108 protein-coding genes, 1 tRNA gene and 6 pseudogenes (2 of these 115 running past the window's edge) are annotated in these 114,830 nt (G+C 54.7%); 52 read left to right on the top strand and 63 right to left on the bottom strand.

The window, feature by feature from the left end; genetic code table 11:
* From ABFX35_RS06975 to ABFX35_RS06960, 4 genes and pseudogenes are all read left to right on the top strand, one after another.
* Positions 1-837 carry the 3' portion of a reverse transcriptase family protein gene (locus tag ABFX35_RS06975; protein ID WP_346080015.1) on the top strand. 348 nt of this gene lie to the left of the window's left edge, so the window shows 837 of its 1,185 coding nt (coding positions 349-1,185); the start codon falls outside the window, past its left edge; its stop codon occupies positions 835-837.
* Positions 834-1,535 (top strand): retron Ec48 family effector membrane protein, encoded by a 702-nt coding sequence (locus tag ABFX35_RS06970; protein ID WP_346080013.1) that lies wholly within the window; start codon positions 834-836, stop codon positions 1,533-1,535. The genes ABFX35_RS06975 and ABFX35_RS06970 overlap by 4 nt, the downstream gene beginning before the upstream one ends.
* A gap of 89 nt (positions 1,536-1,624) precedes the next feature.
* Positions 1,625-1,987 (top strand): annotated as a pseudogene (locus ABFX35_RS06965) (IS3 family transposase); the annotation flags it as partial.
* Between the two features lie 654 nt (positions 1,988-2,641).
* Complete coding sequence (locus tag ABFX35_RS06960) at positions 2,642-3,493, top strand: hypothetical protein (protein WP_144049341.1); 852 nt, start codon at positions 2,642-2,644, stop codon at positions 3,491-3,493.
* A gap of 280 nt (positions 3,494-3,773) precedes the next feature.
* Here the strand turns inward: ABFX35_RS06960 and ABFX35_RS06955 are convergent, their stop codons facing one another.
* Entirely contained in the window at positions 3,774-5,246 is a 1,473-nt protein-coding gene (locus ABFX35_RS06955; RefSeq protein WP_346080010.1) for a hypothetical protein, read from the bottom strand.
* 1,120 nt (positions 5,247-6,366) lie between these two features.
* On the opposite strand from ABFX35_RS06955, the gene ABFX35_RS06950 reads away from it, so the two are divergent.
* Complete coding sequence (locus ABFX35_RS06950; protein ID WP_001090726.1) at positions 6,367-6,819, top strand: hypothetical protein; 453 nt, start codon at positions 6,367-6,369, stop codon at positions 6,817-6,819.
* 70 nt (positions 6,820-6,889) lie between these two features.
* Entirely contained in the window at positions 6,890-8,032 is a 1,143-nt protein-coding gene (locus ABFX35_RS06945) for a restriction endonuclease (RefSeq protein ID WP_044068548.1), read from the top strand.
* A gap of 192 nt (positions 8,033-8,224) precedes the next feature.
* Here the strand turns inward: ABFX35_RS06945 and ABFX35_RS06940 are convergent.
* The 7 genes and pseudogenes from ABFX35_RS06940 to ABFX35_RS06910 all read right to left on the bottom strand — a co-directional run.
* A pseudogene (locus tag ABFX35_RS06940) lies at positions 8,225-8,944 on the bottom strand (integrase core domain-containing protein); the annotation flags it as partial.
* A 105-nt stretch (positions 8,945-9,049) separates the two neighbouring features.
* Positions 9,050-9,190 (bottom strand): annotated as a pseudogene (locus ABFX35_RS06935) (IS481 family transposase); the annotation flags it as partial.
* Positions 9,159-9,482 carry an ABC transporter permease subunit gene (locus ABFX35_RS06930; RefSeq protein ID WP_346080870.1) on the bottom strand — a complete coding sequence of 108 codons (324 nt, stop codon included), beginning with the start codon at positions 9,480-9,482 and terminating at the stop codon, positions 9,159-9,161. The gene ABFX35_RS06930 and the pseudogene ABFX35_RS06935, both read right to left, overlap by 32 nt.
* Positions 9,483-9,805: 323 nt before the next feature.
* A complete protein-coding gene (locus ABFX35_RS06925; protein WP_279025746.1) occupies positions 9,806-10,747 on the bottom strand; it encodes an ABC transporter permease in 942 nt (313 codons plus the stop codon).
* A gap of 13 nt (positions 10,748-10,760) precedes the next feature.
* A complete protein-coding gene (locus tag ABFX35_RS06920; RefSeq protein ID WP_346080008.1) occupies positions 10,761-12,308 on the bottom strand; it encodes an ABC transporter substrate-binding protein in 1,548 nt (515 codons plus the stop codon).
* Between the two features lie 16 nt (positions 12,309-12,324).
* Positions 12,325-13,431, bottom strand: a complete 1,107-nt coding sequence (locus ABFX35_RS06915) for a C45 family autoproteolytic acyltransferase/hydrolase (protein ID WP_346080006.1) — start codon at positions 13,429-13,431, stop codon at positions 12,325-12,327.
* Between the two features lie 11 nt (positions 13,432-13,442).
* Positions 13,443-14,303, bottom strand: coding sequence for an alpha/beta hydrolase family protein (locus tag ABFX35_RS06910; RefSeq protein WP_346080004.1), 861 nt, complete (start codon positions 14,301-14,303; stop codon positions 13,443-13,445).
* 235 nt (positions 14,304-14,538) lie between these two features.
* Between ABFX35_RS06910 and ABFX35_RS06905 the strand changes: the two genes are divergently transcribed.
* Complete coding sequence (locus ABFX35_RS06905; protein ID WP_346080002.1) at positions 14,539-15,174, top strand: GntR family transcriptional regulator; 636 nt, start codon at positions 14,539-14,541, stop codon at positions 15,172-15,174.
* 72 nt (positions 15,175-15,246) lie between these two features.
* On the opposite strand, the gene ABFX35_RS06900 is transcribed toward ABFX35_RS06905, so the two are convergent.
* Positions 15,247-16,302: an NAD(P)-dependent alcohol dehydrogenase gene (locus tag ABFX35_RS06900; RefSeq protein WP_346080000.1), complete on the bottom strand. Its 1,056-nt coding sequence runs from the start codon at positions 16,300-16,302 to the stop codon at positions 15,247-15,249.
* A 196-nt stretch (positions 16,303-16,498) separates the two neighbouring features.
* The gene (locus ABFX35_RS06895; RefSeq protein ID WP_346079998.1) at positions 16,499-17,239 is read right to left on the bottom strand and encodes an SDR family oxidoreductase; all 741 of its coding nucleotides are present in this window, start codon (positions 17,237-17,239) and stop codon (positions 16,499-16,501) included.
* Between the two features lie 107 nt (positions 17,240-17,346).
* Between ABFX35_RS06895 and ABFX35_RS06890 the strand changes: the two genes are divergently transcribed.
* A complete protein-coding gene (locus ABFX35_RS06890; protein ID WP_279025759.1) occupies positions 17,347-18,255 on the top strand; it encodes a LysR family transcriptional regulator in 909 nt (302 codons plus the stop codon).
* Here ABFX35_RS06890 and ABFX35_RS06885 read toward each other — a convergent pair.
* Both ABFX35_RS06885 and ABFX35_RS06880 read right to left on the bottom strand, forming a co-directional pair.
* Entirely contained in the window at positions 18,239-20,524 is a 2,286-nt protein-coding gene (locus ABFX35_RS06885) for an ATP-binding cassette domain-containing protein (protein ID WP_346079997.1), read from the bottom strand. The two genes, ABFX35_RS06890 and ABFX35_RS06885, sit on opposite strands and share 17 nt — an antisense overlap.
* On the bottom strand, positions 20,521-20,916 hold the full coding sequence (locus ABFX35_RS06880) for a MarR family winged helix-turn-helix transcriptional regulator (protein ID WP_279029022.1): 396 nt from the start codon (positions 20,914-20,916) through the stop codon (positions 20,521-20,523). Before ABFX35_RS06880 ends, ABFX35_RS06885 begins: the two co-directional genes overlap by 4 nt.
* Positions 20,917-21,318: 402 nt before the next feature.
* Between ABFX35_RS06880 and dcuR the strand changes: the two genes are divergently transcribed.
* A complete protein-coding gene (gene dcuR / locus ABFX35_RS06875) occupies positions 21,319-22,038 on the top strand; it encodes a two-component system response regulator DcuR (RefSeq protein WP_346079994.1) in 720 nt (239 codons plus the stop codon).
* A gap of 239 nt (positions 22,039-22,277) precedes the next feature.
* On the top strand, positions 22,278-22,853 hold the full coding sequence (locus ABFX35_RS06870; protein WP_346079992.1) for a hypothetical protein: 576 nt from the start codon (positions 22,278-22,280) through the stop codon (positions 22,851-22,853).
* A 402-nt stretch (positions 22,854-23,255) separates the two neighbouring features.
* Here ABFX35_RS06870 and ahpF read toward each other — a convergent pair whose 3' ends face one another.
* Together ahpF and ahpC are read right to left on the bottom strand one after the other, a co-directional pair.
* Positions 23,256-24,824, bottom strand: coding sequence for an alkyl hydroperoxide reductase subunit F (gene ahpF / locus ABFX35_RS06865; protein ID WP_346079990.1), 1,569 nt, complete (start codon positions 24,822-24,824; stop codon positions 23,256-23,258).
* A 68-nt stretch (positions 24,825-24,892) separates the two neighbouring features.
* The gene (ahpC, locus tag ABFX35_RS06860) at positions 24,893-25,456 is read right to left on the bottom strand and encodes an alkyl hydroperoxide reductase subunit C (protein ID WP_279029030.1); all 564 of its coding nucleotides are present in this window, start codon (positions 25,454-25,456) and stop codon (positions 24,893-24,895) included.
* Between the two features lie 227 nt (positions 25,457-25,683).
* Between ahpC and ABFX35_RS06855 the strand changes: the two genes are divergently transcribed.
* Positions 25,684-26,085, top strand: a complete 402-nt coding sequence (locus ABFX35_RS06855; RefSeq protein ID WP_346079988.1) for a TonB family protein — start codon at positions 25,684-25,686, stop codon at positions 26,083-26,085.
* Here the strand turns inward: ABFX35_RS06855 and ABFX35_RS06850 are convergent.
* Positions 26,055-26,678 carry a glutathione S-transferase family protein gene (locus ABFX35_RS06850; protein WP_279027661.1) on the bottom strand — a complete coding sequence of 208 codons (624 nt, stop codon included), beginning with the start codon at positions 26,676-26,678 and terminating at the stop codon, positions 26,055-26,057. The two genes, ABFX35_RS06855 and ABFX35_RS06850, sit on opposite strands and share 31 nt — an antisense overlap.
* Before the next feature lie 106 nt (positions 26,679-26,784).
* Positions 26,785-27,624: a GGDEF domain-containing protein gene (locus ABFX35_RS06845; RefSeq protein ID WP_346079985.1), complete on the bottom strand. Its 840-nt coding sequence runs from the start codon at positions 27,622-27,624 to the stop codon at positions 26,785-26,787.
* A gap of 692 nt (positions 27,625-28,316) precedes the next feature.
* On the opposite strand from ABFX35_RS06845, the gene ABFX35_RS06840 reads away from it, so the two are divergent.
* Positions 28,317-29,225, top strand: a complete 909-nt coding sequence (locus ABFX35_RS06840) for an arsenic resistance protein (protein ID WP_279027665.1) — start codon at positions 28,317-28,319, stop codon at positions 29,223-29,225.
* A 137-nt stretch (positions 29,226-29,362) separates the two neighbouring features.
* Here ABFX35_RS06840 and ABFX35_RS06835 read toward each other — a convergent pair whose 3' ends face one another.
* Together ABFX35_RS06835 and ABFX35_RS06830 are read right to left on the bottom strand one after the other, a co-directional pair.
* Positions 29,363-29,971 (bottom strand): hypothetical protein, encoded by a 609-nt coding sequence (locus ABFX35_RS06835; RefSeq protein WP_346079983.1) that lies wholly within the window; start codon positions 29,969-29,971, stop codon positions 29,363-29,365.
* Between the two features lie 219 nt (positions 29,972-30,190).
* Positions 30,191-30,355 (bottom strand): hypothetical protein, encoded by a 165-nt coding sequence (locus ABFX35_RS06830; protein ID WP_279027669.1) that lies wholly within the window; start codon positions 30,353-30,355, stop codon positions 30,191-30,193.
* An 899-nt stretch (positions 30,356-31,254) separates the two neighbouring features.
* Between ABFX35_RS06830 and ABFX35_RS06825 the strand changes: the two genes are divergently transcribed.
* Complete coding sequence (locus tag ABFX35_RS06825; protein ID WP_279027670.1) at positions 31,255-32,418, top strand: multidrug effflux MFS transporter; 1,164 nt, start codon at positions 31,255-31,257, stop codon at positions 32,416-32,418.
* Positions 32,419-32,544: 126 nt separating this feature from the next.
* On the opposite strand, the pseudogene ABFX35_RS06820 reads toward ABFX35_RS06825, so the two are convergent.
* A pseudogene (locus ABFX35_RS06820) lies at positions 32,545-32,769 on the bottom strand (antiterminator Q family protein).
* A gap of 24 nt (positions 32,770-32,793) precedes the next feature.
* On the opposite strand from ABFX35_RS06820, the pseudogene ABFX35_RS06815 reads away from it, so the two are divergent.
* Positions 32,794-33,021, top strand: a pseudogene (locus tag ABFX35_RS06815) (site-specific integrase); the annotation flags it as partial.
* 120 nt (positions 33,022-33,141) lie between these two features.
* Here ABFX35_RS06815 and icd read toward each other — a convergent pair.
* Positions 33,142-34,395: an NADP-dependent isocitrate dehydrogenase gene (icd, locus tag ABFX35_RS06810; protein ID WP_095844605.1), complete on the bottom strand. Its 1,254-nt coding sequence runs from the start codon at positions 34,393-34,395 to the stop codon at positions 33,142-33,144.
* 130 nt (positions 34,396-34,525) lie between these two features.
* Between icd and rluE the strand changes: the two genes are divergently transcribed.
* The 5 genes from rluE to purB all read left to right on the top strand — a co-directional run bounded on the left by rluE (position 34,526) and on the right by purB (position 39,100).
* A complete protein-coding gene (gene rluE / locus ABFX35_RS06805) occupies positions 34,526-35,152 on the top strand; it encodes a 23S rRNA pseudouridine(2457) synthase RluE (protein WP_279028698.1) in 627 nt (208 codons plus the stop codon).
* Positions 35,153-35,217: 65 nt separating this feature from the next.
* Positions 35,218-35,655 (top strand): NUDIX hydrolase, encoded by a 438-nt coding sequence (locus ABFX35_RS06800; protein WP_095844607.1) that lies wholly within the window; start codon positions 35,218-35,220, stop codon positions 35,653-35,655.
* 111 nt (positions 35,656-35,766) lie between these two features.
* Positions 35,767-36,879 carry a tRNA 2-thiouridine(34) synthase MnmA gene (gene mnmA, locus ABFX35_RS06795; protein ID WP_346079979.1) on the top strand — a complete coding sequence of 371 codons (1,113 nt, stop codon included), beginning with the start codon at positions 35,767-35,769 and terminating at the stop codon, positions 36,877-36,879.
* A gap of 202 nt (positions 36,880-37,081) precedes the next feature.
* On the top strand, positions 37,082-37,708 hold the full coding sequence (hflD, locus tag ABFX35_RS06790; RefSeq protein WP_095844609.1) for a high frequency lysogenization protein HflD: 627 nt from the start codon (positions 37,082-37,084) through the stop codon (positions 37,706-37,708).
* A gap of 21 nt (positions 37,709-37,729) precedes the next feature.
* Positions 37,730-39,100, top strand: a complete 1,371-nt coding sequence (gene purB, locus ABFX35_RS06785; protein WP_279028691.1) for an adenylosuccinate lyase — start codon at positions 37,730-37,732, stop codon at positions 39,098-39,100.
* A gap of 76 nt (positions 39,101-39,176) precedes the next feature.
* Here purB and ABFX35_RS06780 read toward each other — a convergent pair whose 3' ends face one another.
* A complete protein-coding gene (locus tag ABFX35_RS06780) occupies positions 39,177-39,884 on the bottom strand; it encodes a GNAT family N-acetyltransferase (protein WP_346079976.1) in 708 nt (235 codons plus the stop codon).
* A 443-nt stretch (positions 39,885-40,327) separates the two neighbouring features.
* Here ABFX35_RS06780 and phoP point away from each other — a divergent pair, with 443 nt between their 5' ends.
* The 3 genes from phoP to ABFX35_RS06765 all read left to right on the top strand — a co-directional run bounded on the left by phoP (position 40,328) and on the right by ABFX35_RS06765 (position 43,732).
* A complete protein-coding gene (phoP, locus tag ABFX35_RS06775; protein ID WP_095844616.1) occupies positions 40,328-40,999 on the top strand; it encodes a two-component system response regulator PhoP in 672 nt (223 codons plus the stop codon).
* A 5-nt stretch (positions 41,000-41,004) separates the two neighbouring features.
* Complete coding sequence (gene phoQ, locus ABFX35_RS06770; RefSeq protein WP_346079974.1) at positions 41,005-42,462, top strand: two-component system sensor histidine kinase PhoQ; 1,458 nt, start codon at positions 41,005-41,007, stop codon at positions 42,460-42,462.
* Between the two features lie 148 nt (positions 42,463-42,610).
* A complete protein-coding gene (locus ABFX35_RS06765; RefSeq protein WP_346079972.1) occupies positions 42,611-43,732 on the top strand; it encodes a ribosomal protein uL16 3-hydroxylase in 1,122 nt (373 codons plus the stop codon).
* A gap of 55 nt (positions 43,733-43,787) precedes the next feature.
* On the opposite strand, the gene ABFX35_RS06760 is transcribed toward ABFX35_RS06765, so the two are convergent.
* Positions 43,788-44,873 carry a malate/lactate/ureidoglycolate dehydrogenase gene (locus ABFX35_RS06760; RefSeq protein WP_346079970.1) on the bottom strand — a complete coding sequence of 362 codons (1,086 nt, stop codon included), beginning with the start codon at positions 44,871-44,873 and terminating at the stop codon, positions 43,788-43,790.
* A 118-nt stretch (positions 44,874-44,991) separates the two neighbouring features.
* Positions 44,992-46,224: a peptidase T gene (gene pepT / locus ABFX35_RS06755; RefSeq protein WP_121554968.1), complete on the bottom strand. Its 1,233-nt coding sequence runs from the start codon at positions 46,222-46,224 to the stop codon at positions 44,992-44,994.
* A gap of 171 nt (positions 46,225-46,395) precedes the next feature.
* On the opposite strand from pepT, the gene ABFX35_RS06750 reads away from it, so the two are divergent.
* From ABFX35_RS06750 to potD, 5 genes are all read left to right on the top strand, one after another.
* Positions 46,396-46,569 carry a hypothetical protein gene (locus ABFX35_RS06750; protein ID WP_279026579.1) on the top strand — a complete coding sequence of 58 codons (174 nt, stop codon included), beginning with the start codon at positions 46,396-46,398 and terminating at the stop codon, positions 46,567-46,569.
* A gap of 8 nt (positions 46,570-46,577) precedes the next feature.
* Positions 46,578-47,693, top strand: coding sequence for a spermidine/putrescine ABC transporter ATP-binding protein PotA (gene potA / locus ABFX35_RS06745; protein WP_346079967.1), 1,116 nt, complete (start codon positions 46,578-46,580; stop codon positions 47,691-47,693).
* The gene (potB, locus tag ABFX35_RS06740; protein WP_095844622.1) at positions 47,677-48,537 is read left to right on the top strand and encodes a spermidine/putrescine ABC transporter permease PotB; all 861 of its coding nucleotides are present in this window, start codon (positions 47,677-47,679) and stop codon (positions 48,535-48,537) included. The genes potA and potB overlap by 17 nt, the downstream gene beginning before the upstream one ends.
* Positions 48,534-49,316 (top strand): spermidine/putrescine ABC transporter permease PotC, encoded by a 783-nt coding sequence (gene potC, locus ABFX35_RS06735; protein WP_121554966.1) that lies wholly within the window; start codon positions 48,534-48,536, stop codon positions 49,314-49,316. Before potB ends, potC begins: the two co-directional genes overlap by 4 nt.
* Positions 49,317-49,540: 224 nt before the next feature.
* Complete coding sequence (gene potD, locus ABFX35_RS06730; protein WP_279026572.1) at positions 49,541-50,587, top strand: spermidine/putrescine ABC transporter substrate-binding protein PotD; 1,047 nt, start codon at positions 49,541-49,543, stop codon at positions 50,585-50,587.
* A 63-nt stretch (positions 50,588-50,650) separates the two neighbouring features.
* On the opposite strand, the gene cobB is transcribed toward potD, so the two are convergent.
* The 5 genes from cobB to lolC form a co-directional block, all read right to left on the bottom strand.
* Positions 50,651-51,487, bottom strand: coding sequence for a Sir2 family NAD+-dependent deacetylase (gene cobB / locus ABFX35_RS06725; RefSeq protein WP_279026570.1), 837 nt, complete (start codon positions 51,485-51,487; stop codon positions 50,651-50,653).
* 9 nt (positions 51,488-51,496) lie between these two features.
* The gene (gene nagK / locus ABFX35_RS06720; protein ID WP_346079963.1) at positions 51,497-52,417 is read right to left on the bottom strand and encodes an N-acetylglucosamine kinase; all 921 of its coding nucleotides are present in this window, start codon (positions 52,415-52,417) and stop codon (positions 51,497-51,499) included.
* Between the two features lie 85 nt (positions 52,418-52,502).
* Positions 52,503-53,750: a lipoprotein-releasing ABC transporter permease subunit LolE gene (gene lolE / locus ABFX35_RS06715; protein ID WP_346079961.1), complete on the bottom strand. Its 1,248-nt coding sequence runs from the start codon at positions 53,748-53,750 to the stop codon at positions 52,503-52,505.
* On the bottom strand, positions 53,750-54,454 hold the full coding sequence (gene lolD, locus ABFX35_RS06710; RefSeq protein WP_346079960.1) for a lipoprotein-releasing ABC transporter ATP-binding protein LolD: 705 nt from the start codon (positions 54,452-54,454) through the stop codon (positions 53,750-53,752). The genes lolE and lolD overlap by 1 nt, the downstream gene beginning before the upstream one ends.
* Positions 54,447-55,649 carry a lipoprotein-releasing ABC transporter permease subunit LolC gene (gene lolC, locus ABFX35_RS06705; protein ID WP_095844629.1) on the bottom strand — a complete coding sequence of 401 codons (1,203 nt, stop codon included), beginning with the start codon at positions 55,647-55,649 and terminating at the stop codon, positions 54,447-54,449. The genes lolD and lolC overlap by 8 nt, the downstream gene beginning before the upstream one ends.
* A 577-nt stretch (positions 55,650-56,226) precedes the next feature.
* Between lolC and mfd the strand changes: the two genes are divergently transcribed.
* Complete coding sequence (gene mfd / locus ABFX35_RS06700) at positions 56,227-59,712, top strand: transcription-repair coupling factor (RefSeq protein ID WP_346079957.1); 3,486 nt, start codon at positions 56,227-56,229, stop codon at positions 59,710-59,712.
* A gap of 68 nt (positions 59,713-59,780) precedes the next feature.
* On the opposite strand, the gene ABFX35_RS06695 is transcribed toward mfd, so the two are convergent.
* From ABFX35_RS06695 to ABFX35_RS06655, 9 genes are all read right to left on the bottom strand, one after another.
* Positions 59,781-60,332: a glycine zipper 2TM domain-containing protein gene (locus tag ABFX35_RS06695; protein ID WP_279026560.1), complete on the bottom strand. Its 552-nt coding sequence runs from the start codon at positions 60,330-60,332 to the stop codon at positions 59,781-59,783.
* Positions 60,333-60,705: 373 nt separating this feature from the next.
* Positions 60,706-62,010 (bottom strand): NAD(P)/FAD-dependent oxidoreductase, encoded by a 1,305-nt coding sequence (locus tag ABFX35_RS06690; RefSeq protein WP_346079955.1) that lies wholly within the window; start codon positions 62,008-62,010, stop codon positions 60,706-60,708.
* Positions 62,011-62,341: 331 nt separating this feature from the next.
* A complete protein-coding gene (gene ycfP, locus ABFX35_RS06685) occupies positions 62,342-62,884 on the bottom strand; it encodes an alpha/beta hydrolase YcfP (RefSeq protein WP_346079953.1) in 543 nt (180 codons plus the stop codon).
* Between the two features lie 58 nt (positions 62,885-62,942).
* Positions 62,943-63,971: a beta-N-acetylhexosaminidase gene (nagZ, locus tag ABFX35_RS06680; RefSeq protein ID WP_346079951.1), complete on the bottom strand. Its 1,029-nt coding sequence runs from the start codon at positions 63,969-63,971 to the stop codon at positions 62,943-62,945.
* 42 nt (positions 63,972-64,013) lie between these two features.
* Positions 64,014-64,862 (bottom strand): phosphotransferase, encoded by an 849-nt coding sequence (locus ABFX35_RS06675; RefSeq protein ID WP_346079949.1) that lies wholly within the window; start codon positions 64,860-64,862, stop codon positions 64,014-64,016.
* Positions 64,843-65,427, bottom strand: coding sequence for a penicillin-binding protein activator LpoB (lpoB, locus tag ABFX35_RS06670; protein ID WP_346080869.1), 585 nt, complete (start codon positions 65,425-65,427; stop codon positions 64,843-64,845). The genes ABFX35_RS06675 and lpoB overlap by 20 nt, the downstream gene beginning before the upstream one ends.
* Before the next feature lie 27 nt (positions 65,428-65,454).
* The gene (locus tag ABFX35_RS06665; protein ID WP_346079947.1) at positions 65,455-65,856 is read right to left on the bottom strand and encodes a YcfL family putative periplasmic lipoprotein; all 402 of its coding nucleotides are present in this window, start codon (positions 65,854-65,856) and stop codon (positions 65,455-65,457) included.
* Positions 65,856-66,206 (bottom strand): purine nucleoside phosphoramidase, encoded by a 351-nt coding sequence (gene hinT, locus ABFX35_RS06660; protein WP_121554956.1) that lies wholly within the window; start codon positions 66,204-66,206, stop codon positions 65,856-65,858. The genes ABFX35_RS06665 and hinT overlap by 1 nt, the downstream gene beginning before the upstream one ends.
* A gap of 155 nt (positions 66,207-66,361) precedes the next feature.
* A complete protein-coding gene (locus tag ABFX35_RS06655) occupies positions 66,362-66,739 on the bottom strand; it encodes a winged helix-turn-helix transcriptional regulator (protein ID WP_279029412.1) in 378 nt (125 codons plus the stop codon).
* Between the two features lie 99 nt (positions 66,740-66,838).
* On the opposite strand from ABFX35_RS06655, the gene ABFX35_RS06650 reads away from it, so the two are divergent.
* Entirely contained in the window at positions 66,839-67,588 is a 750-nt protein-coding gene (locus ABFX35_RS06650; RefSeq protein ID WP_346079945.1) for an SDR family oxidoreductase, read from the top strand.
* A gap of 25 nt (positions 67,589-67,613) precedes the next feature.
* Here ABFX35_RS06650 and ABFX35_RS06645 read toward each other — a convergent pair whose 3' ends face one another.
* Positions 67,614-68,918: an Nramp family divalent metal transporter gene (locus ABFX35_RS06645; RefSeq protein ID WP_346079943.1), complete on the bottom strand. Its 1,305-nt coding sequence runs from the start codon at positions 68,916-68,918 to the stop codon at positions 67,614-67,616.
* A 225-nt stretch (positions 68,919-69,143) separates the two neighbouring features.
* Between ABFX35_RS06645 and mntR the strand changes: the two genes are divergently transcribed.
* The gene (gene mntR / locus ABFX35_RS06640; RefSeq protein WP_095844642.1) at positions 69,144-69,617 is read left to right on the top strand and encodes a manganese-binding transcriptional regulator MntR; all 474 of its coding nucleotides are present in this window, start codon (positions 69,144-69,146) and stop codon (positions 69,615-69,617) included.
* A gap of 196 nt (positions 69,618-69,813) precedes the next feature.
* Positions 69,814-69,903 (top strand) — tRNA-Ser (locus ABFX35_RS06635).
* A 127-nt stretch (positions 69,904-70,030) separates the two neighbouring features.
* Here the strand turns inward: ABFX35_RS06635 and ptsG are convergent.
* From ptsG to yceD, 14 genes are all read right to left on the bottom strand, one after another.
* Positions 70,031-71,464, bottom strand: coding sequence for a PTS glucose transporter subunit IIBC (gene ptsG, locus ABFX35_RS06630; RefSeq protein ID WP_279026676.1), 1,434 nt, complete (start codon positions 71,462-71,464; stop codon positions 70,031-70,033).
* Positions 71,465-71,898: 434 nt separating this feature from the next.
* Entirely contained in the window at positions 71,899-72,675 is a 777-nt protein-coding gene (locus ABFX35_RS06625; protein ID WP_279026678.1) for a metal-dependent hydrolase, read from the bottom strand.
* Between the two features lie 43 nt (positions 72,676-72,718).
* Positions 72,719-73,699 carry a DNA polymerase III subunit delta' gene (gene holB / locus ABFX35_RS06620; RefSeq protein ID WP_279026680.1) on the bottom strand — a complete coding sequence of 327 codons (981 nt, stop codon included), beginning with the start codon at positions 73,697-73,699 and terminating at the stop codon, positions 72,719-72,721.
* Entirely contained in the window at positions 73,699-74,334 is a 636-nt protein-coding gene (tmk, locus tag ABFX35_RS06615) for a dTMP kinase (protein ID WP_346079940.1), read from the bottom strand. Before tmk ends, holB begins: the two co-directional genes overlap by 1 nt.
* Positions 74,324-75,349, bottom strand: a complete 1,026-nt coding sequence (mltG, locus tag ABFX35_RS06610; protein WP_346079938.1) for an endolytic transglycosylase MltG — start codon at positions 75,347-75,349, stop codon at positions 74,324-74,326. The genes tmk and mltG overlap by 11 nt, the downstream gene beginning before the upstream one ends.
* A gap of 13 nt (positions 75,350-75,362) precedes the next feature.
* Positions 75,363-76,160: an aminodeoxychorismate lyase gene (gene pabC / locus ABFX35_RS06605; RefSeq protein ID WP_279026685.1), complete on the bottom strand. Its 798-nt coding sequence runs from the start codon at positions 76,158-76,160 to the stop codon at positions 75,363-75,365.
* 168 nt (positions 76,161-76,328) lie between these two features.
* Positions 76,329-77,570 carry a beta-ketoacyl-ACP synthase II gene (fabF, locus tag ABFX35_RS06600; RefSeq protein WP_095844653.1) on the bottom strand — a complete coding sequence of 414 codons (1,242 nt, stop codon included), beginning with the start codon at positions 77,568-77,570 and terminating at the stop codon, positions 76,329-76,331.
* 82 nt (positions 77,571-77,652) lie between these two features.
* Positions 77,653-77,889 (bottom strand): acyl carrier protein, encoded by a 237-nt coding sequence (gene acpP / locus ABFX35_RS06595; RefSeq protein ID WP_095848863.1) that lies wholly within the window; start codon positions 77,887-77,889, stop codon positions 77,653-77,655.
* 154 nt (positions 77,890-78,043) lie between these two features.
* On the bottom strand, positions 78,044-78,778 hold the full coding sequence (fabG, locus tag ABFX35_RS06590; protein ID WP_346079935.1) for a 3-oxoacyl-ACP reductase FabG: 735 nt from the start codon (positions 78,776-78,778) through the stop codon (positions 78,044-78,046).
* 12 nt (positions 78,779-78,790) lie between these two features.
* On the bottom strand, positions 78,791-79,720 hold the full coding sequence (gene fabD, locus ABFX35_RS06585) for an ACP S-malonyltransferase (protein ID WP_346079933.1): 930 nt from the start codon (positions 79,718-79,720) through the stop codon (positions 78,791-78,793).
* Between the two features lie 18 nt (positions 79,721-79,738).
* Positions 79,739-80,692: a beta-ketoacyl-ACP synthase III gene (locus ABFX35_RS06580; protein WP_346079932.1), complete on the bottom strand. Its 954-nt coding sequence runs from the start codon at positions 80,690-80,692 to the stop codon at positions 79,739-79,741.
* A 6-nt stretch (positions 80,693-80,698) separates the two neighbouring features.
* Positions 80,699-81,733 (bottom strand): phosphate acyltransferase PlsX, encoded by a 1,035-nt coding sequence (gene plsX, locus ABFX35_RS06575; protein WP_346079931.1) that lies wholly within the window; start codon positions 81,731-81,733, stop codon positions 80,699-80,701.
* Between the two features lie 11 nt (positions 81,734-81,744).
* Positions 81,745-81,912 carry a 50S ribosomal protein L32 gene (gene rpmF, locus ABFX35_RS06570; protein WP_095844658.1) on the bottom strand — a complete coding sequence of 56 codons (168 nt, stop codon included), beginning with the start codon at positions 81,910-81,912 and terminating at the stop codon, positions 81,745-81,747.
* A 16-nt stretch (positions 81,913-81,928) separates the two neighbouring features.
* Positions 81,929-82,450 (bottom strand): 23S rRNA accumulation protein YceD, encoded by a 522-nt coding sequence (yceD, locus tag ABFX35_RS06565; protein ID WP_279026697.1) that lies wholly within the window; start codon positions 82,448-82,450, stop codon positions 81,929-81,931.
* A 142-nt stretch (positions 82,451-82,592) separates the two neighbouring features.
* Here yceD and ABFX35_RS06560 point away from each other — a divergent pair, with 142 nt between their 5' ends.
* A complete protein-coding gene (locus tag ABFX35_RS06560) occupies positions 82,593-83,174 on the top strand; it encodes a Maf family protein (protein WP_279026698.1) in 582 nt (193 codons plus the stop codon).
* A 42-nt stretch (positions 83,175-83,216) separates the two neighbouring features.
* Here the strand turns inward: ABFX35_RS06560 and rluC are convergent, their stop codons facing one another.
* A complete protein-coding gene (gene rluC / locus ABFX35_RS06555; RefSeq protein ID WP_279026700.1) occupies positions 83,217-84,176 on the bottom strand; it encodes a 23S rRNA pseudouridine(955/2504/2580) synthase RluC in 960 nt (319 codons plus the stop codon).
* A 583-nt stretch (positions 84,177-84,759) separates the two neighbouring features.
* On the opposite strand from rluC, the gene rne reads away from it, so the two are divergent.
* The gene (gene rne, locus ABFX35_RS06550; protein ID WP_279026702.1) at positions 84,760-88,065 is read left to right on the top strand and encodes a ribonuclease E; all 3,306 of its coding nucleotides are present in this window, start codon (positions 84,760-84,762) and stop codon (positions 88,063-88,065) included.
* A 71-nt stretch (positions 88,066-88,136) separates the two neighbouring features.
* Here the strand turns inward: rne and ABFX35_RS06545 are convergent, their stop codons facing one another.
* Entirely contained in the window at positions 88,137-88,424 is a 288-nt protein-coding gene (locus ABFX35_RS06545; RefSeq protein ID WP_279026704.1) for a putative quinol monooxygenase, read from the bottom strand.
* A gap of 226 nt (positions 88,425-88,650) precedes the next feature.
* On the opposite strand from ABFX35_RS06545, the gene pyrC reads away from it, so the two are divergent.
* From pyrC to ABFX35_RS06515, 6 genes are all read left to right on the top strand, one after another.
* Positions 88,651-89,700 (top strand): dihydroorotase, encoded by a 1,050-nt coding sequence (gene pyrC, locus ABFX35_RS06540; RefSeq protein ID WP_279026705.1) that lies wholly within the window; start codon positions 88,651-88,653, stop codon positions 89,698-89,700.
* A 74-nt stretch (positions 89,701-89,774) separates the two neighbouring features.
* On the top strand, positions 89,775-90,014 hold the full coding sequence (dinI, locus tag ABFX35_RS06535) for a DNA damage-inducible protein I (protein WP_095844664.1): 240 nt from the start codon (positions 89,775-89,777) through the stop codon (positions 90,012-90,014).
* Positions 90,015-90,195: 181 nt separating this feature from the next.
* Entirely contained in the window at positions 90,196-90,477 is a 282-nt protein-coding gene (locus tag ABFX35_RS06530; RefSeq protein ID WP_279026707.1) for a hypothetical protein, read from the top strand.
* Between the two features lie 208 nt (positions 90,478-90,685).
* The gene (bssS, locus tag ABFX35_RS06525; protein ID WP_095844666.1) at positions 90,686-90,940 is read left to right on the top strand and encodes a biofilm formation regulator BssS; all 255 of its coding nucleotides are present in this window, start codon (positions 90,686-90,688) and stop codon (positions 90,938-90,940) included.
* Between the two features lie 147 nt (positions 90,941-91,087).
* Positions 91,088-92,203 (top strand): N-methyl-L-tryptophan oxidase, encoded by a 1,116-nt coding sequence (gene solA / locus ABFX35_RS06520; protein ID WP_279026940.1) that lies wholly within the window; start codon positions 91,088-91,090, stop codon positions 92,201-92,203.
* A 163-nt stretch (positions 92,204-92,366) separates the two neighbouring features.
* The gene (locus tag ABFX35_RS06515; protein WP_279026941.1) at positions 92,367-93,008 is read left to right on the top strand and encodes a helix-turn-helix transcriptional regulator; all 642 of its coding nucleotides are present in this window, start codon (positions 92,367-92,369) and stop codon (positions 93,006-93,008) included.
* 15 nt (positions 93,009-93,023) lie between these two features.
* Here the strand turns inward: ABFX35_RS06515 and ABFX35_RS06510 are convergent, their stop codons facing one another.
* On the bottom strand, positions 93,024-94,079 hold the full coding sequence (locus ABFX35_RS06510; protein ID WP_279026942.1) for an AI-2E family transporter: 1,056 nt from the start codon (positions 94,077-94,079) through the stop codon (positions 93,024-93,026).
* 540 nt (positions 94,080-94,619) lie between these two features.
* Between ABFX35_RS06510 and ABFX35_RS06505 the strand changes: the two genes are divergently transcribed.
* Complete coding sequence (locus ABFX35_RS06505) at positions 94,620-95,174, top strand: cytochrome b (protein WP_346079924.1); 555 nt, start codon at positions 94,620-94,622, stop codon at positions 95,172-95,174.
* 24 nt (positions 95,175-95,198) lie between these two features.
* Positions 95,199-95,777 (top strand): YceI family protein, encoded by a 579-nt coding sequence (locus tag ABFX35_RS06500; protein ID WP_095844671.1) that lies wholly within the window; start codon positions 95,199-95,201, stop codon positions 95,775-95,777.
* Positions 95,778-95,850: 73 nt separating this feature from the next.
* Here ABFX35_RS06500 and trhO read toward each other — a convergent pair whose 3' ends face one another.
* Positions 95,851-96,906 carry an oxygen-dependent tRNA uridine(34) hydroxylase TrhO gene (gene trhO / locus ABFX35_RS06495; protein ID WP_346079923.1) on the bottom strand — a complete coding sequence of 352 codons (1,056 nt, stop codon included), beginning with the start codon at positions 96,904-96,906 and terminating at the stop codon, positions 95,851-95,853.
* A 220-nt stretch (positions 96,907-97,126) separates the two neighbouring features.
* On the opposite strand from trhO, the gene ABFX35_RS06490 reads away from it, so the two are divergent.
* The 6 genes and pseudogenes from ABFX35_RS06490 (at position 97,127) to ABFX35_RS06465 (ending at position 103,738) form a co-directional block, all read left to right on the top strand.
* Positions 97,127-98,224 carry an NADH:flavin oxidoreductase/NADH oxidase gene (locus tag ABFX35_RS06490; RefSeq protein WP_279026946.1) on the top strand — a complete coding sequence of 366 codons (1,098 nt, stop codon included), beginning with the start codon at positions 97,127-97,129 and terminating at the stop codon, positions 98,222-98,224.
* A gap of 194 nt (positions 98,225-98,418) precedes the next feature.
* On the top strand, positions 98,419-99,339 hold the full coding sequence (locus ABFX35_RS06485) for a Kdo(2)-lipid IV(A) acyltransferase (protein WP_279026948.1): 921 nt from the start codon (positions 98,419-98,421) through the stop codon (positions 99,337-99,339).
* A 125-nt stretch (positions 99,340-99,464) separates the two neighbouring features.
* Entirely contained in the window at positions 99,465-99,749 is a 285-nt protein-coding gene (locus tag ABFX35_RS06480) for a YciI family protein (protein WP_279026950.1), read from the top strand.
* A 191-nt stretch (positions 99,750-99,940) separates the two neighbouring features.
* Positions 99,941-101,182 (top strand): multidrug efflux MFS transporter MdtG, encoded by a 1,242-nt coding sequence (gene mdtG, locus ABFX35_RS06475; protein ID WP_346079920.1) that lies wholly within the window; start codon positions 99,941-99,943, stop codon positions 101,180-101,182.
* Between the two features lie 446 nt (positions 101,183-101,628).
* Positions 101,629-103,157 (top strand): annotated as a pseudogene (locus tag ABFX35_RS06470) (peptide MFS transporter).
* A gap of 209 nt (positions 103,158-103,366) precedes the next feature.
* On the top strand, positions 103,367-103,738 hold the full coding sequence (locus ABFX35_RS06465) for a MysB family protein (RefSeq protein ID WP_121554371.1): 372 nt from the start codon (positions 103,367-103,369) through the stop codon (positions 103,736-103,738).
* Positions 103,739-103,792: 54 nt separating this feature from the next.
* Here ABFX35_RS06465 and ABFX35_RS06460 read toward each other — a convergent pair whose 3' ends face one another.
* The 3 genes from ABFX35_RS06460 to ABFX35_RS06450 form a co-directional block, all read right to left on the bottom strand.
* Entirely contained in the window at positions 103,793-104,038 is a 246-nt protein-coding gene (locus ABFX35_RS06460; protein WP_279026953.1) for a YceK/YidQ family lipoprotein, read from the bottom strand.
* 157 nt (positions 104,039-104,195) lie between these two features.
* Positions 104,196-106,754 carry a glucans biosynthesis glucosyltransferase MdoH gene (gene mdoH / locus ABFX35_RS06455; RefSeq protein ID WP_279026954.1) on the bottom strand — a complete coding sequence of 853 codons (2,559 nt, stop codon included), beginning with the start codon at positions 106,752-106,754 and terminating at the stop codon, positions 104,196-104,198.
* A complete protein-coding gene (locus tag ABFX35_RS06450) occupies positions 106,747-108,279 on the bottom strand; it encodes a glucan biosynthesis protein G (protein ID WP_279026955.1) in 1,533 nt (510 codons plus the stop codon). Before ABFX35_RS06450 ends, mdoH begins: the two co-directional genes overlap by 8 nt.
* A gap of 296 nt (positions 108,280-108,575) precedes the next feature.
* On the opposite strand from ABFX35_RS06450, the gene mdoC reads away from it, so the two are divergent.
* Both mdoC and ABFX35_RS06440 read left to right on the top strand, forming a co-directional pair.
* Entirely contained in the window at positions 108,576-109,730 is a 1,155-nt protein-coding gene (mdoC, locus tag ABFX35_RS06445) for a glucans biosynthesis protein MdoC (RefSeq protein ID WP_346079918.1), read from the top strand.
* Positions 109,731-110,012: 282 nt separating this feature from the next.
* Complete coding sequence (locus ABFX35_RS06440; RefSeq protein WP_095844683.1) at positions 110,013-110,237, top strand: hypothetical protein; 225 nt, start codon at positions 110,013-110,015, stop codon at positions 110,235-110,237.
* Between the two features lie 179 nt (positions 110,238-110,416).
* On the opposite strand, the gene ABFX35_RS06435 is transcribed toward ABFX35_RS06440, so the two are convergent.
* The 3 genes from ABFX35_RS06435 to ABFX35_RS06425 all read right to left on the bottom strand — a co-directional run bounded on the left by ABFX35_RS06435 (position 110,417) and on the right by ABFX35_RS06425 (position 111,600).
* The gene (locus tag ABFX35_RS06435; RefSeq protein WP_257790439.1) at positions 110,417-110,548 is read right to left on the bottom strand and encodes a hypothetical protein; all 132 of its coding nucleotides are present in this window, start codon (positions 110,546-110,548) and stop codon (positions 110,417-110,419) included.
* 71 nt (positions 110,549-110,619) lie between these two features.
* The gene (locus tag ABFX35_RS06430) at positions 110,620-111,126 is read right to left on the bottom strand and encodes a YlaC family protein (RefSeq protein WP_346079916.1); all 507 of its coding nucleotides are present in this window, start codon (positions 111,124-111,126) and stop codon (positions 110,620-110,622) included.
* A 174-nt stretch (positions 111,127-111,300) separates the two neighbouring features.
* Positions 111,301-111,600: a hypothetical protein gene (locus tag ABFX35_RS06425; RefSeq protein ID WP_279027607.1), complete on the bottom strand. Its 300-nt coding sequence runs from the start codon at positions 111,598-111,600 to the stop codon at positions 111,301-111,303.
* A gap of 408 nt (positions 111,601-112,008) precedes the next feature.
* Here ABFX35_RS06425 and proP point away from each other — a divergent pair, with 408 nt between their 5' ends.
* On the top strand, positions 112,009-113,532 hold the full coding sequence (proP, locus tag ABFX35_RS06420; protein ID WP_279027609.1) for a glycine betaine/L-proline transporter ProP: 1,524 nt from the start codon (positions 112,009-112,011) through the stop codon (positions 113,530-113,532).
* Positions 113,533-113,603: 71 nt separating this feature from the next.
* Here proP and ABFX35_RS06415 read toward each other — a convergent pair whose 3' ends face one another.
* The gene (locus ABFX35_RS06415) at positions 113,604-113,942 is read right to left on the bottom strand and encodes a cupin domain-containing protein (protein WP_346079913.1); all 339 of its coding nucleotides are present in this window, start codon (positions 113,940-113,942) and stop codon (positions 113,604-113,606) included.
* A 181-nt stretch (positions 113,943-114,123) separates the two neighbouring features.
* Between ABFX35_RS06415 and ABFX35_RS06410 the strand changes: the two genes are divergently transcribed.
* Complete coding sequence (locus ABFX35_RS06410; protein ID WP_095844688.1) at positions 114,124-114,372, top strand: CsbD family protein; 249 nt, start codon at positions 114,124-114,126, stop codon at positions 114,370-114,372.
* A gap of 293 nt (positions 114,373-114,665) precedes the next feature.
* On the top strand, positions 114,666-114,830 hold the 5' portion of the coding sequence (locus tag ABFX35_RS06405) for a ClpP family protease (protein WP_279027612.1). It continues 501 nt past the right edge of the window; only the first 165 of its 666 coding nucleotides appear in the window; the start codon lies at positions 114,666-114,668; its stop codon lies beyond the right edge, outside the window.

The following is a 114,830-nucleotide window of genomic DNA, read 5'->3' as shown; positions in this document are numbered from 1 at the left end:
AAAACAGTTTTAAAAGTAGATATAAGTAATTTCTTTGATAATATTCATAAGGATTTGGTTCGTGATGTATTTAACAATGTGTTGAATATTCGAGACGAAGCTTTGGAATATGTCACAAATTTATGTTGTAAGGGTGACTTTGTAGTTCAGGGAGCACTAACATCAAGTTATATAGCAACTCTATGTCTTTATGAACAAGAAGGAAGTGTTTATCAAAGAGCCATAAGAAAAAATCTTGTATACACTCGTTTAGTTGATGATATTACTGTATCATCAAAAATTAATGGTTATGATTTTACGCAAATATTAAGTCATATTGAAAATATGCTTTCCACTCATGATTTACCTGTGAATAAACGTAAGACTAAAATATTTCACTGTTCATCAGAGCCGATAAAAATACATGGATTACGAGTGGATTACAATTCTCCACGACTACCTGGCGATGAAGTGAAGCGTATTAGAGCGTCTCTACATAATCTCAAAAAACTTGCTGTGAAAAATAACACCAAAACAAGCATAGCATACAGAAAAGAATTTAACAGATGCATGGGTCGTATAAACAAGCTAGGGCGTGTTGGTCATGATAAATATAAGTTATTTAAAGAACAGTTGTTGGCAATAAAACCAATGCCATCGCCAAGAGATATTGAAATTGTTGAGGCTGCTGTAACCAGTCTCGAAAGTTCATGTTTAAAAGGCAATGGCAACAAACATTGGTATAAGAGAAAATATAATCTTACACTATATAAATTAATCATCCTGACTCGTTCGAAAGCATTTGATGGAATAGTCGATACGTTTAAAGAACGATTGAAAAAGGTAAAGCCAGCGTGAATAGGAAGTTAAAGGCGTTAATTTATATAGTTGTATGCGCAACCATCCTTTTTGTTATTTTTACCATCATGTCATTGTATCAGACGATTGATGATAAAAGACTTTATGAAAGAAATTTTTGCCTTAGCAGTCAATGCCTGGATAATTTTGCAAAAGAAGTTTCAGGAATTGTGCTGTATTTTCAAGCATTTGTTTATCTAATGACGACTTTTGTAACTGTTTTTGGTGTAATTATTGCCTTGATGACTTATTATTCAGGTGTTAAAAATAATAATAATAGTAATTACACTGCTCACCTTACAATGTTTCGCGAATTCTCTAGTGCTGAACTTTCTAAAAGAACGAGTATCTACCCTGAAGGTATAAACTTATTTCGGTGGTATAAGGTAATGTTTCCAAAGGCAAAAGATGGGGACATTTCCGTATCTAATCATTACTTGGCTATAATCAATAATATTCAGGATGTTATTAATGAGGCGAATGCACACATAACTGATGAAAATAAAGATTACAAATATAAAACCCATCAAAGAAAAATGATTATAGTACTTGGTGAAATAGGCATACGCATTAGCAATGGTCCCAAAAACACTTTCATCGATATTGAGGGGCAAGTTTTTGAGTATATTGATACAGTGAATCTATCATTTAGCCATCAGGTTGTTGAGTTGAGTAAAATTAAAAGGAAATACATTTAAAATTAATGGATGAATTAGTTGTATTAGCTCAGACCTGATCTGACAGCTACCGGTTATTTATACAGGTATCTGTCAGGTTACATCTGGTNACGGCAGAGCTGGCGTGCAATACGCTGAAAATGGCGCTGTGGCGGCGAAAGATGCCGCGCGGCGTGATAGTTCATTCTGACAGAGGGAGCCAGTATTGTTCCCATGATTATCAGGGTGTTATCAAAGATAATGGACTGATATGCAGTATGAGCGCGAAGGGCTGTTGTTTTGATAACGCCTGTGCGGAAAGTTTCTTCCACAGCCTGAAAGTGGAACTGATCCACGGAGAGAGGTTCAACACGCGGGAGGAGATGAAATCGGCGGTATTCGAGTATATCGAGATAGACTACAATCGGCACCGACGGCATAGTGCCAACGGCGGGCTAAGCCCGGTGCAATTTGAGGAAAGAAACCTCGCTTAAGGCAGTGTCCACCGTCGCTGGGCAAGATCAGATCGCTTGACAGATGGAAGCAGGAAGAAATCTTAACTAAATTGGGTGAAGCTCCCTTACCATCACTACCCATTTACCTGATATCTTGTGGTGATGGAGATGATGAAGAATTGGTCTATGTTGGAAAGACAAAAAATACATCACGCTTCTATGGTGGTCATAGCGCAGCATTGAAGTTACATGCACCTGAGTTCCAAAGTAAGTCAAAACATATCTACAGATGCACCACTTGGTTTTTTATTGATAACGAATATATTACTCTTGATTGGATACAGCCTGAACAAGTAGTACTTGATATCTTAGATAGTATTGAATCACAGTTGATTTATTGGCTGTAGCCTCCACTTAACACGCACAAAAAAAGAGAAATCTTGCAAGGTGGGAATTTTATATCCACATGCAAAATTTAATATGCGGTGGATTCATGAACGATAAGTTCATTTAATTTAATACTCTTCCATTGTTTTTGTGAGCAACTGCGAACTATCATGATGATTATAATCGGAAATTGCGTACATGGCTGGAATAGGACATAATCACTTTTTGGGATGATTTTAGAGAACTGTGATGCGTAACCTGAATTTTCGCTCTGCAACAGACTTTGAAGATTTTTGTTGTTGGTGAATGAAAGAAATCGTAAGTAAAAGTGTAGGTAGGGACGTGAGTTTCGTTTGTTTTGGTTCACCAGGCCAGGCGCAGGGCGGAGTTGATATTATAAGTTGGCCTATCAACACACTACCAGTGGTAGCACAATGCAAATGGTATTCACGCCCTTTTACTTTGGAAAACTTAGAAGTTGAGCTGAAAAAAACTGATAATTATCCTCACCCGATACGGCACTATTTTTTACTGACGACTGCGAGTCCCCATACTTCAATTCAGAATGCAATGCCTGATGGCTATCTGACACATACTCGTAAAGATGGCACCTCATTTAAAGTTCATATTCGTTACTGGAGCCAGCTAGAGAATATTGATTTTTTGCCGCTCTTGGCACGACAGCGTTATTTCCCTGAAGTACAATTTACGTCAGTAATTCAGCAAAATGCAAACGCTATGGAGGAACAGCTTGCCCATTTGAAACAGCTTTTAGAACAAAAACTGCCTGTAGTTCATTTAGACTGGCTGGAGAAATGGGATTTCAGTATAGGCTATGTGAATAGCACTGATTTCGATCCGTTCCACGAACTGGTATATGAATATCATTTGGTTAAGTCATCTTTTGACAAGAGTGATAACGTTTTTCTGGATACACCCCTACGACTGAAAATGTATAAATGCCTACCAGCAGGAAACGGTTTCTTTCAGGCACTTGTCGCGTTTCGTGACAGTGTCTCATCGTATGTTATCGGTGATTCAATTAATGGGAAGCAAACTCTTTCCGTTCTCAACCAGCCAAATAGACATACAATTACTCGGCAGTGGATGAGCAATGCAGAATATCTCGCAAAAAAATATCGGGACATAGCCCTCTAACAAAATTCCAACGTGTTCTCTTCCCTAATTTCTAATTATTGGGAAGAGACAGAAGCTCGGAAGTCCCAAAAAAGTGAGGGTCTACTGTGAGTAACTCGGTAAACTGAACAATTATCTTTTAGAGATCCTCTGGCATGCGGATTAGGTTACCCTGTAAGCGAACTTCTGCTCCTCGCTCAGAGCAGACGTTCCTTGTATCTGGTTATGTTGATCCTTGGGCAAAAGGTCATCACGCTGAGTTTATCCACCGGTGATGAGCCTCAGCTAACTGAATGGCCCTTTAATGTTTTTTCTCAATTAAAAGATATAGATGAGCCCAGTCAGTAACCTCTTCATATGACACAAACCCATCGTGCTCCAGTGCGCAAACCCCCTTATGACTGGCAACGTAATCGTACACCGCCTGACTTTCCAGACCCTGTAATATGTGCGACAACAGCTTTCGGCGCATCACATCTGACTTCCTGCGTTTACGCGCTGCCACATCTTTGTAGGTAATGTTGAAAGATTGCCCTACCGCGTTGGTAACGCATTTACCGTAACGATTGGTTTTAGCAGTGCCTTCATAATGATCCAGCAGTAAAGCCAGATCTCGCCTCAGGGGTTTCAGAAGGTGCTTCCAGCGTTTCAGTACTCGCTTTGCTTCTACCTTACCTAGCTCACGGTTCAGCAAGCGTCGGGTACTGGATTTAAGCGATAGCGTAACGAACCCGGCGTTGAATACGCTGGAAAACCTGAATTGTTTCACCAGTTCTTCAGCAATACGCAATACCCGGCAGATATATTGAGTTTCCAGCACCTCCAGCGACTTGGCCGAAATGCCAATACTCAACAGCTCATGTCGCAGTATCTCAAGCTGGCATCCCTTGATGTCATAGTTCACACCACGTGCCAGACACGCCCACTTCATTTTAGACGGTAGAGTCTGGAAGCCTGTACCAACCTCAAAGGATCTCCCGCCGATGCACGCTGTTTTATACGACTGCCTGTAAGAAACCGTTAGCGGTGATTCCTTCACCAAATCCACGCCTGTTTCAGCCAGTCGCGACAGAAAGTTGAAAATGAATATTTTGTTCTTCTTCGTGGGATTCTCATTATAGTAATCCAGCAATGCATCCAGATTGATTTCAAGCGGCTCAAGGTTGTTCCAGACACTCACTACCAGCTCCCTGAAGACAGCGTTAGGGATTTCGCGTTTAGACTGCTGATGTTTAGCATTCTGCCCACGGTCGATCGCAACGCCGATCAATTCATCAAATGAGTAGCTTTTACGCTTGGTGAAAATATCAGTCAGATAATGGTAGCGATCCTTACGGCTAAGGTATGCCTCGCGGTCGTTGCCAAACAACTTACGCAGGAAACGTTGAGAAACAGCATATTCCCGGCAAGAACTTTGAGCATTGGAATACCCGGTTAGTTTAATGATCCCCGCGCTTGCCAGTGCCTCCATTGCACGTTCATGCGTCGGTCCACTTTTCTTAAATACTCCAGGAAGTTTATCCCTACCCAGCTCAAATGGTACTGGCACAGAATAAGACCATTTTTTACTCGCCTTAATCTTTGCTTTTTTCTTGTTTTTACGACTACAGGTCGACACACAAATAACATGCTGAAGAAATACAGCTATATTGCGAAAAAATGGACGCCGTAAACTTGGCACACCATTATAAGGAATACTGAAAACGACCGACTTGAAATAGTCCAGCGTTGAATCTGTCACTAGGATATTGTTATGCGTAATGTATGGTTTCATAATTCACCTGTATATTGAGATCAAAGCACCATGCCCTGCCCCCATTTATTTACAACTGAATTACGCAAATCTTGTGTGAACCCAACAAGGTTCAGATGCTGGATAATGATCATAATATTGGAGGCTGGAGCCTCATGATAGCTGATACTGGATAATGGATACTGGATAATGGATAATGGATAATGGATAATGGATAATGGATAATGGATAATGGATAATGGATAATGGCTATAGTATGTAATGATATATATACAATAATATAGAGATAGAGTGTATACAGTGCATAATAGATACGTCTATATACCTTGTAGACGTAAATAGCGATTAAATATCAGCTTGGTCAGAATGGGATTAGCGGATACGTAAAACGTTACCGGTTATTAAGCGGTGCAACTTCCTCCCAGTGATATTCAATAGCGGTTGTAGACACATGTTATTCTCTGGTTTTATTCTTTTGAAACCTCGAATTTGCTCAAAACCGCCGCTCCTTGCAACCATCAGAATAAGGGGAAACCATCGCCGATTTCCCCCTACCATTGTACGAGATGCGAATCGGACACTAAACAGCAGCGGTAGTTAGCTGGTCTACTAGGTCAAAATCCGGCAACGTTGGGCGGTCTGGAAGGGTGTTTTTTTGCAGGTCACTCATTTCAGTTCTGCCTGTTAACCGATTAATCAGTGAAGTAACTGGCCTCTGAATCTGCCGGACTGGCCTCCGTACAACAGGCTGATGACGAAGCGGACTGCCCCCTTGCTTAGGGATGAATTGCTGATGATGAACCGCAACCCGACTCTGCGTTGAATGCAGAATTGCACAGCCAGAAACCAGGTTCGCCTACAAAGCCGCAATCACTAAATCACTAAATCACTTTTTTCAAAGCGCTAAATGTTTTCATCATAGTTAGCCTGCCAGTGCTGAGTAGTGTTGATCACCCATTTTCAGCAACTAGGCGAGTTAACGCATCTACATACCCTCCCGATATCCTCTTTGAACGATTTCAGCGAAAAGCTCATCAACAAACCTTGTTGCGATTATGGGTATTCAGCGACAGAATAGTCATCACAATCGATCCGCATTTCAACAAATTGCGATCACTTACAACGTAAGGTTAAGAGGCCTATGAATACCGATTTGATGCCCAATTTCTGGAAGCTGTCACATGGCTGGAAGGAGTTCTCATTCCTGGATATGGTCGAATGTATTGATGAAAAGCTCGTCTACATTCACCGCACGACCGCTGGTAAAGGGCAGTCTTCCGTCAGCCAGGCAGAGGAGTTTGTAAACGCTCCGATTGGCGATTATTTCTACCTGACTCATGGTAATCAGGGGGTGTACCTGCTTGGTCAGTTCACTGGCCCGGTTAATTATTTCACAAAACACAGTGATGGTTGGATGGACAGGCCATTCCGGCTGATCCACAAAGCTAATGCCAGAGAGGCGTATTATGGTGTCGAGAAATGGTGGACACCTAATCACAACTCTACCTTTGTTAAGGTTCCGCACCACGAATATGATTTATTTGAAGAACTGATATTGACGCCCTATTTCAATATTAACCTAAAAGATTTTTAGATAAATCTCAAGGATGATTCTCCAAAAAGAAAATCACTAAGCAATCAATGTAAAATAATAAGGGATAATGATGATTTATCAATGCTATTCATGTTCTAGAACAACCTTCGAAACAAGCTGTCCATGGTGCTCTCCAGATGTATCTGGAACATTTCGGCAAATGACGCCATTAGATCCATCCTATTATCCTGATTTCCAGTACCAGTCTAAAGGCATCATAAAAGATTTATTTGGTAAGAAGAAAGAGCAGTCTCAACTCAACGCCCTACTTGAAAATGTTCTTTTGAAATATGCTACACTGAAAGACCCTTATTTTACTAATTTCATTCACACATCAAGATTTTCGTATAACAATCAGGATAGCAACAGTAACATAAATAGTGAACGCAATAGTGATTATTCAGAGATCAGATTATTCCAGGAAGTACTGATTAGAAAAGGATTCAACGAACTGGAGCAGTTACCATCATTGCTAGACAAGCTATTGCTGACAACTTCATTCAACTCTATTTATTCAGGGTTTGCCCGTGAGGTTAAGCGTCATATCAAGCCAACCCTTACCGAAACATTAAAATCATGGATCGAAGAGGCTGGTACAACTTATCGTGCAGATCTTTCGTTATTCCTGTATTACCTGTGGAGTAATAAGATTCAGTACCCTGCTATAGCATATAACGAGCAGGCAGAAAGTACACCAGGCACACCATTATTATCATTTGACACTATCGATAAGTTCCTTGCTATCTGCGAGAGTATCTATTTTGATATTTTAGTAGACAGATTAGCTACCCGCCTTGAACATTTTAATCCAAACAAATTTGTCACAATGTATCTTGTTGATGCAATGGATGGGTTCCAGTTTGAGGCCTTCTTGGTTGAAATATTCCAGACTATAGGATATGATGTTAAAGAAACAAAGAAAACACAGGATCAGGGGGCAGATTTATTCGTTACCCGCTTCGGGAAGAATATGGTTATACAGGCAAAGAATTATTCTGGCTCCGTTGGCAATTCAGCAGTGCAGCAGGCAATTTCAGCAAAAGCATTTTATGGGTGTGATGAAGCAATGGTTGTGACAAACTCTTACTTCACCCGATCCGCTAAGGAATTAGCTGATTCCGCAATGGTTCGTTTGATTGATAGAAAAGAACTTCAAAACTATCTGGATGATTACAATCAGAAAATAATTGAAGATTTCCAGTCAGAATCATGAGGTAAAAATGGAGTGGTTGTAAGCCACTCCATTCAACCCTTATCAGGCCGTAAAACTATTGTGTCATAAACTTATCAAGATTTTTGCAAATAAAACAATAGCGACGGCCAACCTGCTTACGTTTATAAATAATCTGTATTAGCTCAGACCTGATCTGACAGTTACCGGTTATTTATACAGGTATCTGTCAGATTACATCTGGCTTAAATTTTTCTCGGCCCAGATGCGCTTTCCATCAAGTAATGTTTCCATTGGCGTCCGGCCACAGCACATTTTCCCCTGATGAGTTCGCTCATTATTATAGTGAGCCAGCCATTCATCAAGATCCGATTGTAATGTATCAAGATCGCCATATAACTTTTTGCGGAACGTCACCTGATAAAACTCGTTCAGTATCGTTTTATGGAACCGCTCGCAGATGCCGTTGGTCTGTGGTGACATCGCCTTAGTTTTTGTGTGTCCGATGTCATTTATCGCCAGATAAAGCTGATAATCATGGTGGTCCACTTTGCCGCAATATTCTGTACCTCTGTCTGTCAGTATTCTCAGCATCGGCAGGCCCTGAGACTCATAAAATGGCAGTACACTATCATTCAGCAAATCAGCTGCTGTAATCGGCGCTTTGGTGACGTAAAGCTTGCAGTGAGCCACCTTCGAGTACGTATCAACGAACGTCTGTTGATAGATACGCCCGACGCCTTTCAGGTTGCCCACGTAGAACGTGTCCTGTGAACCCAGATAACCCGGATGAGCGGTTTCAATCTCACCACAGGCTTCATCATCACTGGCTTTACGTTCCAGCGCTGCGATCTGGCTGTCAGTCAGTTCAATGCCGTCACGGGCCACTTTTTCTTCCAGCGCTTTCAGGCGCTTTTTGAAGTTCTCAAGGTTATGACGTAACCAAACCCCCCTCTGTCAGGATAGATGGCACCCCTATCGAAAACACTAATGACAAGATGGGACCCGATCGTGAAACGTATTTCACCAGAACGTAAATCAGCCGCACTGGCTAAATTACTGCCGCCCTACNTAACCCGGATGAGCGGTTTCAATCTCACCACAGGCTTCATCATCACTGGCTTTACGTTCCAGCGCTGCGATCTGGCTGTCAGTCAGTTCAATGCCGTCACGGGCCACTTTTTCTTCCAGCGCTTTCAGAGATCAACACCCAGCCGAGCATCGAGGTGGCCAGCACCGTCAACGGCGCGATGCAATTGGGCATGACATGCCGGCGCAGAATGGCCGTTTCACTGTGGCCCATCACGCGGGCGGCGGCCACGAAGTCTGCCTCACGCAGCGCCATCACCGTGCCGCGCACCATACGCACCACCGAAGGGGTATAGGCCAGCCCCAACGCCAGGATAATGCCGTAGCGGTTATTGCCCAGAATACTCAGCAGCCCCAGCGCCAGCAGAATGCCGGGAAACGCCAGCAGGGTGTCGGTCACCATCATGATCAGGCGATCGATTGCACCGCGCAGATAGCCGCTGACCAGCCCCAGAAAGATGCCGATAGTCAGCGCAAACGCCACCGTCACCAATGAGATCGTCAGGCTGGCGCTGGCGCCGGCCAGCAGGCGGCTCAGAACATCACGGCCATATTCGTCGGTGCCGAACCAGTGTTGCGCATCCGGCCCATGCAGGCGCGCCAGAATATTGATGCTGCCCGGATCGTAAGGCGTCCACAGGAAGCCCAACACGCCGGCCATCACTATCAAGCCAATCAGCACCGCCCCCAGCCAGGCATTGGGCGCAATGGTGGTTTGTCGTTTCATCAGGCGGTCACCCTCGGGTTAAACAGCGGATACAGCGCGTCAATCAGCAGATTGGTCAGCACATACAGCGCGGCGATAAACAGCATGCAGCCCTGGATCACCGGATAATCGCGCGCGTAGATGGCGTCTACCAACAGGCGCCCAAGCCCCGGCAAACTGAAGACCGTTTCGGTAACCGCCACCCCGCTCAACAGATTGCCCAGGGTTAAGCCGATCAGCGTCCAGGTGGGGCCGAAGGCATTGGGGAACACATGGCGCGCCAGCACCCGCCGCTCCGGCAAGCCCTTGGCGCGGGCGTGGGTCACATAGTCCAGGCGCAACACCTCCAGGGTGCTGGCGCGCATCATGCGCACCAGCGCTCCCATTTCCACCAGCACCAGGGTTAGCACCGGCATCAACAGATACAGCACCCCCAACTGCAGGTTATCCGCCACCGAGACATACCCCACCACCGGCAACCAACCCAGGCTCAGGCCGAAGGTCAGCAACACCAGCAGCCCCATCCAGAAACTGGGGATAGACAGCAGAAAGGTGGAAAACATCACCAGGCCGATATCCCAGCGCGAGTTTTGTTTCCAGGCCGCCAGCATGCCGGCCGGCACCGCCAATAGCGAAGCGATGATAATTGCCGCCAGCACCACGCTCAGGGTCACACCGAAACGCTGCAGGATCAGCGGCAACACTGCCTGCCCGGTTTGGATCGAGTGGCCGAAATCGCCGTGCAGAACCTGGCTGAACCAGATCAGGAATTGCTGCGGCAAGCTTTGATCCAGGCCCATGCTATGGCGCAAATCCGCCAGGCTGGCTTCGGTGGCCATGTCCCCCAGCATCAGCAGCGCCGGATCACCCGGCACCAGCCGGGTAAGCAGGAACACCAGCACCGTCACCAGCAATAAGGTCGGGATCGCCGACAACAGGCGCGATAACAGAAACTGCACCATGGGTGCTCCTTAGCTATTGGGTTTTGCTGACATTCCACAAGCGGGCCGCCGCCGCCAACCACGATGTATAGCCCTGGATCACCTTGCGGTGGGCGACGATGTCCAAACCGGGGTAGAACACAATCAGCGGCACTTGCGCAATCATCTGTTTATGCAACTGATCAACGATCGGCTGCATCTGCGCCGTGTCATCCAGGTGCGCCAGTTGATCGGTCAAGCGGATGGCCTCGGGATCGTCCCATACCTTGCGCGATTGTTTGCTCTTGTCGCCGACGATTTGCTCATAGGCCAGCGCAGGATGAAAACGCGCCGAGTAGGTGAAGGTCATCATCTGATAACGCCCCGACTGATACCGTTCCAGTTGGGTGGCCCACTCCATGGTGGTGACTTTGGCATTGATGCCGGCGGCTTGCAGCATCGCCTGAATGATGATCGCCATATCAAAGCTGGGCACCGTGGAGCGCTTATTGGCGATGATTTCCAGGGTTTCGCCTTTATAACCGGCCTCTTTCAGCAACGCGGCGACCCGTGCCGCATCATGCTGATAGCCCTGCTTTTCCACCTCGCCGTAGAACGCCGACGACGTGGAAACGTTCGCGTTGCTCGGCGTCGCCATGCCCTGGCTGGTGCCGAGCGCAATCTGCTGGGTATCGAGCGCGGCAGCGATCGCCTGGCGCAGTTTGACGTTTTTCAACAGCGGATCGCGGGTTTGGATCAGCATCACGTGGCGCTGGGCGTTGGCGGCCGCCTCGATGCCGATATTGGCGTTCTGCTTCAGATCGCTGGCATCGATGGGGCTGACCTGCGCCAAATCCACCGCGCCGGACAACAGCCCCGCTTTCACCGTAGCGGCATCCGGCACTGCCATAAAGCGCACCTCATCCACCAGCGCCTGTTTGCCGCCGACAAAACCATCCGGTTTGCCGGGCCGCGCCGCGTAATCGGCAAAGCGATCCAGCGCCACGTACTCGCCGTGTTTCCAGGTGCCGAAGGTGAACGGGCCGGTACCGATGGGCTTGATCCATTTGCCGTCGCCATCCACCGACGCCCGATTGATCACCGCCGCCGCGCCGCAATCGGTGCGCGCCAGCGTATCGAGGAACAGTGCCACCGGTTGCGCCAGGCTCATCACCACCGTGTGGTCGTCCGGCGCGGTCACCGATGTTACGTGGATCAGCCCGCTGCCGTCGAATTCACGCAGGCAGCGCCACTGGGTTTTAGGATCGTTCCAGTGTTGCCAACTCCACACCACGTCCTGGGCCGTGAGCGGCGCGCCGTTGTGGAACTTCACCCCGTTGCGCAAGGTGAAGGTATAGGTGCGGCCATCGTCGGAAACCTGCCAGCTTTCGGCCAGCATCGGCCCAACGGTGCCGTCCTCGCGGTAGCCGACCAGCCCTTCCACCACGTGCATCAGCACGTCGTCGGTATTGCCGTCTCGGTTGACGCCCGGTTGGCTGCTGCGAATGTCTTGATTCAGTGCAAAGCGGATCACGTTCGGCTCCGCCGCTGCCAGCGGCAAGGCCAGCCCCGCCAGCACGGCCGCCAATACGGTTCTTTTCATTGTGCCTCTCCCCTGATTAATCGAGTGTGTAGCGGGTAAAGGTTTGATTGATGGCCGGCAACGGCGCCACCTCCATCACCCCGTCAGCCGGCGTCATCACTATCATCGCCACGGTGGCCGACAGATCGCTGTCGAAGCCCGGCCGCGGCGGGCGGCAGACCGAATACGGGCTGCCGAAATCATCAAAGAACGCCTGTTTCATGTCCTGCTCGTCGAGCAGCGTTTTGGCGGACAACAGTTGCGCCACCCGCCAACTGCGGTACAACGAATCCGGCGAAGCGATGATGCCCTCTTCACGCACCTTGCAGCGCGCCGCCTGGCTTTCCCAATGGTTGGCGTGCACCAGCAGCCCCTGCTGCGGGTATAAGGTGAAGCTTTCGTCCGGCGCGCATTCAAAATCGATGGCGAACCCTTCTTGCGTGCTAAGGATCATGTTGTTGGAGCAGGATTTCGGCGTTGTGGCCACCACGCGCATCGCCAACGCCATATGTTGCTGCTCCAGCGCTTTACGGCGGATCAAAGACAGCGGCACTCCCTGCTGGCTGTAATCGCGCTCGCAGCGCAGATAGTTGGCGGTAATGGCGATGCCGGCCTGGTTGAGGCCGCTGCGCGCCAGGCCGCCGGCTTCAACGAAGGTGAGCACATCTGGCCCGTCGTCGCGGTGGATTTTCACCACCACCGAGGTTTCGGCGCATTCGGCGCGCCAGTCCCAGTTTTGGCCGTGGATCAGCTTGCCGTGACGGCTGCGCTCCGGCAGCACCACCGCGCCGCTGCAACCATCCTTGATGCTATCGTCATGCGGCGTGGCGCATTGCTGCCAGCGCCGCGCCTGGGCGATCACTTCGGTGCGCGCATTGATCATCACGATCGCTTCCAGCGGCACCCCGGCGCCGGCGGCGATACCGCGCATCTCCTGCAGGTAGTGCGGATCGAAATCGGCGATGATGGCGCTGAAATCGTCGATCAGCCGTTGCCGCTGCGCCTGGCCGATCGCCAATTTATCCAGTTGGTCGCCGTAGATCGCCACGCAGGCATGGATGCGATCGCGGGCTTGTTCGCCGTATTGCCGGCCGCGTTCCTCTGGGGAGCCGCTGATTTCGATAAGGGGAAACGGTTGCGTCATCTTCAGGCTCCTCAGCGCGTGCTCTGCAATACCGACAGGAAGAAATCTTTCACGTAATCCAGCACTTTCATGCCGTCATGGCCGACGTTGGGCACGATATCCTGCACCGCATCAATCCCTTTGCCGCGCAGGCTGTTCAGCAAGGCGGTGTTGCGATCGATACGGGTCTTGCCTGCGTCGTTGCAACCCGGCTGATAATATTTGCCGGTTGGCTGATGGGTGATTTCCCAGGTTTCCACATCTACCTTCCCCACCACTAGGTGCACCGCTACCTGGCGCAACGCCGCATAATCTAGTGGCTTGCCGAAGATAGCTTCGAAATCCTTCACCCCAACCCACCAGTTTTTCGTTTCGTCCAACAGCGTCACCGAACCGGGGGCGCCGATCGATACCGCCAGCAATTTTTCCGGGTGCAAATACAGGAAACGATGGACGAAATGGCCGCCGCCAGAATAGCCGAACAGCAGAAATCGGCCGAAGTCATGCGCCAGCAAGGCGCTCACTTCGTCGACGATCGCCAGCAACACCTGGTCGTAGCGAATATCCTGCTCAATGATGTATTTGAAGCCGTGAGAATTGCCGTCGCCCAGCGGCCCGACAGGAAACAGCGGCGCCAGAACCACGCAGTGGTTGTAGCGGGCAAATTCAGCGAACGCATCGCGGTATTGGACCATTGAACGGCCGGTGCCGTGCATCGCCACTACCAGGCGGTAACCATGCCGATCCCGATCGAAACCGGGCGGAACATAGAGACAATATTGAAACCGCGGATCGTGGCGGCAGGAAAAGATGGTGGTGCTGCCGCGGTAGTACAACGCGCGGCTGCGCTGTTCAGCGTTATCCGCAACGTTGGTGTTGTCGGTTGATTGCATAACGGTGCCCTGGTCAATGACTGTTCAGGCCGATATAAACACACAACCAAAATTGGCGCCAATTTAATTGCCAATCTATAAACAAAAGATCTGACGGACGTAACACTTTGGCGGGAAAGCGCGATCTTCAACAAACGCAGCCAGAGGAAAAACGCATGATAACCGGTGAAATCTGGCTAAAATGCAATGGACATCGCATCATTAAGCGAGAGTAATCAGTGAAAAGGCAACCTGGATGGAGCAATTGAAGAGTGTATTGGTGAATGTCGCCAACGATCTGGCAATGGATATCAGTAAGGGCGTGTTTCCTCCTGGCTCGTGGCTAAAACAGGTCGAGTTGACGCAGCGCTATGCCTGCAGCCGCAGCGAGGTACGCCGGGCGTTGGATCAATTGGTGAGCGAACGCTTGGTGCAGCACGTGCCCAACCGTGGTTACCACGTGTATTCCCCCAACGAGCAGCAACGGCGCAATATCTCCGAAATTCGCGCCACCCTGGAATGCGCGGCGGCGCCAGGCATCGTCGCCCATATTGATACGCAGACCCTGGCGACGCTGCGAAGCTGCGCCGAACAGTTCGAGCATGAAACCCATTACGGCAACCTGCTGCAGCAGTATGAGGCCAACCTGGCGTTTCATCGCGCGCTACTGGCGCCCTGCCCCAATCACGATCTGATTGAGTTGATTTTTGATCTGCGCAGCCGGGTGCCATCGGCCCCGCTCGGCCAGTGGACCTCGCATGCGCGGGTGGTGAAATCTTCGCAAGAGCATTTCGCCATGGTGGCGGCGCTGGAACAGCGCGACACCGCCGCGCTGGTGGCCCTGTTGCAGCAACATATTTTGCAAGACGACAACCCGCGCCGCCACGGCTAAGGCGCGCAAAACACTAGTTATGCGCAAAAAATGGGCAGGCCCGCAGCACTCGCCGGCCTGCCCGCCAACCCCTTACGCAACCAGCGTTTTTATATCAATCACGAAGCGGTATTTCACATCGCTTTTCAGCATCCGCTCATAGGCGTGGTTGATCTCATCCATGTTGATCAGTTCAACATCCGCCGTTATGTTGTGCTCGCCGCAAAAATCCAGCATTTCCTGGGTTTCCGCGATCCCGCCAATGCAGGAACCGGCGACCGAGCGGCGCCCCAATACCATTGGGATAGTGTTCAACACCGGATCGATATCACCGAGCAAACCGACAAACACCAGCGTGCCGTCCAGCGTCAGCGTGGGCATATACGGGTTGATATCGTGGATGTAAGGCACGGTATCAATGATCAGTTCAAACTCGCTTTTCACCGCCGCCATCTGTTTGGCATCGGTGGAGATCACCACATGATCGGCGCCGAGGCGCTTGGCGTCAGCTTCCTTGCCCGGCGAGCGGGTAAACAAGGTCACCTCGGCGCCCAGCGCATGCGCCAACTTGAGCGCCATATGCCCCAGCCCGCCCAGCCCCACCACCGCGACCTTACTGCCTTTGGTTACCCCCCAACGGCGCAGCGGCGACCAGGTGGTGATGCCCGCACACAGCAGCGGCGCCACCGCCTGCAAATCCAGTTTTTCAGGAACACGTAATACGAAGTCTTGCGAACAAACGATTTTTTGCGAGTAACCGCCGTAGGTCACGCTATGATCGTGGCGATCGATGCCGTTATAGGTCTGCACATTGCCCTGTTCGCAATACTGCTCCAGCCCTTTTTTACAGGGTGAACATTCCCGGCAGGAGTCCACCATACAGCCAACGCCCACCAGATCGCCGGCCTTGAACTTGCTGACTTGCGCGCCGACCGCGGCCACCCGTCCGACGATTTCATGCCCCGGCACGATCGGATACTGGCTAAAGCCCCAGTCGTTACGGGCCTGATGCAGATCGGAATGGCAAACGCCACAGTAGAGAATCTCAATCACAACATCATCCTCACGCGGTTCACGGCGTTCAAAATGGAACGGCGCCAGCGGTGCTTTCGATGACTGTGCGGCGTAGCCGAGTACGTTAAATGTCATTACAGTATCCTCTTGTTTTATCTAGCAGAATAAAAAGCAGACTGACCCGAACAATACGCACTGCTCACGGGCGCCGGCCTCTTGGCGGCACTGGCGATATGCCCCGTGACGGTGTTTGCCCTTTACAGAGATCCAGACAATATCGCCCACGTGGAGTTCATTGTTACCTGTCACCTACATCATTGCCCACGCGGGCCTATAGCAGAGTTAGCCCACCGTCGACCAGATACTGACTGCCGGTGACGAAGGCTGCCTCATCAGACAACAAAAACAAGGCGACCGCAGCGGCTTCTTCGGCGGTGCCAATACGTGGCAAAGCCAGGCGGCCAGCTACCTCGGCCTCGAAACTTGCGCGTAAAGACGGGGCCATAAAATCCCGAAAAGGCGTGGCGATCGGGCCGGGAACCAGGGTGTTCACCCGGATCCCTCGCGGCCCCAGCGCCGAAGCCCAGCAGCGTGCGAGCGAGATCAGTGCGCCTTTAGTGGCGGCATACAGGCTGGCGATGGCCGCACCCTCATAGGCCGATGTTGATGCGGTGACAACCACCGATGCGCCGTCGTTAAGCTGCGCGGAAAGTTGCGCCAGCTGTAACGCGGGCCCACGGACATTGGCATTCATCATGGCATCAAAAGCAGCGGCCGTAACCTGCGCCACTTCCCCGACGGCGGCATAGCCCGCATTCAGCCACAGGCCGTCCAACGAACCGACCTCACTAACAAGCGCAACCAGTTCGGCAGCCGGCTCTGGCGCCGCTGCATCGTTATAAATCACCCGCGCGCTGTCTGGAAGTTCCTGCCGCAGCGCCGCAAGCTTTTCCGCATTGCGGCCGGTGGCGATCACCAGCCCGCCTTCGTGCGCAATACGCAGCGCCCCGGCACGGCCAATGCCGCTGGTTGCCCCGGTGATCAGTATGTTTTTGCCGCTAAATCGCCCCATCTGTTGCTCCCCCCGTGTTGGTTTCTTTCACCCAGGCAACAATAGACTTTTGCTATTATTTAAAAAATATGAAAAAACCAAGCAGGCTATGTGGGGAAACAAACATAATGCGCGGCACTGAATATGCTGAACTGCGTGCTTTCGCAGCAATCATAGAACATGGCAGCTTCACCCGGGCCGCGGCCCATCTGGGCGTTACCGCCTCGACGCTTAGCCAAACGGTTCGCCGGGTGGAAGAGCGCCTTGGCGTGCGCCTGCTTAACCGCACCACCCGCAGCGTTGCCCCAACGGAGGCCGGCCAACGGCTGATACGGCGGCTGGCGCCGGCGCTGCAGGAGCTTGAAGGCGCGGTGCTTGACGCGAAACAAACCGCGCAGCGCGTTGCCGGCGTGCTCCGGCTGAATACCTCACGGGTTGCCGCCGTCACCTATTTGGCGCCGATACTGGGCAAATTTTTACTGGCATACCCGGATGTGCGCATGGATATCGTGACCGAGGAGCGGTTGATTGATATTGTCGCCGAGCGCTTCGACGCCGGCATTCGCCTGGGTGAAAAGCTGCATCAGGACATGATCGCCACCCGTCTGAGCGGCGATCTGCTGATGAAGGTGGTCGCCAGCCCGGCCTATCTGGCGCGCGCCGGGGAACCCAAACGGCCGCAGGATCTGATCCACCACCGCTGCCTGGGTTATCGCCGGCCAAGCGACGGCAGCCTGTACCGTTGGGAGTTTGAGCGGGGGGATGAAAAGCTGGAGGTAGTGGTCGATGGCCCGTTGATGGTTGATGAGCCGGCGATGCTCACCCAAGTGGCGTGCGCCGGCGCCGGCATTGCATACCAGTTTGCGCATCAGGTTGATAATGATATCGCTCAAGGGCGGCTGGTGCAGTTGCTGCCGGAGTGGACACCCGCCTTCCCCGGCTTTTACCTTTACTACCCAAGCCGGCGCCATATGGCGCCGCCGCTGCGGGCATTTTTGGATTTTATCGCCCAGGCCAATATCAACCGTGCCCGCTGAGATGCCGTTTCAAGAATGGCCCCGTCACCGATGCCGGGGAAGCCAGCATCTCGGTTGCCGTCCCGCTAAAAATCACCTGCCCACCCTGCTTGCCGGCACCCGGCCCCATTTCAACCAGCCAGTCGGCATGGGCGATAACATCCAGATTATGCTCCACCACGATAACCGTGCTCCCCTGGGCAGTTAAATCATCGAATACCGCCAGCAAACGCGCAACATCTGCCATATGCAACCCACTGGTCGGTTCATCAAAAACATACAGTGGGTGCGCACCGCCTAAGCTGGCGGCCAGTTTCAAGCGCTGCCGTTCCCCGCCGGAGAGCGTGTTCAGCCGCTGCCCCACGCAGGCATACCCCAGCCCCACCTGTGCCAGGCGCTGCAATGGCACGGCGATGGCTGCATCCGCGGCAAAACGCTGCGCCGCGGCGGCCACCGATAACGCCAGAGCCTGTGCAATATTCAGCCCCTGCCAGAGCACAGCGCGCGCAGCGGCCGTGAACCCGGTACCGTCACAGGCATCGCAAGGCGTTTCCACATTGTCCATAAAGGCCAGATCCGTCTGCACCAGCCCTAGTCCCTTGCATATCGGGCACGCCCCCTGGCCGTTATTGCTAAAAAGGCTGATTGGCCGGCCGCTGCTGCGGGCAAACTGCGCGCGTAGCGGCTCCAGCGCCCCGAGATAACTGATGATGGAAGAACGTCGGTTTGCGGCCAGCGCGCGCTGATCTATCAACACCGCATGAGGGTATGCGCGCGGCAACAGGTGGTTGACCAGGGTACTTTTGCCGGAGCCAGCCACTCCGGTTACCACGGTCAGCACGCCGGTCGGAAAAGAGACATTCACCCGCCGCAGGCTGTGTAATGACTGGTCGCGCAGTGGCAGTTGGCCCGTTGGCTGGCGAAGCGGGCGCTTAAGCGTTGGGCGTTGTGCCAGGCTGCGGCCGGTTAGTGTATCGGCCTGGCATAAGCCGGCATAGCTGCCCTGATAGACCACGTTACCGCCCGCGCTACCGGCCTGCGGCCCGAGATCCACCACATGATCGGCTATCGCGATCACGTCAGGATCGTGCTCGACCACCAGCACGGTATTCCCTTTGTCACGTAGCCTGCACAGCAGTATGTTGAGCTGGCGCACATCACGCGGGTGCAGCCCCACGCTCGGCTCATCAAAAATATAGGCAATGTCGGCCAGGCTACTGCCAAGATGGCGCACCATTTTGACCCGTTGCGACTCACCGCCAGACAGGCTGGCCGTCGCACGCGCCAGGCTCAGATATCCCAAGCCAATCGCCACCATCTGTGCCAGCCGTTCGGCAATGGCCGCCACCACGCTGGCGACCGCCGCAATATTGATACTGCGAATAAACGCCAGTAAGTCCACCACGTCCATCGCTGCACAGTCGGCAATGGATTTCCCCTGGATACGGCAAGACAAAATGGTTGGATTGAGCCGCGAGCCGCCACACCCAGGGCAGATTTGGCGAGTGATAACATGCGCCAGCCCCTCCCGTTCCGCCTGGCTCAGGCGGCGGGGTTCGTGATCCAGATAGGCGCGCCGCAAGCGCGGCACCACGCCCTGATAACGCGCGGTGGCTGGCCAGCCCGGCAACGGGGCCGGCACGGCCAGATCGTCGGCATACAGCAGGGTTTGCCACTGCGCCTCGCTATAGTCGTGAAGTGGCATGTCGTTATCAAACAGCCCTGAGTACACATAGCGCTTCCAGCGGAAAGTCCCTGGGGCAAAGGTGGGAAAATTAATCGCTCCTTGGTTCAGCGATTTGCGGCGATCGAACAACCGCGTGAGATCCAGTTGGTCGACCACCCCAAGCCCCTCACACTCTGGGCACATGCCCTGGGGATGATTGAAGGAAAAGGCATTCGCGTAGCCGACAAATGGCTGCCCAGCGCGTGAAAACAGCAGCCGCAGCAACGGCTGGATATCGGTTACCGTGCCCACCGTTGAGCGCGCATTGCCGCCCAGCGGTTTTTGATCGATGACAATCGAAGCCGGCAGATTTTTAAGGCTGTCGGCCTGCGGCTGCCCATAATGCGGCAGGCGGTGGCGAACAAAGGCGCTGTAGTGCTCATTCAGTTGGCGCTGCGATTCGGCGGCCAGGGTGCCAAACACCAGTGAGGATTTGCCCGAACCGGAAACGCCGGTAAACACGGTAATACGCTGTTTGGGGATACGCAGGCTGATATTCTGCAAGTTATTCTCACGGGCGCCGAAGATTTCGATAGCCTGCCGGTGATTACTCTGAGTGCTCATCGGCGGCCGGCCACGTCATGAAGCCCCTCGCTCTCCAGCGCGGCACTTGCCTTATGACACAGCTCCGTAAAGATAGCCTGTTCGCCCGGCGTCAAGGCTCCTGCCAGGCGTTGAGCGGCATCATGGCGGCCGCTGGCCGCGCGTGCCAGGAAATCTTCACCAAGCTCGGTCAGTATTGTTACTTGCTCACGGCGATCGCCTTCGGCCGGCGCCTGCGCCACCAGCCCCTGATCTTTCAGCACGCGCAAAGCTTTAGATACGCCAGTGCGCGCCATGCCCAAGCGCTCGCCCAATGTAGAAGGCGTCGCCGCGCCGTCCAGGCGCAGCAGTTCCAGAATATCGTACTGGCCCCATGTAACGGTTTCCGGGTTATAACGGGTTCGGCGTGCCACCAGCACACATTGCAGCCGAGACAATGCGTCCTCAAGGGGGCCAGGAGAGCCCGTACAATTTTCGGTTGCCATAACTGAGTACCTCATTGCCAATTGAATGCAAAAAAGAAACTTTAAAAGCCTAAAACAGGCACAATACTAGCAATATGATTTCCATCTGGAAACCATTAATTAACTACTACGGCGTAAAACCCGGGTACCATTGACACAGCCTGTGTCCGATCAGTAATTCGCACTTTCCCCTTTGGAATAATCATTTACACTGTAGCCACAGGGATTGCGCCAGCCCCCTGCTTTTGTGAGCGCAGACTTGCCCTTACGGCGGCGGAACGAACAGGTTTACGCATGGCATGATGCAGCGGGCGGCAATGTAGATATGGAACCAAGGCAAGAACTGCATCCATGATTAACGTACTCATTGTTGAAGACGACCCCAAAATAAGCCAGCTCAACACAGCTTATCTGGGCCAAATAAGCGGCTTTCACTGCCACGCGGCCGTTGCCACACTGCCACAGGCGCTAATGTTGCTTAGTGACTACACGACCCGGATCGATCTGGTACTGCTGGATATCCATGTCCATCAGGAAAACGGACTTGAACTGCTACCGATATTACGCAAACGGGAGGAAAGAACAGAGGTGATTATTATTTCTGCGGCCAAGGACGCCAATACGGTGCGCCGTGCCTTGCACTATGGGGTGGTGGATTATTTAATAAAGCCGGTGCCATTTAACCGTTTTAAAGCCGCGCTGGAACGCTACCAGCAACAATTACAGCTTTTGGCACGGCATGAATGCTGCGGCCAGGACGAGGTTGATAGCCTGTTGCGCCGGCTACCCGGCGGCAATAATAAAACCCCCAAGCTGCCAAAAGGGCTGACCAGCATCACCCTCGGCACGGTTTGCGAATGGATTGGGCGCCAGAACGGCGTGGAATTTACCACCGACACATTGGCCCAGGCGATTGGCGTTTCACGCATTTCATGCCGCAAGTATCTGATTTATCTTACTGAAATAAATATTCTCAGTACCCGAGTTTTGAACGGTTCAACCGGCAGGCCACACCATCTGTACCAGTTAAAGGCCGAGGCGTTGCCTCAACTGCAGGCATATTATTGCTGAGCAATAATCATTATTATTCATACCGTAACGTATTCTTTTTCTATCGATAAGTTTTTAGTCTTTTACGCTAACGGCTGATGAAAAAACCAAACATATCGCTTTATATCCCCACCAGGGAATAATTTTATTGATTTTGTATAGTGGCTTATTGGTAAATGAACCGTTGTTCACAACAAATAAGGGAAACCAATATGTCAAATCCTTGGGAGAAAGTTTCATTATCTATTTATGAATCCCATATGAAGCTCGATAATGTTAAACAATTGCAAACGCTAAATGAAATTATGCGTGGCCAATTGAATAACTTTCCGGTTGAAACTATTTGCATCCTTGGCGTTGCCGGTGGAAACGGGCTGGAGCATATTAACCCGGAAAAAATACAGAAAGCCTATGGCGTGGACGTAAATGAAAACTATTTATCCGCCTGTGCCGAACGTTATCCTGAATTAAAAAACACTTTAACCCTGTTAAACCTGGATTTGGGCGCGGCAAACACCACCCTGCCGGACAGCGAACTGGTTGTCGCCAACCTGCTGATTGAATATATCGGCCTGCCGGCTTTCACCCGGTTGGTCAACAACGATAAAATCCACTACGTATCCTGCGTTATCCAAAAAAACCGAGGTTGTGATTTCGTCTCTGAGTCGCCCTATCTGGATAAACTGCAGGACGTTGCTTCCATCCATCTTGATATCGAGGAAAGCACACTGGAAGCATCGATGCGCGCAGTGGGGTTTGACTGCATAGGCCAGGAAAGCACCACCCTCCCCAATGGCAAACAGTTTATCCGAATGGATTTTCAACGCGGCGCATAATACCCCACGGCTGTAAAACATGCGGGATAACGCCAATAGCCCCATTAGGGTAGATAGTGCCTTCGCAATCGGAGGCACCACAGAGTTATCAGTGAATTGTGGTGCCCATGCTAATCGTGCCGTGCACCGTGGTTCCTTCCTCTTGGGCACTACGCCCGCTGTCGGCGCAGCCGGCCAGCAATACTGCCATACACAACGCGAACACAACTGAGAGTTTCTTCATTGCCAATAAGTCTCGCCGTTAAACACGGTTGGACATATGGCGCCAGCGGTTAGTTCGTATGCGGTATGAAAAGCTGAAGTAAAGAGGTTTTGCCAGGCATTTTTGTTGCTGGCACAGGTAATTTTGCACGCAAAAGGCGGCATAGATATGCCGCCTTACTTAATAAGTATACGCGCCGTTTATTTTGCCGGCTGACTACGGATCAGATAATCAAAGGCGCTCAGTGAGGCCTTAGCGCCTTCACCACTGGCAATGATAATCTGTTTGTAAGGAACCGTGGTGCAATCCCCAGCGGCAAATACGCCTTTAACCGTCGTTTCGCATTTGGCATCGATGATGATTTCACCTATCCGATTGCGCTCAACGGTGCCTTCCAGCCAGTTGGTATTCGGCAACAGGCCGATTTGTACGAAGATACCCGCCAGCGACAGATCGTGCACCGTTTCCGTAACGCGATCCTTATACTGCAGCCCCGTCAGCTTGGCGCCATCGCCCTTCACTTCCAGCGTTTGCGCATTCAGGATGATATCGACGTTTGGCAGGCTGCGGACCTTATCCTGCAGCACCGAGTCGGCTTTCATCTCTGGCGCAAATTCCAGCAGCGTAACGTGCTCCACAATACCCGCCAGGTCAATCGCCGCTTCCACACCGGAGTTGCCGCCGCCGATAACCGCCACGCGTTTGCCTTTAAACAACGGGCCGTCGCAGTGCGGGCAGTAGGTAACACCGCGGGTACGATATTGCTCTTCGCCCGGCACGTTCATGTTGCGCCAGCGCGCCCCGGTGGCGATGATCAGGCTGCGGGCTTTTAATACGCCGCCCGATGCGGTTTCGATCTGGTGCAGTTGGCCTTCACCCGCCGCAGGAATTAATTTGGTGGCGCTTTGCGTGTCGATCACATCCACGGCGTAATCGTCGACGTGCACTTTCAATGCCGCAGCCAGCTTAGCCCCTTCCGTTTTAGGCACGGAAATATAGTTCTCGATATCCACGGTATCCAGAATCTGGCCGCCAAAGCGTTCGCCCATCAGGCCGGTACGGATGCCTTTGCGTGCGGAATATATCGCGGCGGCTGCGCCCGCCGGGCCGCTGCCGACGATCAATACATCGTAAGCATCACGGTTGCTTAATTCCGCCGCAGCGCGTTTTTCCGCGCCGGTGTCGATTTTGTTAACGATTTCACTCAACGTCATGCGGCCCTGGCCAAATTCCTTGCCGTTGAGGAATACCGCCGGAACGCCCATAATATTGCGTTCCTGAATCTCGTTCTGATAAGCGCCGCCGTCAATCGCCGTATGCGTAATGCGCGGATTGAGGATCGCCATCAGGTTTAACGCCTGAACCACATCAGGGCAGTTGTGGCAGGTTAATGAATAATAGGTTTCAAAGTGGAACTCGCCGTCAAGCTGGCGAATTTGCTCCAGCAGCGATTCCGCTTCTTTCGATGGATGCCCGCCCACCTGCAGCAGGGCCAAAACCAGCGAGGTAAACTCGTGCCCCAGCGGGGAACCGGCAAAACGCGGGCCGTGCTCAGAACCGGGATTGGTCACCAAAAATGACGGTTTACGTACGGGTTGATCGTTTTTTTCAACAAAAGAAACTTTCTCTGACAATCCAGCGATGTCTGCCAGAAGCTCCCTGATTTCGGATGATTTGGCGCTGTCATCCAATGAGGCGATCAACTCAACTGGCTTGGTCAATCTCTCAAGATAGGCCTTGAGTTGGGTTTTCATAGTAGTGTCGAGCATGATGTCTCCCTGGCAGAAAAACGGGTGCAATGCACCCGATTACGTGAATAGCAAAAAAAGCGAGGTAATTAAATTTTACCGACCAGATCCAAAGAAGGAGCCAGCGTTGCGTCGCCTTCTTTCCACTTAGCCGGGCAAACTTCACCTGGGTGGCTGGCAACATACTGTGCCGCTTTCACTTTACGCAGCAGATCGGATGCATCACGGCCAATGCCTTCTGCAGTCACTTCGATTGCCTGGATGATGCCTTCAGGATCAACGATGAAGGTACCACGGTCGGCCAGGCCTTCAGCTTCACGCAGGTTGTCAAAGTTACGGGTCAGCGCGCCAGTTGGGTCACCGATCATCGCGTATTTGATTTTAGCGATAGTTTCGGAGCTGCTGTGCCACGCTTTGTGGGTGAAGTGGGTGTCGGTGGAAACAGAATAGATGTCTACGCCCAGTTTCTGGAATTCTTCGTAGTGATCGGCAACATCACCCAGTTCAGTTGGGCAAACAAAGGTAAAATCGGCAGGATAGAAGAAGAATACGCTCCATTTCCCTTCAACGCTCTTCTCCGTAACTTCAATAAACTCACCATTTTTAAACGCTTGGTTCTTGAATGGTTTGATTTTGGTATTGATCAAAGACATATCTATTTCCTCCGGGTTAATGACAGGAAAGAAACTACAGGGGTTTTAGATAGCTTTCCAATACGTATGCTTTATTGAATCGATAAGTGGAATCTAACAGACAGAATAGCGATGGCCTTTCGATGGGCAGGAATTATGGCTAACATGCTGGTAAGCAACATAAAAATATAGCCTTGGCATACGGCCAACATTATAATGAAAACCATTCTCACCAAGGGACTGAAACGATGATCAAACCTCTCATGCTGGCCGCCATACTGGCTTTGCCATTAAGCGCCTGCACATCCCACACGGCACCACCTGCCAAGCGAGATACCAACGAACCTAAATTACTCAGCGCCAAATATCCAATGTACCCGGCGTATGCGCGGGCTAACGCCCTAACTGGCCATGTTAAATTTGAATACGATGTGGGGGCTGACGGCAAAGTCAGCCAGATACGCATTATTGAATCCCAACCGCGTTACCTGTTTGACGATGCCGTGATCCAAGCGGTCGCAAAATGGCAGTTCGAGAAAAACAAGCCTTATAAAGGCATGGTGAAAACCGTGAATTTTACCTTAAGCCATTCTGATGAACCAATAGCGCATGTTATCCGTCAGGGTTCGCCATTATTACCATATCGTTGAAAGGCAGGCCGCTGATTTAACAGCGCATAGTATTTATCGATTGCCGGATACGCGGGGCGGTCTATCGGCGACATTTTCCAGCGGTTGACCGACAGCCCTAATACGATATCGGCCAGCGTAAAGGTTTCGCCAGCCGCATAAGCGCCGGTCGCCGCCAACTGGGCTTCCAGTATGCCCATATGCGCATTCCAGCCGGCAATGCTGGCCGCAATCGCAGGCTGTTCGCTATACGCCGGGCTTTTCCTCACTAACCCCATGAAGGCATAGCGCCAGGCGTTATTCAGCTCCGTCGCCTGCCAATCCATCCATTTTTCAACCAGCGCACGTTGCCGGGGCGCCACCGGCAGCAGATCGTCGCGCCGCTCACGCCCGGCCAGATAGCGGCAAATCGTGTTGGATTCCCACAGCACGAAACCATCATCAACGATAACTGGCACCAGACCATTGGGGTTCAACGCCTTGAATTGCGCAGTCTGCGTAGAGATAAACCCCGAGCCATAATCTTGTTGTTCATAGCTAATCGCTGCCTCTTCGCACAGCCAAAGCACTTTGCGCACGTTAATAGATGACGATTTACCGAGTATCTTGAGCATAATACGGTTTCCTCAATGAATGTGCCCCCAAAAGCCCATAATGCAGGCTGCAACCGAAAATAGCCAACCGCGGCACGCCGATAAACAGCCCTACCGCTTAGGAACATCAATTGAAGCCTGCGCCGCTGGCCCATTCGATCCTGCCGCGGCCGTTTCTCTTTGCGCGGTATAGCGCTTCGTCGACTTTTTTAATCAGCACATCTTGCGTTTCACCAGCATGTTTTATCCCTACCCCCATGCTGACCGACAAGGGATAGTCATTATTCACCCGTATCTTTCTTGCAGAGGCGAGTATCGTCGCCGCAATGGTCTGGGCCTCTGTCTCAGAAACATCGTCAAGAATAACGGCGAATTCTTCACCACCTATCCTGGCGGCAAAAAACTGCTCGCCAATCATGCCGGCAAGCAGTTTACCAAAGTTATAAAGCACCTCATCGCCGACGATATGGCCGTAGGTATCATTCACTTGCTTGAAAAAATCAATATCAATGATCATTAACGCGATAGTGCCTTTCTTTTCTCTCAGCGTATCAATAAAGAAACGCCGGTTGGGGAGTTGCGTCAACTGATCGCTAAAAGATTCGACCCGCGCCGCCATATACATGGCATTGATCTTGCCGATCAGTTTATAAGCGCCGATAGCGACAAAGAACATCCCCAATAGCCTTGTGGTATCTTCAAGAAAATAGGCAACCCATTTAGGTTGATAAACGATCTCGTCAGCTAAATCAAAACTTTGCCCCACAATCCAAAGATAAAGACCAAGGCGGATCCAAAAAGCTGAAATAATACTTATCGTTAACGCCGTTATCGCATAAAAAACAAACAACGGAAAAAGCAACGATAATGCATCGATGTAAAAACCTGGATTGGTTAACGTACGGGGCCAAGGATTAATAAGATTAAAGTAATATAAATTAAAGGCAAGCACCAGGGCGATACTCAAGCAAGCAAACCACACCTTAATGTTTATTACTCGCATTGCGCAATAATGCCGGAATGGCCGGCGACCAGACTTCGAAAATATCATATACACACCCGGCAATATTCACTTATTGCTTGATAAATTATCATAATGACTTATTCGTAACAAAACAACGCAGCGTTGCCTGCGCTCACACAACATAGAGTGCTAAGAGCCTATCCCAGTAGGCGTTATTGTCGCAGCCAGTTTGGACACGGCCAGCGCGCAGACAACATGCCGTGTATGTTGAACGGACTTTAGTCCGGCCCGTAGGGCGAGCGCAGCGAGTAAACCGGAGCGTACACAGAGTACGTGAGGATTTCGAGCACTGCCCAGGGCCAAAATGGCAAGTAAAATAGCCCTAATGGTATAGGCTCTAAATCACCTGCATTTTCCCTATTGTTCTTGTTGTTACAGAACAAAGCCCAGAGACAGCCCCAAAACTACACCGGTCAACTTCTGCTGGTTGCGCTATTTTCTTTTTTGCTTACCCCTCACGGCAGCGACTTTTACTGCGTTTTTAAAGCGTGTTAATCTTAACATCTTGTAACATCAGGGCTTATAAATGGCCATATGTCTGCGATTTCCGCATAGTTTCGAGGGTTAATGTTTTGAGCAGAGACTCAATAGAGAAAAATCAGGTTTGGATTTATATCATTTGTGTGATTGTTGCCATGGCATCAGGTTTAGCATTACCACACGTTTTTGAACGCCTGGGCATGCTGGTCACCCCTCTTATCGCCATTCTGATGTACGCCATGTTTTTACAGATCCCATTTCTGGCGCTGAAAGAAACTTTCTCTGATAAACGGTTTCTTTTCGCCCTGATGACCGCAAACTTTATTTTTATTCCGGTTATTGTCGGCTTGCTGACGCTGGCGATCGCCGACAATACCGCCATTTTTATTGGCGCACTGTTAGTGTTGCTTACCCCGTGTATTGATTATGTCGTAGTATTCACACATATTGGGAAAGGGAATTCACGGCTAGTGCTTTCCGCCACCCCCTTGCTGCTGATCCTGCAGCTTATGCTGTTGCCGCTTTATCTTAAGATCATCGCCGCCGGCCAGGTTACCATAAAGATATCTGTAGAGCCGTTTATCGAAGCCTTCGTTTTTTTGATTCTCATACCACTGTGCCTGGCGGTAATTACCCTCTATCTTTCCAGGAAATCAAAAGCCGTTAGCGCATGGAACGCCATGTGGGGCTGGTTACCTGTTCCCGCGATGGCGGCGGTTTTAATTGCGGTGATAGGCTCCCAAATTAATACCGTAGTAAGAGAAATCACGTGGCTGCTACCGGTGGTGCCCGTTTATCTGTGCTTCGCGGTTCTGGCGCCATTGGCCGGCGCCTTCGCTGCGCGCCTTTTCCGCCTGCCCACTGCAAGCGCCCGCGCCGTGGCGTTTAGCGCCTCAACGCGCAACTCGCTGGTGGTGCTACCCCTTGCGCTGGCATTGCCGGAAAATATCAGGGTGCTGGCCGCCGCCGCGGTGATAACGCAAACGCTGGTTGAACTGGTGAGCGAAATTATTTACACACGGGCCATCCCGCGCTTTATCCGCCAGCAAGAGCCGGCGGCCTGACAGGCAGTAATCCAAAGCCGCGATGATAACCAGCCTGGCCGGCATACGTATTTTCAGCACAGTTGCAAAAAACGGGAACCGCTGGGTTCCCGTTGGGTTTGTTAACAACGCGGCCGGTTATGCCGAGAGAACAGAGGCTAGCCGCAGCGGTCTGTTTTCCTGTTGGTTGCCAGATACCAGCATGTCGACATCAGGCAGAGCAAATAACCGAACAGCTCGGAGCCTTCTTCCACCGCGTTTTTTACCACCCGAATATATTCATCCTGCAGCAGTTGCTGCCACAGGATATGCATCCCAAACAGGCGCGAAAATATCAATATGCAGAGCAGGCCGGAAAACATCATGCCATAGGCAGGATGGCGCATAAAAACAGCCAGTTGGTTAACGGCCTCAGCCGGTTTTTTAAGGCCCAAGAAAAGGCTCACTGCGGCAACGGCCAGGGCAAACCACACCCATGAGCCAAAGGCGATCGCATCAAATAGAAAGTCCATTTCACGGATCAGCATACAGCCGAAAAAACCGGCGATTAATACAGAAATACGCGTTCTCTCCCTGCCCCTCACCGTCTGAAAAACGTTTATACCGATAATCACAGCCAGGATGAGCTCTTGAGAAACCTCGGTGATGGACAGTTCCTTCACATCATTGTGCAACCAGTGGATGTCTAAAAATAACGCGACGACCGCAAGCGCCACAATCAGTACAGAGAGCAACAGGAACAGGGACTGTTTAAAAATGAATTTCATGCTAATAGTTTTCAGTGAAACAAATAGCATATTCTACTGTTTTAGCGCCATGAGGCTTTGCTATTAGTGCTCACGTCTGCAGAGATAATGCATTGAAAGCTGGGCTAAACACGCAGTGGTCTGCTTGAGTTCCAGAGTTAGATAGCATCATCTTTTTGCAGTAAACCGCCGTTATCAATAACAGGTATGCTTACAGTAGCCGTACCCCGCCGTTTATCGTCAGAGTGCCTCAGCCGCCAGGGTGGCGATCGACGTATCGGACGATGCAGCATTGAAGGTTTCCGTATATCCCGCCGAGGAGTACGTCACTGTTAGCGCATAGCTGTTGCCCGCAACCAGTTCTGCTGGCGCGGAGCCGATAGCGATAGATATTTCGATGGACATAAGTATACCACCGAAAATTGCCTATATTCCGCAGCACTCGGCCAGCATCTGTCAATGATAAGGGGACTTGTAGAGCACTCGAAAGATCGGGATATTGAGGATGAAATCAATAAAGAATGTGCTCTAAAGTAAATCCTCCCGCCTGCCTTAGCGTAGACTCGCCCCAGATCTTCAAGCCTGTCTATACTGGAGACTCTGAGCGTTGCTTTTCAGCCTCAAACGTCTCACTCAGCGCCATTCCCTTAAGCAGCAACGCCCACGCAACATAAAAGCTACGTGGGCTAAGGCTAAGTTCAATATGTTACGCTCGTCCTGCTATTCGCAACCCGGGCAAAGGTTCGCTTGTGCCCGTATCACAAATATAGGTATTACACGAGTTGTCAAAATTATATCTCTCGTCGGATCTATACCTGAAATCATAGGAACAGCTTGATTTTACTAAGTATAAGGAGGAGCATTGGGTAATTAGTTTTGACCTAATACTTGAACAGATTGTCACATTCAAGACTCAACACCGGCTGAGTTGCTACCACCGTGTCTGCAATAATTATGCGTTGTATGCTGCTATCTGCTTGGCGCTGCTCAGTTTCGGGCAGCTAAGCTAGCTCCAGAGAGTGGCGGCTCTGCCGTAGCCGGTCAAATATCATTGGTGCATTCAACCTTAACGATATTGTGTGGGCGGCACACCCTATCACCGCATATCTATGATTCAGGACTGGCGTTCGTCGTGAATAAGTATGCCCAGCACCACCAGTTCTTTGCCACAGCAAGAAGCTTCGAGGAGGACGATAAAACGAATTCTTTGATCATACGTTACCAATATAGCGGGAAAACAGGGCTGCCGTATTAACGACAATTCTTAGATACAGGAATAATCACTTACAGGTTAAAAAGAGTATATGGACAACAAGATTCACGGGCCGCTGTTTCTGGCGATTCTTAGCACACTAATGGCCTTCGCGTCTCTGTCAACGGATATTTATCTCCCTGCGATGCCGCTGATGGCAAGCGAGCTACAGGGTGATATTGAACTGACTATCACTGGTTTTCTCATTGGCTTTGCGCTAGCACAACTGGTATGGGGACCGATCAGCGATGCCTTTGGCCGCCGTCTGCCGTTATTTATCGGCATGGGGCTGTTTGTTATCGGTTCTGCCGGATGCGCGCTATCGACCGATATAAAGCAGATTGTCTTCTGGCGAGTGTTCCAGGCCTTTGGCGCCTGTACTGGGCCAATGCTAGCGCGGGCGATGATCCGCGATTCGTTTACCCGCATCCGCGCCGCGCAAATGCTCTCAACGCTACTTTTCATTATGGCGATCGCCCCTATTATCGGGCCGCTGGCAGGAGGGCAGATCATCAAGCTCACCAGTTGGCATGCCATTTTCTGGTTACTGGTGATAATTGGCGGGCTGATGTTTCTCTCATTGTTTGCCCTGCCGGAAACGCTACCACCGGAAAAACGGATAAAGATATCTTTGGCGGGTGTATTTCATAACTACTCATCGTTACTACGTAACCGTGTGTTTATGCGCTTTACACTGTGCCTGACCTTTTATTACGTTGCCGCATATGCCTTTATGACTGGCTCACCATTTGTTTATATCAGTTTTTACGGCGTTGATCCGCAATATTACGGCTGGCTGTTCGCACTCAATATTGTCGGCGTGATGATGATGAGCATGGTGAATCGGCGTCTGGTGTCGCGACACCCGCTGGACAGACTACTGAAAATCGCTGTGGCTGTGGCAGCACTTGCAACACTGACTTTAGCACTGGTTTCAAAACTGCAACTTGGTGGCATTGTTGCAGTGGTGGTGACGGTATTCCTGTTCTTCTCAATGAACGGCGTCATCGCCGCTACCTCAACGACTGCAGCATTGGATGCAGTGCCATCACTAGCGGGTTCAGCCTCGGCACTGATCGGCGCATTGCAATATGGCAGCGGCATTATCTCTTCGCTTTTGCTTGCGTGTTTTCACGATGGCACGCCGTGGACGATGGCATGGATTATGTTATTGTTCACCCTATTCAGCGCGGTCATAATCGTGCGTCGCCATTAATAAACCATACTCATAATAACCTTGTCATGCATTAATAATGCCGCACATATGTTTATATGAATATGAGAACATAATAAAATCTCGCACAAGCGAGGTTTTATTAAATAAGCTACGTGACCATTCTTATCAAACTAAAGTACAATTTTCGGACTGCGTTAGCATTTTTTCATAAATATTTTCACGCTCTGTTTCCGGGTCCATCTCAAGCCGCACATCCAGCATTGCCAGGCAGCCCTCAATGAAGCTTCCCCCATGTTCAGCCCATCATCATCACAGCAGGACAGCCTCGTTTTTGAGGTCTGTCTGTGGCAACAGCCTCTTGAAACCTGCAGCAATCGGAGAATAGTTCACGCCGCATCACCCTCGTGCAGTTTGGTTACGGGAAATACGCTGACAACGAATTTCACTAAGGCCCGAGAAAAGGCAAATATTGACTGGGGAGCGGGAACGCCGGCCACATTTCATGAACAACGGTCTTTATCTGAACGACTCTATAGCGAACAGGGGCTCAATACCCAACTTCTTCTTGGCCATAAATCCAGAAAACAGACCGATAGTTATCATGATGATCGAGGTAAAGATTGGATAACTGTCGCTATCTGATCGAGCAAACGGAAGGGGTTTTGATAAAACGTTTTGATAATGTTTTGATAAAAGTTGCGATTTTAATAATAAAACAACGGGAGCATTAAGCTCCCGTAATCATTCAGCGCTAAAACACACTTACATGTGTTTAACGATAGCGTCGCCAAACTCTGAACATTTCAGCAGCTTAGCGCCTTCCATCAGGCGTTCGAAGTCATAGGTGACAGTCTTGGCAGCAATCGCACCTTCCATCCCCTTAACAATCAGATCGGCTGCTTCAACCCAGCCCATGTGACGCAGCATCATTTCTGCAGACAGGATCACTGAACCTGGGTTCACTTTATCCTGGCCGGCATATTTTGGCGCCGTGCCGTGGGTGGCTTCGAACAGTGCGCACTCGTCGCCAATGTTGGCGCCCGGGGCAATGCCGATACCGCCAACCTGTGCCGCCAGGGCGTCGGAGATGTAGTCACCATTCAGGTTCATACAAGCGATCACGTCGTATTCCGCCGGGCGCAGCAGAATTTGCTGCAGGAACGCATCGGCAATCACGTCTTTAACCACGATATCTTTCCCGGTTTTCGGGTTTTTGATCGTCAGCCACGGGCCACCGTCGATTGGCGTGCCGCCGAATTCTTCACGCGCCAGCTCATAGCCCCAATCCTTAAAGGCGCCTTCGGTGAACTTCATGATGTTGCCTTTGTGCACCAGCGTGACTGAATCGCGATCATTGGCGATGGCGTATTCGATCGCCGCACGCACCAAGCGTTTGGTGCCCTGCTCTGAACATGGCTTGATGCCGATACCGCACTGCTCTGGGAAACGGATCTTCTTCACGCCCATTTCGTCGCGCAGGAATTTGATCACTTTATCCGCTTCGGCAGAGCCGGCTTTCCATTCAATGCCGGCATAGATGTCTTCCGCGTTTTCACGGAAGATCACCATATCGGTCAGTTCAGGGTGTTTTACCGGGCTTGGCGTGCCCTGGTAGTAACGCACCGGGCGCAGGCAGACGTACAAATCCAACTGCTGGCGCAGCGCCACGTTCAGGGAGCGGATACCGCCGCCGACCGGGGTGGTCAGGGGGCCTTTGATGGCAACGCGGTAATCACGAATCAGCTCCAGCGTTTCATCCGGCAACCAAACGTCTTTGCCGTAAACGTGGGTGGATTTTTCACCGGTGTAAATTTCCATCCAGGCAATCTTACGCTCGCCGCCGTAGGCTTTGTTAACCGCGGCATCAACCACATTAATCATCGCCGGGGTAACGTCTACGCCGATACCGTCGCCTTCAATGAAGGGGATAATCGGGTTATTGGGAACAACCAGTTTACCCTTGGCATCAACCGTAATTTTCTCACCTTCCGCCGGAACCACTACTTTGCTTTCCATCAACCTCTCCTTCAAGCGCAATTTGTTAATGCTTTGTAAGATACGTGTCAATACTACTCGAATATTCAGTTCACGCCAATCCAAAACGGATTGCGTTATAATGCGCTAATCCTTCATAATCTCAACTATTATGACTAAATTCCCTGTTAAAAATCACCAAGTTAAACGATTCAGCAAAACCCGCCAACGCCCGCGCCCTGTGCCCCAGGGGCCGCGCCGGGTGGTGTTATTCAATAAACCCTTCGACGTATTACCCCAGTTCACCGATGAAGCCGGCCGCGCCACGCTAAAGGCGTTTATCCCTTTTAACGATGTCTACGCCGCCGGGCGGTTGGATCGCGATAGCGAAGGCCTGCTGGTGTTGACCAACGACGGCAAGTTACAGGCGCAGTTAACTCAGCCAGGCAAACGCACCGGCAAGGTTTACTACGTGCAGGTGGAAGGCGAACCGCAGGAAAATGATCTGGCCCGGCTGCGCCAGGGCGTAGAGCTGAAAGATGGCATGACGCTGCCCGCCGGCATCGAGCGCGTTGCAGAGCCGGACTGGCTGTGGCCGCGTAATCCGCCGATCCGTGAGCGCAAATCCATTCCCACCAGTTGGCTGAAAATCACCCTTTTTGAAGGGCGTAACCGCCAGGTGCGGCGCATGACGGCGCACATTGGGTTCCCTACCCTGCGTTTGATTCGCTACAGTATGGGAGAGCTTTCCCTTGGCGATCTGCAGCCCGGCGAATGGAAAACCCTTGATGCCGTTTAGCGCCGCATTCGCCAAGGAGAAAGCGGCCGAGTAAAGCATCAGAATAGCAAAACAAAGGAAACAGCATGTTCAAACCCCACGTTACCGTGGCCTGCGTGGTGCACGCCGCAGGCCGTTTCCTGATCGTTGAGGAAACCATTAATCACAAGGCGTTGTGGAACCAACCAGCCGGCCACCTGGAGGCCAACGAAACGTTGATCGAAGCGGCAGAACGCGAACTGTGGGAAGAAACCGGCATCCGCGCCACACCGCAGTCATTCCTCAAACTGCACCAGTGGACCGCCCCCGACAACACGCCGTTCTTGCGCTTCAGCTTCGCCATTGAGTTAGCGGAAACGCTGCCAACCGAGCCGCACGACAGCGATATCGATCGCTGTTTATGGCTGCCGGCCGAGCAAATTCTTTCTGCCGGCAACCTGCGCTCGCCGCTGGTGGCGGAAAGCCTGCGCTGCTATCAACGCAATGAACATTACCCGCTGTCGTTGATCAGCCACTACCAATAACGGTTCAGCCACGCAGCAAGAAGTGCCGTGCGTCGCCGGCGGCACCGTGATAAAATCCTGCGCTTGTTTTTACCTGCACGGTTCATTCGTGTTCAAGCTCGTGAGATTCCCATGTCAGACAATAGCCAGAAAAAAATAATCGTCGGGATGTCCGGCGGCGTCGACTCATCCGTTACCGCCTATCTGTTACAGCAACAGGGCTATCAAGTCGCTGGGCTGTTCATGAAAAACTGGGAAGAGGACGATGATGAGGAATACTGCTCTGCCTCGGCCGATCTGGCCGATGCGCAAGCCGTATGCGATAAACTCGGCATTGAACTGCACACGGTGAACTTTGCGGCGGAATACTGGGACAACGTGTTTGAGCTGTTCCTGGAAGAATATAAAGCCGGGCGCACACCAAACCCCGATATTCTGTGCAATAAGGAAATCAAATTTAAAGCTTTCCTGGAATTTGCGGCGGAAGATTTGGGCGCGGATTACATCGCCACCGGGCACTATGTGCGCCGCCAGGACGTCGACGGTAAAAGCCGCCTGCTGCGTGGCGTAGACGGCAACAAAGACCAGAGCTACTTCCTGTACACCCTAAGCCACCAGCAGGTGGCGCAGAGCCTGTTCCCGGTGGGCGAGCTGGAAAAACCCCAGGTGCGCCGCATCGCGGAACAGTTGGATCTTGTCACCGCGAAAAAGAAAGACTCGACCGGCATCTGCTTTATCGGCGAGCGTAAATTCCGTGATTTCCTTGCGCGCTACCTGCCCGCGCAGCCAGGCCCGATCGTCACCGTCGACGGCCAAACCATCGGCGAGCACCAGGGGCTGATGTACCATACGCTGGGGCAACGCAAGGGCCTGGGCATCGGTGGTATGAAAGACAGCAGTGAAGATCCGTGGTACGTGGTGGATAAAGACGTCGCCAATAACGTGCTGGTTGTCGCGCAAGGCCACGAGCACCCGCGCCTGATGTCCGTCGGGCTGATTGCCCAACAGCTGCACTGGGTCGACCGCGAACCGCTGGCGGGCGCTTTCCGCTGCACGGTGAAAACCCGCTATCGTCAGCAGGATCTGCCCTGCAGCGTAACCCCGCTTGATGCCGATCGCATCGAAGTGCGGTTTGATGATCCCGTTGCGGCGGTCACCCCTGGCCAGTCGGCAGTATTCTATCAGGGCGAAGTCTGCCTGGGCGGCGGGATCATTGAACAGCGCCTGCCGTTCACCGAGGCCTAATCAGGCGCGAGGCCGTTGCCGGGCCGCTGGCAGCGGGGCAATGCGCATACCACGCTGGGTTTAGCCCACGTTTTATGGCATGATCCGCGGCAAAGAGTGTCACCCGTTGTTGCCATGCCAGGCCGCTCACGCGGCGCCGGCCCCCTGCCAACCCGGCAACATATGCTGCGGTAGGCTGCCGACAACGTTCACAGGAGTCATCGTGGCAAAGAATTATTACGATATCACGCTGGCCATGGCTGGCATCAGCCAGTCGGCGCGCCTGGTTCAACAACTGGCGCATGAAGGGCAATGCGATCGCGAAGCGTTTCATACATCGTTGAACAGCCTACTGCAAACCGATCCGCCGTCAACGCTGGCCGTGTTCGGCGGCGAAGAACGCAACCTTAAGGTGGGCCTGGAAACGCTGATGGGCGTGCTCAATGCCAACAACAAAGGTATGGGCGCCGAACTGACGCGCTACACCATCAGCCTGATGGTGCTGGAGCGCAAGCTGAACGCCAAGAAACAGGCGATGGATACGCTGGGCGAGCGCCTGGGCCAGTTGGAGCGCCAGCTGGCGCACTTTGAGCTGGAATCGGACACCATCATCAGCGCCCTGGCAGGTATCTATGTCGATGTGGTCGCCCCGTTGGGCCCACGTATCCAGGTCACTGGCTCACCTGCCGTGCTGCAAAACCCGCAGGTGCAGGCCAAGGTTCGCGCCACGCTGCTGGCCGGCATCCGTGCCGCCGTGCTGTGGCAACAGGTTGGCGGCAGCCGCCTGCAGTTAATGTTTTCCCGTAATCGTCTGTTCAAGCAGGCGCAAAATATCGTTGCTCATTGTTAATCTTCCCAGGAGTTGCTACCGATGGAATTATCCTCACTGACCGCCGTTTCCCCCGTTGATGGACGCTACGGTGATAAAGTCAGCGCACTGCGTACCATTTTCAGCGAATTCGGTTTGCTGAAATTCCGCGTACAGGTTGAAGTACGCTGGCTGCAAAAACTGGCGGCCTGCGCAGAAATCAGGGAAGTTCCCCCATTTGATGCCGACGCAAACGCTTTCCTTGACAAGATCGTCGCGGAATTCAGCGAACAGGACGCCCAGCGCATTAAAACCATCGAACGCACCACCAACCACGACGTCAAAGCGGTTGAGTATTTCCTGAAGGAAAAAGTGGCGGAGGTGCCGGCCCTGCATGCGGTTTCTGAATTCATCCACTTTGCCTGCACCTCGGAAGACATTAACAACCTGTCCCATGCGCTGATGCTGCAAACCGCGCGTCAGGACGTGCTGCTGCCGCACTGGCGCAAGCTGATCGACGCCATCAAGGGCCTGGCGCAGCAATATCGTGATATCCCGCTGCTTTCGCGCACCCACGGCCAGCCAGCAACGCCATCAACCATCGGTAAAGAGCTGGCTAACGTCGCCTACCGGATGGAACGCCAGTTCCGCCAACTGGAACGCGTTGAAATCCTCGGTAAGATCAACGGCGCCGTCGGCAACTATAACGCCCACATTGTCGCCTACCCGGAAGTAGACTGGCACCGCTTCAGCGAAGCGTTCGTCACTTCGCTCGGCATCACCTGGAACCCGTACACCACCCAGATTGAGCCGCATGACTACATTGCCGAACTGTTCGACTGCGTGGCACGCTTCAACACCATCCTGATCGACTTCGATCGCGATATCTGGGGTTACGTGGCGCTGAACCACTTCAAACAGAAAACCATCGCCGGTGAAATCGGTTCTTCCACCATGCCGCATAAAGTCAACCCGATCGATTTTGAAAACTCCGAAGGTAACCTGGGCCTGGCCAACGCGGTGATGGGCCACCTGGCCAGCAAACTGCCGGTTTCCCGCTGGCAGCGCGATCTGACCGATTCCACCGTGCTGCGCAACCTGGGCGTCGGTGTGGGCTATGCGTTGATCGCCTATCAGGCGACCATGAAAGGCATCAGCAAGCTGGAAGTGAACCAGGCGCACCTGCTGGACGAACTGGATCACAACTGGGAAGTGCTGGCGGAGCCGATTCAAACGGTAATGCGCCGCTACGGCATCGAGAAACCTTACGAGAAGCTCAAAGAGCTCACACGCGGCAAGCGCGTAGATGCGGCCGGCATGCAGGCGTTTATCGACGGCCTGGCGCTGCCGGAAGAAGAAAAAACCCGCCTGAAGGCAATGACGCCGGCCAACTACATCGGCCGCGCCACCCGCATGGTCGACGAATTGAAATAACGCGTTGGGCAAGCGCCCTTCCCATATCAGGCCGGCCGGTGTTACAACCGGCCGGCTTTTTTATTGGCCGCAATACTTACGCTACATGCATAAACGCCTGTAGCCGCTGCCGTTGCTGCCCATCTGCGGTAAAGTTTTCCGCAGCCAGCCAGTGGGTGAACGCCGTTTTAATGGCCGGCCAGCGATCGGCGGTTATCGCAAACCAATCGGTATCGCGGCTGCGCCCCTTAACGACCACCGCCTGGCGGAACCGGCCTTCAAACAGGAAGCCAAAGCGCAACGCAGCCTGGCGTGAAGGCGCGTTCAGACTATCGCATTTCCATTCGCAACGTCGGTAACCCAGTTCGTCAAAGGCGTAACGCAGCATCATAAAAATGGCTTCGGTGGCGCAGGTTTGCCGCTTCATCAGGGGTGACCAGCACACGTGGCCGATCTCCAGCACGCCGTTGCCCTGATCAATACGCATAAAGGCCACCGATCCCACCGGCCGCTGTGCCTGCGTATCCACCACCACCAGGTTGACCAAGCCAGGATTGTTGAGCATGTTTTGCAAGTGCTGCAATAGCGCCGGGGCATTTTCCGGCCGTTCGGTCGGCAAATAGGTCCAGTCCCGCCCGTCGGGTATTTGCGCATACGCCTGGTACAGCGCCTCATAGTCGCGTTCCGGCTCCAGCGGCTCCAGCCGGCAAGACTGCCCCGCCAAGCTTTTTCCCACCGGCCGCTGCGCCCCCTGCCAGCCCACCAGCGGTTCGCCCACGGGCTGACCATATTGATTGATCGCCATACATCCTCCGTTAAGGCAGCCAAACGCCGCTTATCGTTAGAGAATACGCCACGACAGCGGGAGATAAAACCGGATAGGCCAAGGGCAGCCGCGAACGGCTTTCGCCAGATGAGGGAACGCGTACCGGCTGCGACACATCTGGCGTACCCTCTAGGCGAATTTCTCAACAATATTAAGGTTATTTAACGCTGTTTTAAGCAGAGCGCGGCATTGTTGATATGTGGTTTATCCGCCGTTGCCGATAATGGTTAGGTATCCGATAACCATAGCGCTGTTTTTCAGCCGCCAATCCGTGGCGGCTTGCCTCCGGGGAAGGTAATACCTACCATAACGGCAAACTTATATGATAATTGACGACGGTTTATTATTCCCCTGGCGCCAAACGCGTTACCTTTAAAGACGAGAGCCAAGTGTTCCGCCCGCATATTTCACAGGAGAGCCCCATGCGAGTATTGGTAGTTGAAGATAATGGTTTGCTACGGCATCACCTTTCAGTACAAATGCGTGATATGGGGCACCAGGTGGATGCCGCCGAAGACGCCAAGGAAGCGGATTATTTCTTGCAAGAGCACGCGCCGGATATTGCCATTGTCGATTTGGGGCTGCCGGGCGAAGACGGCCTAAGCTTGATTCGCCGCTGGCGCGCCCACCAGATGAAGCTGCCGATTCTGGTGCTCACCGCGCGCGAAAGCTGGCAGGATAAGGTGGCCGTGCTGGAAGCCGGGGCCGACGACTATGTCACCAAACCCTTCCACCTGGAAGAGGTGATCGCGCGCATGCAGGCGCTGATGCGCCGCAATAGCGGCCTGGCTTCGCAAGTCATCGTGATGCCGCCGTTCCAGATCGATCTCTCACGCCGTGAACTGAGCGTTAACGAAGAACAAATCAAACTGACGGCGTTCGAATACACCATTATTGAAACGCTGATCCGCAACGCCGGCAAGGTGGTCAGCAAAGATTCGCTCATGCTGCAGCTCTACCCCGATGCGGAATTGCGCGAAAGCCATACCATTGATGTTCTCATGGGGCGCCTGCGCAAAAAATTGCAGGCCGTTCATCCACAGGAAGTGATTACCACGGTGCGTGGTCAGGGCTACCGATTCGACACTAAGTGAGTCTCATGTTCTTTAAGGATAAAAAACCATTTTCGCTGCGCGCCCGCTTTTTGATGGCCACGGCGGGGGTCATTCTGGCGCTCTCCTTGTCTTACGGTATGGTCGCCGTGGTGGGGTATATCGTCAGTTTCGACAAAAACGCCTTCCGCCTGCTGCGCAGTGAAAGCAACCTGTATTTCAGCCTGGCGCAATGGAACAGCGGCCGCCTGACCATCGCCATTCCGCCGGGGCTCGATCTCAACGTGCCAACGCTGGTGTTTATCTATGACGAGCAAGGCCAGTTGTTGTGGAGCCAGCGCAAAATGCCGGAGCTGGAGCCGCTGATTCAAAAAGAGTGGCTGAAGGAATCCGGCTTTTACGAGATCGACACCAACGTGCGTATCAGTAGCGAAGTGCTGGGGGATAACCCCAAAGCGCGCGCGCAGTTGAAAGGCTACGACGATACCGATCAGGACGCACTTACCCACTCGGTGGCGGTGAACAAATACGCCGCTACCGCCAGCCTGCCGGCGCTAACCATTGTGGTGGTTGATTCCATCCCGCAGGAGCTGCAACGCTCCGATGTGGTGTGGGATTGGTTTAGCTATGTGCTTTTGGCCAACCTGCTGCTGGTGGTGCCGCTGCTCTGGCTGGCGGCCCACTGGAGCCTGCGGCCAATCAAAATGCTGATCAAACAGGTCGGAGAATTGGAAGAAGGCGCGCGCGAGCACCTGGACGAAAACCCACCCAGCGAGCTGCGCGGGCTGGTACGTAACCTGAACATCCTGGTGAACAACGAGCGCCAGCGTTATACCAAGTACCGCACGACGTTATCCGATTTGAGCCACAGCCTGAAAACGCCGTTGGCGGTGCTGCAAACCACCCTGCGCTCGCTGCGCGCCGGCAAGGAAACCACGATCGAATCCGCCGAGCCGATCATGCTTGAGCAGATCAGCCGTATTTCGCAGCAGATCGGCTATTATCTGCACCGCGCCAGCATCAACTCCGGGCAAACGGTGCTGACGCGTGAGATCCACTCCGTGCCGGCGCTGCTTGATAGTCTGGTGGTGGCGCTAAACAAAGTTTATCAGCGCAAAGGTGTGGTGCTGACGCTGGATATCTCGCCGGAAGTGACGTTCGTCGGCGAGAAAAACGACTTTATGGAAGTGATGGGCAATATTCTGGAGAACGCCTGCAAATATTGCCTGGAGTTTGTCGAGATCACCTCGCTGCACTCGGAGAAAGATCTGACCATCGTCATTGATGATGACGGCCCCGGGATCCCGGAGAGCAAACGTGAGCTTATTTTTCAACGCGGGCGCCGCGTCGATACCATGCGCCCCGGCCAGGGGCTGGGGCTATCGGTCGCGGCAGAAATTATTGAACAGTATGACGGCCAAATCACCATCAGCGACAGCCCGTTGGGCGGCGCACGCATGCAGGTCACCTTCTCCCGCCAGCATGAGCCGCACCACCATGAGTAAATGTGTCGGCCTGGCCTGAATGCAACGACCAGCGGCGCCATCGGGTGAGGGGCCAGGGATCGGCGAGTAACAAAGCTAACGCACATACAACGTTGCGTTTGATCGGTATAATCGCCATCAGGCTCACTCCTCTATCCTGGAATAGAACATGGACTATCAACTCGAACTGGACTGGAACGACTTTCTGCAACGCTACTGGCAAAAGCGCCCGGTGATTATCAAACAAGGCTTCAAGAATTTTATCGATCCCATCACCCCGGATGAGCTGGCCGGGCTGGCGATGGAAAACGAAGTGGATAGCCGCTTGGTCAGCCACCAGGATAGCCGCTGGCAGGTCGCGCATGGCCCCTTCGAAAGCTACGATCATCTTGGGGAGAACGATTGGTCACTGCTGGTACAGGCCGTCGATCACTGGCATGAGCCTTCCAGCGCGCTGATGCGCCCGTTCCGCACATTGCCGGACTGGCGGATTGACGATCTGATGATCTCATACTCCGTACCGGGCGGCGGCGTCGGCCCACATCTCGATCAGTACGATGTTTTCATCATTCAGGGCGCCGGGCGCCGCCGCTGGCGCGTTGGCGAAAAAACGCCGCTGAAACAGCACTGTCCACACCCGGATCTGCTGCAGGTGGAGCCCTTCGACGCCATCATTGATGAAGAAATGGTGCCGGGCGATATTCTGTATATTCCACCGGGCTTCCCGCATGAAGGTTATGCCCTGGAAAGTGCGCTCAATTATTCCGTCGGCTTCCGGGCGCCGAATGGCCGTGAACTGGTGAGCGGTTTTGCCGACTACGTGCTGGCGCACGAACTGGGCAGCCGGCGCTATGGCGATCCGGACATTGCCCTACGCGATAGCCCAGCCAGCGTGTTGCCGCAGGAAGTGGACGCCCTGCGCAAGATGATGCTGGAACTGGTTGAACAACCGGAACAATTCCAGCACTGGTTTGGCGAGTTTATTTCGCAATCACGCCATGAACTGGATGTAGCGCCGCCAGAGCCGCCTTACCAGGCCGGGGAAATTTACGATCTGCTGCAACAGGGGGAATCGCTGCAACGACTAGGGGGCCTGCGCGTACTGCGCGTCGGCGACCGCTGCTTCGTTAACGGCGAGTTGATCGATACCCCGCACCTGCAGGCGGCGGATGCGCTATGCCAACACTACAGCGTGGATGCCGCCATGCTGGGGGTTGCGCTAGACGATCCGTCGTTCCTCGCCCTGCTTAGCGCGCTGGTCAACAGCGGCTACTGGTTCTTTAACGATTAATCCGGCCCTCCCCCGGCGCTGTCTACGGCCGGGGGCAAGGCACCCCCAGCAGGCATTAAGCGTGCGCCAGCGCCTGATAGCGCGCTATCTCGGCCTCCGGTACGCCAGCCTTATGCGCTGCTTCGCAGATCTGCTGCCAGGTATTGGCATCCACCGGGATCCCCTTCTCACGCCGCTCCGCACGGTTGGCCTCTTCCCACTCGCCCGGCACCTGAATCGGCGCCTCACCGCTTTGCGGCGATGCTTTCACCCAGGCAAGAAACGCTTCCGCCTCTTGCTGCATCTGCGGCGCGGCAAAGGCTTGCGGATTGAGGATCAAGGTGGTCATGCAGTTGAAGATAGCATCGTTGCTGGTCTGCAGCGTTTCATCGTGGGTAGTCTGGCCGCCGGACAACGCCCCGCCGAGAATTTCACACAGCGTCGCCAGCGCATAGCCCTTGTGGAAACCAAACGGCAACAGCGAACCATAGGGCTGCTCGTGCATCACGTTCGGTTCGACGGTGGGTTGCCCTTCGGCATCAATCAGGTAGCCGGGCGCCACGCGCTGGCCCTTGTTGTATGCCACACGGGTTTTGCCAAAGGCGATACCGCTGGTGGCGAAGTCCAGCAACAGCGGCTTTTTGCCTGGCCGGGGGAAAATCACACAAAATGGGTTGGTGCCGAAACGCCGATCGCTGCCGCCAAACGGCGCCACCATCGGATCGCCCACCACGTTGACAAAATGGATAGAGATCAAACCGGCGCGGCCACACTGTTCGGCCCAGTGGCCGATACGGCCGATATGATGGGAATTGTTCAACGCCACTGCCGCCAAGCCTAATTGCTGCGCGCGCTCAATGCCTTTTTCCATCGCCTGGTAGGCCGCAACCTGCCCAAAGGCCTTGCCGCCGTCGATGGTCAACACCGCCCCGGCGTCGCGCACCACGTTGATCTGGCCATTGAGCTGCAAATGCCCCTGCGCCAGCGACGACATATAGCTTGGGATCATCCCGACGCCGTGGGAATCATGGCCGGCAAGGTTGGCCTGGATCAGATGCTCTGCCACCAGCTCCGCTTCACGGGGCGTGCTGCCCGCGTGCCGCCAGAGTGTTTGCACAAATGCATTAAGATGTTCGCTGTCGATACGATACTCGGTACTCATACTGCCAGTTCCTTGTGCGTAAAAAAGGTACTGACACACTAAGCATAAACACCGGCTGCTGCAAGCAGCTGCGCGGCCATCGCCGGCGTTATTCGCCAATGCGATAAAAAGCCCGCGCTTATTTTTTTACCCGCTCCGCCGCCAGCGAAGCGATACGCATAATCACCGCTACCGCCTGCTCCATCCCTTCCAGCGTGACGAACTCATGTTTGCTGTGATAATTGTAGCCACCGGTAAACAGGTTCGGGCACGGCAGGCCGCGGAACGAAAGCTGTGCGCCATCCGTCCCGCCGCGAATCGGGTTCATGATGGGCTCAATGCCGCAATCGCGCATCGCCTGCTGCGCCAGCGCGATCACATGCGGATGTTCAGCCACCTGCTCGCGCATGTTGTAGTAACTGTCTTCGATGGTCACTTCAATATAGCAATCACGCGGCAACCCCTTGCCGACCTGCTGCGCCGCGTCGATCATCCGCCGCTTGCGCGCCTCAAAGCCATCACGCTCGAAGTCACGCAGGATATAGTGCATTTCGGCACGCTCGACGTTGCCCTTGATGCCATGCAGGTGGTAGAAGCCCTGATAGCCTTCAGTGTTTTCCGGCGTTTCATCGGCTGGCAACGCCTGATGGATACGGGTGGCCAACGCCAGCGCGTTCACCATCACCCCTTTGGCGCTGCCGGGATGCACGTTGTTGCCGACGATTTTCACCGTTACTGAAGCCGCGTTAAAGTTTTCGCACTCCAGTTCCCCCACCCCGCCGCCGTCCACGGTGTAGGCCCAGACGGCATCAAACGCCGCAACGTCAAAAAAGCGCGCGCCCTTGCCCACTTCTTCATCCGGCGTGAAGGCCACGCGAATATCCCCGTGCGGAATTTTTCGCTGTTTTAACCGCACCATCGCCGTGAGGATTTCGGCAATCCCGGCTTTATCGTCCGCCCCGAGCAGCGTTTTCCCGTCGGTGGTGATCAGCGTTTGGCCCAGCAGTTGATGCAGGATCGGGAACATGACCGGCGACAGCACCTCATCGCCAATGCCCAACGCAATATCGCCGCCGCGGTAGTTTTCCACCACCTGCGCATTGACGTTTTTCCCGGTAAAGTCCGGTGACGTATCCAGGTGGGAAATAAAACCAATGGCCGGAACCGGCCAGGCGACATTGCCCGGCAACGTACCCATGACGCAGCCATGTTCACTCAACGATACCTGTTCAAACCCCAACTCAATCATTTCCTGTTGCAACGCGCGCGCCAGCTTCATCTGCCCATCGGTGCTGGGCACATGTTTGACATTCGCTTTCGATTGCGTATCGAATGAGATGTAGTTAAAAAAGCGATCTAGTAGTTTTTCCATGGTTCCGCCCTCAATATGCCGCGTTTCATTATGCGGAACCGATCCTGATCAAATATTGAGACAGGTCATTATTAACCAGAATTAATTGAAATCATTAATCATCTTGATGGGTAATTACCCGGCAATCACATAAAACAGACACATTTCACATATAAAATAATGAAAAACCGGATGAACGGCTGGGATCAGCTTTCAATTAATGCGCTCAACGTCTATCATGCGCGCTCTAAAATTTCGATCGGCGCCACTGGTTTTGAGCAGCAAGGGTTGGTACGCTCACCCTACAAGCTCACGCAGTCTTTTCCAGTAGCGGTTCTATCTGCATTAGCCTACGGGATAGAGTGACACCCTAAATGACTGAGAAACCCTCTCTGACTTCTCTCGTTGAACTGCATGCTATAAGCAAAGGGTTCGACGGCAAGGAGATCATCTCCGATCTCAACCTCACCATTAACGACGGCGAATTCCTGACTATTCTCGGGCCTTCCGGCTGCGGTAAAACCACCGTTTTGCGCCTGATCGCCGGGCTGGAAGACCTTGATCACGGGAAGATTATGCTGGAAGGCCTGGATATTACCGATATCCCCGCCGAGCAGCGCCACGTGAATACCGTATTCCAGAGCTATGCCCTGTTCCCGCACATGAGCGTATTCGACAACGTGGCCTTTGGCCTGCGGATGCAGAAAACCCCGGCCGCGGAGATCGCCCCGCGGGTGGAAGAAGCACTGCACATGGTGCAACTGGCCGAATTTGCCCAGCGCCGCCCAAGCCACCTGTCCGGCGGCCAGCAGCAGCGCGTGGCCATCGCCCGTGCGGTGGTGAACAAGCCCAAGGTGCTGCTACTGGACGAATCGCTGTCCGCGCTGGATTACAAACTGCGCAAACAGATGCAAAACGAACTGAAGGCGCTACAACGCAAGCTGGGCATTACATTTGTGTTCGTCACCCACGATCAGGAAGAAGCGCTGACCATGTCGGATCGCATCGTGGTGATGCGCGACGGCCGCATTGAGCAAGACGGCAGCCCGCGTGAAATCTACGAAGAACCGAAAAACCTGTTCGTCGCCAGCTTTATCGGTGAAATCAACATTTTTGATGCCACGGTACTGCAACGCATCGACGCGCAGCGGGTGCGCGCCAACGTGGAAGGCCGCGAGTGCGACATCTATGTCAACCTGCCGGTAGAACCAGGCCAGCAGTTGAAAGTGCTGTTGCGCCCGGAAGATCTGCGCGTGGAAGAGATCAACGACAGCGAGCATGTCGACGGCCTGATCGGTTACGTGCGCGAGCGCAACTACAAAGGCATGACGCTGGAATCGGTGGTCGAACTGGAAAACGGCAAAATGGTGATGGTCAGTGAGTTCTTCAACGAAGACGATCCGGACGTTGACCATTCGCTGGATCAGAAGATGGCGGTCACCTGGGTTGAAAGCTGGGAGGTGGTGCTGGCCGATGAAGAAATCGCGTAAGCTGTTACAGAATGTGGTGATCACCGGCGTAGTGGCCTGGCTGCTGCTGTTCGTGTTCCTGCCGAACCTGATGATTATCGGCACCAGCTTTCTGACCCGCGACGACGCTAATCTGGTTCAGATGGTGTTCACGCTGGACAACTACACCCGGCTGTTTGATCCGCTGTATGCCGAGGTGATGCTGCATTCGCTGAACATGGCCGTCATCGCCACGCTGTGCTGCCTGATCATCGGCTACCCGTTCGCCTTTATCCTGGCGCGCCTGCCGGAGAAAGTGCGGCCGCTGCTGCTGTTCCTGCTGATCGTGCCTTTCTGGACCAATTCACTGATCCGCATCTACGGCCTGAAACTGTTCCTGAGCACCCGCGGCTATTTAAACGACTTCCTGCTGGGGTTAGGCATCATTGATAAGCCGCTGCGGATTATGTACACCTCTGAAGCGGTGATCCTGGGGCTTATCTATATTCTGCTGCCGTTTATGGTTATGCCGCTCTATTCCAGCATCGAGAAGCTGGATAAATCCTGCCTGGAAGCCGCACGCGATCTGGGCGCCAACAAGCTGCAGACCTTTATCCGCATTATCGTGCCGCTGACCATGCCGGGCATTATCGCCGGTTGTCTGCTGGTGTTGCTGCCGGCCATGGGCCTGTTCTATGTGGCGGATCTGATGGGCGGCGCCAAAAATCTGCTGATCGGCAACATCATCAAGAGCCAGTTCCTTAACATCCGCGACTGGCCGTTTGGGGCCGCAACCAGCATCACGCTGACGCTGGTTATGGGGTTACTGCTGCTGGTGTATTATCGCGCGGCTAAGCTGCTGAACAAGAAGGTGGAACTGGAATGATCGGGCGCCTGCTACGCGGTGGTTTTATGACCATCATTTATGCTTATTTGTATATCCCGATCGTGATCCTGATCGTCAACTCGTTCAACGCGTCACGCTTCGGCATTACTTGGCAAGGGTTTACCACCAGTTGGTACAGCACGCTGATGAACAACGACAGTTTGCTGCAGGCTGCCGGCCATTCGCTGACCATGGCGGTGCTTTCCGCCACCTTCGCCACGCTGATCGGTTCGCTGACCGCGGTGGCGCTTTACCGCTACCGTTTCCGCGGCAAACCGTTCGTCAGCGGCATGCTGTTTGTGGTGATGATGTCGCCGGATATCGTGATGGCGATTTCCCTGCTGGTGCTGTTCATGCTGCTGGGCATTTCGCTGGGCTTCTGGTCGCTGCTGTTCTCGCACATCACTTTTTGCCTGCCGTTTGTGGTGGTCACCGTGTATTCACGGCTGAAGGGCTTCGACGTGAAAATGCTGGAAGCCGCACGCGATCTGGGCGCGGGCGAGTTCACCATCCTGCGAAAAATCATTCTGCCGTTGGCGATGCCGGCCGTGGCGGCAGGCTGGTTACTGAGCTTCACCCTGTCGATGGACGACGTGGTTGTTTCGTCGTTCGTCACCGGGCCAAGCTACGAAATCCTGCCGTTGAAGATCTATTCTATGGTGAAGGTCGGCGTCTCGCCGGAGGTGAACGCACTGGCGACCATCCTGCTGATACTGTCGCTGGCGCTGGTGTTGGCCAGCCAGTTAATCATGCGCGATCGCACCGCCAGGGCGGCCTGAACCACAAAGGCGCAGCGATGATCGCTGCGCCTGTTTCTTTACCGCGCCACCATTTCCTCCCCCCTGCACATCCTGTTGGTTTATCTGCTAAGCATCGGCCTCAACCGGCTTTACCCTCTACGGCGCGCCACCTATAATGGCCGCTCTCTGGGGTGTGGCACACCGCTTCACAGCGAAATGCCGCACCGTAATACGCGCACCATAACTGCTGAAGGAAACGCTGGATGAAAAAGTGGTCACATCTGCTCGCAGCCGGGATGATGGCACTGAGCATTTGCTCTGCAAATGCCGCTGATGACGGCAAAACCCTCTATTTCTACAACTGGACGGAGTACGTACCGCCGGGCTTGCTTGACCAGTTCACCAAAGAAACGGGTATCAAGGTGATCTATTCCACCTATGAATCCAACGAAAGCATGTATGCCAAGCTGAAAACGTATAAAGACGGCGCGTATGATCTGGTGGTGCCATCCACCTATTTTATCGCCAAAATGCGCAATGAAGGCATGCTGCAAAAGATCGACAAGAGCAAACTAAGCCACTTCAAAGATTTGGATCCCAACCTGCTTAACAAGCCATTCGATCCGAATAACGATTACTCCATCCCGTATATCTGGGGCGCCACCGCTATCGGCATCAACAGCGATGCCATCGATCCGAAAACCGTCACCGGTTGGGCCGATTTCTGGAAGCCAGAATATAAGCACAGCCTGCTGCTGACCGACGATGCGCGCGAAGTCTTCCAGATTGCGCTGCGCAAGCTCGGCTATTCCGGCAACACCACCAACCCGCAAGAGATTGAAGCCGCCTATAACGAGCTGCAAAAGCTGATGCCCAACGTCGTGGCGTTCAACTCCGATAACCCGGGCAACCCGTTTATGGAGGGGGAAGTCAACCTCGGCATGATCTGGAACGGCTCCGCGTACGTTGCGCGCCAGGCCGGCACGCCGCTGGAGGTGGTTTGGCCGAAGGAAGGCGGGATCTTCTGGATGGACAGCCTGGCCATCCCGGCCAATGCCAAAAACGTGGAAGGCGCGCTGAAGCTGATTGATTTCCTGCTGCGCCCGGAAATTGCCGTGCAGGTAGCCAAAACCATCGGTTACCCCACGCCGAATCTAACCGCACGAAAGCTGTTGCCGAAAGAGATTGCCGAAGATCCGTCGCTGTACCCGGATGAAGCAACCATCAAAAACGGCGAATGGCAGAACGACGTCGGCAGCGCCAGCACGCTGTATGAAACCTACTTCCAGAAGCTGAAAGCCGGGCGTTAAGCACCCCGTCCCCCTCTCTGCGGGAGAGGGGGATCATTTCCCCCTTCCCCGGCATCGTACCGCTTAGGGTATATCTGCCCGCTCGATTTTACCCACCAGGAATTTATGCACGAACTTCGGCACCACTTCGCTGGCCGGGCCGTAGTGTTTCTCTTCAAACTGGCTTTCAACCTGGCTGGGCTCCAGGTTCAACTCCATGGTATAGGCCCCACCGAGGCGCGCCTCATGCACAAAGCCGGCTGCCGGATACACATGGCCGGAGGTGCCAATGGCGATGAAAAAGTCGGCCTTCGCCAGCGCGTGATAAATATCGTCCATCCGTAACGGCATTTCGCCAAACCAAACGATATGCGGCCGCAGCGGCGCCGGGAATTGGCAGCAGTGGCAGCGATCGTCCACGCTAAGATCGCCCGGCCAGTCAAACACCTGGCCGGAACGGGTACAGCGCACCTTCAACAGTTCGCCATGCATATGCACAACGCGGCGGCTACCCGCACGCTCATGCAGATTGTCGATATTCTGGGTTACCAGCAGGAAGTTATCCCCCAGCCACTCTTCCAGATCCGCCAGCGCGCGGTGGGCGGCATTAGGCGCAATGCCCGGCTCCTGTAGCTGGCGGCGCCGGGCATTGTAAAATGCCTGCACCAGCGCGGGATTGCGCTGATAACCTTCCGGCGTGGCGACATCTTCTACCCGGTGCTCTTCCCACAGCCCATCGGCGGCACGGAAGGTGCGAATCCCGGATTCAGCAGAAATCCCGGCACCGGTCAGCACCACCACAAACGGCTTTTTCAGCTCTGCCGCCGCCATGGTGTCTCGGTGAAAAATACGCGATCGCTCGCGTTGGTGCAGCATGTGTTTGCTTTTACGAAATCGGCACAGCCGATGGCGAATGCGCATAGCCTCTCCTTATCTAATTCTATCCACTACATTGAGGAATGCAGCCCCACGGACACCGCCTGCGTCGCCATACCGTGCTTTTTCAATGCGGGGTAGTTTGGCCACGCGCAGCAAATGCGCCGGTAGGCGTTGTGGCAACGCCTGATAAATGGTTGAAAAATTCGACAGCCCACCGCCGATCACCACCAGATGCGGGTCAATAATCGTCAACAGGTTGCCCAGGCACACCGCCAGCACGTCCAGAAAGCGCTCGACATGCGCCACCGCCTGCGGCTCGCCGGCCTGATAATGCGCGATGATCTGCGTGGCCGGCAGCGCCTGCTGGTAAAAATGCGCATACAGCCACTCAAACCCACGCCCAGAAATATAATTTTCGATGCAGCCTCGCTGCCCGCAGCCACAGGCCACCAGAGGAATATCGCGGCCCAGCACCGCCAGTGCGTCTACCGGCAGCCGAAAGTGGCCAAATTCGCCGGTGACGAAATTGCGCCCGGAAACCACCTTGCCGTCCACCACCAGCCCGCCGCCCACGCCGGTGCCAAGAATAATGCCCAGCACCATCGGATAGCGACGAAACTCTTCATCCCAGGCTTCGGACAGTGCAAAACAGTTCGCGTCGTTATCAATACGCACTTCGCGGCCGATCCGCGCGGCCAGATCGCGCGGCAGCGCCTGGCCCATGGCCGCGGGCACATTGGCGGTAAACAGGGTGCCGTCATCAGCATTGGGCAAACCGGGGATACCGATGCCCACCATGCCCTGCTCGCCGCACATGGCATCGGCCTCAAAGGTTAGATCGCACAGGGTCGTCAACAGTTGCTGATAATCGTCACGCGGCGTCGGCACCCGCTTCTGCCACACACGCTGTAGCCTGGCATCAAAGACCCCCAGTTCAATCTTGGTGCCGCCCATATCGAAACCGTAGTACATAACCTTACCCCAGGCCAGATCCCCAGCGCCGCCGGCAGATGGGGGAATAAAAATGGGGCCGCATTGCTGAAGCCCCGTTTTAGCATTACTGCCCGCTTAACACGCGCGCCGGATCGATCCGGCTGGCTCGCCTGGCCGGATACCAACTGGCCAGCAGGCTCAGCACGATGGAGGTCGCCAACACGCTGGCAACATCCAGCCAGCGCAGCTCGGAAGGCAGGAAGTCGATAAAATAGATATCGCCGGACAGGAATGCATGCCCGATCATCTTTTCTATCGCCTTAATGATATTCGTCAGTTGCAGGGAGGCAATGACGCCAACCACCACGCCGCTGAGGCTGCCTACCAACCCGGCCAGCAAACCGTACCAGATAAAAATGGCGCGAATAAAGCCGTCTTTCGCCCCCAGCGTACGCAACACCGCAATGTCGCTGCTTTTATCCTTCACCGCCATCACCAGGGTAGAGACGATATTGAAGCAGGCGACGCCGATCACCAACACCATCGCCAGATACATAATGGCGCGGATCATCTGGATATCGCGGTACATATAGCCATAGGTGCCAATCCAGCTTTTGATATACACATAGGCGTTGGTCACCTCGCCCGCATCGCGCACCAGCTTATTGGCGGCAAACACGTCGTTGACCTTAATAGCGATGCCGCTCACATCGTCACCCATTGCCAGATACTGCTGCGCATCGGCCAGCGGCACCATCGCCAGGCTATGATCCAGTTGCCCGCTCAGTTGCAAAATACCGGTGACGTGCAAACGGATGCGTTTTGGCTGCAACAGCTTCATCTGCGGATCGCTATTGGGGATCATCACCGTCACGTAGGCGCCTTCCTTAACGCCCAAGGCATCGGCAACGCCTTTCCCCAGGATCACCTGCTGCTCGCCACTGTTAAAGCGGCGCCAGGCATCGCCCTGCACATACTTCGGCAACGCGCTCAGGCGGCTTTCCTGCTGCGGGTCAACGCCTTTGACCTGCACCGCACGCAGTTGGGCGCCGTTTTCCAACAGGCCGGTAAAGTTGATGTAAGGCGCCGCGGCGGCAATGCCCGGCACCTTTTCCACCCGCTGCAGCACCTGCTGCCAGCCGGCCAACGGCGGTTTAACCGGCATGATTTCGCCGTGGGGCACCACCGCCAGCACACGGTTGTTCAACTCGCGCTCAAAGCCGTTCATGGCGCTCAGCCCGACGATCAGCACCGCCACGCCCAGCGCAATGCCAACGGTGGATATCACTGAAATCAGCGAAACCATGCCGCCGCGCCGACGGCCGCGGCTAAAGCGCAGCGCGGCCAGCAGTGAAAGGGGCAAACCGGCCATTACTCAGCCCCCAACAGGGTCAGTTGCGCTTGCAGGTGGCCGTCGCGCATTTCCAACTGCCGGCTAAGGCGTTTTGCCAACTGCAGATCGTGCGTCACCACCAGGAAGGCGGTGCCCTGGCGAACGTTAAGTTCGCCAAGCAGATCAAAAATGCTGTCGGCAGTACGCTGGTCAAGGTTACCGGTTGGCTCATCCGCCAGCACCAGCGCAGGGTTATTGACCAACGCCCTGGCGATAGCCACACGCTGGCGCTCGCCGCCGGAAAGCTCCGATGGGCGGTGTGCGCTGCGTTTATCCAGCCCGACGGCCGCCAGCATCTCCTGCGCTTTTTCCTGCGCCTGCGCCGGCTTCACGCCACCAATCAGCAACGGCATGGCGGTGTTTTCCAGCGCGGTGAAATCGGGCAGCAAATGGTGGAACTGATAGATAAAGCCCAGATCGCGGTTGCGCAGCTCGGCCCTGGCGGCGGAAGAGAGTTTGTTCAGCACCTGCCCTTTAAAAATCACCTCGCCGGAGGTGGGCGAATCCAGCCCGCCCAGCAGGTGCAGCAGCGTACTCTTACCGGAACCCGAGCTGCCGACAATCGCCATCATCTCACCCGGCTGCATGGCAAAACTGACGTTGCGCAGCACAGAAGTTTGCAGATTGCCTTCCTGATAGGTCTTGCTCAGGTTGTCACACTGCAGCAAAAGATGGTCACTCATAACGTAAAGCCTCAGCGGGTTGTACGGCGGCAGCGCGCCATGAAGGGTAAAGCGTAGACAGCAAGGATATCGCCATCGCCGATACGGCGATGACGGCCACCTGCAACGGGTTCACCGCCACCGGCAGCGACGCACCGTCAACCAGGATGCCGAGCACCGGTATCAGCGTATTCAGGTTACAGGCCAATAGCACGCCAAGCGCCGTACCAAGCAGCGAGCCGATAATCCCGGCGCTGGCCCCCTGGGTCATGAACACCGCCATGATTTGACGCCGCGTCAGCCCCAGGGTTTGTAAAATGGCGACCTCGCCCTGTTTTTCCATCACCAGTAGGCCAAGCGACGTAATAATATTGAAGGCGGCCACGGCCACGATCAGGCTCAGCAGCAGCCCCATCATGTTTTTTTCCATGCTCACCGCCTGGAACAACTCGCCTTTACGCTCGCGCCAATCTTGCCACTTCGCGCCCTGCGGCAACGTTTGCTGGCTCAGGACATCGACAGACAACGGCTGTTGCAGGAACAGACGCCAGCCGGTAATACTGCCGGCCGGGTAACGCATCAGGCGCGATGCATCCTGTTGGTTGACCAGCAGTTGATAGCCGTCCACTTCGCTGTTGGCGTGGAAGGTGCCAACCACGGTGAACAGCCGCTGGCTCGGTATACGCCCCATCGGGGTAAACTGGCTGGCGCTCGGCACCATCAGGCGCAGCTGTTCACCGCGTTTGATACCCAGTTGATCGGCCAACTGTTCGCCAATGATGATATTGTACTGGCCGGGCTGCAGCTGTTGCTGCTTCACGTTGACCAGATAGGGCGTGAGCGGATCCGGTTCGTCCGGGTTGATGCCCAACATCACGCCGACCGCCACGCTATGGGCGCTTTGCAGCACCACATCGCCGGTGGTCAACGGCGCAATGCGGGTGACGCCCTGCAAATTTTGCAGGCTGGCGGCGGGGAACCGTTGCGGATCGATCGCCCCCTGCGGGCTGGTGATTAACGCCTGCGGCATCAGGCCCAGAATATTGCTTTCCAGATCCTTTTCGAAACCGTTCATCACCGACAGCACGGTGACTAACGCCATCACACCCAGCGTAATGCCGATGGTGGACAGCCAGGAGACAAACCGCCCAAAGCGGTCTGAGGCTCGCCCACGCATGTAGCGCAGGCCAATGAATAACGCGACTGGTTGATACATGAAATCCGTTTTGTTGCCGTAGCTTAAGCAAAGTGACTAAGGATAATAAAGGCTGCGCCTGCTTTAGGGAACCACTCAGCCGGTTTTATTCTTTCCGGGTGCGTCTCACCTTTACAGATTGTAAACCAGCGCGTGGCGACATGTTGGATAATCGCCGCGCCCTACCCGCCCCCCATGATTAAATTGATTAAATAATGCCCGCAAGGTGCAGCCAATGGCGTTTTGCCTATGTCAGTTTATTAGCCAGTGGGCTAGTATAGCCACAGTTAACGCCCCTGAATCCATGCCGGGCAAACCGGGTTTTGTGGTTTCCACCGCTGTGCACCGCGGTGAGAACCGAATCACTGTGACCATATATACCCAAAATAATTCGAGTTGCAGGAAGGCGGCAACGCAGCGAATCCCCAGGAGCTTACTGGAGTAAGTGACTGGGGTGAGCGACAAATCTGCCAGGAGCAGATTTGAACGCTGTTAGCAGCGGTCCCGAAGGGGCGAGGCCCAGGGACGGGCCGAGTAACCAAGCCAACACACCTGCAGCTTGAAGAATGAAGGGTATAAATTGATTAAAGAAAACTGAATGAGCACTTCTGACAATCACAGCCGTTCCCAATCCTCCTCATCCCGTTATTCCCTGCCAGAACGCGCGGGCGATGTGCGCCAATTGGGGCAACTGACGGGGGCGGCCTGCGCGGTGGAATGCGCCGAGATCGTCGAGCGCCATAACGGGCCGGTGTTGCTGATCGCCCCGGATATGCAAAATGCCCTGCGGCTGCGCGATGAGATCCAGCAGTTCACCGATCAGTTGGTGACCACCTTGCCGGACTGGGAAACGCTGCCTTATGACAGCTTCTCCCCGCACCAGGAAATTATCTCCGCGCGCCTCTCCAGCCTGTATCACTTGCCCACCATGGCGCGCGGCGTGATCATTTTGCCGGTGAACACGCTGATGCAGCGCGTCTGCCCCCATGAATTCCTGCATGGCCATGCGCTGGTGATGAAAAAGGGCCAGCGCCTGTCACGCGATAAACTGCGGGCGCAGTTGGAACAGGCCGGCTACCGCAGCGTTGATCAGGTGATGGAGCACGGTGAGTTCGCCACCCGCGGCGCCCTGCTCGATCTCTACCCAATGGGCAGCGAAGAACCTTACCGCATCGATTTCTTCGACGACGAGATCGACAGCCTGCGCATTTTCGACGTCGACAGCCAACGCACGCTCAGTGAAGTCGAGGCGATCAACCTGCTGCCGGCGCATGAGTTCCCGACCGATAAAAACGCCATTGAGCTGTTCCGTAGCCAGTGGCGCGAACAGTTTGAAGTGCGGCGCGACGCCGAACACATTTACCAGCAGGTCAGCAAAGGCACCTGGCCGGCCGGCATTGAATACTGGCAGCCGCTGTTTTTCAGCCAGGAATTGCCTTCCCTGTTCAGCTATCTGCCGGCCAACACGCTGCTTGTGAACACCGGCAATCTGCAAAGCGCCGCCGATCGCTTCTGGCTGGATGTCAAAAGCCGCTATGAAAGCCGCCGGGTTGATCCCATGCGCCCGCTGTTGCCGCCGGAAAGCCTGTGGCTGCGCGTGGATGCCCTGTTTGCCGAATTAAAAGCCTGGCCGCGCATGGAGCTGAAAACCGACACCCTGCCCGCCAGGGCCGGCAATACCAACCTGGATTACCGGCCGCTGCCGGATCTGGCGGTGCAGGCACAACAGAAATCACCGCTGGACAACCTGCGCCGCTTTATCGAAAGCTTTGACGGCAGCGTTATTTTCTCGGTGGAAAGCGAAGGACGGCGTGAAACGCTACAGGACATGCTCGGCCGCATCAAGCTGGCGCCAAGCCTGCTCACCCGGCTCGATCAGGCAGAAGCGCCAGGGCGTTATATGATGATTGGCGCCGCCGAACACGGCTTCCTGGACGGCCTCCGCAACCGGGCGCTGATCTGCGAAAGCAATCTGCTGGGCGAACGCGTTAGCCGGCGGCGGCAGGATAACCGCCGCACCATCAATACCGACATACTGATCCGCAACTTGGCGGAGTTGCACTCCGGCCAGCCGGTGGTGCACCTGGAGCACGGCGTGGGCCGCTACGTGGGCCTCACCACGCTGGAAGCCGGCGGCATCAAAGCCGAATACCTGATCCTCGCCTATGCCGGCGACGACAAGCTGTATGTGCCGGTATCTTCGCTGCACCTGATTAGCCGCTATGCCGGCGGCGCAGACGAAAATGCCCCGCTGCATAAGCTGGGCGGCGATGCCTGGTCACGCGCGCGCCAGAAAGCGGCCGAGAAAGTGCGTGACGTGGCCGCCGAGCTGCTGGACATCTACGCGCTGCGCGCCGCCAAGAGTGGCTATGCCTTCAAGCACAACCGCGAACAGTATCAACTTTTCTGCCAAAGCTTCCCGTTTGAAACCACGCCGGATCAGCAGCAGGCGATCAACGCGGTGCTAAGTGATATGTGCCAGCCGCTGGCGATGGATCGCCTGGTGTGCGGCGACGTCGGCTTCGGCAAAACCGAAGTGGCGATGCGCGCCGCCTTTCTGGCGGTGGAAAACGGCAAGCAGGTGGCGGTGCTGGTGCCCACCACCCTGCTGGCGCAGCAGCACTTTGACAATTTCCGCGATCGCTTCGCCACCTGGCCGATCCGCATTGAAATGATGTCACGCTTTCGCAGCGCCAAAGAGCAGCAACAGGTGCTGGACAGCGCGGCCGAAGGCAAGGTGGATATCATTATCGGCACCCACAAGCTGCTGCAAAGCGATCTGCGCTGGAAAGACCTTGGCCTGCTGATCGTTGATGAAGAGCACCGTTTTGGCGTGCGCCACAAAGAGCGCATCAAGGCCATGCGTGCCGATGTCGATATCCTGACGCTGACCGCCACCCCCATTCCGCGCACCTTGAATATGGCGATGAGCGGCATGCGTGATTTGTCGATTATCGCCACCCCACCGGCGCGCCGGCTGGCGGTGAAAACCTTTGTCCGTGAGTACGATAACCTGCTGGTGCGTGAATCCATCCTGCGTGAGGTGCTGCGCGGCGGGCAGGTTTACTACTTGTACAATGACGTAGAAAACATCGAAAAGGCGGCACAGCGCCTGGCGGAGCTGGTGCCGGAAGCGCGCGTCGCCATTGGCCACGGCCAGATGCGCGAACGCGATCTGGAGCGGGTGATGAATGATTTTCACCACCAGCGCTTCAACGTGTTGGTTTGCACCACCATTATTGAAACCGGCATCGATATCCCCAGCGCCAATACTATTATCATCGAGCGGGCCGATCGTTTCGGGCTGGCGCAACTGCACCAGCTGCGCGGCCGCGTTGGGCGCTCGCACCACCAGGCCTATGCCTACCTGCTAACGCCGAACCCGAAAGCGATGAGCGCCGATGCCCACAAGCGGCTGGAAGCCATCGCGTCGCTGGAGGATCTGGGCGCCGGCTTTGCGCTGGCAACGCACGATCTGGAAATTCGCGGCGCCGGTGAACTGCTGGGCGAGGATCAAAGCGGCCAGATGACGACCATCGGTTTCTCGTTGTATATGGATCTGTTGGAAAGCGCGGTTGATGCGCTGAAAAACGGCCGTGAACCTTCGCTTGAAGATCTCACCAGCAGCCAGGCCGAAGTGGAAATGCGCATGCCGGCGCTGCTGCCGGACGACTTTATCCCGGACGTCAGCACCCGCCTTTCATTCTATAAACGCATTGCCAGCGCCAAAAACCAGGATGAGCTGGAAGAACTGAAGGTGGAATTAATCGATCGCTTCGGCGTGCTACCGGATGCGGCGCGCAATCTGCTGCACAGCGCGGCACTGCGCCAACAGGCGTTAGCGCTGGGTATCAAGCGGATTGAAGGCAACGAACGCGGCGGCTTTATTGAGTTCGGCGAGAAAAATCGGGTTGATCCGGCTTATCTGATCGGCCTGTTGCAAAGCAAACCGCAGGTCTACCGGCTGGATGGCCCCGCCAAACTGAAATTCATGCTGGATCTCAGCGACCGGGCAAAACGAATGAAGTTTGTTAGCGAACTGCTGGCCTCGTTCCACGCGCATACCTTAGCGCTGGCCAGCTAGCTGCGGTTACAACGCCAACGGGCATGGGTTTTCCCCATGCCCGTTTTTTTGCGCTTTGGCTAACGCAATCACGCCTTATTGTCGTCGCTACGGTTCAGCACCAACTGGCCGCTTCGATCCAGCGGGATCTGGGTGCCCGGATCGTGATCCATGCGAATCTTGCCCTGCTGATCGCCAATTTTGTAGGTCACGTCATAGCCCAACATTTTCTGGGTTTTGTCGTAGACCGTTTTACAGCGCTGCTGCACGCTGGAGGTGGTGTCGTTGTTCTGCAACGAACCCTGGATCTGGTTACCGGCGTAACCGCCGCCTAATGCGCCCACCACGGTCGCGACGTCGCGGCCGCGGCCACCGCCGAACTGATGACCAATCACCCCACCGGCTACCGCGCCCAATACCGAACCGGCAATGCGGTTTTCATCCTGCACCGGCGCACGGTGCGTCACCGTCACATTGCGGCATTCCTGACGCGGCGTCTTGATGGTTTCTTTGATCGGTGTGGCGGACAATACCTGAGCATATTGAGGACCAGAAGAAAAAACATCCAGGCTGGCAACCGCAGCAATCCCCAGAGCAGCTGCAATACCAATCCCGATACCGGCTAACATTGACTTGTTCACAGGAAATCCTCCTGAAAGTATTACCACGCATTTTCACCAGGCGTTCTGCAATGGTGCGCCGCGCTTATTATTTTGCGCATAGGCGGCACACAGAGCCCTGGTTAGCGGCGTGCGCGACTCGCCGTCTGTAAACAGAGTGAAGTCTGCACAAGGAACCCCAGGCCCGCAATAAGACGAGTTCACCAAAAATGCGGGAAATTACGCCCCGCGCAGGCATTTAGGATGATTCTTAAGACCATTGCCCAGGATAATGGCATTTTATCCTGTGTTTAAATCAATTACACACAGATCCCATGGGCATCATAGCGGCGAAAAAAAACCCATGCTGCATAGGCATGGGTTTTCTGTTGGCGGCAATGCCGCACGCAGTGGATCAGTGCATTTTCAGGCGCGGGCGGATCACGCGGTTGATACCGCCCACCAGCATCATCAGGCCGGTTTTGATATAGCCGTGCAGCGCAACCTGGTGCATACGATACAGTGAAATGTACACAAAGCGCGCGATGCGCCCTTCCACCATCATCGAGCCACGCATCAGGTTACCCATCAGGCTGCCCACGGTGCTAAAGCGCGACAGCGAAACCAGCGAGCCGTGGTCTTTATACACGTAGGATTTCAGCGCCTGGCCGTTCAGCAGCGCCAGGATATTGCTGTAACAGCGCGAAGCCATCTGGTGCGCGGACTGCGCACGCGGTGGCACAAAGCCCCCTTCCGGTTTCGGGCAGGAAGCGCAGTCACCGATGGCGAAGATGTTCGGATCGCGCGTGGTTTGCAGCGTGGGTTCCACCACCAGTTGGTTGATGCGGTTGGTTTCCAACCCGCCGATGTCTTTCATGAAGTCCGGCGCTTTGATCCCGGCCGCCCAAACCATCAGATCGGCATCGATAAATTCACCACCTTTGGTGTTCAGGCCGTTGGCATCGGCGCTGGTGACCATGGTGCCGGTCAGCACGCGCACGCCCAGCTTGACCAGTTCCTGGTGAGCCGCAGCAGAAATACGCGGCGGCAGCGCAGGCAGAATACGCTCGCCGGCTTCCACCAGCGTGACATTCAGCGAGCTGTTGTCCAGCCCTTGATAGCCATAGCTGTGCAACTGTTTGACCGCATTGTGCAGTTCTGCTGAAAGCTCCACGCCGGTGGCGCCGCCGCCGACGATGGCAATGTTGATTTTTTCGCCTTTCTCCGGCTGGGCGGAGAATTTCAGGAACAGATTAAGCATTTCGTTATGGAAACGACGCGCTTGATGCGGGTTGTCGAGGAAGATGCAGTGATCTTTTACGCCCGGCGTGCCGAAATCATTCGAAGTGCTGCCAAGCGCCATCACCAGGATGTCGTAAGGCAATTCACGATCGGGCACCAGCTCTTCGCCGCTTTCATCACAGATTTGCGCCAGGTGCACCGTCTGCTTTTCACGATCGATATTCGTCATGGAGCCGAGTTGGAAGCAAAAATGATGGTTGCGCGCGTGAGCAAGGTAGTTCAGCGCATCCACACCGTCATCGAGCGACCCCGTTGCCACTTCGTGCAGCAGCGGTTTCCACAGGTGGCTATGGTTGCGATCCACCAGCGTAATCTCAGCCTTGTTACTGCGGCCGAGCTTGTGCCCCAGGCTGGTTGCCAGTTCCAAACCGCCGGCACCGCCGCCCACAATAACGATTTTTTTCTTTGCCGTTGTCAAAATAACCCCCTAAATGTGAACCATTTGTTATCCAAGGGTAAACAAATAATATCCTTAGAATACATAGGGTTCGCGTAAAATAATCCTGCTATTGGAGCAAGAATAACATGTGGGGTTATTTGGTCATACCAAAATTGATGTGCATCAATTTTTTTTGGTTAAAGGCTGGACAATGAAAAATTTCAGTGCCGGATATTCAAATAGTTAGCGCCAGATCACTTTTTTCAATATTTGTGCTGGCACGCAACGTTTTCGTCTGAACGACCATTCTGCCCGCCGCGCTTGCCGGTGGAGTGCAGGCATTATGGCCGCCGAATTAGTTAAAAACTTGTTAATCTGCGGTCTTGAATGCCTTAATGCGTTGCAGATGCGGCGAGATATTTTTAAATTTATGCGTCTGCTGCTCATCCCACAGGATTTCATAATACTTGTGCAACAGCGCGGCTGAACGTTGATTATCCAGAATTTCATCATGACGCGAAAGCACGACCAGGCAGCGATCGCGGTTTCTTTCGCGAAAATCACTCACACACTTGGTGGCGATATCCCGATATTCTTCCGGACGATCGATTTTGCCATGCATGTGTTCTTCCGGATACAGGTTGGGGTTGAACATTACCTGCCGGATACCGCACAAAAAACCGATGCGCTCGGCCCAAAAGCCCCCCAGGCCGACGCCGCAGATCAACGGTTGGCTATCCTCACCCTGCTGAACCGCCTTATCCACTTCTTTCAGCAGATACTGCATGTCGTGCCGTGGGTGCAACGTACTGTAGCTGATCAAACGCACATCCGGATCGAGAAACTGCAACTGCAGCACCTTTTCGTGGTTACCTGGGCTGCTGGAATCGAAACCATGCAAATAAATAATCATCTGGGAACCTCCTTGCAAAGGGGCACGGCCATGCCCCACGTTCACGCAATGCTAAAGCTTATGAAGCCGGCCCGCCCGCATGCTGTTTGCTCTCTTCCCAACGCTGGCTTAGGGCGCTCAGCGTTTGGTGAGCCTGCTGCCAACGTGCGGAATCCAACAGCGCCTGCCGGGTAAACCGCCCACGATGATATAACCGCTGCAGCTTTTCAACTTTGACCGGGGACAGGTTATCAAGCACGCTTACCGCACCGGCGCGGTTGTTGCACACCAGAATCATATCGCAGCCGGCATCCAGCGCGGCCTGGCCGCGTTCAGCATAGCTGCCCATGATCGCCGCCCCTTCCATGGACAAATCATCAGAGAAAATGATGCCGCCAAAGCCCAGCTCATCGCGCAGGATCTGCCGCAGCCAATACGGCGAGCAGCTCGCCGGCAGCGGATCGGCTTCAGTATAGATGACGTGCGCAGGCATGACGGCATCCAGCAGTTGGCGCTGAATAAGCTCACGAAAAATCGCCATATCATGGTGACGAATCTCCGCCAACGGCCGCGGATCGCGCGGCGTTTCCTTATGCGAATCCGCGCTAACAGCACCGTGGCCCGGGAAGTGCTTGCCCGTGGTGCTCATACCGGCGCTGTGCATGCCCTGAATGAAACGCTCGGCCAGCGCCAGCGCGTGCTGCGGATCGCTATGGAAAGAGCGTTCGCCAATCGCCGCGCTAATATGACCAATATCCAGCACCGGCGCGAAACTGATATCAATATCCTGGGCGATCATCTCTGCGGCCATCAACCAGCCCGCTTCCTGCGCCAGGCGGCCCGCTTCGGGCATGTCGTTCAGGGCGGCAAAAGACTGCATCGCCGGCAGGCGGGTGAACCCTTCACGGAAACGCTGCACGCGGCCGCCTTCCTGATCCACCGCTACCACCAGCCGCTCGCGCGAAGCGGCGCGGATCTGCCGCACCAGCTCGCGCAGTTGTTCTGCGTTATAAAAATTGCGGGTAAACAGGATCAGCCCGCCAACCGATGGGTGCTGTAAAATTTCACGTTCTTCCGCATCCAGCTCATAGCTGGCGACGTCTAGCATTACTGGGCCCACGGCCACCTCACTTCATTATTACGATCAAGGCTATGATAAACAAAAACGCTGGCGCTGCGCCGCGCTCCAGTGCAAAAAGGCGCGATCGCCACTCTGCTGCCAGCGGACTTCAAACCACAACAGCATCAGGTATTCAACCCACGGCTGCCAGCGGCGGATCTGCTGGCGCAGCTGCGCCGGCGGGTAGCCGTGCGCATAGTGCTGCAGAAAGCGTTGCTGGCGCTCCGGCGACCAGCGGTTACCGTAAAACAGCGCCGCCAACTCCAGCGCGATATCGCCATCGGCGGCGTATTCCCAATCAATCAGGCGCAGCCGTTCGCCATCCAGCACCAGGTTGCCGGGATGAATATCCATATGCAGCGGCGCCAGGTGCAGCGGCCGCGGCGGCCGGGCGTGCAGGAAATGCTGCTGCAAACGCAACCAGGCTGGCGTAACGCGGCGGCGATCGACAAACTGCCAGTAACGGGCAAATTGTTGTTGTAAATTAAGGTGATAGCCGCAGAGCGGGCGGTGATGCAACTGCGCAATACCGGCGGCCAGGCGGCCATTATCCGCCAACTGTGCAAACTGCGCCTCAGTGACAACGTCACCAGACAGCCATTCCACCACCAACCAACGATGATTTTGCGCCATTACCCTTGGCCCAAGACCGCTGCCACAGCGGCGCAGCACATTGGCCTCGCGGCGGCGGTTCACGCCAAATGCCGTATTGGCCGCCCGTTCCCGGCGGGCCAGCAGTTGAACCCCCTCGCCGCTAATCCGCCAGCTTTCACCGCTCAGCCCGGCTACCGGGCTGAAACGACAACCGGCGGTTTTCACCGCCGGCAGTTGGGATTGAAGCAGGTGCTGCAACTCAGCTTCAGTTTTTAACGGTGCCATTGCCCGACCAGACAATTTCACCGGTCTGCACCAGCATCAGCTGCATATCCAACGTCGGCGCTTTGACATCGCCGCTGGCGTCCGTATACAGCACATACTGCGCTTTCACAATACGTGCCAGGCCAATGGCCTTGCTGCGCGACCCCAGGCTGTCATCCACTGATAGCCCAAGCGTTTGCTTGGCAGCGGCCAGTTGGCTGTCCGGCACAACGCTGAAGGTCGAGTTAGCTGCCAGCGCCTTATGCAAAGCGGCAGTCGCTTTACCGGTCGGCAATGCGCCGTTGGTGTTGTTTTTCACGCTATCCAGCAACAGAACGCTGCCGGATTGCACGCCGTCCGCCTGCAGCATTTGGTTAACCAGCGGCTGAACGCTGCCCAGCCAATCGAGCTGCTGGATTTTGGGCGGCTGCGGCACCGGTTGGGTGGTGGGCGGCTGCGGTTGCTCCGGCGGCGGCGTTGGCTGGACCGGCTCAATCGGCGCCGGCTCTTGTTGCTGCGCGGGAGGCTGTAGCTGACAACCGCTTAATATCAAGGCAGCCACCGCTACCGATAAATACTTTTTCATCATCCCTCTCCACTGAAAATAAGGCGCTTACAAGAGTAGATACAGCCGGACGCGTTTAGCATCCAGATTGCCGTTGATGGAGTACACCTCGGCGTTCGAATTGGGCGCAACAGTAATTTCACGCATTTTTTCAACGGGCAGGATATCCAATCCCTGGGCGTCATACCAATAAAAACGGTAGTGCAGCGTCACCGGGGTTGGCTGGCTGTTAGTGAGCACCGAGGTGGCCATCACGCGCCCAGAGGCGTCTTTGATCGTTGGCCGGCTGGCAAAAATCCCGGCGACCATGACGGAAGAATCCATCACCACCGTTTGCCGCTCATTAAGTGCGATCGCCGCCGGGTGGCTGCAACCGTTAAGCAGCATAACCGGCATCGCCAGAGCGATGAGCCACGGCTTACGGTTGAAAAGACGCCGTAGGTTTTTCATCAGCGCGCCAACAGTGGGCCAAGCGCGCGGCCGCCGACCAGGTGCATATGGATGTGGTAGACCTCTTGCCCGGCGTGGCGGTTGCAGTTGATGATCAGGCGGTAGCCGTCCTCGGCAATGCCTTCCTGTTCGGCAATTTTTGCCGCGGCGGTGATCATCCGCCCCAGTGCGGCCTCATGTTCGGCTGTTACATGGTTAACGGTTGGGATCAACACGTTTGGCACGATCAGAATGTGGGTCGGCGCCTGGGGGGAGATGTCGCGGAAAGCGGTAACCAGTTCATCCTGATAGACTACGTCAGCAGGGATCTCGCGGCGGATAATTTTACTGAAAATCGTTTCTTCGGCCATCTGGCGTTCCTTATGATTGATAAAGAAGACACATGCAGTATGAGTGACAAATTCTCCCGTTTTCAACCTGATTGCGCATTTCCCGCGTTGAATGGTGCCAAATCGCACAGTTAGCGCCCATGCCGGCGCCACACCGCGGCAGCAGACAATCGCGCTCATCCCCCATTTAACTGTGCGGTATGTGCACGCATCCAGTCAGCCAGCGAATCAAGCGTCGGCCGCAGCGTTCTGCCCAGTTCGGTAATCTGATACTCAACCCGCGGCGGCACTTCCGGATACACCGTGCGCAACACCAGCCCACGCTGCTCGAATTGCCGTAGCTGGCGCGTCAACTCTTTCTGGGCAATAGGTGCAACCGCCCGTTGCAATACGCCAAAACGAACGGGGCCATCAATAATAATTAGCCGATAAAGAATGGGGATTGCCCATTTCCCAGACAGTAAATTCATAAAATCCACCATCGGACAGGGTTCACCAATCGCCGGTAACGCCGTTAAATTTTTTTCTTTCGTTAGTGCCGCAGCCTCAGTCATTGCATCCCACCCTTACCTCTTAGTATCCAAATGGTACCTACTATTAAAAAGATACTATAGCGCAAATAATCGTGCGACGTTCAACCAGAGGAAAGCGCCATGACACGATTGCAAGGCAAGTATGCACTGATTACCGGCGGCACCAGCGGCATCGGGCTGGAAACGGCACGCCAATTTGTACGCGAGGGCGCGACCGTCGCCATTACCGGGCGCAACCCGGCAGGACTTACCGCCGCAGGCGAGGAATTGGGGGAGCTTCTGCTGCTCAATCGCGATGCCGGAGATGTCGCCGCGCAGAGCGATATTGCGCGGCAGTTGGCACAGCGTTGGCCGCGGCTGGACGTCCTGTTCGTTAATGCCGGCGACGTTACTCATCGCCCACTGGCCGATTGGGATCAACAGAGCTATGACCGCCTGATGGATACTAACCTCAAAGGGCCATTTTTCCTGATTAAGGCCCTTCTCCCTCTGTTAGCCAACCCTGCATCTATTATTCTGTGCGGTTCAGTCAGCGCCCATATCGGCCTGCCGCAAAGCAGTGCCTATGCCGCCAGCAAGGCTGGGCTATTGTCTTTAGCACGCACACTGTCCGGCGAGTTGCACCACCGTGGCATCCGCATTAATGGCCTTAGCCCTGGGCCGACCGATACGCCGGCATTCAACAAATTGGGGGTTGCCGATGCGGTTCAACAGCAAGCAATGAAAGATGGCATCCGCGCCCTGGTGCCGATTGGCCGTATGGGCACGCCGCTTGAGCTGGCGCAAGCGGCGGTATTTCTTGCCTCGGATGAATCGGCATTTATGGTAGGCGCGGAATTGCAGATGGACGGCGGCATGGGCAACCTATAACCCGCCCCGGGCACGCCCAGGGCGCCTAACGCAGCCCTGGGATCCCCACGCCGAAGGTTTGCAGCAGCAGGATCGCATTGAGCAAAATGATCACCACGGTGCCGATCACCGAGATCAGGCTGGTCAGGCGGCCATTAGCGAATGGCCCCATGATGTCGCGACGGCGGGTGAACATCACCAAAGCAATCATCGGCGCAGGCAGGGCCAGGCTCAATACCACCTGGCTGTATACCAGCGCATCGGTGACATTAACGCCCATCGCTACCACCACAAAGGCCGGCAGCATAGTCACCAGGCGGCGCAACCATATTGGAATATGAAAACCCACGAAGCCCTGCATGATCATTTGCCCGGCCATGGTGCCGACAACCGAGCTTGAAATCCCCGAAGCGATCAACGACATCAGGAACACGCCTGCGGCGCCGATGCCCAACAGCGGCGTCAGCGTGTGGTAGGCAGTGCCGATTTCGGCCACCTCGCTGTGCCCCTCATGGAATGCGCTGGAGGCCATGATCACCATCGCAATGTTCACCATGCCGGCAATCGCCAGGGCTACCACGACTTCAATATTGGAAAAACGCAGCAGTTTACGCCGTTCGTTGTCGTTGCTGGCCATGGTCCGGTGCTGGGTCAAGCCGGAGTGCAGGAAGATGGCATGGGGCATCACCGTCGCACCGATAATCCCGACGGCGATGGTCAGCGCCTGCGCATCCGGTATCTGTACCTTCACCATTCCGATGCCGGCAGCCGCCCAGTCGACCGGGACAATAAACATCTCGATCAGATAGCACAGCGCGATCACCCCAACCAAAGCGCCAATCACCAGTTCAATCGGGCGGAAGCCTTTTTTCTCGACCAGCAACAACGCATAGGTAATTACCGCCGTCACGCCCATGCCCACCAGCAACGGCATATGGAACAGCAACGCCAACGCTATCGCGCCACCAAGGAATTCTGCCAGATCCGTCGCCATCGCAGCGACCTCACTCAGCCCCCACATGCCGATCACCACCGGGCGGGAAAATTGATCGCGGCACATTTCCGCCAGATTGCGCTGGGTGACGATGCCAAGCTTGGCGGACAGCGCCTGAAACAGCATCGCGATCAGGTTAGCCATCACCACTACCCACAGCAGGCTATAGCCATAGCGGGAGCCGGCCTGAATATTGGTTGCGAAGTTACCCGGATCCATATAGGCGATCGATGCCACTACCGCCGGCCCGGCAAACAGGAACGGCGTCAGCAGCCCCTTACTACGGCCGGCAAGCGCTTTGCCGATCGCAATATTGGTGCGTTCAGTTAATGAGGGTTCGGGTGTTACTTGCCGCATGGATTAATCGTCCTGTCACGTTGATGGCGACTACGTGCACCACACAGCAAAATGTAGCACTGGCTACACTTCATGCAACGAAGAAACTTAGATGGCTTTGTATATAAATATTTCTAACTGCCGCTTTCACGGGATATCGAATTGATAAGACGTGTACTTTGGTCTACCGTAACGCTAATCCCTTTACACTGGGGCCGCTGAGTTTTACATACAGGACGCGTTGACATGGTAGCCAGCATACCGGATGAAACAGAATCGCCCATTGATGCGGCAGAAATGCCGGATGAGGCCGCACAGGCGCTCCGCTTTACCCGTGCGCGTGAAGCGCAGGCCAATGTGTTGATTGAAGACTATGTCGAATTGATCGACGACTTGCTCTCTACCCAGCGGGAAGCGCGCACCACCGACATCGCCAAGCGGTTTGGCGTCTCTCACCCGACCGCCATCAAAAATATCGCTCGGTTGAAAAACGCCGGCCTGGTTGAATCACGCCCCTACCGCGGCATTTTTCTCACCACCGAGGGCACGCTGCTGGCGCAAAAGGTGCGCCACCGCCACCGGGTGGTGATTGAGCTGCTGATGAAGCTGGGCGTGCCGGGCGCGACCGCAGAGCTGGACAGCGAAGGGATTGAGCACCATATCTCTGACGAAACGCTGGCGGTGTTTGAGCGTTTTTTACAGCATGATGGGCCTGGCTGACGCCGGGCCTTTGACTATATATAGCCGCGCTTTTTTGTTTTTCAGTTACCCCGCCGGAGCAAGTTCCGTTGCACTTTCCAGCAAAGCGAACATTGCTTAACCAGATGATGAAAAACAGAGAAATTGTTCTTGACCCATTCCGCCTGACTCCATATAGTAGCGCCCCGTTGCACTGATGAGTACGCAACAAAAAAACGGTGAGGTGTCCGAGTGGCTGAAGGAGCACGCCTGGAAAGTGTGTATACGCGAAAGCGTATCGAGGGTTCGAATCCCTCCCTCACCGCCATATTCAAAGAGAAAGCCTGAACACAAGTTCAGGCTTTTTTTTGTTTGTAGAACCCCAAGCCTAGCTGGGGGTTTCTATAAACAAAAAAAGGGAGGCTTGCGCCTCCCTTAAAAAAGGATAACCGAAATCAGTTATTGCGGATGTAATCATCCATATCGGTTTTCAAGTTATCAGATTTGGTACCGAAGATAGCCTGAACGCCAGAGCCAGCAACAACCACACCGGCCGCGCCCAGTTTCTTCAGGCCAGCCTGGTCAACCTTGGACACATCGGCCACGCTAACGCGCAGGCGAGTGATACAGGCATCCAGGTTGGTGATGTTTTCTTTACCACCAAACGCTTCAACCAGCGCAGCGGACATCTCGGTGCTGCCCTGCACTGCCTGATCGGCAGAGCTGTCTTCGCGGCCAGGGGTTTTCAGATCCAGTTTAGCGATCAGCACGCGGAAGATGGTGTAGTACACCAGGCCGTAGATCACGCCAACGATCGGGAACAGCCAGATTTTGCTGCTGTTGCCACTCAGAACGATAAAGTCGATCAGGCCATGAGAGAAGCTGGTGCCGTCGCGCATACCCAACAGGATACAGATTGGGAACGCCAGACCGGCCAGAATCGCATGGATGGCATACAGGATCGGTGCGACGAACATGAAGGAGAACTCGATCGGCTCGGTAATACCGGTCAGGAACGAGGTCAACGCCGCGGAGATCATGATACCGCCGACTTTTGCACGGTTTTCCGGTTTGGCTGAATGCCAAATGGCAATTGCCGCAGCAGGCAGGCCGTACATTTTGAACAGGAAGCCGCCAGACAGTTTACCTGCAGTTGGATCGCCTGCCATATAACGTGGGATATCGCCGTGGAACACTTGGCCGGCCGCGTTGGTGAACTCACCAATCTGCATTTGGAACGGCACGTTCCAGATGTGGTGCAGACCAAACGGCACCAGAGAGCGCTCGATCAAACCATACAGGCCGAAAGCAACAACCGGGTTCTGGTATGCAGCCCACTGGGAGAAGGTTTGGATCGCAGTGCCAACGGGTGGCCAGATGAAGGACAGGATCAGGCCCATGATAATCGCGGCCAGGCCGGAGATAATCGGCACAAAACGCTTACCGGCAAAGAACCCGAGATATTCCGGCAATTGGATGCGGAAGAAGCGGTTAAACATATAGGCCGCAATGGCACCCGAGATAATCCCCCCGAGCACACCGGTATCCGCCAGGTGCTTGGCCGTGATTTCTTCGGCCGGCATATGCAGAACCAACGGTGCAACAACGGCCATGGTTTTCACCATGATACCGTAAGCCACAACGGCGGCCAGTGCAGACACACCGTCGTTATTGGTAAAGCCGAGCGCCACGCCGATAGCAAAAATAAGCGGCATATTGGCGAACACCGAACCACCGGCTTCCGCCATCACATGGGAGACTACCGCAGGTAGCCAGCTAAAGTTGGCGGAACCGACACCCAGCAGAATACCTGCGATGGGCAATACGGACACCGGCAGCATTAGCGATTTACCTACTTTTTGCAGGTTTGCAAATGCGTTCTTAAACATAGTTGAGTGTGCTCCTGAGTAATAATGCTTTGCGATTTCTCGCGATTTTTCGCGCAACCAGAGATGACTAACCTCCCCAACGGCGCAGGGTGTCTGAGCACCCCTTTAATTTTTACGCAGCGTAAAATAAATAGCCTGCATAATGTTTGATGACTGTCACGTTTCAATGAATCAGCACGTTCATTTTTCACGATTTCAGCTCTTTATCAGAAACCGAACGGGAAAAGCGCCTTTCATGCACGCTAAAACGGGTGCAAACATTACCTGTTTCGGTCATTAATTACGAGCTTAAAAAAAATTCCGCCAACCGTCCCCACCCGTTACCGGCCATGCTGCCCCGGAGCCAAACGCACAACTCCGGCCCGGTGACGAAACGGCCAACGGCCCTGCCGCGCAACATCGCAAAATGGCGCGGGCAAGGCCAGCGAACAGGATTACAGCTTAATGTGAAACAAGTGTGAAAAGTTAGCGGTGGTGGCCTCGGCCAGTTGTTCCAGGCTCACGCCTTTCAACACGGCGAGATATTCGGCAACGTCACGCACATAGGCGGGCTGGTTCTCCTTGCCACGGTGTGGAACCGGCGCCAGATAGGGGGAATCGGTTTCCACCAGCAAGCGATCCAACGGAACGTAACGCGCCACGTCACGCAGCTGCTCAGCGTTGCGGAACGTCACAATGCCGGAGAACGAGATATAAAACCCCATATCCAGCAACACCTGTGCGGTGGGAAGATCTTCGGTAAAGCAGTGCAATACCCCGCGGCAATCCTGGGCGTTTTCCTCACGCAGGATGTTCAGGGTGTCTTCGCGCGCATCGCGGGTATGCACAATCACCGGCTTATTCAACGCCCGGCCCACGCGGATATGCTCACGGAAAGATTCCTGCTGCAACGCCCAGTTGTCTTTCTGATAAAAGTAATCCAGCCCGGTTTCACCCAGCGCCACCACCTGTTCTGCCGCCGCCAGGCGGCGCAGTTCCGCATAGTCGTAACCACCCTCCAGATTGAGCGGGTGCACACCGCAGGAAAAAGCGACGTTGTCACGTTTGCCGATCAGCTGTGTCATCGCCTGGTAGCCAGGCAACGTTGTCGCCACCGCCAGCAGATAGCCGACGTCACGCGCCTGCGCTTTAGCCAGCACATCATCCACGTTTTGGTGCAACGTGTCATAATCCAGGCCATCCAGGTGGCAATGTGAATCTACTAACAACATAATTTTCAGCTCTTTACAACAAAGGGAGTGAGGAACCGCCGGCCTAAGCGCCCTGCTGTTCCCAGTTAAGTAGCTGCTCGGTCAACAGCAATTCACGGTTAACGCTAACCACGGTCAACAGTTGCTGACGGCACTGGAACCATTGCTGCACAATGGCCTGTAGCGTGGGGCTAGCGTAGTGACTGGCCAATTGGTGCACCAGCACCTGTTGATCCTGATTCATCACATAGGCCGAAGCCCCCTGCTGCCACTTCATGGCATCAATCAGCAAGGCGCATAGCCAGTGTATCCGCTCGCCGGCGTCATCATGGTTCAATACGGGTAACAGCGCCAGCATGTCATGGGTTGCCAGTGAGTGCGTTAACGCCGTGCATAATGCGGCGCGTTGTTGCCAGCGCGCCGGTTGCAATAACTGTTCGGCGGCAATCGGCGCCCCGCCGCACAGGCGCAACGCCGTCAGCCGTTCAACCGGGTTGCCTGGCTGCAGTTGGCGATCCAGCCACTGCAGGCTGTGTTGCTCATCCGGGCTGGACAAGTGCCAGTAAAAACACCGGCTGCGCAACGTCGCCAACAGCCGTGAGGGTTCCCGGCACCCCAACAGGAAGTAGGTATTGGCAGGCGGCTCCTCCAGCGTTTTCAACAGCGCATTGGCCGCCGCCTCCGTCAGTTGTTCCGCCTGCGGCAGCAGAACGACCTTCGCGCCCCCCTGCTGCGCATGGGTATACAACGTTTCGATCACCTGGCGGATCGGCTCGACACCCAGGCTGCTTTTGCCCTTTTCCGGCGTCAGCGTATGGTAATCCGGGTGATTGCCCGCCAGCATCAGGCGGCAACTGTGGCATTCACCACAGCTCTTTCCGCCCTGCTGGTGCTGACAAAGCAGCCAGCGGCTAAGGGCGTAAAATAACGCGCTGTCACCATTGCCGGGTGCGGCGTGCAACAGCAACGCGTGGTGGCCGTGGCCAGCCGCATACTGCCCGATCAGTTGCCGGTAAGGGGCGTTTAACCACGGATACCAATCCATTACAGCGCGCCCCGTTGTAACCACTGGGTGAGGCATTGGTTGATCGCGGCCTTAACCTGCGCCAGCGACTGCGCCGCATCAATGGTCACGATGGTGTCATCCTGCGCCGCCAGCGCCAGGTATCGTTCGCGCGTGCGTTCGAAGAATGGCAGCGCCTCTTGTTCAATACGGTCCAGATCGCCGCGCGCGCAGGCACGCTGCAGCCCCACCAGCGGCGGCAAATCCAGATAGAGGGTGAGATCCGGTTTAAAATCCCCCAGCACCGCGTCACGTAACACCGCCATTAGTTGTGGATCCACTCCGCGGCCTCCTCCCTGATAGGCCTGTGAGGATAAATCATGACGATCGCCCACCACCCAGGCACCGCGCGCCAGGGCTGGCTTAATCACCGTTTCCACCAGTTGCACGCGCGCGGCATACAGCATCAGCACTTCGGCTTTGATCGTAGGCAGTTCACCTTCATAGCCGCGCTTGAACAGATCGCGTAGCTTCTCTGCCAGCGGCGTGCCGCCCGGCTCGCGGGTAAACACGATGTCATGGATACCCTGTTCATTCAGCGCCTGCACGACGGTATCGCGCGCAGTCGTTTTGCCGGCGCCTTCCAGCCCCTCAATGACGATGAATTTACTTTTCATTCTTTTCCTTTAACGCCTGGCGATAGGCCCGCACGGCCAGATTATGGCTGGCCAGATTAGTGGTAAACGTATGCCCGCCCTTGCCGTCTGCAACAAAATACAGGTAAGGCGTTTTTGCCGGATGAGCCGCGGCTTCCAGCGAAGCCTGACTCGGCATCGCGATTGGCGTCGGCGGCAAGCCGCTAATCACATAGGTGTTATAGGGCGTTGCCGTTTCCAAATTTTTACGGCTGATCGTGCCATTGTACCCTTCGCCCATGCCATAAATCACCGTAGGGTCAGTCTGCAGCCGCATGCCCACACGCAGACGATTAACAAAAACCGAAGCCACTTTGGTCCGCTCATCCGGAATCGCCGTTTCTTTTTCGACAATCGACGCCATAACCAGCAGTTCCTGCGGCGTTTTGTACGGCAGCGAAGCATCCCGGCCCTGCCAGACTTCTTGCAACACTTTGCTCATGTGCGCGTGGGCGCGCTTGAGCAGCGCTACATCGCTCATTCCTGCGGTATACAGATACGTATCCGGATACAGGTGCCCTTCCAGCACGGCGTCTTTCGGCAGCCCCAGCGCCTGCGCAATCTCCTGCTCGTTTTTCCCCGCCAGCGTATGGTTGAGGTATTTGGCCTGCCGCAGTATCTGCAGCCAGTCGCGCAAGCGCGAACCCTCAATGAAACGCGTGCTGAACTGCGCTTCTTTACCGCTGGCCAGCAGTTGCAACATCTGGCGCACCGTCATGCCGGGCGTGAAGCGGTAAGTCCCGGCCTTGAACTCCGCCAGCTTCGGCTCCAGCCGCAGCAGCCACGGGAACCATTTGCCACTGTGGATTAAGCGGTCACGCACCAGTAACCCTTCCAACCCAACACGCCCCGTGCCGGCCGGCAATTTAAAGATCGTTTCCTGCTGGATCGCCAGCGGCGTATCAGCAAAACGCTCCACCTTCTGGTAACCCCAAAACAACAGCGCTATCACTACCACCAGCAACAGCAAAATACGCTTCAACTTGCTTTTCTTCATCAATCAGCCATCTTCAACACTGCGAACACAAAAAATCATATAATTGGCGCGAATGATAACGCCATGAATGCGCGCTATTCACCGGCAGCAACGGCATCAGCGCGTTGCTGATCAGCACTTCGTCGGCGCTGGCCAGCGTTTCCAGCGGCTCCGCAACCTGATGCAACCGGTACTCGCTGCCTGCCAGCACGGCCATCACGCGGCGGCGCATTAGCCCCGCCACCCCTGCCTGGCTCAAATCCGGCGTAAATACGTTTTTTCCCTTACGCCAGAATAAATTAGCCGCACAGCATTCCACCAGCCGGCCAGCGGTGTCAAGCACCAGCGCTTCATCGGCGTCAGTCTGGTCAAGATGCGTGCGGATCAACACCTGCTCCAATCGGTTAAGGTGCTTTAACCCTGCCAGCATCGGGTTACACGCCAGAGCCACCGGGCTCAACGCCAGGTGGATGCCGCGCTCACGCCACTGCAGGTAATGCTGCGGGTAGGTGCTGCGGGAAACAATCCGGGTCGGATGGCTGCAACCGTGCGGGCTATAGCCGCGCCCACCGCTGCCGCGCGTCAGTATCGCCTTGATAACGCCCAGCGGAACCGCCTGCGCCGCATGCGCCATTTCGGCTTCCAATGCCGCCCAGTCGATGGCAGGCAGCATCAGGCGTTCAGCGGCCTGCTGCAGGCGCTCAATGTGCCACCCGAGCAGTTCAACCTGGCCGTTAACGGCGCGGGCCGTGGTAAAACAGCCGTCGCCAAACTGTAAACCACGATCGCTCGGCGCCAGCGCATCGTGCTGCTGTCCATTAATCCAGTACATGGCCTTCTCCGCATGATAGAGACATCTCACAGCATAACAGGCGTTGCCGGCAATCGCAGCATTGCAGCCCATGCTGCCGGATTACCAGAGCTTTCTGAATCTCACCGCCAGACAGGTAAAAAAAAGCCCGGTAAAATACCGGGCTCGGGCAATAAGTGGGATCGGCAATTACACGCGGCGGAAAATCAGAGAGCCGTTGGTGCCGCCGAAACCAAAGGAGTTACACAGCGTATACTCCAAATCCTTCACCTGACGCGCTTCATGCGGCACGAAATCAAGATCGCAACCTTCATCCGGATTATCCAGGTTGATGGTTGGCGGCACAATTTGATCGCGCAGCGCCAAAACGGTGAAGATCGACTCAACCGCGCCCGCCGCACCCAACAGGTGCCCGGTCATCGATTTGGTCGAACTGACCAGCACGCGTTTGGCATCGCTGCCAAACACGGTTTTCACCGCGTGGGTTTCCGCCTTATCGCCAGCCGGCGTTGAGGTGCCGTGCGCATTGATGTAGCCGATTTGTGACGCCGTCACACCTGCGTCTGCAAGCGCGTTTTCCATCGCCAACGCGGCGCCGGCACCGTTTTCCGGTGGCGACGTCATGTGGTAGGCATCGCTGCTCATACCGAAGCCGACGACTTCTGCGTAAATTTTCGCACCACGCTTTTTGGCATGCTCGTACTCTTCGAGCACCATCATGCCTGCGCCATCACCCAGCACAAAGCCGTCACGATCTTTATCCCACGGCCGGCTGGCCGCCTGCGGGTTATCGTTGCGGGTAGACAGTGCGCGCGCAGCGCCGAAACCACCTACGCCCAACGGCGTACTGGCTTTCTCTGCCCCACCCGCCAGCATAACGTCAGCATCATTGTAGGCAATGATACGCGCGGCATGGCCGATGTTGTGCACGCCTGAGGTACAAGCGGTGGCGATAGAAATGCTTGGGCCACGCAGCCCGTACATGATGGTCAGGTGGCCTGCAATCATGTTGACAATAGTGGACGGCACGAAGAACGGGCTAATTTTGCGTGGGCCACCGTGGAGCAGTGAGCTGTGGTTATCTTCGATCAAACCCAGGCCACCAATACCGGAACCAATCGCAGCGCCCATGCGGGCAGCGTTAGCCTCGTTGATATCCAAGCCGGCATCTTGCATCGCCTGAATGCCAGCGACGATACCGTATTGAATGAAGGCATCCATCTTGCGCGCATCTTTGCGTGAGATGAAATCTTCAGAATTAAAATTCTTTACCAAGCCAGCAAAACGCGTTGCATAGGCTGTAGTATCGAAATGGTCGATCAGGCTGATGCCACTCTGACCGGCAAGAAGAGCTTTCCACGTGGACTCTACCGTGTTGCCGACAGGAGACAACATGCCCAGTCCGGTCACAACTACTCGACGCTTAGACACGTGTGTCCTCCAAGGAGGGATAAAAATAACACCAAGAATAGAAAAAACTTAGGCGGTCGAGTGACCGCCTAGATATGTTCGCTTACTGCTGGTTAGCGTTGATGAAATCAATAGCTGCCTGAACAGTAGTGATCTTCTCAGCTTCTTCGTCTGGAATCTCGGTGTCGAATTCTTCTTCCAGTGCCATTACCAGCTCAACGGTGTCAAGAGAATCAGCGCCCAAGTCTTCAACAAAAGAAGCGTTATTCAAAACTTCTTCCTGTTTAACACCCAGTTGCTCAACGATGATTTTCTTAACGCGTTCTTCGATAGTGCTCATACTCTTAAATTTCCTATCAAAACTCGCTTTCGCGATGGTTTTCGTAGTGTATAAAATGTTGAAAAAGATGCAACTAAATCCCGGCTGGTCAAACCACGATTTTACGCTATTTTGCGGGTTTTGCCCCAAATAACGCAAATAGTTTTCGCATTTTTTAAATCATGTACATGCCGCCATTGACATGTAATGTTTCACCGGTGATATAGCCAGCCTCATCAGAGGCTAAAAATGCAACAGCATTGGCGATTTCTTTAGCATCGCCGAGCCGGTTGGCCGGAACCTGTGTCAAAATGCCTGCACGCTGCTCTTCTGTCAACGCCCGAGTCATGTCTGTTTCAATAAAACCAGGCGCAACGACGTTAACCGTTATGCCACGAGAAGCAACTTCACGCGCCAGCGATTTGCTAAAGCCAATCAGGCCCGCCTTCGCTGCGGCGTAGTTAGCTTGCCCGGCGTTACCCATGGTTCCGACAACCGAACCGATGGTAACAATGCGGCCAAAACGCTTTTTCATCATCGCGCGCATAACCGCTTTTGACAGCCGGAATACTGAAGTCAGATTGGTGTCCAGGATATCCTGCCACTCGTCGTCTTTCATGCGCATCAGGAGGTTATCACGCGTGATGCCAGCATTATTGACCAAAATGTCGATTTCGCCAAATTGTTCTCGGATTGCGCCCAGCACGCTGTCGATAGATTGCGCATCGACAACATCCAGTTTAAAGCCTTTACCGTGGGTTCCCAGATAGGAACTGATTGCGTCCGCGCCATTATCGCTGGTCGCCGTGCCGATAACCGTCGCGCCGCGGGCAACAAACGATTCTGCAATTGCCCGGCCGATACCGCGGCTTGCGCCGGTCACCAGGACGATTTTTCCTTCGAAGCTCATGGTTTTCCTCTATTATCGCTCAAGCGCCGCTGACAGGCTCGCAGGGTCATTCACAGGCGCCGCCGTCAGGGTGTCAACAATACGTTTGGTCAGGCCGGTCAGCACTTTACCGGGGCCGATCTCCAACAGCGAGGTAACGCCCTGTGCCGCAATGTATTCAACACTCTCGGTCCAACGAACCGGGCTATATAATTGGCGCACCAATGCACTGCGGATCGCTTCCGGATCGTTTTCCGTACGCACATCAACGTTATTGACCACCGCAACCTGCGGCGCGTTGAAAGCCACTTCCTGCAGCGCCACAGCCAGCTTATCCGCAGCAGGTTTCATCAACGCGCAGTGGGAAGGCACACTCACCGGCAACGGCAGCGCACGCTTAGCGCCCGCCGCTTTACAGGCGGCGCCGGCACGTTCAACCGCTTCTTTGTTGCCGGCGATCACCACCTGGCCCGGTGAATTGAAATTGACCGGGGAAACCACCTGCCCTTCAGCAGACGCTTCACAGGCTTTTGCAATGGCGTCGTTATCCAGACCGATGATTGCATACATGGCGCCTGTGCCGGCAGGCACGGCTTCCTGCATCAACTTGCCGCGCAATTCAACCAGCCGAACAGCCGCGGTGAAATCCAGCACGCCGGCGCACACCAGCGCCGAGTATTCACCCAGGCTATGGCCAGCCATCAGCGCCGGCATGCTGCCGCCCTGCTGCTGCCATACGCGGAAAATCGCCACAGAAGCCGCCAACAACGCTGGCTGGGTCTGCCAGGTTTTGTTCAGCTCTTCCGCCGGGCCTTGCTGGACCAGTTGCCACAGATCGTAGCCCAGCGCGCCGGAGGCTTCGCTGAACGTCTGCTCAACCACGGGGTACTGCGCGGCCAGGTCAGCCAACATTCCCACGGCCTGTGAACCCTGGCCGGGGAAAACAAAAGCAAATTGCGTCATGTTACTCTTCCTGTTTAATCAAAAACGGACCAGCGCTGAGCCCCAGGTAAAGCCGCCGCCGAACGCTTCAAGCAGCACCAGTTGGCCGCGTTGGATGCGCCCATCGCGCACCGCTTCATCCAGTGCCGAAGGCACCGAGGCGGCAGAGGTATTACCGTGGCGATCGAGCGTCACCACCACCTTGTCCATTCCCATCGCCAGTTTTTTCGCCGTTGCGCTAATAATGCGCAGATTGGCCTGATGCGGCACCAGCCAATCCAACTGGCCGCGTTCCAATCCGCTGGCGCGCAGCGTCTCATCAACGATATGCGCCAGTTCAGTGACCGCAACCTTGAAAACTTCGTTCCCTGCCATGGTGACATAGGCAGGCTTGTTCGGATCCTGGCGATCTTTATACGGCAACGTCAGCAAGTCGCCGTAGGTGCCGTCGGCATGAAGATGGGTAGACAGGATGCCCGGTTCTTCAGAAGCCCCTAACACCACCGCACCGGCGCCGTCGCCAAACAGAATAATCGTCCCGCGATCTTCCGGATCCAACGTGCGCGACAGTGCATCGGCGCCTACCACCAGCGCATATTTCACCACGCCGGTTTTCACGTACTGATCGGCCACGCTCAAGGCGTATGTGAAGCCGGCACAGGCCGCTGCCAAATCAAATGCCGCACAGTCTTTCACGCCCAGCTGCTGCTGAATCTGGCAGGCAGAGCTTGGGAACGCGTGGCTCGAGGTGGTGGTCGCCACCACAATCAAGCCAATGTCATCGGGAGCCACACCTGCCATTTCCATCGCTTTTTCTGCAGCGTGGAAGCCCATCGACGCAACGGTTTCATCCGCTGCGGCGATACGGCGCTCACGGATACCGGTACGCGTGACGATCCATTCGTCCGAGGTATCCACCATTTTTTCCAAATCAGCATTGGTGCGCACTTGTACGGGTAAATAACTCCCCGTACCGAGAATCTTTGTATACATGTACGATCAGTCACTCTTAGGTAATACAGCCTCAAGGCGCGCAGCAATTCTGTCAGGAACTTGCCGCTGCACCGCCTGCACAGCCTGCTCGATAGCCACTGCGAACGCTCGCGGGTTCGCAGCGCCGTGGCTCTTGATTACGGTGCCCCGCAATCCTAACAGACATGCGCCATTATACTGGTCGGGGTTCAAATGGCCGAAACGCTTGAGCACCCGCTTTTGCAGCCAGCGGCCCAGCAATGTTAACCACCAGGCCTGCTTGCCCCCTCCCCCTGAAGATTTCAGCAGTGATAAAAACACCCTTATCACCCCTTCCATGGTTTTCAGCGTTACGTTACCCACAAAGCCGTCGCAGACCAAAACATCGGTTTTACCCGTGAGCAGATCGTTTCCTTCCAGATAACCAATATAGTTGATTGCCGGAGTCTGTTTTAAAACGGCGGCCGCTTCACGGATATTATCCAGGCCTTTGCTCTCTTCTTCGCCGATGTTCAGCAACGCCACGCGCGGTTGTGCAATACCAACCACGTCCTCCGCCATCACCGCGCCCATAATGGCGAACTGCACCAGCATGGTACTATCGCATGCCACGTTGGCGCCCAGATCCAGCACCACGGTTTTGCTGAGCTGCTGGTTGGGGAGCACCGTCATCAGCGCTGGGCGCTCAATGCCCTTCAGGGGCTTGATAAGCATTTTTGCCAACCCCATCAGCGCACCGGTATTCCCCGCGCTGACACAGGCCTGCGCTTCGCCGGTTTTAATCAGCTCCAGCGCAATGCGCATGGACGTACCGCGGCTGGCACGGATTGCTTGTGAAGGCTTGGCGTCACCGGCAATCACGGATTCGGCGGGCACGACTTGCAGGCGTTCCAGAAGAACCGGATCGGCTTTGGCAAGCAAAGGAGAGATAGCGGCGGGATCGCCGACCAGCAAGAGATGAAGCTGTAAATTAGAGGCCAGTGCCTGCAGTGATGCAGGCACTGTGACGCAGGGACCGAAATCCCCGCCCATAGCATCTAACGCCAGGGTTAGACGAGTCAAGGTATCGCTACTTAGCCGATAACCTTGCGACCACGGTAGAAACCGTCGGCAGTGATGTGGTGACGACGATGAGTTTCACCGGATACTTTGTCTACAGACAAAGGGGTGGTGGTCAGTGCATCATGTGAACGACGCATACCACGTTTGGAACGGGTTGGTTTATTCTGTTGTACGGCCATGGACCTTACTCCTCGATTACTTACGCTTTAAACTGGCTAATACGGCAAACGGATTCGGTTTCTCCGCCTCTGCAGGCAGTTTGCCAAATACCATGTCCGCTTCGGACACTTCACAGTGTTCAGATTCATGTACCGGAACGACCGGCAGTGAAAGAATAATTTCGTCTTCAATCATTGCCAACAGATCGACTTCGCCAAAATCATCAACTTCGATCGGTTCGTACGCTTCCGGTAATGCCTCAGCCTGCTCATCATTGACGACCGGGCTAAAACAATATGTCGTGTGGACATGATGCACAAACGGCACCCCACAGCGCTGGCACATCAACGTTACCGTGACGTCCGCATGGCCGCTGATGACCGCCAGGCGCTGGTTATCGATATTAAACGATAACGAGGCCTGCACATCACTGTCCACACTGACCACAGATTCGGCAACACGCGTCACCTGCTCAGGCACATAGACACCAACATAGTCCAGGTGTTTCTGAGCGGTACGGGCCGCATCGATGGTCAAGGGTAATTTTACCTTTTGCATAGGGCGCGCATATTAACTTTGTAACGACATAGAGTCAAAGAAAAAGGCCGTAAAAACGGTGCCTTTCACCAATATTCGCTTCCACAGCGGCCGACAGTTTAAAATGTCGAACCTGTTTACGCTATGGTTTGCGAAAAAATTTATGCACAGATTACTTTTGGCTTCGACCTCCACCTACCGAAAAATGCTGCTGGAAAAGCTGCGCCTGCCTTTTATTACCGCCGCCCCCAGGGTGGATGAAACCCCGCTGGCGGGTGAAGATGCAGAAGCGCTGGTGTTGCGCCTGGCTATCGCGAAGGCGCAGGCCCTGGCGCCCGCCTACCCCGATCACCTGATTATCGGCTCCGATCAGGTCTGCGTTATTGATGGCAACATCACCGGCAAACCCCATACGGAAGAAAATGCCTGCGCGCAGCTGCGCCTGGCCAGCGGCCGCAAAGTGACGTTTTACACCGGGCTTGCCTTATACAATAGCAAAAACCGGCGCCTGCAAGCGTTGTGCGAGCCTTTCCACGTTCATTTTCGCAACCTGACCGATGAGGAAATTACCGGCTATGTGCGCCAGGAACAGCCGCTGAATTGTGCGGGCAGTTTCAAAAGCGAAGGGTTGGGGATTGCCTTGTTTAACCGGCTGGAAGGGCGAGATCCCAACGCGCTGGTAGGGCTGCCGCTGATTGCCCTGTTGGAGATGCTGCGGGCCGAAGGCATTGACCCGCTGCGCTAATCCGTAGCAGCGGCAGGCGATGCCGCTGCTGGCCGCCCCGCCTTAGCGGGGGGTGGCGTTGCGCAATACCGTCAGGCAATGGCGCAGTTCATCGTCCATCGGCGCTTCAATACGCAGTGTTTCGCCTGTGCCCGGATGCTCAAAGCGCAGCGCCGCCGCGTGCAGGAACAGGCGTTTAAGCCCGGTGCCGGCCAGTTGGCGATCGAACTCACGATCGCCGTAGCGATCGTCAAAGGCTATCGGGTGGCCCGCATGCAGCGTATGAACGCGGATCTGGTGGGTGCGCCCGGTTACCGGGCTGGCTTTCACCAGCGTAGCGAATTCATAGCGTTCTTCTACCTTAAAACGGGTTTCCGACGGTTTGCCCTCGCTATTGACGCGCACGATGCGCTCACCGCTTTGCAGAATATTCTTCAACAGCGGCGCCTGAACCACCTTACAGTGCGACTGCCATTGGCCGCGCACCAACGCCAGATAGTCTTTCTGCATCCCTTTCATCCGCAACTGTTCGTGCAACGCACGCAGCGCCGAACGCTTCTTCGCCACCAGCAGCACGCCTGAGGTATCGCGATCCAGGCGATGAACCAGCTCCAGAAACCGCGCTTCCGGCCGCAGCGCGCGCAGCCCTTCGATCACGCCGAAGCTCAGCCCGCTGCCGCCATGCACCGCCGTGCCAGAAGGTTTGTTCAGCAGCAACAGATGATCGTCTTCATAAAGGATACAATCGGCTAATGCGGCCACTTTATCCAACCGGGGAGAAACCGGTGCCTCTTGCCGCTCAGCGATACGCACCGGCGGCACGCGCACCACGTCGCCTGCCATCAGCTTATATTCGGCTTTGATGCGCCCTTTATTAACGCGCACTTCGCCTTTGCGCACGATGCGATAAATCATGCTCTTCGGCACCCCTTTCAGGCGCGCAAGTAAAAAGTTATCGATCCGCTGGCCGGCTTCGTCAGCAGAGATAGTAATCAGTTGTACTGCAGGATTGTTCGTTTTCATGGTGCGGAATTCTAAATAGCACCACCAAATAGCGCCACCTCTTTTTATGTGCTTAACTGTCAAACTCAGCGTAAAGTTAATGTTGCAGCAGGATGAACCCCGCGTTGTGCGATCCGTCGCCAGCAACGGTTGGTTTAGCCTGCGAACGGCAACGTTTCTTAATGCGTTGAGAAAAAGTCACCTTGCTATAACAGTGTCAGCAATGGAATAATGATGTTACTTCCGCGTTGATTCTCGTTAAAACAGGGAAAATGGTGGAATTATATAGTTTGTTGGGTTGAGCAGAAGCGCAGCAATGGCGTAAGACGTAATGTGAAATCAAACAATTAGCGGGCTGCGGGTTGCAGCTTGGCCGGAAACTGGAATCAGACCTGTCGACGAAAATCAGAGGCTATTCCCACAGTAAAAGCGCTGTTTTTTCGCAAAGAAATGCAGGCTTACCGAGATAATGCGCCCCTATGCAGGCGACAACCGTGAGGTTGACGGCATTGCGAGAAGACACGGGGCTTTCGGTTTTAACCCGGTCATGCGGTTATTTCGCCCGCAGCTCTGTCGATAATGTAAAAATAACGAGTAAGTTAAGATGAAAAGAATGTTGATTAACGCAACTCAACAGGAAGAGTTGCGCGTTGCCCTGGTAGATGGACAGCGGCTGTATGATTTGGATATTGAAAGTCCGGGTCATGAGCAAAAAAAAGCGAACATCTACAAAGGCAAAATCACCCGCATTGAACCCAGTCTCGAAGCCGCGTTTGTTGATTATGGCGCCGAACGGCATGGCTTCCTCCCTCTGAAAGAAATCGCCCGCGAATACTTCCCTAGCAACTATTCTTCCCATGGCCGCCCAAACATCAAAGATGTGCTGCGCGAAGGCCAGGAAGTGATCGTTCAGGTTGATAAAGAAGAGCGTGGCAACAAGGGCGCAGCCCTGACCACCTTCATCAGCCTGGCCGGCAGCTATCTGGTGCTGATGCCCAACAACCCACGTGCCGGCGGCATTTCCCGCCGCATTGAAGGTGACGATCGCACCGAACTGAAAGAAGCGCTCTCCTCCCTGCAATTGCCGGATGGCATGGGCCTGATTGTGCGCACCGCCGGCGTTGGCAAATCCGCCGAAGCGCTGCAATGGGATCTGTCCTTTCGCCTGAAACACTGGGAAGCAATCAAAAAAGCCGCTGAAGGCCGCCCTGCACCGTTCCTGATCCATCAGGAAAGTAACGTTATCGTGCGCGCGTTCCGCGACTACCTGCGCCCGGACATCGGCGAAATTCTGATCGACAACCCGAAGGTGCTCGATCTGGCGCGCGAACATATCGCCGCACTTGGCCGCCCGGATTTCAGCAGCAAAATTAAGCCTTATAGCGGTGAAATTCCGCTATTCAGCCACTACCAGATTGAATCGCAGATTGAATCCGCATTCCAGCGTGAAGTCCGCCTGCCGTCCGGCGGTTCGATTGTGATTGATACCACTGAAGCGTTGACCGCTATCGACATCAACTCGGCCCGCGCCACGCGCGGCGGCGATATCGAAGAAACCGCCTTTAACACCAACCTGGAAGCGGCCGATGAGATCGCCCGCCAACTGCGTTTGCGCGATCTGGGTGGATTGATCGTTATCGACTTTATCGATATGACCCCGGTACGCCACCAGCGTGAAGTTGAAAACCGCCTGCGCGACGCCGTTCGCCAGGATCGCGCCCGTATCCAAATTGGCCGAATCTCCCGTTTTGGCCTGTTGGAAATGTCGCGCCAGCGCCTGAGCCCATCGCTGGGTGAATCCAGCCACCACGTCTGCCCGCGCTGTAACGGCACCGGCACCATTCGTGATAACGAATCACTGGCGCTTTCCATCCTGCGCCTGATCGAAGAAGAGGCGTTGAAAGAAAACACCAAAGAGGTGCACGCCATCGTGCCGGTTCGAGTCGCCTCTTACTTGCTGAACGAAAAACGCGAATCCGTCAGCGCCATCGAAAAACGCCAGGGCGGCGTGAAAGCGATCATCGTGCCTAACGATGAAATGCAGACGCCACATTACTCCGTGTTGCGGGTGCGCAAGGGCGAAGAAACCAGCACGCTCAGCTACCTGCTGCCGAAGTTGCATGAAGAAGAAATGGATCAGCCGCAGGAAGATGCGCCAATGGAGCGTAAGCTTCCTGAACAACCGGCGCTGGCAGCCTTCTCTCTGGCATCCGACGTGCCGCCACCGGCAGAAGAACAGGCTCAGCCTCAATCTGCAGCCGTTGCGCCTTCGGCAGCCGCCGCTGCGCAAACCGGGCTGGTCGGCCGCCTGTTGGGCAAACTGAAAGGCTTGTTTGCAGCGGATACCTCCAACGCTAGCCCGGCAGAAGCCGCCGCGCCGGTTGAAGAGCCAAAAGCGGAAAGTACCGATAACCGCCGCCAGGATCGCCGTAACCAGCGCCGCCAAAGCCCTGCCCGCAAAGAACGCGGGGAACGGACCGAACGGACTGAACGGACTGAACGTAAAGAGCGTGCCGAAACGCGCGATACGCGTGAAGCACGTGATGAGCAGCAGCAACGCCGGAACCGCCGGAATAACGTTGCGCCGGCCGTCGCACCAGTGGTGAAAGAGGAAGAACTGTCTGACGAGGCCATCGCCAAAGCTCGCGAAGAGCAGCAGCAACGTCGTGAACAGCGTGCAGAACGCCAACGCCGCCGTCAGGAAGAAAAACGCCTGGCGCTGCAAGAGGTTAAAGCGCTGGAGCAACGTGCTGAGGCACCGGCTAACGACGAAGAGCAGGAAGAGCGCAACGCACAGCCAGCACAACGCCGTAAACCACGCCAACTGTCGCAGAAAATCCGCGTGTTGTCGGCAGAAGAAGAACTGCAACAGGCTGCGGAAGAACTGCTGGCGCCAAAAGCCCCGGTGGCTAAACAGCAGCAAGCGTTGCCGGCTATTGCCAACGAAGAAACCGTTAAAGCATTGCCGGATGAAGCGGCACAACCTGAAAATGATGCACAGGCTGAAGGCCGCAATGGTGAAAATGGCATGCCGCGCCGTTCACGTCGTTCGCCACGCCATCTGCGTGTTAGCGGCCAGCGTCGCCGCCGCTACCGTGACGAGCGTTACCCAACCCAATCGCCAATGCCGCTGGAGGCTGCCGTAGCTTCACCTGAACTGGCATCAGGCAAAGTATGGGTGAGTTACCCTGTCACACAAGCACCACAGGCAGTGGAACAAGCGGCTAACCAGCCGCAACCGGCCGAGCAGATCGCCGTGCCAGAAGCACCGATCGCGCCGCAGGTTGCCACTCCCACACAGGCAGAAAATGTTCCGGCTGTTGAGCCAATCGTCCCGGTAGCAGCGCCAGCAGTACAACCGGTAGCCATTGCCAACGAAGAAGAGCCAGCACAGCCAAGTGAAGCGCCGCGTGAAATGGCTGTTCAGCCTGCCGCACCGGCCGAAGAGAGCGTTGCCGTTGAAGTTGAAGCCCCAACGGTGGTTCCTGAAGCCGAGGCTGTCGAAGCAATCGCACCGGCACAGACTGCGGCAGACGAAGCGCCTGAAGCGCCGATTGCCGAGGTTGAGCCACAACAACCGGCCTCACCGGCCGAGCCTGTAGCCCCTGTGGCTGTAGAGCAAGATGCTCAGCCAGCGGTTGTTGCCGAAGAGCAACCGGCAGCCGTTGCAGAAGCACCGCAGCCTGCGCCCGCAGCGGCCGTTCAGCCTGCTCAAAGTGCGTTCTACAAGCATATTGCCAGTGCGCCGATGACCAAAGCGCCAGCGCCGGCTTATGAGCCACAGGCACCGAAGCATAGCGATTGGCAGCGCCCGGCCTTCGACTTTACCGGTAAAGGTTCAGCCGGTGGGCATGCAGCCGCCAGCCAGGCCACTGCGCCGGCAACGCGGCCACAGCCAACTAACGATTAAACCTGGCTAGGCCGCACTCATAAAAAAACCGCCGTATGGCGGTTTTTTTTTCTCATGGCTCACAACGCCGTTTAGGCGATCTGCTTTAACACCTTGATTTCCTGATGTGCCAGTTTGCCGTCAAGCTGGGCGATCAATTGTTTGAAATGTTCAGTACCATTGTGTTTTTCCACCGCTTCCGGGCTGGCCCAGCGCTCAAAAAAGACAAAGGTACCCGTTTTACCCGGCTCGCTATGCAAGTCGTATTGCAGATTGCCCAACTCTGCGCGGCTTGGTTCGACAGCCTGATGCGCGGCTTCACTCACGGCATCAACACACTCAGGTTTCGCCTGCAGGATGGCAACGATGCGGACTTCCATTTTATTCTCCCATTCCGAATGCTAAATCAGATATCCCCGACACGGAAACTGCCGGGGAATCATTAAAATCCCTTATTACTATGCGCCTATTAAGCCATTGATTTCAAGCCATCCGCAACAAACGAGTGCATCGTAGGCAGTTTCCGCTTATCCTTACCCCCCGGCGTGAATACCCCCATTATTCGCTTTTATCACGATGTCCTTTTGACCGCCGGAGCCTTACAACATGACTGCACAACCTCAAGTTCTGAAAATACGCCGCCCCGACGATTGGCATATCCACCTGCGCGACGACGATATGCTAAAAACGGTTTTGCCCTACACCAGCCAGTTTTTTGGCCGAGCCATTGTGATGCCCAATCTGGTTCCCCCGATAACCACGATTGAAGCCGCATGTAGCTATCGTGAACGGATCCTCGCCGCCGTACCGCAAGGCCATGAGTTCACCCCGCTGATGACCTGTTACCTCACCAATTCCCTGGCGCCCTCAGTGTTGGTTGACGGATTCGAACAAGGGGTTTTTACCGCCGCCAAATTATACCCTGCCAACGCCACCACTAACTCGGCGCATGGCGTTAGTGATGTAACCGGCATCTACCCTTTGTTTGAGCAGATGCAAAAGATCGGCATGCCGCTACTGATTCACGGCGAGATCACCGATGCGGCCGTTGATATTTTTGACCGGGAAGCGCGTTTCATTGAGCAGATCATGGAGCCTATACGTAAACAGTTCCCGGAATTGAAAATCGTCTTTGAACACATCACCACCAAAGAAGCCGCCCAGTATGTTCTGGCTGGCGATCGCTTCCTGGGGGCAACCATTACCCCACAGCACCTGATGTTCAACCGCAACCATATGCTGGTTGGCGGTATCCGCCCGCATCTGTTCTGCCTGCCGATCCTCAAGCGTAATATCCACCAGGAAGCCTTGCGCCAGGCGGTTGCCAGTGGTTCAGAGCGTTTCTTCCTGGGCACGGATTCTGCACCGCACACCAAACATCGGAAAGAATCCAGTTGCGGTTGCGCTGGGGTGTTCAACGCGCCAAGCGCTCTGGCTGCCTACGCCACCGTATTTGAGCAGTTGAACGCGCTGGAGCACCTGGAAGCATTCTGCTCGCTTAACGGCCCGCGTTTCTACGGCCTGCCGGTGAACGACAGCTTTATCGAACTGCAACGCAAGCCGGTAACCATGCCGGAAGAGATTGCGCTCGGCGACGAAGCCGTGGTGCCTTTCCTGGCCGGCGAAAGCGTTGCGTGGTCGGTGGTTAACGGCTGATTTTTTATCAAAGCCTCTTGCCCCGCGGATTTCGATACTGTATAAATACACAGTCAATTACTTCGGGGGCAATCATGCGTGTTGAAGTTACTATCGATAAAACCAGGCCACTCCCTGCGGGTGCTGTAGAAGCCCTGAGCAGTGAATTGGGCAAACGCGTCAATCGTCACTTCCCTGATGCCGTGGTTCAGGTGCGCTATGCCGGCTCCAACGGCCTTTCCGTACTGGGCGGCGCCAAGGATGCTAAAGAACTGATCACCGAGATACTCCAGGAAACCTGGGAAAGCGCAGATGATTGGTTTACCGCAGGCTAGCAGAAGCCAACGCGCTTAAACGCCGCCGCGGAACAGTTAAATACTGCAATGCAGTTTTTGCCGGGGGTCGCTCTCCGGCTTTTTTATTTCTGGCGTTTGCCTGTAACCGGCTGGAAGAAAAGTACTATCTGGTCTGTAATAAGTGGTAGTATCTGGCGATGTTTGAACAGGAGGTGTTTATATGGCCCCGGACAAAGAGAAGTCAGAAGAGGCAATGACTTTTGGCGAGTTACTGGCTCTGATCGGCGATCAGAAAAGGCGCCTGCACGTACTGGAAGTCGCCTTTTCCTATCTGGCCTTTGGTTTGGATGACAAAGCCAACCAATTGCTGATACATAGCCTGAAGCTGGAATCGCAAAACCAGAATCGCGATACCGAAACGCAAAAGCATTTCGCGCATCTGGCCGAGGAACTGGAAAAGCGGATCCAGCCCCCTTCCCAGGCAGTTCCTACCGAGCAATAACAGCACACGGGCTGGGGTGACGCCCATCCCGTGTCGCCACCATCACACACACCACCACTGTTGAATAATTAATCAAATAAACTTTATTTTACAAAATACGCCCCAACGCAGCGCCGAGATGCTTATACTGTTACTGCTCGTCATGATGATGAGCCGCATTGATCCTCGTTAGTTACTCATGCCAGTTACTACTTAATAAGGGGTCTTTATGGACAGAAATGATGAAGTAATTCAGACACACCCACTTGTTGGTTGGGATATCAGTACTGTGGACGTCTACAACGCCATGATGATTCGTCTTCATTACCTGTCTTCACGGGATCAGACACCCGAAGAAGCCCAAGTGGACAGAACGCTTTGGCTAACCACGGATGTCGCCCGCCAATTGATCAATATTTTAGAAGCTGGCATCGCCAAGATAGAGTCAACGGATTATCAAGATCTTGATCGTAAAAAACATTAATTCACGTTTCCCCCTCACAAAGGCGCCGCGACTATTTCGGCGCCTTTTCTGTTTTATACCAGTGCATTACCGCCGCTGACCTTCTATCATGATGCGCGATACTCGCCATACTTCAAATCTAAAAATACAGCAGAGAGGGGATAGCTCGTGGAATATGACCTGATCGTCGTCGGCAGCGGCTCCGTGGGCGCTGCCGCCGGTTACTATGCGACACAAGCAGGGCTGAAAGTGCTGATGATCGACAGCGCTATCCCGCCGCACCGCAACGGCAGCCACCATGGCGACACCCGCATCATCCGCCACGCCTATGGCGAGGGCGAAAAATATGTGCCGCTGGCGCTGCGAGCCCAGGCGCTGTGGAATGGGCTGGAAAAGGAATGCGGCAGCAAACTGTTCCACCCCTGCGGCGTACTCAACCTGGGGCCGGAAGGCGCTGAATTTGTCAATAACGCCTATCAGAGCGCCAGGACGTTCAGGCTGAATGCCCAGCGGCTGACCCGGCAGGAAGTCAACCAACGCTGGCCGGAGTTCACCCCGCCGGAAGGCTATACGGCGGTATTCGAGCCGGATGCCGGCTTTTTGCTGTGCGAACAGGCGGTTGCCAGCTATATCCGGCTGGCGCGCGAAGCGGGCTGCGCCCAATTGTTCAACTGCGCAGTCAGCGCGGTTGTGCCTGATGATAACGGCATCGAGGTTGTTACGGCCGAAGGGCGTTTTCGCGGCCGCAAAGCCGTTATCACTGCCGGCACCTGGGTGAAGAAGCTGCTCCCCGCCTTGCCCGTCACTCCGCTGCGCAAAGTGTTTTCCTGGCACCAGGCCGATGGCCGATACAGCGAGAATAATCGCTTCCCGGCGTTCACCGTCGAAGCGCAAGACGGCGCACATTACTATGGCTTCCCGGCCGACAACAATGGTCTTAAGGTCGGCAAACACGATGGCGGCCAACCGATCGAACGCCAGGAGCAACGCACGCCGTTTGGTAGCGAGGCGCAAGACGGCACCGAAGTATTTGGCTTTCTGCGCCAATTTATGCCTGGGATTGGCGTCTGTTTGCACGGCGAGGCCTGCACCTACGACATGAGCCCGGATGAAGATTTCATTATCGACACCGTGCCCGGCAGCGAACGCATGATGGTGATTACCGGGCTAAGCGGGCACGGCTTTAAATTTGCCAGCGTACTTGGTGAAATCGCCGCCCTGTTCGCGCAAGGCAAATCCCCGGCCCAAGATATCACCCCCTTCTCGCTGCGGCGCTTTAGTTAACCATCACGGTCTGGGCGGGTGTGAGCATGCCCAGGCCCACTTCATCCCCTCGCCGTCATGATAAAACGGAAATCTCTGTTCCTGGCATCTGGATTTCCGAATTGATTACCCCTGCTGTAGATCTTATGTTACCCACCAGTTACACCATAACAAGGACGTTACCATGCGACTGCTCGTTGTCGACGAGTGTTGTTATACCCGCTTAGGGGTTGCCGGCTATGTTGCCGCGGCGGCAAGCAATGTCAGCGTAAAATGCTGCGCCAGTATCGAACAGGCCATGGCGCTGTTGCAAAACGACCGGCCGAGTGTGGTGCTGGTGAACATGACGGCGCACTGCCGCAACCACGCTGGCGATACGCTGCTGCCGGCGTTCATCGCCGCCTGCCAACCATTGGCGCTGTATATGTATATTGATGCGCCCTATCCCGCCAGTGAGCAGCCGCTGCAAATCGCTGAACACACGTTCCTCTTCCGCAAGGCGATACTGGCTAGCGTATTGCAAGATCTCCCTAACACCCACCAACCGTGGAGCACTCCGCTATTTAGCCCGCAGGAGCAGGCAGTGATGAAATACTGGATGGCGCAGTGGCCCACCCACCAGATTGCCCGCAAGTTGCATATCAGCCCCCCGACGGTATATGTGCATAAACGCCACATCACAGAAAAAATCCACACGCGCAATCGCCTGGAGTTTTACGCTTTATACCACCTATTGCGTTTTTACTACCCGCCGTACTCCGGCCCGTATACCACGGGTGGCCGCAGCGTGCTGCAAGATCCGCCGCACAGGCTGCTGCCGATTTAAACGGGGTTCCCGTTTTCACTCTGGGTTGGCCTTCCCACGCGCCGGCAGGCCATCCCCCAGCACCACCGCCAACCGGTGCCCGCCTTCCGTCGCCTCCAGCCCGATGCGCGCGATAATGGTCAGCGGCACTGAAAGCAGCATCCCCACCGGCCCCATCAGCCACCCCCAGAAGATTAACGACAGAAACACCACCAGCGTAGACAGCCCCAGCCCACGGCCCATTACCCGCGGCTCAATCATGTTGCCAATCACCAGGTTGATCAGGATAAAACCGCCAGCCACCACCAAGGCATCACCAAAACCGTTAAACAATAGCGCCTGAATTAACGGCGGTATGGCGGCAATCACCGAGCCAATATTGGGGATATAGTTGAGCAGAAAAGCCATCAACCCCCAGATAAAGGAAAAGCGCACGCCAACCGCCGCCAGAAATAGCCAGACGATCACGCCCGTCGCCAGGCTGATCACGGTTTTAATCACCAGATAATGCGTCACGCCATCCAGCGCCCGGCGGATATTGACCATGCCCTTCTGCGGTTGTTCCATCGCCTGCTGTAGCTTGTAAGGCAGCAGATTCACCTCAAACAACATAAACACCACCGTCATCAGCAGCAGGAAAATATTGGTCATCGCCCCGGAAAGATGGCTCAGCAGGCGGGTAACCAGATTCATTGCCGCGCTGGGATCGACATACTGAATCACGGCTTCGCTGGAGATGGGGATGTTGAACCGCTGGCCGTAATGCTGCAATTCCCTCACCTTCTCCATCATCACGCCGCGATATTGCGGCAAAGAGCGGGCAAACTCATTGAGCGAGGCGCCCAGCGTGCCAAGCAACAGCATCAGTAACACCACCACCGTGACCACCAGCAGCGCCACCCCGAGCACGCGCGGCACCCGCCAGCGCTCAAGCATCGCGACCAGCGGGTTCAGCACAATAGTCAGGAACAGCGCCAGTAAAAAAGGCACCACGATAGCGGCAGCGGCTTTGATACCGGCCAGGATCACCACTAACATCGCTAACATAATCACCAGGCGCAAGCTGCGATCGGTCAGTAAAGTTCGCCCCATGACGTTTCCTTTTGTCGTTTCCCTGATAACGGGCCGTGGCGGCCCAGTGATACGCGCTATGTTAGCAAACTCCCGCTGCGGTACGCAGGTAAATCATTGTGGAGCCTACTAGGGGAATAACCCAATAACGGAGATAAATGCTGATGCATAAATAAAATGCCACTCTGCGCGTAACGCCATGCACTGCTGACAAAAAATGACAAAAGATGACAATTAAATAGAAAAGCCTTTTTATCAGGCAGTAAATAAATCACCGGCGATGATCCCCTATTAACTCCAGCGATTCTTTTGATTAACTTTCGCCAGTATCAGACAAATCCATTGATTAATATTTTTCAGGCGTAACATAGTGCAATTTATTATTGATTTTATGTGTTTTTAACGTTTAATTATGACAAACCGTATCTATAGCCAAAACAATTCGCGTTTTTGTACAGCCCGGGCGCTGCCCCGCAGGGCCGTAGCCCATGGATGGGGTGGAACAAGCGCTGCACGTTTGCAGGCGAAATAGAGCAGCATGCGCATAAAAGGATAACCACCATGCTTTGGAAAAATACCGCAGACCGCTTTGGTCATTTTTCAGTTTTACTCCACTGGCTGGTCGCATTGGCCGTTTACGGTATGTTTGCCCTTGGCCTGTGGATGGTGACATTAGGTTATTACGATATCTGGTACCACCGGGCACCGGAATTACATAAGAGCATCGGCATCGTATTATTTATCGTGATGCTGGTGCGCGTCGCATGGCGTTTTATTTCACCGCCGCCAAAACCGCTGGCGAGTTATAGCCCTTTGACCCGCGTCAGCGCCGTATTGGCGCACCTGGCGCTGTATCTGTTGCTGTTTGGCATCCTGATCAGCGGTTACCTGATTTCTACCGCCGATGGGCAACCGATCAGCGTCTTCGGCTGGTTCAACGTACCGGCCAGCGTCGCCGGTATGGCCGAGCAGGCCGATACCGCCGGCACGGTTCACCTTTATCTGGCCTGGGCCGTGGTGGTGCTTTCAGTACTGCACGGCATGGCCGCTATTAAGCATCACTTCATCGATCGTGATGCCACTTTAAAACGGATGCTGGGTCGCAGCACCGATTAACCTCTTGGACTTATGGAGATTGCTATGTTGAAGAAGACCGTATTAGGCCTTACCGCCGGCGCACTGCTGCTCAGCGCCGGCTCGGCGCTCGCCGCCAACTATAAGATCGATAAACAAGGCCAGCATGCCTTTATTCAGTTCCGCATCCAGCATCTGGGCTACAGCTGGCTGTATGGTACCTTCAAGGACTTTGACGGGAGCTTCACTTTCGATGAGCAGGATCCCGCCAAAGACAAAGTGAGCGTCACCATCAATACCACCAGCGTGGACACCAACCATGCCGAACGCGATAAACACCTGCGCAGCGCAGAATTCCTGAACGTCGAAAAACATAAGCAGGCGACGTTTGAATCCACTGAAGTGAAGAAAACCGGCGATGGTTACGCCGTTGTGGGTAACCTGACGCTCAATGGCGTGACCAAACCGGTGACGCTGGATGCCAAACTGCTTGGCCAGGGTAACGATCCCTGGGGCGGCTACCGCGCCGGTTTTGAAGCCAACGGCAAGATCGCGCTGAAAGACTTCGGCATCACCACCGATCTGGGCCCGGCTTCGCAAGACGTTGAGCTGATCATCTCTGTTGAGGGCGTGCGCGAAAAATAACGGCGCGCTTTAATGTAACAATGCCAGCCGGTTAACCCGGCTGGCATTGTCTATCACGGTGACAAAACCGCGCTTACTTTTCTTCCGGCGCCGGAATGTGCATCGTGGTCTGCAACAGCCCTTTTGACTTATTGAAGATCTTAACGCCATTTTCACGCCCGGCGCGGCGCGCCCGTTGCTCTTCGCGCGGCAGCTTCAGCTCTTCGCGGCAGGTTTCGCTGCAGCAGCCTTCAAAGCTGGCCGCACAGCTTGGGCACTGAATAAACAGCAGATGACAGCCGTCATTTTTACAGTTGGTATGGGTGTCGCACGCTGCGCCGCATTGGTGGCAATGCGCAATCACATCGTCAGAAATACGTTCGCCCATGCGCTCGTCAAAGACAAAATTCTTACCGATGAATTTCAACGGCAGCCCTTGTTCTTTGGCACGGCGCGCATATTCAATAATACCGCCTTCAACATGGTAGACATTTGGGAAGCCGTTATGCCGCATATAGGCGCTGGCTTTTTCACAGCGAATGCCGCCCGTGCAATACATCACGATATTCTTGTCTTTCTTATCCTTCAGCATGTCTACCGCCATCGGCAACTGCTCGCGGAAAGTGTCTGAAGGCACTTCAAGCGCATTTTCAAAATGGCCGACTTCATATTCATAGTGGTTGCGCATATCCACAAACAGCGTATCCGGATCGTCAATCATGGCGTTAACCCGGTCCGCCTGCAGGTATTCGCCGACGTTGGTCGGATCGAAACTGTCATCATTGATGCCGTCGGCCACGATGCGCTCACGCACTTTCATCCGCAGCACCCAGAAAGATTTTCCGTCGTCTTCCAGGGCAATATTCAGGCGAATATTATCCAATGCCGGATCTGCGCTAAACAGCAGGTGTTTGAATGCCTCGAAGTTGCCCCGCGGCACACTGATCTGTGCGTTGATGCCTTCGGCCGCCACATAAACACGGCCAAACACCTTCAGTTTTTCAAACTGCTGGTACAGCGTGTCGCGGAAGGTTTTCGGATCGGCGATATGAAAATATTTATAAAAAGAAACGGTGGTGCGCGGTTCGGTTTCCGCCAACATGCGCGCCTTCAGTTCCTCATTAGAAATTCGGTTATGTAACACTGGCATGGTGTTCTTTCCTGTTTCTTGAGTCGGTCACTGTTCATCTGCGCGCCGCCACGGCCGCGCGCGGCGCACATCATACCCGAAAAGAATACGCAACACAGCATTAACCCTTTACGGTTTCGCACACCGAACAACGCTTGACGCCATTCACAATTCCCGTTAAGCCTAACGGCATGCACGTATCAATCATCAGCGCCAACTGCTAACGGATCACGAGGAAAATATGAGTCAACTCTTCAAACCAATTAGCCTCGGGCAACTGAAGTTACCCAACCGCATAATTATTGCCCCAATGTGTCAATACTCGGCCAACGACGGCAAAGCCAGCGAATGGCATCTGTTGCACCTGGGGCACCTGGCGCTTTCCGGCGCCGGGCTGTTAATTGTCGAAGCCACCGCCGTATCGCCGGAAGGCCGCATTACCCCGCACGATCTCGGCCTGTGGGACGATGAAACCGAACGCGCCCTGGCGCCCGTCATTCAGGCGGTAAAAAAGCACGCCACGCTGCCGCTCGGCATCCAGCTTGGGCATGCCGGGCGCAAGGCCGCCTGTGCCGTACCGTGGCAAGGCGGCGGCCAGTTAAGCGCCGCCGACGGCGGCTGGCAAACGCTTTCCGCCTCGGCATTGCCCTTTGCGCCGCAAGACGAAGCGCCGCAGGCGATGAGCCTGGCGCAAATCGAGCGATTAAAAGCGCAGTTTGTCGCTGCCGCCAGGCGCGCCGATCGCCTGGGGTTTGAGCTGATCGAACTGCATGGCGCACACGGTTATCTGCTGCACCAATTCTTATCCCCGCTAAGCAACCAGCGCACCGATCAATACGGCGGTTCGCTAGCGGGCCGCATGCGGCTGCTGCTGGAAATCTTCACCGAAGTGCGGGCGGTATTCCCGGCGCACAAACCGATCGGCGTGCGCATATCCGCCACCGACTGGGTGGCCGGCGGTTGGGATGAAGCGCAGTCCATCGTTCTGACGCAAGAGCTGAAAACCCTGGGTTGCGCTTACATCCACGTTTCCAGCGGCGGCCTTTCATCGCAACAGCAAATCCCGGTTGGGCCAAACTACCAGGTGCCTTTTGCCGAGAACATCCGGCAACAAACCGGCATGCCGACGATCGCCGTTGGGCTGATTACTGAGCCTGAACAAGCCGAAGCCATTGTCGCCACCGGCCAGGCGGATATGGTGGCGCTAGCCCGTGGTATCCTGTATAACCCGCGCTGGCCGTGGCACGCCGCCGCCAAGCTGGGCGAAAAAGTCACTGCGCCGCCGCAATACTGGCGCAGTGAACCTCATGTGCTGAAGGGACTCTTCAACACCGATTAACCCTGATGGCCGGTGATAAGCGCCGGCCAAAATGGCGTTTTAATGCGGTGTGTTTTCCTGTTACGCCAGAAAAATGCCACAATAGCGGGCTATAACCGGCAGAAAGTCATCGGCATGGATATGGCCCCAGAGGTAACCGGTCATGCTAACATTCTGTTCTTTATATAAAACAACCGTTCCTAAGCGAAGAATACATGACCCAACTCCCTTCATTTAACCGTTCGTTATTGCACCCGCGTTACTGGTTAACCTGGTTTGGCATCGGCCTGCTGTATCTGCTGGTTCTCTTGCCTTACCCCGTTATTTATCAGTTGGGGACCCGGCTTGGTCGTTTCTCCATGCGCTTTCTCAAGCGCCGGGTCGCCATCGCGCGACGCAATCTGGAGCTGTGCTTTCCCGAGATGCCAGAGGCTGAGCGTGAAGAACTGATCGCCCAAAACTTTGCTTCGGTCGGCATGGGGTTGTTCGAAACCGGTATGGCCTGGTTCTGGCCCGACTGGCGCATCAAACGCTGGTTTACCGTCCGCGGCCTTGAACACATTCAGAAAGCGCACGATAACCACCAGGGGGTATTGCTGATCGGCCTGCATTTTCTGACGCTGGAGCTGGGCGCGCGCATTTTCGGTATTTATAACCCTGGCATCGGCGTCTATCGCCCGCACGACAACAAGCTGATGGACTGGCTGCAAACCTGGGGGCGGATGCGCTCCAACAAATCCATGCTGGATCGCAAAGACGTTAAAGGCATGATCCGCGCCCTGAAACAGGGTGAAATCATCTGGTATGCGCCGGATCACGACTACGGCCCGCGCAGCAGCGTGTTTGCCCCGCTGTTCGCCGTGGAAAAGGCCGCAACCACCATGGGCAGCTATATGCTGGTGCGCATGGGCAAACCGGCGATCATTCCTTTCACCCCACGGCGGCTCCCGGATGGCAAAGGCTATGAGCTGATCATGCAACCGGCGGTGGAAGGTTTCCCGCTGGACAGCGAACTGAATGCTGCGGCGTTTATGAACCGCGTGGTGGAAAAGGAAATCATGATGGCGCCGGAACAATATATGTGGCTGCACCGCCGCTTCAAAACCCGCCCGGAAGGGGAAGCGTCGTTGTACTAACGGTTACCCTTTAACCGCCTGGCCTGTTGATAAACCCGCTCACGCGGGTTTTTTATTGCTGCCCTTGAGAATAACCGCAAACCGTGTGAAGGTATGGCCTTTCTCATCCGTATCAGGGAGCCCATATGTATATCGTAAACCTCACCTACCATCGCCCGATTGCAGAAGTCGATGCGCTGCTCGCCGACCACATTACCTGGCTGAAAAAGTATTTCCAACAGGGGACGTTTATCGCTTCCGGCCGCAAGAACCCGCGTACCGGCGGGGTTATTCTGGTGAAAGGTGTGGCACGGGCGCAGTTGGATACGATCCTGGCAGAGGATCCGTTTAACGCGGTAGCCAACTATGAGGTCACCGACGTGGCGTTAAGCACCGCCTCGACGGGTTTTGAGGCACTGATAGACGCGTAAGGCCCGTATGCCCCCACGCTGCACTGCGTGGGGGGAGTATTTTTTCGATCCGCCGCCCATTTTCATGCCCTCGTCCCCCGTTCAATTGATGTCCGCGGCTATTAGGCGCATACTTATCGCGCTAATTTTTCCCGCTTTGCCCTATTGCTCCTCGCGATCACAAAGCTTTCCTTCATTTGCATCGGTAATTTATGGCTTCGGCATCAGAACCTGTTAACTGGAAACGTAACCTATTTGTCACTTGGTTAGGCTGCTTCCTGACTGGCGCAGCGTTTAGCCTGATCATGCCGTTCCTGCCGCTGTATGTTGAAGCACTGGGCGTTACCGGGCATCAGGCGCTGAATATGTGGTCCGGCCTGGTGTTCAGCATTACCTTCCTGTTTTCTGCGATTGCCGCGCCGTTTTGGGGCGGGGTGGCCGATCGGCGTGGGCGCAAACTGATGCTGCTGCGTTCGGCGCTTGGCATGGCGATCGTCATGGTGCTGATGGGCATGGCGCAAAATATTTGGCAGTTCCTGGTATTGCGCGCCTTGCTCGGGCTACTCGGCGGTTTTATCCCCAACGCCAATGCGCTGATCGCCACCCAGGTACCGCGTAACCGCAGCGGCTGGGCGCTGGGGACGCTCTCCACCGGCGGCGTTAGCGGCGCATTGATTGGCCCGCTGATCGGTGGGCTGCTGGCCGATCAGTACGGCTTGCGGCCGGTATTTTACGTTACCGCCAGCGTACTTTTTATCTGTTTTATCCTGACGCTGCTGTTTGTCAAAGAACAGTTTACCCCGGTGCAGAAAAAAGACATGCTGCACGCACGCCAGGTGTTTGCTTCGTTAAAAAGCCCGAAGCTGGTGCTGGGGCTGTTTGTAACAACCATGATTATCCAGGTTGCAACCGGCTCTATCGCCCCGATCCTGACGCTATTCGTGCGCGATCTGGCCGGGCATACCAACAACCTGGCCTTTATCAGTGGGCTGATTGCCTCTGTGCCCGGCGTCGCCGCTCTGATGAGCGCACCGCGCCTTGGCAAGCTGGGGGATAAGATCGGCCCCGAACGTATTTTGATCTGTATGCTGATTGTTTCCGTCCTGCTGCTGATCCCGATGGCGTTCGTGCAGTCCCCTTTGCAGTTGGGCATTTTGCGCTTCCTGCTGGGCGCCGCCGATGGCGCGCTGTTGCCGGCAGTGCAAACGCTGTTGATCTATAACTGCACCAACCAGGTCGCGGGCCGCATCTTCAGCTATAACCAATCGTTCCGCGATATCGGCAACGTCAGCGGGCCACTGCTTGGCGCGGCGGTATCCGCCAGCTATGGTTTCCGCGCGGTGTTCCTGGTCACCGCGCTGACCGTGTTGTTCAATGTGGTTTATTCCTGGTGGTGCCTGCAACGCCGCCGCCCGGCCAGCGATAACGACGATCGCCTACAAAACGAGCAATAATCGGATTTATTGGCCTTCGGGCTGTTGCAGCGGATTTTATCTGGTTTTCACACTTTTCATGTGGCTTACAGCACTGGCCCGCACCGAGCATCATGTTCCAGCCCATTGTTTTCCAGCACATATCTGGCGGCCATACCCAGCGGCCTTCCGTCAACGTTTTTCCCCACTCACGAACATAAAATCTGAAAAATCAGACATTCATCGACCTTTACACTAAAAAACACCCCGCTATTCTGGACAAAACCCGTGTTTGCTTATCAAATGGGCGATTGATATCACGCCAGGCCGCAAGCCTGGTAAAGTGAAAAAAAAATTGCGATAGCCACTGTGACCGGGCCATTGTTCGGATAATGCCGGGTAATCCGCCCTGGCGTTCTATCTGCAAAATTATACTCATAATCACCTCTTAAGCCGTCTTTGGCGGCCACTGCAATCGGGAATCAGGTATGTCATCTTCCATCAATAACCAACCGGGCCGCACTTTCTTCGGCCACCCCTACCCGCTGGGCCCGCTGTTCTTCACCGAAATGTGGGAACGCTTTTCGTTCTATGGCATTCGTCCGTTACTGATCCTGTTTATGGCCGCCACGGTTTATGAAGGCGGGATGGGGTTGGCGCGTGAAAATGCCTCGGCGATTGTCGGTATCTTTGCCGGCAGCATGTACCTGGCTGCGCTGCCCGGCGGCTGGCTGGCGGATAACTGGCTCGGCCAGCAAAAAGCCGTATGGTACGGCTCGATTTTAATTGCTCTGGGCCACCTTGCCATCGCGCTGTCCGCCATTATGGGCACCGCGTTGTTCTTTATTGGCCTGACGCTGATTGTGATCGGTTCCGGCCTGTTCAAAACCTGTATATCGGTAATGGTGGGCACGCTGTACAAGCAGGATGACGCCCGGCGTGACGGTGGTTTTTCGTTGTTCTATATGGGTATCAATATGGGGTCTTTTATTGCCCCGTTGATTTCCGGTGTGCTGATCCGCACCAACGGCTGGCACTGGGGCTTCGGCATCGGTGGGCTTGGCATGCTGGTGGCGCTGGTGATTTTTCGCCTGTTCGCCGTGCCGGCCATGAAACGCTACGACGCGAGGTGGGGCTGGATTCCACCTGGAATAGCCCGGTGACGAAAAGAAGCGGCGTGGGCGCGTGGGTCACGGCGATTGCCACCGGCATGATCGTCATCATTGGTTTAATCGCCCAAGGCATTATCGTGATTAACCCGGTCGCCGTAGCCAGCACGCTGGTTTATATCATCGCCGCAGCGGTGACGCTGTATTTCATCTATCTGGCCGCCTTCGCCGGGTTAAACCGTGAAGAGCGCGCGCGTCTGCTGGTGTGTTTCATCCTGCTGATTTCCGCCGCGTTTTTTTGGTCGGCCTTTGAGCAAAAACCAACGTCGTTCAACCTGTTCGCCAACGATTACACCAACCGAATGGTCGGCGGCTTTGAAATACCGGCGGTCTGGTTCCAGTCCATCAATGCGTTGTTCATCATTCTGCTCGCACCGCTGTTCAGTTGGCTATGGCCGGCCATGGCGCGTAAGCAGATTCATCTGAGCAGCATCAGCAAATTTGTTATCGGCATTTTGTTTGCCGCGGCGGGCTTTGGCCTGATGATGATGGCGGCACAACAAGTGTTGGCGAACAACGGCACCGGCGTTTCGCCGCTGTGGCTGGTCAGCAGTATCCTGATGCTGACGCTTGGCGAGCTGTGCCTGAGCCCCATCGGCCTGGCAACCATGACCCTGCTGGCACCGGCCAGAATGCGCGGCCAAATGATGGGCCTGTGGTTCTGCGCCAGCGCGCTGGGCAACCTGGCGGCGGGCCTGATCGGCGGCAACGTCAAAGCCGATCAGTTGGCGCTGCTGCCGACGCTGTTCGAGCGTTGTTCCATCGCGCTGCTGATTTGCGCAGGGGTGCTGATCCTGCTGATCGTGCCTATCCGCCGCATGCTGGCGAATACCCAGGCCAGCGCATAACCTCCCCGGCAATCCTGTTGCCATTGCAGCCAGCGCCCCGGTGCTGGCTGTTTCGTTTTTATCCCCCTCACCTTGGGCAACGCCCTACGCTGGCGGTAAAAAAATTTGCATCTTGCCCGCAGGCGACAACAATTAATGCTGACGCTTGTCATCACACTTTGGGGATACCCAGAGAGAGGGATTAACCGCACCATGACCGGGAGAAAATCATGAGCCTGTATGCAACGTTAGAAGAAGCCATTGACGCAGCACGAGAAGAATTTATTGAATCCTCGGAAAGCACGACCGACGAGCCGGCCGTCCAGCAATTCAACCTGCAGCGCTATGTGATGCTAGACGGCGATATCATGTGGCAGGCGGAATTCTTTGCCGAGGAAGGCGAATCCACGGAATGTCTGACGTTCCGCAGCGGTGCCGCCGCGCAAGCGATTTTCGACGGTGACTTTGATGAAGTGGAAATCCGTGAAGAGTGGCTGGATGAGAACACGCTCTACGAATGGAGCGAAGACGATTTCCAACTCGAGCCGCCGCTGGATACCGAAGAAGGCCAAACCGCCGCTGACGAGTGGGACGAACGCTAAACGCGTTGCCAATACGCGCATTAAGCCGGGGCTTCGCCCCGGCTCCTACCCCTTTTACTCATACGGCCCGTGCTGCGCGTCGAACGGCAACATAAAGGTATCGACGACCATGGAAAGCGGCACGTCTATCACCGTGATATAGCGCCAGGGCGTATCACGCAAATCCCACTGCACGCCAGGGTAATATTGATGCCCATGCCCCGCGCCGGGTACGGTGCGGCTGATAATACTGCCACAGCCGGAAAGCAGCGTGATACTCGCCGCCAGCACGGCCAGACGGGCTAAAAACGAAAAATTCACCGGATTAACTCGTTACCTGATTAGTTAAATCATACGTTAACATTTTGCGCAAAGTTTACCACAGCAACCGATCGGCAACCTGTAAGCATAACGTAAAGCCCAATGAAAAACGGGGAACACGCAGCGCGTATTCCCCGTTTCATCATCGCGATTAGCCTTAACGTTGGCTGGCAGGATGCGCCAGTTCATTGTGCGGCAACGTTTGGTAATAGCTGCGCCAGCTTTCCCCCTGTGGCTGCTGCCAAACCCGTTGATGCAGGCGCGCCAGCACCACAGGATCGCTCAGCAGTTCCAGCCGTTTGGCCTTATCCAGCTTTTGCGGCCCCAGTTGCATCGCTTCGTCAAGCCGCCGCTCGCGGTTGCCTTCAATCACGCTGCGAATGCGGTGGCGGGCCGTCGCCATCGCGGTTGCCAATGCGTTATAGGAAGGGTTCACCACCGCGTGCATAAAGCCATTGGCCAAGGCACGGCTGCGGTTCAGCTTCAGATACTCTTCGGTGGCAACCAGCTCACGCGGCGGCTGGTACTCTTCCGGGATCAAAAACAGCTTGGCACGCTTGCTCTTGATGCCCAGCGTCGCCCGGCTTGAGAGCGCGGAAACAAATGGCGACAACACCAGCGAGAACACAATCGGCGCCAGCCACCACAAGAAACGCAGATCCAGCCAGGCCATACCGCCGGCCCACACCAGGCCCAACAGCATTTGCGATCCATGGCGCTTGAACGCTTCGCCCCACGGGGTGTCGTCGTCGTCACGCTGCGGAGAGTTCCACACCACTTCCCAGCCCAGGAAAGCGCTGACCACAAACACCGTGTGGAACAGCATCCGCACCGGCGCCAGCAGCACCGAGAACAGCATTTCCATCAGCATAGAGAGCAACAGGCGGAATGCGCCACCGTAGGGCTTCGCGCCCTTGGCCCAGATCAGGATCACACTGAGCAGCTTCGGCAGGAACAGCAGCACCAGGGTGGTGGAAAACAGCGCTATCGCCAGTTCAGGCCGCCACTGCGGCCACACCGGGAACAACTGCCGCGGCTGCAGAAAATACTGCGGCTCCATCAGCGTATGCACCACCTGCAGCGCGGTAGACAGCGCCAGGAACATAAACCACAGCGGCGCCGACAGGTATGACATCACCCCGGTCAGAAACACCGCACGGTGCACCGGGTGCATGCCCTTGACCAGGAACAGGCGGAAGTTCATCAGGTTACCGTGACACCAGCGGCGGTCACGTTTCAGTTCATCCAGCAGGTTCGGCGGCAGCTCTTCATAGCTGCCCGGCAGATCGTAGGCGATCCACACGCCCCACCCGGCCCGCCGCATCAATGCCGCTTCCACGAAATCGTGCGACAGGATGGAACCGGCGAACGATCCCGCCCCCGGCAATGGCGCCAGAGCGCAGTGCTCGATGAACGGTTTCACCCGGATAATGGCGTTGTGGCCCCAGTAGTGCGATTCCCCCAACTGCCAGAAATGCAGCCCCGCGGTGAACAGCGGCCCGTAGACGCGGGTGGCGAACTGCTGCGCACGCGCGTACAGGGTATCCATGCCGGACGCTTTCGGCGCGGACTGGATGATACCGGCGTTCGGGTTTGCCTCCATCAGGCGCACCAGGCCGGTGAGGCACTCACCGCTCATCACGCTGTCGGCGTCCAGGATCACCATGTAGCTGTACTGCCCGCCCCAGCGGCGGCAGAAGTCGTCGATGTTGCCGCTTTTACGCTTCACGCGGCGACGGCGGCGACGATAGAAAATGCGCCCGTGGCCGTTCACGTCGCGGCACAGCTCCAGCCATGCCTTCTGTTCCGCCACGCAGATATCCGGATCGTAACTGTCGCTCAGGATATACACGTCGAAGTGATCAAGCTGCCCGGTCGCCGCCACAGACTCATAAGTGGCGCGCAAGCCGGCGAACACCCGCTCCACGTCCTCATTACAAATCGGCATAATCAGCGCCGTGCGGTGCGCAGGATCGATCGGCTCATCGCCTTTGATGGTCGATGATATGCTGTATTTATCCTTGCCGATCAACAGTTGCAGGAAGCCCATCAGCGCCGTCCAGAAGCCGGCTGAAACCCAGCAGAACAAGATGGCGAACAGGATCAGGATCCCGGTCTGCAGCACATACGGCAGCAGTTGCAGCACCGACTGCATCAGATCCTGGTCCAACATGGCGATCGGATCGATTAATGCCCAGCCCTGATACGGCAGAATGGTTTTCATATACCAGGTGGCGATACCGGTTTGCACCAGCATCAGCACCAGCAGAACGTAACGGCGCATGGAGCCTGCGGCACGCCAGCGGTTTTCAGCGTCGGCCTCTTCCTTGTTGGCATGGCGGCTGTGCGGCGAGCGCCCACGCAGCGTATCCCAAAAGCGCGCTATCGGGTTAGTGCGCCATGCATCGGGAAACATGCTGGTGCGCTTGATCGGCGGCGTTGCCTTCAGGACAGAGCGCCCTTCCGCATCGGCGGAAAAATCCGCTTCGCTGACCGCATCCGGCCAGGCGCTCTCGATACGCGGTTTAACCGAAGCCAGCGCCACGTCATCCGCGGGCAATGTGGCAGCATTGGCGTCAGCCGCGCCCAACTGGCGGTGAAGCGTATCAAACGCATCATCGCCGGCAGTTGACTGCGCATTGAGCTGCCCTGACCGCTCCGCGGTCAGGGGCATTGCCGCAAGATATTCCTGGGCAGTTTGAGTTGACTTATTCATTGGCAGGTAGCTGATAGCTCCAGGTTTCCGACAATACCGTGTCACCGTTAACCAGCGCGGCGCGCATTTCTACAGGTTTTTTGTCATCTTTCACTTTCACCCGTAACGTTAAGCGCCAGCCTTTGGTGACCGGATTATAGCGGATGTTGTTTTCAACCATTTCACCATTATCGCCAATGCTCACCTGTGAAGCTACCGGCGTATTCTGATCCAGCCCTTTCAGCACCGGACCAACGAAGTCGATCAGGAAAGCCACACTGCCGTCCGGTTCACGGATCAGATTGGACTGGCGAACATCGCCGGTTGACCGCATCGTTTGGCTGACATAGGCGATATCCGGCGAATGCAGCTTGTCTTCGTCGCGGGTAAAGTGCAAGCGGTAGCGCAACGCCAGCGGCGTTTTGGTATCCGGCAGCACATCCGGCGTCCAGAAGGCGACGATGTTATCGTTGGTTTCATCAGCCGTTGGGATCTCGACCAGTTCCACCTTGCCCTTGCCCCAGTCACCGCGCGGCTCAATCCATGCGCTTGGGCGCAGATCGTAACGATCATCAAGATCTTCATAATCTTTGAAGTTGCGGCCACGTTGCAGCAGGCCGAAGCCTTTCGGATTTTCGATCGTATAAGTGCTGACCGACAGGTGCTTCGGATTGTTCAGCGGGCGCCAAATCCACTCGCCGTTGCCGGCATGAATCGACAGACCGTTGGAATCGTGCAGCGCACGACGGTAGTTCAAGGTCGGCGACGGTTGGTTCGGCCCAAACAGGAACATGCTGGTCAGCGGTGCGATGCCCAGTTTACCCACTTTGTCGCGCAGGAAGACTTTGGACTCGACATCGACCGTGGTATCACGCCCTGGATAAACGATAAAGCGGTAAGCGCCGGTTGCACGCGGGGAATCAAGCAGCGCGTAAATCACCAGGTGCTTATCACCCGGTTTCGGCCGTTCGATCCAGAACTCGCGGAAACGCGGGAACTCTTCGCCGGAAGGGAGGGCGGTGTCGATCGCCAAGCCGCGCGCAGAAAGGCCATAAACCTGCCCTGCCCCCACGACGCGGAAATAGCTGGCGCCCAGCACGCTCATGATCTCATCATTTTTGTCTTCGCTGTTGATCGGATACAGCACTTTAAACCCGGCGAAGCCGAGGTTTTTTACCGATTCCGGATCGTGTTTCACGTCGCCAAAGTTGAAGAAATCCGGGTTGTACTTGATCTCCTTCACGCTGGTTGCGGTCACTTCGTTGATTTTGACCGGCGTATCGAAGTACATCCCTTGATGGTAGAACTCAAGCTTAAATGGGGTTTGAAGCTGGTTCCAATAGGCTTTGTCGTGATTGAACTGGATCTTTTGATAGTCCGCGAACTTCATTTCACGGAACTGAGAAGGAAGGTTGCTCTTCGGCGTTTCGAAACCTTTCCCCGCCAGATCTTGCGCCTGTTTGGCCACATCATCAATGGAAAATGCCCATGCCTGCGAGGTAAACAGTGAGAACAATACGGTAACGCCTAACCAACGCGCGGTCATCGCACGTGGTTGCCTGGATAATATATTAACTAGCACATCCCCCCCTATTCGTGTGCTCAAATCATTAAAAACCATATTAATGGATTATTCAGCTTTCCGACAACATGATAAATGGATCGTTCATGTTTATGGTTCAGAGTTTAAGCAACTGATGAAACACCAGCGTAGCAAGCCCTGAAGAAAGACGCTATGGAAAAATGCGAATGGCTATAGTAGGGTTTGCACGATGATTTAACATATGCTGACTTAATAAACCGATTAATCACCATTCAATAAAAAACCATCAGCGGTATCCTATGACAACAAGCCACAACCAACGCGAGTTTTTCCTCGATTCTATCCGGGCGTATTTGATGCTGCTCGGCATCCCTTTTCATCTTTCTCTGATTTACTCCAGCCACAGTTGGGCCGTCAACAGCGCCACCCCCTCCTTTTCACTGACGGTGTTGAACGACTTCATCCACGCCTTCCGCATGCAGGTGTTCTTCGTGATATCCGGCTACTTCTCCTTCATGCTGTTTGGCCGCTACGAACGCCACAAGTGGCTCAAGGTACGCCTGGAGCGGGTGGCGATCCCGATGTTGAGCTCTATTCCGTTAATCACATTGCCGCAGTTCTTCATGTTAAAATATTTTACAAATAAACTGGACGGCTGGGATACATTTTCGTTTTATCAAAAAATAAATGCCGGTGTCTGGGAGTTGATTTCTCATCTGTGGTTTTTATTAACACTCTCTTTGCTCACCTGCGCGTGTTTTTATCTTTTCCGCTTTATGCTCCCAACCAAAGAGCAAGAAGATACCGCCACCGAAAATAAAAAAATAAGTTTAGGAAGTATCTCACTGCTTTTTAGTTTATATGCTTTATTATATATAGCCGCGCATCGTTTAATTTTAAATTTTGACCCTAAATTATTATCTAACGGCCTGTTCAATTTTGTAGTGATGGAAACGCTGTTTTATCTGCCGTTCTTCATCCTGGGCGCCTACGCCTTCAAGTATGTGTGGCTAAAAGAAATTTTCCTCAAGCCTTGTCTGCCTGCGGCGCTGGGCTCGCTGGCGCTGGTGGCGGCGTATATGCTCAATCAGTCGTTGTTGGCCCAAAGTGACTATATGTTCGATCTGGATATTCTGATCAAATCCGTCCTCGGTATCCTGATGACTAACGTCGTATTCTCATTTGGCCATACGCTGCTCAATTACCATTCCCCGCGCGTCACCTATCTGGTTAATGCGTCACTGTTTATTTATCTGGTGCACCATCCTTTGACGCTGATATATGGCGCATTTATTACCCCCTATATCAGCAATAACCTTCTGGGTTTTCTATGTGGCCTGGTGTTCGTGTTTACCCTGGCTTTTACGTTATACGAACTGCATAAACGCATTCCGTTGTTGCGCTTTCTCTTTTCTGGCAAACCGCAATCACCCAGAGACAGGCTCCCGCAATAGCGCATGGCGCCCGCGGCTCACCAGAGCCGCTCACGGGTAAAAAAACCTCACCACGGCGCAGGGAATTGCACCATACTTTACGCATATTGCGCACAGATTGTTCAACCCGCAACCTCACATTGCGCCAAATTGGTGCTGGAGTATATTGTAGTGAGTTGTTATAACTGCATTGCATAAGTGGAAATCCATATCCCTGCCTCACGGTAGCGATTGGGCTCATTGAACCCTGAGGGTTGGGCCGGTTAGCCGGTGCCCCTTCCGTCACGACAGAGAGGATTTTTGATGACTGACCAAGATAAAACGGTGCAGGAAGCTGAACCGGTAAATGCGACACTGCTGAAGATACTTGGCCGCCTGCTTTCAGCGCTGGATGCGTCCATCAGCGGAAAAGATCGCAGCGTGCTGGTAAACGACCTTTCCAATTTTAATCTTGATGGCGTTTCTGAAGCCGAAAGAAAGCTTGCCAGCGAGCTTATCAAGCGCGCCCTGCAATCCCTCGATCACTAAGCCCGCCAGCACAAACCATTAAACCCCAGCCGGGGTTAATGGTTTCACCCCACCGGGGCGCTCACCAACTATTGCGGGATGCCAAACCCGGCCATACGAATAAAAAAAACACCCTGCCAGCGTTCAGCTCACAGGGTGTTGCTACTTTTTATTACTGCTTATTGCTGCTTTTGGCAGCGTTAGATCTTGCAGCTTTCGCAGTCCGCTTCGTCTTCAACGGCTTCAGGCAGTGCATTCGCCTGCTCGGCCGCTTTCTTTTCAGCCGCGGCTAATTCGGCATCGATATCAAAATCAAAGATATCATCACTCATTACAACATCCTCACTCTTACTCAACGAACGCAGCCTTCAAGTATAAGCGACAATGCCGCCGGCGAAAACGTTCAGTTCAGCGCTGCCGCCGTGGGCGCGACGCGTTCGTGCAATTTTTTGCCATAGGCCAGATCGTATACGTCGTAAAAATCAACTTCACCTTTGTTGGCGATGATTTCCCGCACGCGTTCTTTCAATACCGGGCTAATGCCGGGATGGCTCAACAACGCCTCTACCGCCGCCGGCGACAGCGCACGCGTAAAGTACCATTCACCGTTATAGCAAACGCGCAGATCGAGCACGCCGATATCTTCAAAGCGGTAGCGCGGTTTGATCTCCAGCAGCAGCATGGCAAACATAAACAGCACGAAGGCGGTAAACATCAAAAACGAAAGCAGCCCCATATAAGGCACCGGGTACATGACGGCAATCACCGCAAAGTAACCGGCGAACATTGCCAGGCACAAATAGCGATGCTCGCGGGCAAACTTGCTGTTGAAACGCGGTTTGCCATCGCGCCCCTCACGCTTGTTAATGCGGTCGATTTCTTCGTTCAGGATCTCTTTGAGTGGGTCCATGGGTACAACCTTAGCGATGGTTATGCAGGGAATGACGATTGTTTTGATTATCGGCCCCTAAATTAACATAAGTCCCCTTTTGCCGGGTAGAACCATTGTGCCACGCCAACGCGGCAACGGTGATGCGTTGCTGCGTTCGGGGGCATACACGGCGGAGAGAACGCCTGGCAGCCGTTATTCCTTTGAGGCAGCATCCCCCTGGGCAAAAGTGAAGATGCGCTGTGCGATATCATCAGCCTGTTTGATTTTCTGCTGCTGCAACGTATCGCGGCTGTGGATGGCGCGCACATAGGCAATGTCATAGGCCTGATCGATGGTGGCGATAATATTATCGCGGGTGGTTTTGTCCAGATTCGCAAGGATGGTGGTGATAACCGTCTGATAAACGCTTGAGGCGGCGGTCAGTGACTTCTCTCTGGCCTCCAATGCTGCCACGCGTTGCATAAGCTGTTGCAGTTGATCGTGTTCAGACATAGCGACCTCACTTTGGCCCGACAGAAAATTGTATCTTAATAACAAGTTTAGCAAACCACCGGGAAACAGCCTGCCGCCGGCCACATTCGCCGCGGAGGGAAACGCAGCCAAACCCAGGGGGTTTGCGGCCGTAAGCTGGCCGACCGCAACACAAGAAAAGTTAATGCAACCCACCCCATTTGATCTCATCTTGATATAACGTTAAGCTATATGCATAAAATAATTATCCAACGCATAGCGATAAACCTGGAGAATAGATTCAAAACATGCGATTTCCACAGCCGATTTCACTAAATCGCTGGCTCTCCAATACACTACATTAATATTATATATACTGATGTTTATGCTTCTCACAGCATAAAGGGAGAGTGCGTTTTCGCACCGAATAATTTTTTAAGGGATGAGTTAATGAAGTTAAGAAAAAAACGCCACACACCGCTAAATATCAATGACATAACAATTATTGACGACAGCAAACTAAAAAAAGCCATCACCGCTGCCGCACTGGGTAACGCCGTCGAATGGTTTGATTTTGGTGTTTATGGTTTTGTTGCCTATGCTCTTGGGCAAGTGTTCTTCCCCAGCGCCTCACCCGGCGTGCAGATGATCGCCGCACTTGCCACCTTCTCTGTTCCCTTCCTGGTTCGCCCGCTCGGCGGCGTATTCTTTGGCCGTTTGGGGGATAAATTTGGGCGCCAGAAGGTGTTGTCGATCACAATCATCATCATGGCCGTCAGTACCTTTTGTATCGGGCTGATACCGTCTTATGCCTCGATCGGCATCTGGGCACCTATTCTGTTGCTGCTGGCCAAACTGGCGCAGGGCTTTTCCGTGGGCGGGGAATACTCCGGCGCGGCAATCTTTGTGGCCGAGTACTCACCGGACAGAAAACGCGGCTTCATGGGCAGTTGGCTTGATTTCGGTTCCATCGCCGGCTTTGTGCTTGGTGCCGGCGTGGTGGTGCTGATTTCCAGCATCATCGGCGAAGCCAAATTCCTTGAATGGGGCTGGCGCCTGCCGTTCTTCCTGGCTGCGCCGTTGGGCATTATCGGCCTGTATCTGCGCCATGCGCTGGAAGAAACCCCGGCGTTCCAACAACACGTCGACAATATGGATAAAGGCGACCGCGAAGCGATCGAGAACCCGCCAAAGACCTCTTTCCGCGAAATCGCCAACAAAAACTGGAAAAATCTGCTGGTGTGCATGGGGCTGGTGATCTCGACCAACGTTACCTACTACATGCTGCTGACCTACATGCCGAGCTACCTGTCGCATAACCTGAACTATTCAGAAAGCCACGGCGTGCTGATTATTATCGCCATCATGCTCGGCATGCTGTTTATACAGCCGCTGATCGGCCTGACCAGTGACCGCATCGGCCGTAAGCCGTTCGTTATCGGCGGCAGCATCGGTATGCTGTTCCTGGCCGTGCCCTGCTTTATGCTGATCAACAGCGATGTTGTCGGGCTGATCTTTGTGGGCCTGTTGGTGTTGGCGGTATTACTGAACTCGTTTACCGGCGTGATGGCCTCTACCTTGCCGGCGATGTTCCCGACGCACATTCGCTACAGTGCGCTGGCGATTTCCTTTAACATCTCCGTACTGGTTGCCGGCGCAACACCGACCATTGCGGCCTGGCTGGTGGAATCCAGCGGCAACCTGTATATGCCGGCTTACTATCTGATGGTCGTGGCGATCGTGGGTCTGATCACCGGCCTGTATATGAAGGAAACGGCCAACAAACCCCTGCGCGGTGCAACGCCGGCGGCTTCTGACCGCTCTGAAGCCAAAGAGCTGCTGCAGGAGACCTACGACAATATCGAGCAGAAAGTTGATAACATCAACGATGAACTGGCCGACCTGCAAGAACAAATCAACGCGCTGGAGAAGAAAAAACAGACGTTGATCGACCAGCACCCGAAACTGGACTGATCGCAACTGGGCCTTATCCCTTTGCGGGGTAAGGCCGCCGCCCCGCTAACCCTCCCCACCGTTAGCGGGGCTTATTCGTTCTGCTTCTCGCCTGCCAATGAAATCCCTATCATCACCGTCGTTGTCTCAGCAGCATTCCACACGGAATGCGGGATACTGCCTGTAATTATTTTCGCCTCATTCGGGCCGATAACAAACGCCTCATCCCCCGCGACGATCTTCGCTTTGCCACTGACAACAATAAATAAATGTGCGTGAGAATGGGTATGCGCGGTCGTGGGGCCACCCCCGCCCGGTGCCAGATAAGCGACAGCCCCGTCGATCACATTGCCGCATTCGGCAAACAGTTTTTTCGCTAAAAAATTGATATGCGCCGGCGGTGTAACAAAACCTGCTGTATTTTCACTCATTAACTATCCTCTAATCTGATTACATCCTGTCCTTTGCTGCGTCACGGGATAAGCGCCACAGCCAAAAATCTTGCTCCAGCGGCAGGGCTACTTTTTTTAGGATTATTGTGAAATAACGCGCATTGCCCCCAGAGTTTGCTACGCTTTATTCTGACTTTTACAACAAAACCAAGGAGTAGATATGTTTGGGAAAGCAGAAGATAAAGTAAAAGAAGCCGCAGGTGCGGCCCAGGAAGCTTACGGCGATGCCACCGACTCACCCGAGCATCAGGTTAAAGGCGCTGCACGTAAATACGTTTCTCAGGCCAGCTATGCGGCCCGTGATGCTGCAGACACCGTCAGAGGCCAGGTTGAATCAAATCCGCTGGCCGGCGTTGCTATTGCAGCCGCTGTGGGCATCGTGTTTGGCTACCTGCTTGGCCGTAAATAACCGCTAATGTGAACATGCCGACCAGCGCAAGCTGGTTGGTATTCTTTTTCCTGCCTCCGCCGCCGTGCCCTCCCGAGCCAAACGTTCCAAAAGACATTCCATCTCAGCGTGTGTGCCTGCGCATGGCAAGTGCTGCCCAATACAGCCCGCCCATCACGCCATTTTAGCACCCTCGCGCCAATGCAATAATTACAGACTATTAGTATAGATTGAACTATTCAACAAAGATAATATATAGAAGGTATATCTATCTTCATGAATATCATGGAAATTTAAACTAAAAGGAAATTATTATGATTAGAATAATGATCGCTGGAGCTTTATTGGTTGCTCATTTGGCAACCGCCGGGACCATCGTCACGAAAAAAGACGAGATTAAAAACACCGAGGTAAAAACCGCCGGCATTTATTTTTCGGGGGAAGTAAACGATGAGAGTGCGATCAATATTATTGCCGCG

Origin of the sequence: Gibbsiella dentisursi (assembly GCF_039539505.1) — a bacterium.
GTDB lineage: Bacteria > Pseudomonadota > Gammaproteobacteria > Enterobacterales > Enterobacteriaceae > Gibbsiella > Gibbsiella quercinecans.
The sequence above is the reverse complement of the archived record's forward strand: the minus strand, read 5'-3'. Positions and strand labels throughout refer to the sequence as shown.

Excerpts from the sequence above, each read along its gene's own strand:
- mltG (WP_346079938.1), bottom strand. The coding sequence starts at position 75,349 with ATGAAGAAAAGCAAGTTGAAGCGTATTTTGCTGTTGCTGGTGGTAGTG.
- cobB (WP_279026570.1), bottom strand. The coding sequence starts at position 51,487 with ATGCGCATTCGCCATCGGCTGTGCCGATTTCGTAAAAGCAAACACATG.
- pyrC (WP_279026705.1), top strand. The coding sequence starts at position 88,651 with ATGACTGCACAACCTCAAGTTCTGAAAATACGCCGCCCCGACGATTGG.
- ABFX35_RS06920 (WP_346080008.1), bottom strand. The coding sequence starts at position 12,308 with ATGAAAAGAACCGTATTGGCGGCCGTGCTGGCGGGGCTGGCCTTGCCG.
- ABFX35_RS06890 (WP_279025759.1), top strand. The coding sequence starts at position 17,347 with ATGCGCGGCACTGAATATGCTGAACTGCGTGCTTTCGCAGCAATCATA.
- ABFX35_RS06675 (WP_346079949.1), bottom strand. The coding sequence starts at position 64,862 with ATGGCACCGTTAAAAACTGAAGCTGAGTTGCAGCACCTGCTTCAATCC.
- rluC (WP_279026700.1), bottom strand. The coding sequence starts at position 84,176 with ATGAAAACGAACAATCCTGCAGTACAACTGATTACTATCTCTGCTGAC.
- acpP (WP_095848863.1), bottom strand. The coding sequence starts at position 77,889 with ATGAGCACTATCGAAGAACGCGTTAAGAAAATCATCGTTGAGCAACTG.
- ABFX35_RS06425 (WP_279027607.1), bottom strand. The coding sequence starts at position 111,600 with ATGTCTGAACACGATCAACTGCAACAGCTTATGCAACGCGTGGCAGCA.
- ABFX35_RS06900 (WP_346080000.1), bottom strand. The coding sequence starts at position 16,302 with ATGACATTTAACGTACTCGGCTACGCCGCACAGTCATCGAAAGCACCG.
- bssS (WP_095844666.1), top strand. The coding sequence starts at position 90,686 with ATGGACAGAAATGATGAAGTAATTCAGACACACCCACTTGTTGGTTGG.
- purB (WP_279028691.1), top strand. The coding sequence starts at position 37,730 with ATGGAATTATCCTCACTGACCGCCGTTTCCCCCGTTGATGGACGCTAC.
- ABFX35_RS06490 (WP_279026946.1), top strand. The coding sequence starts at position 97,127 with ATGAGTCAACTCTTCAAACCAATTAGCCTCGGGCAACTGAAGTTACCC.
- ABFX35_RS06750 (WP_279026579.1), top strand. The coding sequence starts at position 46,396 with ATGAACGGCTGGGATCAGCTTTCAATTAATGCGCTCAACGTCTATCAT.
- ABFX35_RS06840 (WP_279027665.1), top strand. The coding sequence starts at position 28,317 with ATGGCATCAGGTTTAGCATTACCACACGTTTTTGAACGCCTGGGCATG.
- ABFX35_RS06870 (WP_346079992.1), top strand. The coding sequence starts at position 22,278 with ATGAAGCTCGATAATGTTAAACAATTGCAAACGCTAAATGAAATTATG.
- rne (WP_279026702.1), top strand. The coding sequence starts at position 84,760 with ATGAAAAGAATGTTGATTAACGCAACTCAACAGGAAGAGTTGCGCGTT.
- mdtG (WP_346079920.1), top strand. The coding sequence starts at position 99,941 with ATGGCTTCGGCATCAGAACCTGTTAACTGGAAACGTAACCTATTTGTC.
- mdoH (WP_279026954.1), bottom strand. The coding sequence starts at position 106,754 with ATGAATAAGTCAACTCAAACTGCCCAGGAATATCTTGCGGCAATGCCC.
- ABFX35_RS06930 (WP_346080870.1), bottom strand. The coding sequence starts at position 9,482 with ATGGTGACCGACACCCTGCTGGCGTTTCCCGGCATTCTGCTGGCGCTG.
- mdoC (WP_346079918.1), top strand. The coding sequence starts at position 108,576 with ATGACAACAAGCCACAACCAACGCGAGTTTTTCCTCGATTCTATCCGG.
- lolD (WP_346079960.1), bottom strand. The coding sequence starts at position 54,454 with ATGAGTGACCATCTTTTGCTGCAGTGTGACAACCTGAGCAAGACCTAT.
- mntR (WP_095844642.1), top strand. The coding sequence starts at position 69,144 with ATGGTAGCCAGCATACCGGATGAAACAGAATCGCCCATTGATGCGGCA.
- ABFX35_RS06625 (WP_279026678.1), bottom strand. The coding sequence starts at position 72,675 with ATGTTGTTAGTAGATTCACATTGCCACCTGGATGGCCTGGATTATGAC.
- ABFX35_RS06515 (WP_279026941.1), top strand. The coding sequence starts at position 92,367 with ATGCGACTGCTCGTTGTCGACGAGTGTTGTTATACCCGCTTAGGGGTT.
- ABFX35_RS06415 (WP_346079913.1), bottom strand. The coding sequence starts at position 113,942 with ATGAGTGAAAATACAGCAGGTTTTGTTACACCGCCGGCGCATATCAAT.
- ABFX35_RS06435 (WP_257790439.1), bottom strand. The coding sequence starts at position 110,548 with ATGAGTGATGATATCTTTGATTTTGATATCGATGCCGAATTAGCCGCG.
- potC (WP_121554966.1), top strand. The coding sequence starts at position 48,534 with ATGATCGGGCGCCTGCTACGCGGTGGTTTTATGACCATCATTTATGCT.
- fabG (WP_346079935.1), bottom strand. The coding sequence starts at position 78,778 with ATGAGCTTCGAAGGAAAAATCGTCCTGGTGACCGGCGCAAGCCGCGGT.
- dcuR (WP_346079994.1), top strand. The coding sequence starts at position 21,319 with ATGATTAACGTACTCATTGTTGAAGACGACCCCAAAATAAGCCAGCTC.
- lpoB (WP_346080869.1), bottom strand. The coding sequence starts at position 65,427 with ATGAAAAAGTATTTATCGGTAGCGGTGGCTGCCTTGATATTAAGCGGT.
- trhO (WP_346079923.1), bottom strand. The coding sequence starts at position 96,906 with ATGCCAGTGTTACATAACCGAATTTCTAATGAGGAACTGAAGGCGCGC.
- ABFX35_RS06410 (WP_095844688.1), top strand. The coding sequence starts at position 114,124 with ATGTTTGGGAAAGCAGAAGATAAAGTAAAAGAAGCCGCAGGTGCGGCC.
- ABFX35_RS06950 (WP_001090726.1), top strand. The coding sequence starts at position 6,367 with ATGAATACCGATTTGATGCCCAATTTCTGGAAGCTGTCACATGGCTGG.
- ABFX35_RS06945 (WP_044068548.1), top strand. The coding sequence starts at position 6,890 with ATGATTTATCAATGCTATTCATGTTCTAGAACAACCTTCGAAACAAGC.
- ABFX35_RS06825 (WP_279027670.1), top strand. The coding sequence starts at position 31,255 with ATGGACAACAAGATTCACGGGCCGCTGTTTCTGGCGATTCTTAGCACA.
- ABFX35_RS06430 (WP_346079916.1), bottom strand. The coding sequence starts at position 111,126 with ATGGACCCACTCAAAGAGATCCTGAACGAAGAAATCGACCGCATTAAC.
- ABFX35_RS06850 (WP_279027661.1), bottom strand. The coding sequence starts at position 26,678 with ATGCTCAAGATACTCGGTAAATCGTCATCTATTAACGTGCGCAAAGTG.
- potD (WP_279026572.1), top strand. The coding sequence starts at position 49,541 with ATGAAAAAGTGGTCACATCTGCTCGCAGCCGGGATGATGGCACTGAGC.
- ABFX35_RS06665 (WP_346079947.1), bottom strand. The coding sequence starts at position 65,856 with ATGAAAAACCTACGGCGTCTTTTCAACCGTAAGCCGTGGCTCATCGCT.
- tmk (WP_346079940.1), bottom strand. The coding sequence starts at position 74,334 with ATGAAAAGTAAATTCATCGTCATTGAGGGGCTGGAAGGCGCCGGCAAA.
- ABFX35_RS06545 (WP_279026704.1), bottom strand. The coding sequence starts at position 88,424 with ATGGAAGTCCGCATCGTTGCCATCCTGCAGGCGAAACCTGAGTGTGTT.
- nagK (WP_346079963.1), bottom strand. The coding sequence starts at position 52,417 with ATGTACTACGGTTTCGATATGGGCGGCACCAAGATTGAACTGGGGGTC.
- ABFX35_RS06500 (WP_095844671.1), top strand. The coding sequence starts at position 95,199 with ATGTTGAAGAAGACCGTATTAGGCCTTACCGCCGGCGCACTGCTGCTC.
- ABFX35_RS06855 (WP_346079988.1), top strand. The coding sequence starts at position 25,684 with ATGATCAAACCTCTCATGCTGGCCGCCATACTGGCTTTGCCATTAAGC.
- ABFX35_RS06480 (WP_279026950.1), top strand. The coding sequence starts at position 99,465 with ATGTATATCGTAAACCTCACCTACCATCGCCCGATTGCAGAAGTCGAT.
- ABFX35_RS06905 (WP_346080002.1), top strand. The coding sequence starts at position 14,539 with ATGGAGCAATTGAAGAGTGTATTGGTGAATGTCGCCAACGATCTGGCA.
- ahpF (WP_346079990.1), bottom strand. The coding sequence starts at position 24,824 with ATGCTCGACACTACTATGAAAACCCAACTCAAGGCCTATCTTGAGAGA.
- ABFX35_RS06800 (WP_095844607.1), top strand. The coding sequence starts at position 35,218 with ATGTTCAAACCCCACGTTACCGTGGCCTGCGTGGTGCACGCCGCAGGC.
- mfd (WP_346079957.1), top strand. The coding sequence starts at position 56,227 with ATGAGCACTTCTGACAATCACAGCCGTTCCCAATCCTCCTCATCCCGT.
- ABFX35_RS06915 (WP_346080006.1), bottom strand. The coding sequence starts at position 13,431 with ATGACGCAACCGTTTCCCCTTATCGAAATCAGCGGCTCCCCAGAGGAA.
- potB (WP_095844622.1), top strand. The coding sequence starts at position 47,677 with ATGAAGAAATCGCGTAAGCTGTTACAGAATGTGGTGATCACCGGCGTA.
- ABFX35_RS06830 (WP_279027669.1), bottom strand. The coding sequence starts at position 30,355 with ATGTCCATCGAAATATCTATCGCTATCGGCTCCGCGCCAGCAGAACTG.
- ABFX35_RS06560 (WP_279026698.1), top strand. The coding sequence starts at position 82,593 with ATGCACAGATTACTTTTGGCTTCGACCTCCACCTACCGAAAAATGCTG.
- ABFX35_RS06960 (WP_144049341.1), top strand. The coding sequence starts at position 2,642 with ATGAAAGAAATCGTAAGTAAAAGTGTAGGTAGGGACGTGAGTTTCGTT.
- ABFX35_RS06760 (WP_346079970.1), bottom strand. The coding sequence starts at position 44,873 with ATGAGTACCGAGTATCGTATCGACAGCGAACATCTTAATGCATTTGTG.
- ABFX35_RS06910 (WP_346080004.1), bottom strand. The coding sequence starts at position 14,303 with ATGCAATCAACCGACAACACCAACGTTGCGGATAACGCTGAACAGCGC.
- ABFX35_RS06765 (WP_346079972.1), top strand. The coding sequence starts at position 42,611 with ATGGACTATCAACTCGAACTGGACTGGAACGACTTTCTGCAACGCTAC.
- ABFX35_RS06925 (WP_279025746.1), bottom strand. The coding sequence starts at position 10,747 with ATGGTGCAGTTTCTGTTATCGCGCCTGTTGTCGGCGATCCCGACCTTA.
- pepT (WP_121554968.1), bottom strand. The coding sequence starts at position 46,224 with ATGGAAAAACTACTAGATCGCTTTTTTAACTACATCTCATTCGATACG.
- ABFX35_RS06510 (WP_279026942.1), bottom strand. The coding sequence starts at position 94,079 with ATGGGGCGAACTTTACTGACCGATCGCAGCTTGCGCCTGGTGATTATG.
- ABFX35_RS06505 (WP_346079924.1), top strand. The coding sequence starts at position 94,620 with ATGCTTTGGAAAAATACCGCAGACCGCTTTGGTCATTTTTCAGTTTTA.
- ABFX35_RS06955 (WP_346080010.1), bottom strand. The coding sequence starts at position 5,246 with ATGAAACCATACATTACGCATAACAATATCCTAGTGACAGATTCAACG.
- ABFX35_RS06895 (WP_346079998.1), bottom strand. The coding sequence starts at position 17,239 with ATGGGGCGATTTAGCGGCAAAAACATACTGATCACCGGGGCAACCAGC.
- ABFX35_RS06530 (WP_279026707.1), top strand. The coding sequence starts at position 90,196 with ATGGCCCCGGACAAAGAGAAGTCAGAAGAGGCAATGACTTTTGGCGAG.
- phoP (WP_095844616.1), top strand. The coding sequence starts at position 40,328 with ATGCGAGTATTGGTAGTTGAAGATAATGGTTTGCTACGGCATCACCTT.
- ptsG (WP_279026676.1), bottom strand. The coding sequence starts at position 71,464 with ATGTTTAAGAACGCATTTGCAAACCTGCAAAAAGTAGGTAAATCGCTA.
- rpmF (WP_095844658.1), bottom strand. The coding sequence starts at position 81,912 with ATGGCCGTACAACAGAATAAACCAACCCGTTCCAAACGTGGTATGCGT.
- nagZ (WP_346079951.1), bottom strand. The coding sequence starts at position 63,971 with ATGCTAGACGTCGCCAGCTATGAGCTGGATGCGGAAGAACGTGAAATT.
- ABFX35_RS06780 (WP_346079976.1), bottom strand. The coding sequence starts at position 39,884 with ATGGCGATCAATCAATATGGTCAGCCCGTGGGCGAACCGCTGGTGGGC.
- pabC (WP_279026685.1), bottom strand. The coding sequence starts at position 76,160 with ATGTACTGGATTAATGGACAGCAGCACGATGCGCTGGCGCCGAGCGAT.
- lolC (WP_095844629.1), bottom strand. The coding sequence starts at position 55,649 with ATGTATCAACCAGTCGCGTTATTCATTGGCCTGCGCTACATGCGTGGG.
- rluE (WP_279028698.1), top strand. The coding sequence starts at position 34,526 with ATGACTAAATTCCCTGTTAAAAATCACCAAGTTAAACGATTCAGCAAA.
- potA (WP_346079967.1), top strand. The coding sequence starts at position 46,578 with ATGACTGAGAAACCCTCTCTGACTTCTCTCGTTGAACTGCATGCTATA.
- hinT (WP_121554956.1), bottom strand. The coding sequence starts at position 66,206 with ATGGCCGAAGAAACGATTTTCAGTAAAATTATCCGCCGCGAGATCCCT.
- proP (WP_279027609.1), top strand. The coding sequence starts at position 112,009 with ATGAAGTTAAGAAAAAAACGCCACACACCGCTAAATATCAATGACATA.
- ABFX35_RS06485 (WP_279026948.1), top strand. The coding sequence starts at position 98,419 with ATGACCCAACTCCCTTCATTTAACCGTTCGTTATTGCACCCGCGTTAC.
- holB (WP_279026680.1), bottom strand. The coding sequence starts at position 73,699 with ATGGATTGGTATCCGTGGTTAAACGCCCCTTACCGGCAACTGATCGGG.
- ABFX35_RS06650 (WP_346079945.1), top strand. The coding sequence starts at position 66,839 with ATGACACGATTGCAAGGCAAGTATGCACTGATTACCGGCGGCACCAGC.
- fabD (WP_346079933.1), bottom strand. The coding sequence starts at position 79,720 with ATGACGCAATTTGCTTTTGTTTTCCCCGGCCAGGGTTCACAGGCCGTG.
- ABFX35_RS06465 (WP_121554371.1), top strand. The coding sequence starts at position 103,367 with ATGAGCCTGTATGCAACGTTAGAAGAAGCCATTGACGCAGCACGAGAA.
- lolE (WP_346079961.1), bottom strand. The coding sequence starts at position 53,750 with ATGGCCGGTTTGCCCCTTTCACTGCTGGCCGCGCTGCGCTTTAGCCGC.
- yceD (WP_279026697.1), bottom strand. The coding sequence starts at position 82,450 with ATGCAAAAGGTAAAATTACCCTTGACCATCGATGCGGCCCGTACCGCT.
- ahpC (WP_279029030.1), bottom strand. The coding sequence starts at position 25,456 with ATGTCTTTGATCAATACCAAAATCAAACCATTCAAGAACCAAGCGTTT.
- ABFX35_RS06450 (WP_279026955.1), bottom strand. The coding sequence starts at position 108,279 with ATGACCGCGCGTTGGTTAGGCGTTACCGTATTGTTCTCACTGTTTACC.
- mnmA (WP_346079979.1), top strand. The coding sequence starts at position 35,767 with ATGTCAGACAATAGCCAGAAAAAAATAATCGTCGGGATGTCCGGCGGC.
- ABFX35_RS06580 (WP_346079932.1), bottom strand. The coding sequence starts at position 80,692 with ATGTATACAAAGATTCTCGGTACGGGGAGTTATTTACCCGTACAAGTG.
- dinI (WP_095844664.1), top strand. The coding sequence starts at position 89,775 with ATGCGTGTTGAAGTTACTATCGATAAAACCAGGCCACTCCCTGCGGGT.
- ABFX35_RS06655 (WP_279029412.1), bottom strand. The coding sequence starts at position 66,739 with ATGACTGAGGCTGCGGCACTAACGAAAGAAAAAAATTTAACGGCGTTA.
- icd (WP_095844605.1), bottom strand. The coding sequence starts at position 34,395 with ATGGAAAGCAAAGTAGTGGTTCCGGCGGAAGGTGAGAAAATTACGGTT.
- phoQ (WP_346079974.1), top strand. The coding sequence starts at position 41,005 with ATGTTCTTTAAGGATAAAAAACCATTTTCGCTGCGCGCCCGCTTTTTG.
- ABFX35_RS06885 (WP_346079997.1), bottom strand. The coding sequence starts at position 20,524 with ATGAGCACTCAGAGTAATCACCGGCAGGCTATCGAAATCTTCGGCGCC.
- ABFX35_RS06645 (WP_346079943.1), bottom strand. The coding sequence starts at position 68,918 with ATGCGGCAAGTAACACCCGAACCCTCATTAACTGAACGCACCAATATT.
- ABFX35_RS06440 (WP_095844683.1), top strand. The coding sequence starts at position 110,013 with ATGACTGACCAAGATAAAACGGTGCAGGAAGCTGAACCGGTAAATGCG.
- ABFX35_RS06835 (WP_346079983.1), bottom strand. The coding sequence starts at position 29,971 with ATGAAATTCATTTTTAAACAGTCCCTGTTCCTGTTGCTCTCTGTACTG.
- ycfP (WP_346079953.1), bottom strand. The coding sequence starts at position 62,884 with ATGATTATTTATTTGCATGGTTTCGATTCCAGCAGCCCAGGTAACCAC.